98 protein-coding genes, 2 tRNA genes, 1 pseudogene and 1 other annotated feature are annotated in these 115343 nt (G+C 32.0%); of the genes and pseudogenes, 60 read left to right on the plus strand and 41 right to left on the minus strand.

The window, feature by feature from the left end; genetic code table 11:
* The 6 genes from CN946_RS00005 to addA all read left to right on the plus strand — a co-directional run.
* Positions 1 to 646 (plus strand): reverse transcriptase domain-containing protein (locus CN946_RS00005; protein WP_286133767.1); only part of this gene is annotated, 646 nt, incomplete at its 5' end.
* 491 nt (positions 647 to 1137) lie between these two features.
* On the plus strand, positions 1138 to 2289 hold the full coding sequence (locus CN946_RS00010; RefSeq protein WP_141546833.1) for an SLC13 family permease: 1152 nt from the start codon (positions 1138 to 1140) through the stop codon (positions 2287 to 2289).
* Positions 2290 to 2734: 445 nt separating this feature from the next.
* The gene (locus CN946_RS00015) at positions 2735 to 3376 is read left to right on the plus strand and encodes a TVP38/TMEM64 family protein (protein ID WP_098859352.1); all 642 of its coding nucleotides are present in this window, start codon (positions 2735 to 2737) and stop codon (positions 3374 to 3376) included.
* Between the two features lie 33 nt (positions 3377 to 3409).
* Positions 3410 to 3961 carry a signal peptidase I gene (lepB, locus tag CN946_RS00020; protein ID WP_098859353.1) on the plus strand — a complete coding sequence of 184 codons (552 nt, stop codon included), beginning with the start codon at positions 3410 to 3412 and terminating at the stop codon, positions 3959 to 3961.
* 96 nt (positions 3962 to 4057) lie between these two features.
* Positions 4058 to 7564, plus strand: a complete 3507-nt coding sequence (addB, locus tag CN946_RS00025) for a helicase-exonuclease AddAB subunit AddB (RefSeq protein ID WP_098859354.1) — start codon at positions 4058 to 4060, stop codon at positions 7562 to 7564.
* A complete protein-coding gene (gene addA, locus CN946_RS00030; protein ID WP_098859355.1) occupies positions 7557 to 11297 on the plus strand; it encodes a helicase-exonuclease AddAB subunit AddA in 3741 nt (1246 codons plus the stop codon). The genes addB and addA overlap by 8 nt, the downstream gene beginning before the upstream one ends.
* 34 nt (positions 11298 to 11331) lie before the next feature.
* On the opposite strand, the gene CN946_RS00035 is transcribed toward addA, so the two are convergent.
* From CN946_RS00035 to CN946_RS00065, 7 genes are all read right to left on the minus strand, one after another.
* Entirely contained in the window at positions 11332 to 11547 is a 216-nt protein-coding gene (locus tag CN946_RS00035) for a spore germination protein (protein ID WP_098859356.1), read from the minus strand.
* A 16-nt stretch (positions 11548 to 11563) separates the two neighbouring features.
* Positions 11564 to 12211: a spore germination protein GerPE gene (locus CN946_RS00040; RefSeq protein WP_098859357.1), complete on the minus strand. Its 648-nt coding sequence runs from the start codon at positions 12209 to 12211 to the stop codon at positions 11564 to 11566.
* Complete coding sequence (locus CN946_RS00045) at positions 12211 to 12387, minus strand: spore gernimation protein GerPD (RefSeq protein WP_069032956.1); 177 nt, start codon at positions 12385 to 12387, stop codon at positions 12211 to 12213. Before CN946_RS00045 ends, CN946_RS00040 begins: the two co-directional genes overlap by 1 nt.
* Positions 12384 to 12995 carry a spore germination protein GerPC gene (gene gerPC / locus CN946_RS00050; protein ID WP_098859358.1) on the minus strand — a complete coding sequence of 204 codons (612 nt, stop codon included), beginning with the start codon at positions 12993 to 12995 and terminating at the stop codon, positions 12384 to 12386. The genes CN946_RS00045 and gerPC overlap by 4 nt, the downstream gene beginning before the upstream one ends.
* Before the next feature lie 37 nt (positions 12996 to 13032).
* On the minus strand, positions 13033 to 13230 hold the full coding sequence (locus CN946_RS00055) for a spore germination protein GerPB (protein WP_098859359.1): 198 nt from the start codon (positions 13228 to 13230) through the stop codon (positions 13033 to 13035).
* 13 nt (positions 13231 to 13243) lie between these two features.
* Complete coding sequence (locus CN946_RS00060; RefSeq protein ID WP_098859360.1) at positions 13244 to 13465, minus strand: spore germination protein; 222 nt, start codon at positions 13463 to 13465, stop codon at positions 13244 to 13246.
* A 206-nt stretch (positions 13466 to 13671) separates the two neighbouring features.
* On the minus strand, positions 13672 to 13827 hold the full coding sequence (locus CN946_RS00065) for an aspartyl-phosphate phosphatase Spo0E family protein (protein ID WP_088012099.1): 156 nt from the start codon (positions 13825 to 13827) through the stop codon (positions 13672 to 13674).
* Positions 13828 to 14291: 464 nt separating this feature from the next.
* Here CN946_RS00065 and CN946_RS00070 point away from each other — a divergent pair, with 464 nt between their 5' ends.
* Positions 14292 to 14666 carry a DUF1516 family protein gene (locus CN946_RS00070; protein WP_098427745.1) on the plus strand — a complete coding sequence of 125 codons (375 nt, stop codon included), beginning with the start codon at positions 14292 to 14294 and terminating at the stop codon, positions 14664 to 14666.
* A 42-nt stretch (positions 14667 to 14708) separates the two neighbouring features.
* Here the strand turns inward: CN946_RS00070 and CN946_RS00075 are convergent, their stop codons facing one another.
* Entirely contained in the window at positions 14709 to 15272 is a 564-nt protein-coding gene (locus tag CN946_RS00075; RefSeq protein ID WP_176526030.1) for a DUF2777 family protein, read from the minus strand.
* A gap of 437 nt (positions 15273 to 15709) precedes the next feature.
* Here CN946_RS00075 and asnB point away from each other — a divergent pair, with 437 nt between their 5' ends.
* Complete coding sequence (gene asnB / locus CN946_RS00080) at positions 15710 to 17557, plus strand: asparagine synthase (glutamine-hydrolyzing) (protein ID WP_098859361.1); 1848 nt, start codon at positions 15710 to 15712, stop codon at positions 17555 to 17557.
* A 454-nt stretch (positions 17558 to 18011) separates the two neighbouring features.
* Here asnB and CN946_RS00085 read toward each other — a convergent pair whose 3' ends face one another.
* The 3 genes from CN946_RS00085 to CN946_RS00095 all read right to left on the minus strand — a co-directional run bounded on the left by CN946_RS00085 (position 18012) and on the right by CN946_RS00095 (position 21768).
* Positions 18012 to 18374, minus strand: a complete 363-nt coding sequence (locus CN946_RS00085) for a P-II family nitrogen regulator (protein WP_098859362.1) — start codon at positions 18372 to 18374, stop codon at positions 18012 to 18014.
* A 12-nt stretch (positions 18375 to 18386) separates the two neighbouring features.
* Complete coding sequence (locus CN946_RS00090; protein WP_098859427.1) at positions 18387 to 19613, minus strand: ammonium transporter; 1227 nt, start codon at positions 19611 to 19613, stop codon at positions 18387 to 18389.
* 382 nt (positions 19614 to 19995) lie between these two features.
* Positions 19996 to 21768, minus strand: a complete 1773-nt coding sequence (locus tag CN946_RS00095) for a glycoside hydrolase family 13 protein (RefSeq protein ID WP_098859363.1) — start codon at positions 21766 to 21768, stop codon at positions 19996 to 19998.
* A 207-nt stretch (positions 21769 to 21975) separates the two neighbouring features.
* Here CN946_RS00095 and CN946_RS00100 point away from each other — a divergent pair, with 207 nt between their 5' ends.
* Positions 21976 to 23478: an alpha-amylase family glycosyl hydrolase gene (locus CN946_RS00100; RefSeq protein ID WP_098859364.1), complete on the plus strand. Its 1503-nt coding sequence runs from the start codon at positions 21976 to 21978 to the stop codon at positions 23476 to 23478.
* A gap of 226 nt (positions 23479 to 23704) precedes the next feature.
* On the plus strand, positions 23705 to 24748 hold the full coding sequence (locus CN946_RS00105; protein ID WP_098859365.1) for a LacI family DNA-binding transcriptional regulator: 1044 nt from the start codon (positions 23705 to 23707) through the stop codon (positions 24746 to 24748).
* Positions 24749 to 24813: 65 nt separating this feature from the next.
* Here the strand turns inward: CN946_RS00105 and CN946_RS00110 are convergent, their stop codons facing one another.
* Positions 24814 to 25305 (minus strand): YajQ family cyclic di-GMP-binding protein, encoded by a 492-nt coding sequence (locus tag CN946_RS00110; RefSeq protein ID WP_097973692.1) that lies wholly within the window; start codon positions 25303 to 25305, stop codon positions 24814 to 24816.
* A 123-nt stretch (positions 25306 to 25428) separates the two neighbouring features.
* Between CN946_RS00110 and CN946_RS00115 the strand changes: the two genes are divergently transcribed.
* Positions 25429 to 26304 (plus strand): CvfB family protein, encoded by an 876-nt coding sequence (locus tag CN946_RS00115; protein WP_098859366.1) that lies wholly within the window; start codon positions 25429 to 25431, stop codon positions 26302 to 26304.
* A 98-nt stretch (positions 26305 to 26402) separates the two neighbouring features.
* Positions 26403 to 27254 carry a YitT family protein gene (locus tag CN946_RS00120; protein WP_286133768.1) on the plus strand — a complete coding sequence of 284 codons (852 nt, stop codon included), beginning with the start codon at positions 26403 to 26405 and terminating at the stop codon, positions 27252 to 27254.
* Positions 27255 to 27623: 369 nt separating this feature from the next.
* Here the strand turns inward: CN946_RS00120 and CN946_RS00125 are convergent, their stop codons facing one another.
* The 3 genes from CN946_RS00125 to CN946_RS00135 all read right to left on the minus strand — a co-directional run bounded on the left by CN946_RS00125 (position 27624) and on the right by CN946_RS00135 (position 29059).
* Entirely contained in the window at positions 27624 to 27929 is a 306-nt protein-coding gene (locus tag CN946_RS00125) for a hypothetical protein (protein ID WP_176547145.1), read from the minus strand.
* 43 nt (positions 27930 to 27972) lie between these two features.
* Positions 27973 to 28194, minus strand: a complete 222-nt coding sequence (locus tag CN946_RS00130) for a hypothetical protein (protein WP_098859368.1) — start codon at positions 28192 to 28194, stop codon at positions 27973 to 27975.
* A gap of 736 nt (positions 28195 to 28930) precedes the next feature.
* On the minus strand, positions 28931 to 29059 hold the full coding sequence (locus CN946_RS00135) for a DUF3941 domain-containing protein (protein WP_082459548.1): 129 nt from the start codon (positions 29057 to 29059) through the stop codon (positions 28931 to 28933).
* A 214-nt stretch (positions 29060 to 29273) separates the two neighbouring features.
* Here CN946_RS00135 and CN946_RS00140 point away from each other — a divergent pair, with 214 nt between their 5' ends.
* Entirely contained in the window at positions 29274 to 30083 is an 810-nt protein-coding gene (locus CN946_RS00140) for a YitT family protein (RefSeq protein ID WP_098859428.1), read from the plus strand.
* Between the two features lie 44 nt (positions 30084 to 30127).
* On the opposite strand, the gene CN946_RS00145 is transcribed toward CN946_RS00140, so the two are convergent.
* Entirely contained in the window at positions 30128 to 30718 is a 591-nt protein-coding gene (locus CN946_RS00145) for a DUF421 domain-containing protein (protein WP_098859429.1), read from the minus strand.
* Positions 30719 to 30941: 223 nt separating this feature from the next.
* Here CN946_RS00145 and CN946_RS00150 point away from each other — a divergent pair, with 223 nt between their 5' ends.
* The gene (locus tag CN946_RS00150; protein ID WP_098859369.1) at positions 30942 to 31448 is read left to right on the plus strand and encodes a BsuPI-related putative proteinase inhibitor; all 507 of its coding nucleotides are present in this window, start codon (positions 30942 to 30944) and stop codon (positions 31446 to 31448) included.
* 81 nt (positions 31449 to 31529) lie between these two features.
* Here the strand turns inward: CN946_RS00150 and CN946_RS23230 are convergent, their stop codons facing one another.
* Together CN946_RS23230 and CN946_RS00155 are read right to left on the minus strand one after the other, a co-directional pair.
* The gene (locus CN946_RS23230) at positions 31530 to 31673 is read right to left on the minus strand and encodes a hypothetical protein (protein ID WP_172445653.1); all 144 of its coding nucleotides are present in this window, start codon (positions 31671 to 31673) and stop codon (positions 31530 to 31532) included.
* A gap of 184 nt (positions 31674 to 31857) precedes the next feature.
* A complete protein-coding gene (locus tag CN946_RS00155; protein WP_098859370.1) occupies positions 31858 to 32670 on the minus strand; it encodes a Cof-type HAD-IIB family hydrolase in 813 nt (270 codons plus the stop codon).
* Positions 32671 to 32822: 152 nt separating this feature from the next.
* Between CN946_RS00155 and CN946_RS00160 the strand changes: the two genes are divergently transcribed.
* Positions 32823 to 33005, plus strand: a complete 183-nt coding sequence (locus CN946_RS00160) for a YjzC family protein (RefSeq protein ID WP_098859371.1) — start codon at positions 32823 to 32825, stop codon at positions 33003 to 33005.
* Between the two features lie 231 nt (positions 33006 to 33236).
* On the opposite strand, the gene CN946_RS00165 is transcribed toward CN946_RS00160, so the two are convergent.
* The gene (locus CN946_RS00165) at positions 33237 to 33425 is read right to left on the minus strand and encodes a YjzD family protein (RefSeq protein WP_098233227.1); all 189 of its coding nucleotides are present in this window, start codon (positions 33423 to 33425) and stop codon (positions 33237 to 33239) included.
* Between the two features lie 164 nt (positions 33426 to 33589).
* On the opposite strand from CN946_RS00165, the gene CN946_RS00170 reads away from it, so the two are divergent.
* The 6 genes from CN946_RS00170 to CN946_RS00195 all read left to right on the plus strand — a co-directional run bounded on the left by CN946_RS00170 (position 33590) and on the right by CN946_RS00195 (position 39513).
* Positions 33590 to 34315 (plus strand): alpha/beta fold hydrolase, encoded by a 726-nt coding sequence (locus CN946_RS00170; protein WP_098859372.1) that lies wholly within the window; start codon positions 33590 to 33592, stop codon positions 34313 to 34315.
* 47 nt (positions 34316 to 34362) lie between these two features.
* Positions 34363 to 35169, plus strand: coding sequence for a hypothetical protein (locus CN946_RS00175; RefSeq protein ID WP_098859373.1), 807 nt, complete (start codon positions 34363 to 34365; stop codon positions 35167 to 35169).
* Between the two features lie 257 nt (positions 35170 to 35426).
* Complete coding sequence (locus CN946_RS00180; protein WP_056473618.1) at positions 35427 to 36362, plus strand: beta-ketoacyl-ACP synthase III; 936 nt, start codon at positions 35427 to 35429, stop codon at positions 36360 to 36362.
* A 25-nt stretch (positions 36363 to 36387) separates the two neighbouring features.
* On the plus strand, positions 36388 to 37626 hold the full coding sequence (gene fabF / locus CN946_RS00185) for a beta-ketoacyl-ACP synthase II (RefSeq protein WP_098427735.1): 1239 nt from the start codon (positions 36388 to 36390) through the stop codon (positions 37624 to 37626).
* A 182-nt stretch (positions 37627 to 37808) separates the two neighbouring features.
* Positions 37809 to 38546 (plus strand): DUF2268 domain-containing putative Zn-dependent protease, encoded by a 738-nt coding sequence (locus CN946_RS00190; RefSeq protein WP_098859374.1) that lies wholly within the window; start codon positions 37809 to 37811, stop codon positions 38544 to 38546.
* Positions 38547 to 38760: 214 nt separating this feature from the next.
* Positions 38761 to 39513 (plus strand): YjbA family protein, encoded by a 753-nt coding sequence (locus CN946_RS00195; RefSeq protein ID WP_098859375.1) that lies wholly within the window; start codon positions 38761 to 38763, stop codon positions 39511 to 39513.
* 180 nt (positions 39514 to 39693) lie between these two features.
* Here the strand turns inward: CN946_RS00195 and trpS are convergent, their stop codons facing one another.
* A complete protein-coding gene (gene trpS, locus CN946_RS00200) occupies positions 39694 to 40692 on the minus strand; it encodes a tryptophan--tRNA ligase (protein ID WP_098233234.1) in 999 nt (332 codons plus the stop codon).
* Between the two features lie 60 nt (positions 40693 to 40752).
* Positions 40753 to 40981: a binding site (T-box leader), on the minus strand.
* A gap of 58 nt (positions 40982 to 41039) precedes the next feature.
* The gene (locus CN946_RS00205; protein ID WP_098859376.1) at positions 41040 to 41414 is read right to left on the minus strand and encodes a DUF3899 domain-containing protein; all 375 of its coding nucleotides are present in this window, start codon (positions 41412 to 41414) and stop codon (positions 41040 to 41042) included.
* 827 nt (positions 41415 to 42241) lie between these two features.
* Here CN946_RS00205 and opp3b point away from each other — a divergent pair.
* Genes opp3b through CN946_RS00225 form a run of 4 tightly spaced genes read left to right on the plus strand, consistent with a single transcriptional unit; the run spans position 42242 to position 46189 of the window.
* A complete protein-coding gene (gene opp3b / locus CN946_RS00210) occupies positions 42242 to 43168 on the plus strand; it encodes an oligopeptide ABC transporter permease (RefSeq protein WP_098427730.1) in 927 nt (308 codons plus the stop codon).
* A 3-nt stretch (positions 43169 to 43171) separates the two neighbouring features.
* On the plus strand, positions 43172 to 44194 hold the full coding sequence (gene opp3C, locus CN946_RS00215; RefSeq protein WP_098427729.1) for an oligopeptide ABC transporter permease: 1023 nt from the start codon (positions 43172 to 43174) through the stop codon (positions 44192 to 44194).
* A 20-nt stretch (positions 44195 to 44214) separates the two neighbouring features.
* Positions 44215 to 45264, plus strand: coding sequence for an ABC transporter ATP-binding protein (locus CN946_RS00220; protein ID WP_098427728.1), 1050 nt, complete (start codon positions 44215 to 44217; stop codon positions 45262 to 45264).
* Positions 45254 to 46189 carry an ABC transporter ATP-binding protein gene (locus tag CN946_RS00225; protein WP_098859377.1) on the plus strand — a complete coding sequence of 312 codons (936 nt, stop codon included), beginning with the start codon at positions 45254 to 45256 and terminating at the stop codon, positions 46187 to 46189. Before CN946_RS00220 ends, CN946_RS00225 begins: the two co-directional genes overlap by 11 nt.
* 617 nt (positions 46190 to 46806) lie before the next feature.
* Here the strand turns inward: CN946_RS00225 and CN946_RS00230 are convergent.
* A complete protein-coding gene (locus CN946_RS00230; RefSeq protein ID WP_069032985.1) occupies positions 46807 to 47010 on the minus strand; it encodes a hypothetical protein in 204 nt (67 codons plus the stop codon).
* A 529-nt stretch (positions 47011 to 47539) separates the two neighbouring features.
* On the opposite strand from CN946_RS00230, the gene spxA reads away from it, so the two are divergent.
* Positions 47540 to 47938, plus strand: coding sequence for a transcriptional regulator SpxA (spxA, locus tag CN946_RS00235; RefSeq protein WP_056473638.1), 399 nt, complete (start codon positions 47540 to 47542; stop codon positions 47936 to 47938).
* A gap of 136 nt (positions 47939 to 48074) precedes the next feature.
* Here the strand turns inward: spxA and CN946_RS00240 are convergent, their stop codons facing one another.
* Complete coding sequence (locus tag CN946_RS00240; protein ID WP_098427955.1) at positions 48075 to 48746, minus strand: TerC family protein; 672 nt, start codon at positions 48744 to 48746, stop codon at positions 48075 to 48077.
* A 319-nt stretch (positions 48747 to 49065) separates the two neighbouring features.
* Here CN946_RS00240 and mecA point away from each other — a divergent pair, with 319 nt between their 5' ends.
* The 4 genes from mecA to pepF all read left to right on the plus strand — a co-directional run bounded on the left by mecA (position 49066) and on the right by pepF (position 54591).
* Positions 49066 to 49737 carry an adaptor protein MecA gene (gene mecA, locus CN946_RS00245; RefSeq protein WP_098427726.1) on the plus strand — a complete coding sequence of 224 codons (672 nt, stop codon included), beginning with the start codon at positions 49066 to 49068 and terminating at the stop codon, positions 49735 to 49737.
* 50 nt (positions 49738 to 49787) lie between these two features.
* On the plus strand, positions 49788 to 51335 hold the full coding sequence (gene cls, locus CN946_RS00250; protein ID WP_098859378.1) for a cardiolipin synthase: 1548 nt from the start codon (positions 49788 to 49790) through the stop codon (positions 51333 to 51335).
* Between the two features lie 176 nt (positions 51336 to 51511).
* Entirely contained in the window at positions 51512 to 52717 is a 1206-nt protein-coding gene (locus CN946_RS00255) for a competence protein CoiA (RefSeq protein ID WP_098859379.1), read from the plus strand.
* Positions 52718 to 52770: 53 nt separating this feature from the next.
* The gene (gene pepF / locus CN946_RS00260; RefSeq protein WP_098859380.1) at positions 52771 to 54591 is read left to right on the plus strand and encodes an oligoendopeptidase F; all 1821 of its coding nucleotides are present in this window, start codon (positions 52771 to 52773) and stop codon (positions 54589 to 54591) included.
* A 272-nt stretch (positions 54592 to 54863) separates the two neighbouring features.
* Here the strand turns inward: pepF and CN946_RS00265 are convergent, their stop codons facing one another.
* Both CN946_RS00265 and CN946_RS00270 read right to left on the minus strand, forming a co-directional pair.
* A complete protein-coding gene (locus CN946_RS00265; RefSeq protein ID WP_098859381.1) occupies positions 54864 to 55736 on the minus strand; it encodes a DsbA family protein in 873 nt (290 codons plus the stop codon).
* A 663-nt stretch (positions 55737 to 56399) separates the two neighbouring features.
* Positions 56400 to 56990 (minus strand): CYTH domain-containing protein, encoded by a 591-nt coding sequence (locus tag CN946_RS00270; protein WP_098859382.1) that lies wholly within the window; start codon positions 56988 to 56990, stop codon positions 56400 to 56402.
* Between the two features lie 135 nt (positions 56991 to 57125).
* On the opposite strand from CN946_RS00270, the gene CN946_RS00275 reads away from it, so the two are divergent.
* The 4 genes from CN946_RS00275 to CN946_RS00290 are packed head-to-tail and all read left to right on the plus strand — an operon-like array spanning position 57126 to position 59853.
* Positions 57126 to 57506: a UPF0738 family protein gene (locus tag CN946_RS00275; protein WP_098859383.1), complete on the plus strand. Its 381-nt coding sequence runs from the start codon at positions 57126 to 57128 to the stop codon at positions 57504 to 57506.
* Positions 57507 to 57521: 15 nt separating this feature from the next.
* A complete protein-coding gene (gene yjbM, locus CN946_RS00280; RefSeq protein ID WP_097973653.1) occupies positions 57522 to 58145 on the plus strand; it encodes a GTP diphosphokinase in 624 nt (207 codons plus the stop codon).
* 15 nt (positions 58146 to 58160) lie between these two features.
* Positions 58161 to 58952 carry an NAD kinase gene (locus tag CN946_RS00285; RefSeq protein WP_097973651.1) on the plus strand — a complete coding sequence of 264 codons (792 nt, stop codon included), beginning with the start codon at positions 58161 to 58163 and terminating at the stop codon, positions 58950 to 58952.
* Between the two features lie 13 nt (positions 58953 to 58965).
* Entirely contained in the window at positions 58966 to 59853 is an 888-nt protein-coding gene (locus tag CN946_RS00290; protein ID WP_098859430.1) for an RluA family pseudouridine synthase, read from the plus strand.
* Positions 59854 to 60045: 192 nt separating this feature from the next.
* On the opposite strand, the gene prpE is transcribed toward CN946_RS00290, so the two are convergent.
* Together prpE and CN946_RS00300 are read right to left on the minus strand one after the other, a co-directional pair.
* Positions 60046 to 60804 carry a bis(5'-nucleosyl)-tetraphosphatase PrpE gene (gene prpE, locus CN946_RS00295; RefSeq protein WP_098859384.1) on the minus strand — a complete coding sequence of 253 codons (759 nt, stop codon included), beginning with the start codon at positions 60802 to 60804 and terminating at the stop codon, positions 60046 to 60048.
* 166 nt (positions 60805 to 60970) lie between these two features.
* Entirely contained in the window at positions 60971 to 62134 is a 1164-nt protein-coding gene (locus CN946_RS00300; RefSeq protein ID WP_098859385.1) for an FtsW/RodA/SpoVE family cell cycle protein, read from the minus strand.
* Positions 62135 to 62512: 378 nt separating this feature from the next.
* On the opposite strand from CN946_RS00300, the gene fabI reads away from it, so the two are divergent.
* Positions 62513 to 63283, plus strand: coding sequence for an enoyl-ACP reductase FabI (gene fabI / locus CN946_RS00305; RefSeq protein WP_098859386.1), 771 nt, complete (start codon positions 62513 to 62515; stop codon positions 63281 to 63283).
* Positions 63284 to 63924: 641 nt separating this feature from the next.
* On the opposite strand, the gene CN946_RS00310 is transcribed toward fabI, so the two are convergent.
* Positions 63925 to 64590 carry a DUF2642 domain-containing protein gene (locus tag CN946_RS00310; RefSeq protein ID WP_098859387.1) on the minus strand — a complete coding sequence of 222 codons (666 nt, stop codon included), beginning with the start codon at positions 64588 to 64590 and terminating at the stop codon, positions 63925 to 63927.
* Between the two features lie 373 nt (positions 64591 to 64963).
* Entirely contained in the window at positions 64964 to 65437 is a 474-nt protein-coding gene (locus tag CN946_RS00315; RefSeq protein WP_098859388.1) for a hypothetical protein, read from the minus strand.
* Between the two features lie 242 nt (positions 65438 to 65679).
* Here CN946_RS00315 and CN946_RS00320 point away from each other — a divergent pair, with 242 nt between their 5' ends.
* Entirely contained in the window at positions 65680 to 66198 is a 519-nt protein-coding gene (locus CN946_RS00320; RefSeq protein ID WP_098859389.1) for a CotO family spore coat protein, read from the plus strand.
* A gap of 61 nt (positions 66199 to 66259) precedes the next feature.
* Here the strand turns inward: CN946_RS00320 and CN946_RS00325 are convergent, their stop codons facing one another.
* Positions 66260 to 66799 (minus strand): CotY/CotZ family spore coat protein, encoded by a 540-nt coding sequence (locus CN946_RS00325; RefSeq protein WP_098859390.1) that lies wholly within the window; start codon positions 66797 to 66799, stop codon positions 66260 to 66262.
* A 289-nt stretch (positions 66800 to 67088) separates the two neighbouring features.
* Between CN946_RS00325 and CN946_RS00330 the strand changes: the two genes are divergently transcribed.
* Positions 67089 to 67439 carry a DUF1360 domain-containing protein gene (locus tag CN946_RS00330; protein WP_098859391.1) on the plus strand — a complete coding sequence of 117 codons (351 nt, stop codon included), beginning with the start codon at positions 67089 to 67091 and terminating at the stop codon, positions 67437 to 67439.
* Between the two features lie 54 nt (positions 67440 to 67493).
* On the opposite strand, the gene CN946_RS23235 is transcribed toward CN946_RS00330, so the two are convergent.
* The 5 genes from CN946_RS23235 to CN946_RS00355 all read right to left on the minus strand — a co-directional run bounded on the left by CN946_RS23235 (position 67494) and on the right by CN946_RS00355 (position 72063).
* Positions 67494 to 67631 (minus strand): hypothetical protein, encoded by a 138-nt coding sequence (locus tag CN946_RS23235; protein ID WP_176547146.1) that lies wholly within the window; start codon positions 67629 to 67631, stop codon positions 67494 to 67496.
* Positions 67632 to 67772: 141 nt separating this feature from the next.
* Positions 67773 to 70067 (minus strand): ATP-dependent helicase, encoded by a 2295-nt coding sequence (locus CN946_RS00340; protein ID WP_176547147.1) that lies wholly within the window; start codon positions 70065 to 70067, stop codon positions 67773 to 67775.
* Between the two features lie 211 nt (positions 70068 to 70278).
* A complete protein-coding gene (locus CN946_RS00345; RefSeq protein ID WP_098859393.1) occupies positions 70279 to 70710 on the minus strand; it encodes a GNAT family N-acetyltransferase in 432 nt (143 codons plus the stop codon).
* Entirely contained in the window at positions 70707 to 71222 is a 516-nt protein-coding gene (locus tag CN946_RS00350; protein WP_098859394.1) for a YjcG family protein, read from the minus strand. The genes CN946_RS00345 and CN946_RS00350 overlap by 4 nt, the downstream gene beginning before the upstream one ends.
* A gap of 112 nt (positions 71223 to 71334) precedes the next feature.
* On the minus strand, positions 71335 to 72063 hold the full coding sequence (locus CN946_RS00355) for an alpha/beta hydrolase (protein ID WP_098859395.1): 729 nt from the start codon (positions 72061 to 72063) through the stop codon (positions 71335 to 71337).
* 116 nt (positions 72064 to 72179) lie between these two features.
* On the opposite strand from CN946_RS00355, the gene CN946_RS00360 reads away from it, so the two are divergent.
* The 7 genes from CN946_RS00360 to CN946_RS00390 all read left to right on the plus strand — a co-directional run bounded on the left by CN946_RS00360 (position 72180) and on the right by CN946_RS00390 (position 78283).
* On the plus strand, positions 72180 to 73094 hold the full coding sequence (locus CN946_RS00360; RefSeq protein ID WP_098859396.1) for a DMT family transporter: 915 nt from the start codon (positions 72180 to 72182) through the stop codon (positions 73092 to 73094).
* 163 nt (positions 73095 to 73257) lie between these two features.
* A complete protein-coding gene (locus tag CN946_RS00365; protein ID WP_098859397.1) occupies positions 73258 to 74574 on the plus strand; it encodes a TrkH family potassium uptake protein in 1317 nt (438 codons plus the stop codon).
* Positions 74575 to 74588: 14 nt separating this feature from the next.
* Positions 74589 to 75245 carry a potassium channel family protein gene (locus CN946_RS00370; protein WP_098859398.1) on the plus strand — a complete coding sequence of 219 codons (657 nt, stop codon included), beginning with the start codon at positions 74589 to 74591 and terminating at the stop codon, positions 75243 to 75245.
* A 100-nt stretch (positions 75246 to 75345) separates the two neighbouring features.
* Complete coding sequence (locus CN946_RS00375) at positions 75346 to 76554, plus strand: DUF6944 family repetitive protein (protein WP_098859399.1); 1209 nt, start codon at positions 75346 to 75348, stop codon at positions 76552 to 76554.
* Positions 76555 to 76827: 273 nt separating this feature from the next.
* The gene (locus CN946_RS00380; protein WP_098859400.1) at positions 76828 to 77022 is read left to right on the plus strand and encodes a hypothetical protein; all 195 of its coding nucleotides are present in this window, start codon (positions 76828 to 76830) and stop codon (positions 77020 to 77022) included.
* A gap of 136 nt (positions 77023 to 77158) precedes the next feature.
* A tRNA-Val gene (locus tag CN946_RS00385) sits at positions 77159 to 77231 on the plus strand.
* Between the two features lie 131 nt (positions 77232 to 77362).
* Positions 77363 to 78283 carry a tyrosine-type recombinase/integrase gene (locus CN946_RS00390; RefSeq protein ID WP_098859401.1) on the plus strand — a complete coding sequence of 307 codons (921 nt, stop codon included), beginning with the start codon at positions 77363 to 77365 and terminating at the stop codon, positions 78281 to 78283.
* Positions 78284 to 78546: 263 nt separating this feature from the next.
* On the opposite strand, the gene CN946_RS00395 is transcribed toward CN946_RS00390, so the two are convergent.
* Positions 78547 to 79464 (minus strand): hypothetical protein, encoded by a 918-nt coding sequence (locus CN946_RS00395; protein ID WP_098859402.1) that lies wholly within the window; start codon positions 79462 to 79464, stop codon positions 78547 to 78549.
* A gap of 1277 nt (positions 79465 to 80741) precedes the next feature.
* Here CN946_RS00395 and CN946_RS00400 point away from each other — a divergent pair.
* Together CN946_RS00400 and CN946_RS23240 are read left to right on the plus strand one after the other, a co-directional pair.
* The gene (locus CN946_RS00400; protein WP_098859403.1) at positions 80742 to 81122 is read left to right on the plus strand and encodes a hypothetical protein; all 381 of its coding nucleotides are present in this window, start codon (positions 80742 to 80744) and stop codon (positions 81120 to 81122) included.
* A gap of 6 nt (positions 81123 to 81128) precedes the next feature.
* Positions 81129 to 81302 carry a hypothetical protein gene (locus CN946_RS23240; protein ID WP_176547148.1) on the plus strand — a complete coding sequence of 58 codons (174 nt, stop codon included), beginning with the start codon at positions 81129 to 81131 and terminating at the stop codon, positions 81300 to 81302.
* 741 nt (positions 81303 to 82043) lie between these two features.
* On the opposite strand, the gene CN946_RS00405 is transcribed toward CN946_RS23240, so the two are convergent.
* Entirely contained in the window at positions 82044 to 83264 is a 1221-nt protein-coding gene (locus CN946_RS00405; RefSeq protein WP_098859404.1) for an SIR2 family protein, read from the minus strand.
* Positions 83227 to 84510, minus strand: a complete 1284-nt coding sequence (locus CN946_RS00410) for a hypothetical protein (RefSeq protein ID WP_098859405.1) — start codon at positions 84508 to 84510, stop codon at positions 83227 to 83229. The genes CN946_RS00405 and CN946_RS00410 overlap by 38 nt, the downstream gene beginning before the upstream one ends.
* 264 nt (positions 84511 to 84774) lie before the next feature.
* On the opposite strand from CN946_RS00410, the gene hsdR reads away from it, so the two are divergent.
* The 3 genes from hsdR to CN946_RS00425 all read left to right on the plus strand — a co-directional run bounded on the left by hsdR (position 84775) and on the right by CN946_RS00425 (position 90421).
* Positions 84775 to 87111 carry an EcoAI/FtnUII family type I restriction enzme subunit R gene (gene hsdR, locus CN946_RS00415; protein WP_098859406.1) on the plus strand — a complete coding sequence of 779 codons (2337 nt, stop codon included), beginning with the start codon at positions 84775 to 84777 and terminating at the stop codon, positions 87109 to 87111.
* A 115-nt stretch (positions 87112 to 87226) separates the two neighbouring features.
* On the plus strand, positions 87227 to 88690 hold the full coding sequence (locus tag CN946_RS00420; protein WP_098859407.1) for a class I SAM-dependent DNA methyltransferase: 1464 nt from the start codon (positions 87227 to 87229) through the stop codon (positions 88688 to 88690).
* A 3-nt stretch (positions 88691 to 88693) separates the two neighbouring features.
* Entirely contained in the window at positions 88694 to 90421 is a 1728-nt protein-coding gene (locus CN946_RS00425; RefSeq protein ID WP_098859408.1) for a restriction endonuclease subunit S, read from the plus strand.
* Positions 90422 to 90518: 97 nt separating this feature from the next.
* Here the strand turns inward: CN946_RS00425 and CN946_RS00430 are convergent, their stop codons facing one another.
* Positions 90519 to 91571 carry an HNH endonuclease gene (locus CN946_RS00430; protein WP_098859409.1) on the minus strand — a complete coding sequence of 351 codons (1053 nt, stop codon included), beginning with the start codon at positions 91569 to 91571 and terminating at the stop codon, positions 90519 to 90521.
* A 276-nt stretch (positions 91572 to 91847) separates the two neighbouring features.
* On the opposite strand from CN946_RS00430, the gene CN946_RS00435 reads away from it, so the two are divergent.
* A tRNA-Val gene (locus CN946_RS00435) sits at positions 91848 to 91920 on the plus strand.
* A 672-nt stretch (positions 91921 to 92592) separates the two neighbouring features.
* Positions 92593 to 93436, plus strand: a pseudogene (locus CN946_RS23700) (IS110 family RNA-guided transposase); the annotation flags it as partial.
* On the opposite strand, the gene CN946_RS23705 reads toward CN946_RS23700, so the two are convergent.
* Positions 93427 to 93558, minus strand: coding sequence for a hypothetical protein (locus CN946_RS23705; protein WP_286133772.1), 132 nt, complete (start codon positions 93556 to 93558; stop codon positions 93427 to 93429). The pseudogene CN946_RS23700 and the gene CN946_RS23705 sit on opposite strands and share 10 nt — an antisense overlap.
* A gap of 217 nt (positions 93559 to 93775) precedes the next feature.
* On the opposite strand from CN946_RS23705, the gene CN946_RS00455 reads away from it, so the two are divergent.
* The 5 genes from CN946_RS00455 (at position 93776) to CN946_RS00475 (ending at position 97888) form a co-directional block, all read left to right on the plus strand.
* Positions 93776 to 94114 (plus strand): zinc ribbon domain-containing protein YjdM, encoded by a 339-nt coding sequence (locus tag CN946_RS00455; RefSeq protein WP_098859413.1) that lies wholly within the window; start codon positions 93776 to 93778, stop codon positions 94112 to 94114.
* A 210-nt stretch (positions 94115 to 94324) separates the two neighbouring features.
* Entirely contained in the window at positions 94325 to 96100 is a 1776-nt protein-coding gene (locus tag CN946_RS00460; RefSeq protein ID WP_098859414.1) for a SulP family inorganic anion transporter, read from the plus strand.
* A 101-nt stretch (positions 96101 to 96201) separates the two neighbouring features.
* Entirely contained in the window at positions 96202 to 96528 is a 327-nt protein-coding gene (locus CN946_RS00465; protein WP_098859415.1) for an ArsR/SmtB family transcription factor, read from the plus strand.
* 315 nt (positions 96529 to 96843) lie between these two features.
* Positions 96844 to 97044 (plus strand): hypothetical protein, encoded by a 201-nt coding sequence (locus tag CN946_RS00470; RefSeq protein ID WP_098859416.1) that lies wholly within the window; start codon positions 96844 to 96846, stop codon positions 97042 to 97044.
* 271 nt (positions 97045 to 97315) lie between these two features.
* Positions 97316 to 97888 (plus strand): hypothetical protein, encoded by a 573-nt coding sequence (locus CN946_RS00475; RefSeq protein WP_098859417.1) that lies wholly within the window; start codon positions 97316 to 97318, stop codon positions 97886 to 97888.
* 455 nt (positions 97889 to 98343) lie between these two features.
* On the opposite strand, the gene CN946_RS00480 is transcribed toward CN946_RS00475, so the two are convergent.
* Positions 98344 to 98796 (minus strand): site-specific integrase, encoded by a 453-nt coding sequence (locus CN946_RS00480; protein WP_025672097.1) that lies wholly within the window; start codon positions 98794 to 98796, stop codon positions 98344 to 98346.
* A 358-nt stretch (positions 98797 to 99154) separates the two neighbouring features.
* On the opposite strand from CN946_RS00480, the gene CN946_RS00485 reads away from it, so the two are divergent.
* The 4 genes from CN946_RS00485 (at position 99155) to CN946_RS00500 (ending at position 114986) form a co-directional block, all read left to right on the plus strand.
* Positions 99155 to 103255, plus strand: a complete 4101-nt coding sequence (locus CN946_RS00485) for a S8 family serine peptidase (RefSeq protein ID WP_098859418.1) — start codon at positions 99155 to 99157, stop codon at positions 103253 to 103255.
* A gap of 1397 nt (positions 103256 to 104652) precedes the next feature.
* Positions 104653 to 108777 (plus strand): S8 family serine peptidase, encoded by a 4125-nt coding sequence (locus tag CN946_RS00490; protein ID WP_098859419.1) that lies wholly within the window; start codon positions 104653 to 104655, stop codon positions 108775 to 108777.
* Between the two features lie 784 nt (positions 108778 to 109561).
* Positions 109562 to 113083, plus strand: coding sequence for a S8 family serine peptidase (locus CN946_RS00495; RefSeq protein ID WP_098859420.1), 3522 nt, complete (start codon positions 109562 to 109564; stop codon positions 113081 to 113083).
* A 601-nt stretch (positions 113084 to 113684) separates the two neighbouring features.
* Entirely contained in the window at positions 113685 to 114986 is a 1302-nt protein-coding gene (locus CN946_RS00500; protein WP_098859421.1) for a helix-turn-helix domain-containing protein, read from the plus strand.
* Positions 114987 to 115343 lie beyond the last annotated feature (357 nt).

Raw genomic sequence — 115343 nt, forward strand, 5'->3', positions numbered from 1 at the left:
TGACTTATGGTTCGAGAAAAGCGTCAAGAAACAGTGCGATGGACAAGCATACCTAGTAAGGTATGCGGATGATTTCGTGTGCTGTTTTCAATTTAAGAATGAAGCTGAGGAATTCTTTCAATCTCTAAAATTAAGACTCGAGAAGTTTAATCTGGAAATAGCCGAAGATAAAACCAAAATTATTCCCTTCGGACGGCTTGCGGAGAAACTTGGAAAGCATCAGGGAAATGGAAAACCAGAAACCTTCGATTTTCTAGGTTTTACTCATTACTGTGGCAAAAGCAAACAAGGAAAGTTCCGAGTGAAACGGAAATCAAGTAGTAAGAAAGTACAAAGCAAATTAAAAGAGTCTAAAGAATGGTTGAAGAAGAATAGAAATAACAATATTCATATAATCATGGACAGATTCAAACGCTCGCTTATTGGTTATTTCAACTACTATTGCATCACGGATAATATTCCAAGTGTTAACATTTTCAAAGTTAAAATCGAGAACCTAATATTCAAATGGCTCAATAGAAGAAGTCAAAGGAAATCCTTTAAATGGGAGAAATACAGACTCTTCCTGAGCAAATATCCACTACCCTCACCAAGGGTTAAGGTGAATATCTACGATTTAAGAAAAGAAATTAGCTACATTCTGTAAATGATTACTGGAGGAGCCGTGTGCATTAATAGTGCAAGCACGGTTCTGAGAGGGGGTGGAGTGCAATTTACCGCAAGGTAAAAAGACTCCATTCTACTCGACTAGTTACATAAGATTTATAAACACTTATCTTAAAAAGAACTATTTAGAAATTCCATGGAATTGAATCAATAAATGCCTTTATAAAATTTTTTATCCAAACAAGAATCGATTTTATTTTTTCATAATTATAAATATCCCTTTTCCTATAATGTACAAATCATAAAGACGAAAAGAATAAAAGCTACTTCGTTATGGAAGTATCGCGTGCTTTAGTTGAATAAGGGGTATCAACAAATACCCATCAAGTCAAAACAAATCATTATCCCTATACGAAAAATGCCATTTTTCCTGTAATTTAATGGGAAATATGGCATTTTTTAAGTTTATCGAAATTTCAAATGCAAGAAACAGGGGGGTGTAGTAGAATAGAAAATACTGGAGGGGGATTGATGAAAGAATATATTTATGTGGAAAACGAAAAAAAAGTGAAATTGAAATTTGGAATTTTAAAAAAAGATATTGTATTTACCATATCATTCTTGTTAGCAATCGGAAGCTGTTTATTCCATGCACCAAAACTAGATTATATAAATTTTAAAGTATTAGTCAGTTTATTTAATCTTATGCTGGTAGTTAAGGCTCTGGAAGATCTTAAACTATTGGATAAGTTCGCCATTGCTATACTGAGTAAATGTCATAATAGTAAAAGTGTTTCAGCAATCCTAATTTTATTATGCTTTTTTAGTTCCATGCTTGTAACGAATGATGTGGCATTAATAACATTTGTACCATTAACTCTTATAATTAGTAAGATTATCCAAACTTCTATGTTAGATACTATTATTCTAGAGACAATTGCGGCTAACATCGGAAGCAGCCTAACTCCAATGGGAAATCCACAAAATCTTTTCATATTTACTTACTACGGAATAAGGCCTATACAATTTTTTACAACAATTCTTCTATTAGTGGTTCTGGGAATTGTTCTGTTATTCTTTTTTAACCAAAGATTGAATAGTAAAACATTGGAAATGGAACTTCCGTATATTCTTATAAAAAATAAAAAAAAGGCAATAGTATGGGGTATACTATTTGGCATCATATCTGCATCCATACTAGGGGTTTTAAGCTACAAACTTACGTTTATCATCGCATTAGGAACTGCATGTATACTTGATATAAAATTATTGAAGAAAATTGATTATTTATTGCTTATTACTTTTATATGTTTTTTTATATTTATAGGAAACATATCGGAATTAAAAGTAGTACACACATATGCCAGCGAAAATCTCAAAAGTCCCACATCAATCTTTTTCAGTTCTATAATTTTAAGCCAACTGATAAGCAATGTACCAGCTGCAATCTTTTTATCAAAATTCTCTGTGAATTGGCAGCCTTTATTAGTAGGTGTGAATTTAGGTGGACTTGGTACGATTGTTGCTTCCCTCGCAAGTGTAATTTCATTTAAGCTTTTTATTATGAGAGATCCACAAAAAAGTAAAATATACCTTATAAGGTTTAGCTTTTATAACTTTTCGATTTTAGCTCTTTTAACTCTTGTTTATTATTTTACGATGAAATATCAAAATTTCTTTTAATACAGAGATTTAATTGGTTCTAATGTAGGAGCCATCTTAAACAATGATAGTTGGAATTACTGGTTATACAAAGGTAAAGCAGAGGTAGAAGAAATTATAAATATAATTAAAGAAAAAGCAACAGACCTCATATATTAAGACATTACTTATTTAATTGACAATTTCAGTCTGTAAATCAAGTTTTTAGGACTTTGTCTATACACGAAACTACTTTTCCATTTAGTGAAGTAGTTTTTTTATTTATTTAAAGATAGTTTATTAGAATTACATTAAGCATCATTAGGAACAAATTAGTAAAAAAATATTTATAAGATAATCAGTCAAATTATTACAAAAAATACTAGTTAGAATCATTTATTATTATTGAATAAATAGTTATATGTGATAATGTTAACAGTAAGGATATCTATTTAGAAATACGGCTTAAGGAGAGATTCATATTTAAATGAACGTTTTTGACTTAAAGGCTTTTTTTACAGAAGAACATTTTTTACATCTCATTCAACAATACAAAGATTATGGTCCATTAGTTGGAATATCAATCCCTTTTATTGAAGCAATTTGTCCAGTTTTACCTTTGGTCATTTTTGTATTTGCTAATGCAGCAGCATTTGGTCCTTTATTAGGTTTTCTATATTCATGGATTGGTTCTTGCTTAGGTTCCATTTTACTATTCTATGTTGTTAGAAAATTTGGTCAGAAACGATTTTTTTCATTTGTAAGTAAGCATAAGAAAGTAGAATCATCAATAGGGTGGATTGAAAAAAGGGGATTTGGTCCAATTTTTATTATGTTTGCATTTCCGTTTTCACCATCTTTTTTAATAAATATAGTAGCCGGCTTGTCACGTATTAAAATATCGCAATTTCTAATCGCATTAGTACTTGGAAAGTTTACTATGATCGCGATGATTAGTTATTTAGGGAAAGATTTAACTTCAGTGTTTCAAAAACCGATTAAAGCATTGTACATAGGAATTTTTATATTCGTATTATGGATTGTTGGAAAAGTGATTGAGAAACGTATGAACATCAAAGAAAAAACAACAGAGAAAAAGAGTGCGCCTCGATCATCTGATGAGCAATAAAGCTTTATTACTCAAAAGGGAGAGAGCTACTTTATGCTAAGGAAAGAAGTATTTGACTGGGGAAAAGCGATCATAATTGGAATCGCAATTGCTTTTATTGTAAGAACGTTCTTATTTTCTACATATGTAGTTGATGGAGAATCTATGATGCCAACATTAAAGGATGGAAACTTACTAGTTATAAATAAATTTGGATATGAAATTGGTGATATTAACAGATTTGATGTAATTGTATTTCATGCAAATAAAAAAGAAGATTATGTTAAACGTGTGATTGGTTTACCTGGAGATTCAATTGAATATAAAGATGATCAGCTTTATGTTAACAATAAAAAATGGAATGAACCATATTTAAATGATTACAAGAGTTCTTTAAAAGGAACAGCTTTTACACCTGATTATAATTTAAACGAAGTTACAGGTAAAACAAAAGTTCCACCAGGCTATGTTTTTGTTGAAGGGGACAATCGACCAAAAAGTTATGACAGTCGTTTGTTTGGATTTGTAAAAATTGATAAAATTGTAGGGAAGGTCGACCTACTTTATTGGCCACTTTCAAGTTTGAATACGAATTTTAACAAATAAGCTCCTTATGGGGGCTTTTCTTATTAGGTACACATTTAAACACACTTTTTTACTAAATAACAACCATTATTCTAATACAATAAGGAGGGGATTTTTATGTCGTTTCAATTTATATTAGGACGTGCAGGAAGTGGAAAAACGCATCACATTTTAAAAGAAATAACAAATAGATTAAAGAATGAAACAAAAAATATCATCTTTATTGTACCTGACCAAATGACCTTTCAGATGGAATATGAATTAGTTAGAAGGCAGGAAAAAAAAGCAATTATTAATTCCCAAGTTTTTAGTTTTACTCGATTAGCTTGGAAGGTTTTACAAGAAACAGGTGGAATCAGTCGGATTCATATTGGTGAAATTGGAATTTCTATGATTCTTCGAAAGATTATTGAGGAAAAGAAAGAAGAATTGAAAGTTTTTCATCACGTTGCTGATCGACAAGGGTTTTATAAGGAACTAACGGGTCTTATTGCAGAGTTTAAAGGTTTTCAAGTTTCTTCAGATGAATTATCTTCCGTTATTTTACAAATGGAGCAAGATTCATCGAAGGATCATATCTTTATTCAACAAAAGATAAATGATATTCAAATAGTTTTTGATGCTTTTAATACATATATGAAAGATAAGTATCTTGATTCAGAAGACTATTTAAATTTGTTGATTCAAGAATTACCTAAAAGTGATTATATAAAAGACAGTATTATTTATATTGATGGATATTATGATTTGGCACCTCAAGAGCGAAATGTAGTTGAGGAGTTAATGAGATATTGTAGTGAGGTAAATTTCTCTCTAACAATTGACCGGCCGTATGATGATTTTTTACCACATGAATTAAATTTATTTTATAAACCAGCGCTTCTATATCAACAAATTAAAGAGATTGCTTTAAATACAAAGCAAACAATAGAGCAACCTGTTATTTGTCATCAAAACTTAAGAAATCAATCGAATGATTTGAAATATTTCGAAACGAATTTTGATAATAGACCAGTTAAGCCTTCGTTTGAATCAGATGGAATTAAGATTATGTCGGCATCTAATCGTCGAGCCGAAGTAAATGGGATTGCGAAAGATATTATAAATAAGGTACGTGATCAAGGATATCGTTATCGTGATATAGCCATTTTCTTAAGAAATGGAGATTCTTATTCACACTTGATTTCAACTATTTTTCATGCGTACCAAATACCCATTTTCATAGAAGAAAAGCGATCAATGCTAACACATCCATTATTTACGTTTTTACAAGCTACTTTCGATATCATTCAAAAAAATTGGCGATATGAATCAGTTTTCAATGCGTATAAAACGGAATTAGTTTATCCATTCGAAAGTAATCGTGATAAGAATCGTGAACAGCTCGAGTTATTTGAGAATTATTGCATAGCGTATGGTAAGCAAGGAAAAAGGTGGACGATCGAAGAGCCATGGAAGTATCGAAAGTATCGCTCAACTGAAGGTATTGATAGAGGGATAACAAATGAAGAGTTAGAATTCGAGGCATTAATCAATTCAGTAAGAGATTTATTAGTAAAGCCAATTCTGACATTTCAAAGCAATCTAAAGCAAGCCAAAAATGCGAGAGAAATGTGTGTAGCATTGTATGAATTTGTTGAATCACTAGATATTTCAAGGAAGCTTCACCGTTTAAAGGATGATGCTGAAAATCGATCAAATTTAATTGAAAGTAAGGATCATGAGCAGGTTTGGAAAGGGTTTATTCAACTTTTAGATGAATGCGTTGAATTAATTGGAGAAGAAAAACTGTCACGTAAAACATTTTTTGAGATTCTTCAAACTGGTTTTCAATCTCTTGAATTTGCGAATGTTCCTGCATCATTAGATCAAATAAACATAGCTGATTTTGATCATTCAAGATTACAAAATGTAAAGTGTGCTTATATCATTGGTGTAAATGAAGGAGTTATTCCAAGGAAGGCTAATGAAGACGGATTATTAGGCGATACTGCCCGAGAGTTTTTACAATCATTTGGTGTGGAAGTAGCACCAACAAGTAAGCACCAATTATTTGTAGAAAATTTTAATATCTATACTGGAATTAATCGAGCAAGTCATGAGTTAATCATTAGTTATCCGTTAGCAAGTGATGATGGGAAAAGTCTTGCCCCATCCAGTCTCATTCAAAGGATAAAATCGATTTTTCCAAATATACATCAACGATTTGAAAGTGGAGACCTAACATTTAGTTCCGTAGGAGAACAACTAACAGCTATTACAAATTATGGTACAGCGCTAACGAATTTAGTATCTCAGCTTCAAGTTTGGTCGACTAGGGAAACTGAAACGAATATGGATTTATGGTGGACGCTTTATAATGTCTTACGAGAAAATTCTGATTCAAAAGATAAACTGTATAAAGTAATAAGTAGTGTAATGTATAACAATGTCGCGAAAGATCTTGGAGAAGATTTAAGTACAGAATTATATGGGGAAGAATTGAGTGGATCGGTATCACGAATCGAGCTTTTCCATCAATGCGCATATGCCCATTTTGCACGTTATGGTTTAAAACTACAAGAACGTGAAATTTATAAGTTTGAATCATTTGATATGGGGCAATTATTCCATAGTGCTTTAACAATTATTGGAGAGAATCTTTTACAGACCGGGAAAAGCTGGAGTAGTTTAACGAATTCAGAATGTGATGAATTAGCAGCAAAAGTAGTAGATGAAATCTCTCCAAAGTTTCAACGTGAGATTTTGTTAAGTACGAATCGATATATGTTTTTAAAGAAAAAAATGAAGGATGTTATTGCTAAAGTATCCTCAATTTTAAGTCAACAAGAGCATGCAGGTAAATTCGTTCCTGTTGCTTTAGAAGTACCATTTGGTATGGGTAAACAGTTAAATTCTTATCAACTTCCGATTGATGGGAAGAGAAGAATGGTATTAAATGGCCGTATTGACCGAATTGATAAAGCAACAAGTGAAAAAGGCGATTACTTACGAATTTTGGATTATAAATCAACGAAAAAGGAATTAAAGTTATCAGATGTATACTACGGACTTGCTTTACAGTTACTAACATATTTAGATATAGCTGTAGCAAATTCAACAACATTACTTGGAAAACACGCGGACCCTGCTGGTATTCTTTATTTCCATGTTCAAAATCCGATTGTTAAAGTTAAAAATAATATCGAACTCGATGAAATTCAGGATGAGATCTTTAAAAAGTTTAAAATGAATGGATTACTTTTAGAAGATCGTGAAAGCAATACGTTAATGGATGAAGCATTAATTCAAGACGGAAGCTCTTCAAAAATTGTACCGATTAGGCTAAAAAAAACCGGAGAGTACATGGCAAAATATTCAAAAACGGTAAAGCCTGAACAATACCCAATGATGACGAATTATATAAAGCAAAAATTTACTGAAGCTGGTCAGCAAATATACAAAGGTTTTGTAAAAGCAAATCCATATCAGCAAAAGGATAAAATACCTTGTACATATTGCTCATACCAATCAGTGTGTCAATTTGATGCGAATGTAAAAGGTAATGAATATCGTGTTCTACCTCCTTTAGAAGATAGCGAAGCATTACAAAAAATGATCGAGGTGGTGAATAAAGATGAGTAAAGAAGAAAATAACGCAAGTAAAACAACATGGACAGTCGACCAGCAAAAAGCGATTGATTTCGAAGGGTCAGATATTCTTGTAGCCGCTGCTGCTGGTTCTGGAAAGACGGCTGTTCTTGTTGAACGAATTATTCAAAAAATCATTCGTGATGAAAATCCAATAAATGTTGATGAATTACTTGTTGTTACTTTTACAAAAGCAAGTGCCCAGGAAATGAAAGAAAGGATTGGGACTGCATTAGAGAAACAACTTGTAAATAATCCTGAATCTGATCATTTAAGGAAACAAGCTTCTTTGTTAAATAAAGCTTCAATCTCAACAATTCACTCTTTTTGTACTGAAGTCATTCGATCAAATTACTATATGGTAGAATTAGATCCAAACTTCCGTACTGCAGAAGAAATTGAGATTCAATTACTGATGGATGAAGTGTTAGAAGAGTTGATGGAGTCAGAATACAGTGATGAATCTAATGTAGTCTTCTTTGATTTAGTTGATCGATATACTAGTGATCGAGATGATAATGATTTACCAAAATTAATATTAAAGCTATATCGTCATGCAATTTCTAACCCTAACCCAAGTGAGTTTTTAAATGCATTCATTCATCAATATAATGTAGTAGGTAAACCTGTTGATGAGATCCCTTTTATTCAAGAGCTTAAGAAATTTATTCAAGATGATATGTTTGCTTGTATAAACACTTATAAACAAGCATTGGATATTATAGAGAGTCCTGATGGCCCAATCAAGTATGCTGAAGTGTTTAAAGAGGAGTATGGTAATTTAGAATGTTTATTCCATGCTTCAGAAAAATCATGGGAAGAAATACATGTTGGCCTACAAAAAATAGTATTTAATCGATTGCCAACTATTAAAAAGACAGAGGGAGATCAACAGAAAAAGGAATTAGTAGCGAATTTCCGAAAAGATGTTAAAAAGAAGATTGATGATATAAGAGATAAGTATTTTAGTCGAAGTATTGACATTCAATTAAAACAAATAAGTGAATTAAAGCCTTTAGTTGAAAAGTTAATTGAACTTGTTAATCGTTTCATCGTGTTATTTAAAGAAGCAAAATTAGAAAATGGAATTTTAGATTTCAATGATTTAGAACATTATGCACTTGAAATTTTAAAGGAAAAAGACGAAAGAGATTTATTAGTACCTTCATCAGTTGCAAGAGTTTATCAAGAAAAGTTTAACGAAGTGTTAGTTGATGAATACCAGGATACGAACTATGTACAAGAATCGATTTTAAGGTTAATCACAAAAGGTACAGGAGCGTCTGGTAATCTTTTTATGGTTGGGGATGTTAAGCAGTCAATCTATCGCTTTCGATTAGCAGAACCACAGCTATTTATAAATAAATACAATTTATATGAAAAAGAGAAAAATGAAAGAACTGGCTTGAGAATCGATTTATCTAAGAACTTTAGAAGTAGAGCGGAAGTATTAGATGCAACCAATTTTATTTTTCAACAAATTATGGGAAGAGAAATTGGTGGAATTGAGTATGATGAAGATGCGATGTTAAAGCTAGGTGCGAGCTATCCTGAATACTCAGATTGCGCTGCTGAATTAATCTTATTAACGAATTCAGATGAAGAAGAAAATGAGGCTGAGTACAGTGAACAAGAAGATGATGATCTTGTTGAAGAAAAGCTTGAACAAATTGAGGCAAGGTATGTAGCAAGAAGAATAAAGGATTTAGTTGAAAGTGAATATTTAGTAACTGAAAAGACTGGAGAAATGAGACCAGTAAAATATAATGATATTGCTATTTTAGGCCGTTCACTATCGAATGCAGATTTGTATATTGAAGAATGCAAAGCGTTAGGTATACCGCTATATGCAGAGAAATCAAAGGACTTATTTCAAACAATTGAAGTGGCTGTCTTTTTAAATTTATTAAAGCTAATCGATAATACCATTCAAGATATTCCGCTTGCATCTGTCCTACGTTCTCCAATTGTAGGGCTTTCGGAACCGGAATTAACAATGATTAGACTAAATCATAAAAATGGATCCTTTTACGATGCATGTCAAGATTATCTAAATAATTATGAAAACCGTCATAAACAGCTTTCGATTAAATTAGTAAATTTCTTTTCACAAATAAAGGAATGGAAACGACTCGTTAAAAGGGAGACACTTTCAATCTTTATTTGGAAGGTATTAAAGGAATCTACATACTATGACTTTGTTGGAGGGTTACCAGGTGGTAAACAAAGGCAAGCAAATTTAATTACGATATTTGATCGTGCAAAAGCATTAGAAGAATCAAATTATAGAAGTCTATTTCAGTTTTTAAGATTTTTAGATCGTATGCAAGAAAGAGATGAAAAGCTAGATGAAGTTCGTATTTTAAGTGATCAAGAAAATGTCGTCCAAATGATGACAATCCATAAAAGTAAGGGATTAGAGTTTCCTGTTGTGTTTGTCGTGAATACATCTAAGCAATTTAATATGCAGGATTTAAGAGCAAAATTCATTCTACAAAAGGAATTAGGTTTAGGTATGAATTTTGTACATTCTGCGTATCGAACGACTAATACAACTCTCTTGAAGGAAACAATCAAGCGCAAGGAACATGAAGAGTTAATTTCCGAGGAATTACGAATTCTTTATGTTGCATTAACTCGTGCAAGAGAAAAGCTTATTTTAGTAGGTAAAGTAAAAGATGCACAAAAAATGATTGAAAGTTGGAAGGAAGTTGAAAACCATAAAGAATGGCTACTGCCATTAAACATTATTAGTGGTGCTAAAAGTTATCTTGATTGGATTGGTCCTGCGATCATTCGGCACGATTCTAGTAATGCAATTAGACTCGAAGATGATTTGTGGCATACAGAAAATGAAATTCAGTTTTACCCATGTCGCTGGAATTATTCAATTGTAGATGCTTCTACAATTCAATCATTGGTAGCTGAGGACGTAGAAAATAATAAAGTCGAAGTATTTCAAGCTTTCCAGTCAAAAGAGCCGATTCAAATTAACAATGATGAGCTTCATGAAAAACTAGAGAATCAATTAAACTGGCAATATCAACACAGACAATCAACTCTATATCGACCTAAACAATCTGTGACAGAATTAAAAAGAAAAATGCAAGAGGAAGACCCATATAATCAAAGTTTTACAGCGACTAAAACAAAAGATTTTCCACTTGAAAGACCAAAATTTATGTCAGAACAAAAAATGAACTCAGCTGAAAAAGGAACTGCTACCCATGCTGTAATGCAAAATCTAAATTATCAACTTGTTTCATCTCATGAAGACATCATTGATCAGATAGATAGTATGGTTTTAAAAGAATTAATTACCCAAGAGCAAGGGAAAGCAGTAAATAGCTTGGAGATTTTTGAATTCTGTCAATCACAACTTGGTCAATTAGTGGCAAACTCAAATCAAAATTTGCGCGAAGTACCATTTAGTTATGGTGTTTCAACAAATGAAATTTATAAAGATTGGGAAGATGAAGAGGAAGTTGTATTAATCCAAGGGATTATTGATTTACTTTTAATTGATGGTGACGAGGTTATCTTAATTGATTACAAAACCGATCGAACTGGTGCATTTGCAACAAGCGATGCCTTGAAGCAAGAAGCAATTAGAAGATATGGTGTTCAACTCGATCTTTATTCAAAGGCAATTGAAGCGGGTATGGATAAACTAGTTAAAGCTAAATATCTCTACTTTTTTGATGGTGGTCAAATTGTAGAGTTATAGAAAAAAGCGATGCGCCTGCATCGCTTTTTTTGAATTATAAAGTTGCGACTTCATTTTGATCTGCTAGATCGGCATCTAGTGTATTAGTTGCACTTGCACCGCTTATTGTTGCGGGTAGAAACCCAGTATTACCTGAGCCTGAGCCGAAATATGATTTTGTTTGTGTTTTTGGTGAGATATTATTCAGATCTCCTGTATTTATATTTCCTTCATTACTTGTGATAACAATTGCACCAAGAAATGTTGGCATGAAATATTCTCCTTTCTTAATCGGTTGATTTTGTTTCTGATGTTTCTTTTTTTCGTGTAACTACAGGTACTGTAGGTACAGTTGGTACTACGGTGTGTACTGGAACTACAGGTGCTACCGGAACTACAGTATGTGGCGTTACAACTGGCGAAACTTGGAATGTTGGTTGAACAAGTATATCTGAGTGAACGGGTTGCGTTGATGATGTCATCATTGGCTGCATTAGTTGAGAAAAAGTAGGTTGAGCATGAATGCCTGGAGTTTGGTAATGTATTGTAGGTGTTGTGATAAAATGTCGTATTTGATGTACTCGGGCTAACATTGTGGCATCATGAACTGAGCCAATAATGGATGCGCTGGCTGAGCTTATAGCATTATAATTTATTGAACCAACTTGGATTGTCGGGTTAAGATTCACTCGGTTTAAATTTACATTAGGAACATATGGAAGATGTTTTGGAATGATTTTAAAAAGTGGATATATTTCAAAAATATCTCTGTTAAAATCAGCAAACACATTCCCTTCTTCTTGAAGTGCGAGAGCGTTTGACTCCGCATTCATTGAAAATACATCCCCAAACTGTAAAATGCTTGAAAATAGTACTGTATTTACATCATATCTTTCTACTGCGGCTAAACGAAATCTTGGATCAATTTTAAACATTAACTTACAGATAAAGGTACAAATGGTCCAATAATTAATGATTCTGGTGGTGTGTCAAATATAGAAGATAGTGAAATATTATGAGCATCGCCAACCAAAAATAATGAAGACGATGAAATGGCTGTAAATTTTATTTCATCAACCTGTAAATTGCAATTCGTTACATTTAAATTCATCCTTTATTCTCCTTTCCAATATTATGTGGTAAGTTTTGTAAAAAGGCACTATAGGCAGTTCGAATATCTCTTAACATGTGTAAAACGACTTCTTCAGAGTATCGGAGTGGATTATCAGCGAAGTTTGGTTTATTTTTATATAAATCAATATAGTAAGGAATCCTAATATCCATTTGATTTCGTATATCATCGATCATCATTTGTCGATAATAATCATCTACAGCAACTCTAAGCTCTGTTTCTAATTGGAGGATGGTTTCTAATGCTTCTTCCTTTAAATGGAAGTGAATTCTTTCTTCAATATATGATTTCAAAGCTTTCAAATTATTATCAGGTTTAATATCAATTTGCTGGTTTTCCACTGTTAAATCATCAAATGTAGGAGCTTGAAGTGGATTCAGCCCTATTGTTAAGGTGCCATTTAAATTTTCAACTTTTAATTGGTCAAATTTATATTCAATTTTATCAATTTTTGTCTCAGGTCTTTGAGAAAGTTCAAGAACTGTAGCCTCAAGCTGAACAACTTTAGCTTTTAATTGTTCAATTATTTGAGACTGTTCAAATAGTAATTGCTCAATTTGAGTCTGTCTTAATTCTAGTTGATTCATAGAATTCCCTCGCTTTCAATTTGCTAAAGGAATAAAATTATGTTTGTTGCGAGGTGTGAACGATTTGACCTGGTTCAGTAATTGGTGGTGCTGCTTCTAAATAATCTCCAGTATTATTCGTTATCGTTTTTGCATTTATATGTCCTGTTGTTCCAATTTGAAAAACAGATGAGTTTACGATCCCACCAGTTTTTAGCTGATTAATAATAATAGTTTGATGTATATATATATTCAAACGACATCCTCCTTTACATGTTGCCAACCATTGGTTGATCAACTTGGTCTTGATCATATACGGTCGAAATACTTTTATTGTTATAAACTGTTACATTATCACCAGTATTAAACGAACCAGCACCGGCGTACGTTTGAGCACTACTTTTAGGTATGATATTATATGCATCACCCACGTTAACTACAGCGCTACTACCGACACTGACGATATTAATTACTCCAACATAAGCAGGCATGACTGTACACCCTTTGTTCTTTTATGATTATGTATTATATGGCCATTTAACCTAAAACGTGATTGTAGACTATGTATTGTTAAGAAGTATTAATTTTTAATAGGAAGAAAAGGGTGAAGGGGAAAATAAAAAGAGATGAGATTTCTTATTCTATAACCAAAAAAAATACTAGCTGCAATTAGAATAAACTAATCGCAAGCTAGCTATTAGGCTCTCCTTTTAGAAGAGGTAAAGGTCGAAATCATATTCATTAGCCTGTCCAATTCCTGGCTACATAAAACTGTTTTCTTGTTCGTAAAGCCATATCGTCCCGCATAATATACCATTCGGGCCCGTTTTTTCTCTATAACATGAAGCAGCAATTTAGTCACCAACTTTGTTCAAGAATAGGGAATTATGTCTAGGTCTCACGATGTATGTAATGCTATTATACAAAATCATTTTCATATGAGAAGACATTCGCTAAAAGAAGTGTAAAACTTACAAAATACTACAATATTCATCTGCATTCCATCTTGGGATAGTGGAAATTGAAAGGTTTTTGTAGGATAAACTATACGGAGTGTCGAATTGTAAGGAGCTATAGATGATATTGAATTTATTTTCGACAGTAGATTACAATCCTAGATTAATATAATTTATGATTTTTAAAAATGAATATTAAGTCATGCTTTTTATAACGGGTAATAGGTATAAATTCATAGCTTATATTTTGAACAATTTGTGAATTTTTTAAAATCTTTTCCATTTCCATTTCATCTACATTTTTCCTTATTCAAGCACTTATGTTATGATTATTTAGAATATATATTTGGGAGGAAACGAAATGATTCACTTACATATTACATCGTGGGTAATCGCTATTATTTTAGCTTTAATTGTTGGGCACGGATACAAAAATGGTTGGAATGTGAAAGTTGCCCATATGATTTTACGTCTTTTATACTTCGTTATTTTAGGAACTGGACTGTATTTATTTATTCATATTTCTAATAAAGAAAATATGCCGTCTAATATGATGATGCTTTATAACGTAAAAATGACACTTGGTATTCTTATGTTAGGTGTGTTTGAATATTTCACAGTGTCTTCTAAGAAACACCGTAAAATGGTTGTTCCTGCAACTATTTTTACAGTATTTATTTTAGCTTTATTATATTTAGGATTTAGATTACCACAAGGTTTTCACTTCTTTGCTTAATAAAAAAACTGTCACAAATTTCTTGTGACAGTTTTTTTGTATTTATGAAAGTTGAGTTAATAGGTAGCGGTTACCTGTTGCTTTCGTAAGTTCAAATCGGTGGTTTTGTTCTTCAGATGAAATTCTAAATTGGTGATATACTGAACAAACAAGTTCTCCATTATCAAATACGATGAAATTTACTCCTTCAGAAGGTGAACCTTCAGGCTGAAATGAAAGGAAGTTGTGACAGTACAAGCAATCGTATAGGGAAAAACTATGTGTATTTAGTAGATACGCTAAAGTATAAAATGATTCATCGGTCAAATTTTTCAATAGTGAGTCGAAGCTATATAAAAGCTTTCTTTGAATACGAAGGATATCGCCATTTTGTAATTTTTTCTTTTTGGAATACTGAATAAGAAAATTACCATTTTTTAAAGAAGCAGGAACCCACTCTTCATTTATAGAAACTTCAAAATCTTCATCGATAAGATCCTCAAGTAAAAATGCCTCATCAGTTTCATCATCGAAAAAGACCCATTCATCATTTATTTCTTCAATTGCTCCAATAGTAAAAGCGCGAGGTTGCTTTTGAAATAATTGTGATCGGTGCTTAAATTGCATTAAGTAACCTCCAGTTACAAGCGTTCTGCTGTTCATTGTTTAATTACATAGGTTCAAGTGAAAAGTAGTGATTCGGACATTTTATCGAATCATAAAATTAAGTATCTAATAGAATCTTTTTTTCGTTCGAACCTTTTTTTGAATCTCGAATATTGTTTAAATGGATTAAAAAATTTACTCTATTTTCCGACCGGTATTAGGATTTATAAATCATAATAGCTGCGTTTATTTCGATTTTAATAAAGCTGCTACTTTTTTCATTTATTGACATAACTTAACTATTTTATAACTATGCAAAAATTAAAAAAACGTATGGACAAATATTGATAAGTTACAAACTTTTTTTGAGGATTAACGCACCTATTTTTAAAAACAATAATACGATATAGAATTAACTTTAGTTTTATAGGGAAATAGCCCAGAAAGGAGAAAAAAACATGTGCGGTATAACTGGGTGGGCAGATTTTCAAAAGGATTTATCCAATGTAAATTCAGTGACCAAAAAAATGGCTGAAACATTGTCTAAACGAGGTCCAGATGATACGAATATTTGGACCTCGAATCATTGTAGTTTTGGCCACAAAAGATTAGTTGTAGTTGATCCAATAGGTGGAAAACAACCGATGCGTAAGACGCAAGGTAACTTCACGTATACGCTTTGCTACAATGGTGAGTTGTATAATACAGAGGATATTAGAAAAGAACTTTTAAAAAGAGGCTACACGTTTCAAGGGCATTCAGATACTGAGGTTCTACTTACAAGCTATATTGAGTGGAAGGAAGCATGTGTAGACAAATTTAATGGAATATTTGCTTTTGCAATCTGGGATGAAGAAAAGGAAAGTCTATTTATTGCAAGAGACCGTTTAGGTGTTAAACCTCTATTTTATAAAGAGGACTATAAAAGATTATTATTCGCTTCAGAAGTAAAGGCAATTTTAGCAAACCCTGGGGTAAAGGCTGAATTAACTGAAGAAGGGCTCTCAGAAGTATTTGGACTTGGTCCATCTCGTACGCCTGGAAATGGTGTTTTTGATGGTATTAAAGAACTCCGTGGTGGTCATGCTATGACATTCTCAAGAAATGGACTTAAAATATGGAAATATTGGGATGTTAAAAGCGATATACACACAGACTCAGTTGATGAAACGATTGAAAAAGTACGTTTTTATGTTGAAGATGCGATCGTAAGACAATTGGTTTCCGATGTGCCTTTATGCACGTTTTTATCAGGTGGAGTGGATTCTAGTACGATTACAGCAATCGCTGCAAATCATTACGCTAAAGAAGGAAAAGGACAATTAACCACATATTCAATTGATTATGAGGAAAATGATAAATATTTTAAATCAAGTGTATTCCAACCAAATTCAGATGCACCTTGGATTGAGTTAATGTCTTCAACATTCAATACAAATCATCAAAGATGTGTCATTACAAACGAAGAACTGGTTCAATATTTAGACGAGGCTACAGAGTGTCGTGACCTTCCAGGAATGGCGGATGTCGATTCTTCATTATTATGGTTTTGTCAAAAAATTAAACAGAACTTTGTTGTAGGTTTATCAGGAGAATGTGCGGATGAAATTTTTGGTGGGTATCCTTGGTTTCACCGAGAAGATGATTTAAACAGACCAGCGTTTCCTTGGATGAGATCAACTGAGCTTCGTCAAAAGCTTTTAAAAGACGAATGGAGTAAGAAACTGAATCTAGCTCAGTACGTTCAAGATCGATACAACGAGACTGTAAAAGAAACGCCAATGCTTGAAGGGGAAAGTCCATTAGAAGCTAAAAGAAGACAACTGTTTTATTTAAATCGTCAATGGTTTATGTCACAATTATTAGATCGAAAAGATCGGATGAGTATGGGATCGAGCCTTGAAGTGCGTGTTCCTTTTGCAGACCACAGACTTGTCGAATATGTATGGAATATCCCGTGGGAGCTTAAAATGTATGGCGACCGTGAAAAAGGTATTTTAAGAAAGTCTCTTGAAGGCCTGTTACCAGATGATATCTTATACCGCAAAAAAAGCCCATATCCAAAGACGCATAACCCGGTATATACAAAATTAGTTGTTCAAAAATTAAAAGAAGCTTTAAAAGATAAAAGCTCAGCTCTTTACGAGTTTCTTGATAAAGAGCAATTAAATAGTTTAGTTGAAAGTGAAGGAAAAGCATTTCAAGTTCCATGGTACGGACAATTAATGTCTGGACCTCAGTTACTAGCTCATTTATATCAAATTCATGTTTGGTTTAAAAAATTCAATATTAATGTGAAAGCTTAAATTATTGGGGTGATCTTTTTCACCTCTTTTTTGTATGTTTAAATAAGGAAGCTAGATCAGGGGGGACTGCAAATAAAAAGTCGGAAAGTGCAATTAAAAACATTATAACTGCAAATAAAAAGCTTGAAAGTGCAAATAAAAGGGGAGAGCTGCAAATAAAAAGTTAGAAATTGCAATTAAAAACTTGATAATTGCAATTAAAATGCCCGTAACTGCAAATAAGCATTAATTTCCTTTAGTTTTTATAAGATTTCCCTGGAATACAGCAAGAAACCGATTGGAATCAAACAGCTTTATTAAAAATAAAAGCTCTTTGAGCAAAAAATCTTATATTCAATAAAAATTCACGCCACCAAACACATCTACTAAATCATTGGAGTTACGTTTACTCAGATGAAAACCGTGAATTAACTAATAAAAAACCTAGTCATATAAAATGACTAGGTTTTAAAAATTAATAATCGTTTTGTAATGCGTCTCTTCCTTCCTCCCCAGTGCGGATTTTAATCGCGTTTTCAATAGGGTACACAAATATTTTTCCATCTCCAGGTTTTCCTGTTTTTAACACTCTTTTTGCTTCATCGATTACAGCTTGAACAGGTACATCACATACGACTATCTCAACTTTTATCTTTTCATGTAAATTGATGGTTCGTTTTTTTCCTCGATACACTTCCATATAGCCTGATTGCATTCCGCATCCTAAAACGTTCGTTACGGTCATTCCTGTGATTCCTACCTTTGAAAGTGCATCTTTTAAAACATCAAATTTATCTGGCCGAGTAATGATTTCAATTTTCGTTAATTTTGCAGTCATATTTATCCCTCCTTATATACTTGCGTCGTGATATGCTTTTTCTCCGTGTATGCTTAAGTCAAGGCCGAGGTTTTCTTCCTCTTGATCAACTCGAATGTTGATGAAAAAGCCTATTACTTTCACAATTAAAAAGGTAATAATTCCTGCAAAAAGATAGGTTGCTCCGATAGCGAGTAGTTGTTTCCAAAGAAGTGTTATGTCACCGTAAAAAAGTCCGTTTGCACCAGCACTATTTACTGATTTTGTAGCGAATAATCCTGTTGCAATAGCACCCCATGTACCACCGATTCCGTGACAACCGAATGCGTCTAAAGCATCGTCATATCCAAATTTGTATTTTAAGTATGTTACTGCTAAAAAGCATATTACTCCACCTAAAAATCCAATCACAATTGATGAGAGAGGTGTGACGAATCCGCAAGCAGGTGTAATTGCAACTAATCCAGCTACGGCACCACTAACTCCACCCAAAATAGTAGGTTTTTTATTTACATACCATTCCACTAGCACCCAAGCAACTGAAGCTGCAGCAGCTGCAGTATTTGTATTAATGAATGCAGTTAATGCCACATCATTTAATGTTAAGGCACTACCAACATTAAATCCGAACCACCCAAACCATAATAAACCAGCTCCTAATACAGTTAGTGGTAAATGATGAGGTGATGTAGATCCGAAATCTCGTCTTTTGCCAAGAAGTAGAGCCAAAACTAAACCTGAAACACCGGAGGAAATATGGACAACTGTTCCGCCAGCGAAGTCTAAAGCACCTAGATTACGAAGCCAACCATCCACGCCCCAAACCCAGTGTGCTAATGGATCGTAAACAAATGTTGTCCATAAAAGAGTAAATAATAGAAATGCTGAAAATTTCATGCGCTCAGCGAAGGCACCTGATATAAGAGCAGGTGTTAAAATTGCAAACATTAGCTGGAACATCATGAAAAGATTATGAGGGACTGTTGCGCTGTAGTTATCATTTGGAGTAAAACCAACATCCTTTAATGCTACCCAAGAAAAGTTACCAATCAAATGATTAAAATCTGGACCGAATGCTAAAGAGTAGCCAATTAATACCCACTGGATTGATACGATTGCCATAGCAGAATAGCTATGCATTGTAGTGCTTAATACGTTTTTACTTTTAACCATACCGCCGTAAAAAAGTGCCAAACCAGGTGTCATAATCATGACTAAAACAGTTGAAATAAAAAGAAATACACTATCCGCAGCTTGAATACCATTCATCTTCATTCCCCATTTCTTTAATGTTAGTTTTTATAACATTAAATGTTATATAAGTTATCATATTCAGAATATATGCAAAATTCAATAATAATTTCACGAAAATACCAAAAAAATATATAAAATTATAATGAAAACGCTAACAAATATCTTATTTGTTAGAAAATCTAACATAACGTAAATGAGTGAATAAAAATACAGACCTAAATTAATGAGTCTGTATCTCTATTGATGATTTAAATGTTTCTTGTGTATGTGTAGTTTTGATTACCAACTAATTATAGAAGTTGTAATTATTTTAATTGACATTTAAACAGATTAATAAACTGTAATTTTTTTTTGACAAGGTTGTTTTCACCAAAATAAAAATACAGACTCAACTAAATGAGTCTGTATCTTCTAATTGTAAAATTAAAAAGTCTGTCTCTAACAGATCAACACCAATTGAATCAGATTCAGTTGCAAACTGTTCGCCATTCCATACACTTGTAATTCTTTTCTTACCTATATTTATTGGTACTTTAACTGACTGTTTTTCGCTTGAGTTATTAATTATGATAAAAAAATGAAATTGATTATTTTTCCTTTCATACATAACAATGTCGGGCTGGTCAGTTTGTACCCAATTAAACTCACCGTCATTTTCTAAAACTGAGTATTTTTTTCTTAGCGAAATCAATTTTTTTATTGAATTAAAGATATGTAAATTATATTGTGATTTTTCCCAAAGCATACAGCTTCGGCATTCGGGGTCATTTCCACCTTGGAGACCAATTTCATCTCCGTAGTAGATACATGGAGTCCCAAAGAAAGTAAATAAAAAGACATATAATAGTATCACTCTTTTTTCATTTTGATTACATTGTGTCAGTATTCTTGGTGTATCATGTGAACCTAATACATTGAAGAGCGCTTTGATTACAGGTAATGGATATTGGGCTATTAAATCGTTAATCGAATATTGAAATTGGATCTTTGAAATTGATTGGTAACCGAAATAAGCAAAAAGTGATTTCATTAGAGGATAATTCATAACAGAATCGAATTCGTCGCCTCTTAACCATGGCATAGCATGGTGCCAAATCTCACCTACAATAAACAAATCATTTTTTAGTTCCTTCATTTTTTTATTAAATAGTTTCCAAAAATAATGATCAATTTCGTTTGCTACATCTAAACGCCAACCATCTATATTAAATTCTTTTATCCAATAAGAACCTATTTCTAATAAAAAATTCTGTACTTCTTTATTTTCTGTATTTAGTTTTGGCATTTCCTTTACAAAAGAAAAAGTTTCATAAGCTACATTGTTTTCTTCATCTTTAAAAAAGTGAAACCACTCAAAAAAGGCGGATTCCCTTCCGTTTTGTAATGCGTCCTGAAATGGGGGGAAGGATGCACTTGTATGGTTAAATACTGCATCAAGCATTACTCGAATGTTATTTTCATGACATTTTTCAATTAATGTTTTTAAGACTTTTTCATCTCCAAAAGTAGGATCTATTCTAAAATAATTGATTGTATTATATTTATGATTTGAATTTGCTTCAAAAATAGGGGTTAAATAAATTCCGGATATACCTAAATTTTTAAGATAATCTATTTTTTGAATAACACCTTCTAAATCACCACCAAAATAGCTTGAACTCGTTGGTAGAGTTGATCCCCACGGAGTCGAATTGATAGGATTATTCTTGTTATTTCCACTAGCAAATCGATCTGGGAAAATTTGATACCAAATCGTATCATTAATCCAACTAGGAGGTGATATTAAATTATTTTTATGAAGAAATGGCAATGTAAAACAGTTTGACTGATCATTTGGGTTAAAATTATTTGAAAATCCGCCCTCACCATAAAAGAGAGAATCTTGCTCATTTTTTAAAAGAAACTGATATTTCATTCGTTTATTTGGAGGGATTACATTTACTTCCCAGTAGTCAAATAGTTCTGTGGAGAATGCAAGATACATGGAGAGTGATGATTCAATTTGCCAACCTGAATCATTAAATTTGAATGGATCTCCGAAATAAAAAATAATTTCTGTACAATCACCTTTTTTTGTACGAATTCTTAAACGATAGGTTTTATCATCTATTGAAAAAGCATATTGATCATATGGCTGATGATATATTGATTCAATTTGCATGATCCCACCCTTTATTTTTAGTATTATTAATGTCTGTAAGGAATTAACTTGCTATCTAATTTAGTAACAGTATAATTAAATAGTGTGTGCAATCGCTTCCATTTTTATGAAATTTAATTTAACATTTGAATTTCATTGTAATATTTTGCAAAATAATGTAGAGAGTGAAATTTTTGTACATGCGAGTGTCTTGCAGGGGGAGAAAAAATGAGGCGATTTGGTTTTTTAATACTAGTGTTTGTACTATTTTTTAGTACGTTACCAAGTATAGGTTTTGCAGAAAAAAATACAACTGATCTAAGAAAAGAAATGATTTATCGAATTTTAGTTGATCGTTTTTTTGATGGTAATCCTATGAATGATAAAAATACAGACCCGAAAGATTTAAATAAATCTCAGGGTGGGGATTTAGATGGTATTACCCAAAAATTAGATTATCTTAAGGATTTTGGATATAATGCTATTTCTATTTCACCTATTTTTGAGAATGACGAAAATTCATATGATGGATTCTCAGTCGTTAATTTTAGAAAAATTGATCCAAGGTTCGGAACAAGTAAAGAACTTAAGAAGTTAGTTAAAGAAGCGCATAAACGTAATATAAAAGTTTATATTGATTTTGTTACAAATAATGCTTCGCCAAATAGTGAACTTGCTAAAAAAACGGATTGGTTTAATCCTGAAAATAGTACAAGTTCAGAAAAGAAATGGATAAATGGATTACCTGACTTTAATCAAGAAAACAATGAAGTTGCCAATTACTTAATCGAAACAGCTAAGTATTGGATGGATCAAGCTAATTTTGACGGTTATAATTTACAAGAAGTAAATAATGTACCTGTTTCATTTTGGGAATCATTTAACAAAGAAATAAAAAAGAAAAATCCAAATTTCATTTTATTTGCTGATTTAAATGATTCAAGTGATATTGATGTAAATAAATATAAAAATTTAGGTTTTAATGGAATTTATAATGTTGATTCAGTAGCTGATTTAGCAAATACATTTTCTTCACAAAATCAATCATTAACTGACATAATGAAGCAACAAGCTGATTTAAGTAAGCAGTTAGGCTCGACATTAATGATTAACTATTTAGACGATGAAATGACTAAGCGTTTTGTTTCAATAGCTGTATCAAAAGGACAGTATCCACCTTCAAGATTAAAGTTAGCACTTGCATATTTATTTACAACACCAGGAATTCCGTTGACGTATTACGGGACAGAAATTGCACTAAATGGTGGGAATATTCCTGATAATCGAAAAGGAATGGATTTCCGTACTGATGAAGATTTTTCAAAATATATTAAAAAACTGACTGAATTAAGAAGAACTTTACCGTCTCTTTCTGAAGGGGATTTTGAAGTGCTTTATGATGATTCTAAAGGTATGACTTTAATTAAGAGGCATTATAATGATGAAACTACGATCGTTGCAATAAATAATACTTCTCTTGATCAAAAGGTTCATTTAGATTTTGATGTCGTTAAAAAATCGAATGAATTAAGAGGGATGTTAGCTGATGATTTGGTTCGTCCAAATAATAAAGGATTTGATATAGTCCTTAAAAGAGAATCTTCAAATGTTTATGCAGTTGCACCTAAAACTAGTTTAAACATTGGAGTGATTATTGCAATTCCATCTATTTTTGTGGCGTTTATCATCTTTTTATGGTTTGCAAGAAGACGTAATAATGAAGAGAAATAAATACTAGTTAAATGAGCTTAGAATACTTGAAAAGATGGCTGTCTTTTTAGTATTCTAAGCAGATTAGTAAATGATTAAATCCACTAGATTCCAGTATAATAAACGGGACATCGACTTGTGAAGGAAGAGGTGGATTGTATCAAGAATCAATAATCTTTTAAATAGAGTCTACATCTAAAGAAAAAATGATAACGTTTACATTCATTCGTGAATAAGGGGAATTAAAATGACTATTACAATTAAGGATGTTGCGAAGAAAGCGAATGTAGCGCCTTCAACGGTGTCTCGAGTTATCTCAAACAACCCAAGAATTAGTGAAAAAACAAAAAGAAAAGTTAGAAAAGTAATGGATGAATTAAATTATCATCCAAATTTAAATGCAAGGTCATTGGCTAATCGATCTACGAAATCAATTGGGTTAGTTTTACCACCAGCTTTAGATACATCATTTCATAATCCTTTTTTTGCAGAAGTAATTAGGGGTGTGACAGCGTATTCGAATCAAAAAGACTACTCTCTTTATTTTATTACAGGAAACAATGAGGATGAAGTCGAACAAACTGTGATTAAAACAATTAGAGGTAGAAGAGTCGATGGAATTATTCTGCTTTACTCTAAGGAAAATGATAAGATTATTGATTATTTGGACGAAAATAATTTTCCTTTTGTTTTAGTAGGGAAGCCATATCATTCAATTGATGAAATAACATATATTGATAACGATAATTATGCAGCTGCAAGAGATGTTACGAATTATTTAATTGATTATGGACATCGCCAAATTGCGTTTGTTGGAGGAGAAAGTAGTCTTCTAGTAACTCAAAACCGTTTACGTGGTTTCCAAGATACAATGCAATTAAACGGACTTCCAGTAAATGAAGAGGAAATTATATTTACATCATTTACGAGAGACGGTGGAAGAAAAGCAGTAAATCAATTGCTAGAACTAAAGGATCTTCCGACTGCAATTGTTGTAACTGATGATGTATTAGCATTAGGAATTATAAGTGTATTAAGCGAACATAACATTTCAGTCCCGAATAATATTTCAATTATTAGCTTTAATAATGCAATTTTTGCAGAATTAGCAAATCCACCATTAACATCTGTAGATATTAATATTTATCAATTAGGCAATGAAGCAGCAAAAAATATTATTTCAAAAATTGAAGAACCGGATGGTACTGAAAAAAGTATTATCGTTCCATATAAAATAGTAATCCGTGGTACATGTGTAAAAAATGAGAGATTAACTTTAGTTAGTAGCTAATTAAAGTTATAAAAGTAAAAAAAGAGGATGACTGATTTCATCCTCTTTTTTAAGTATGTATAAGTTTATCGGTAATTCAAAAATTGAACATCAACTGATAAATCTGCACCTTTTACTGCAGCGATAATTGCTTGTAAATCATCTCTACTTTTTGCAGTTACACGGATTTGATCATCTTGAATTTGTGATTTTACTTTTAATCCACTATTTTTAATGATTGTATTGATCTTTTTTGCATTATCTTTATCTATACCTTGTACTAATTTAGCTCTTTGTCTTACAGTACCACCTGAAGCACCTTCAACCTTACTGTAGTCTAGGTTTTTAATAGGAACATTGCGTTTAATTAATTTATTAATTAATACGTCTTTTAATTGCTCTAACTTATAATCGTCATCAGAAACTAAAACTAGTTCTTCTTTTTCTAAAGTGATTGAGCTTTTGCTTCCTTTAAAGTCATAGCGAGTTGCGATTTCTTTTGTAGCAAGTTGAATCGCATTAGAGACTTCTGGTAAGTCTACTTTTGAAACAATATCAAATGAACTTTCTTTTGACATAGATAGAATCCCTCCAATTCGTTAATACTTGTATTATAGTGTATGATAGACGAAGTAACAAACTTTCATTATGCATGATATAATAATTTTTAGTTTGAAAGTTAAGAGAGGATGTAACAAAAAATGAGTTTACAAGCAGGAGAGATTGTAACTTTAGTTTGCAGTCGAGAAACGGATATTGGGTATATGCTTGTCCAAGATCAAGAAGAAGTTTTTTTACATAATAATGAAGCATCTGGTGAAGTTGAAATAGATCAAGAAGTAACTGTATTTTTATATCATGATTCTAAAGGTAGACTTTCTGCAACGATGGAAATGCCGTTCATTACAACAGAAGGTTATGGATTTGCAAAAGTAGTCGATAAACTTGATGGAGTGGGTGTTTTTGTAAACATCGGCATATCAAAAGATATTCTTTTAGAAAAAGGTGACCTTCCACCTCTTCAAGAAGTTTGGCCTGAAGAAGGCGATGAAATTTTTTGTACGTTAAAGCAAACTAACAAAGGTAGACTATTAATTAAAATTGCTACTGAACCAGTCATGAAAGAGTTCTCTGTACCAGCTGAACCTAGTATGCTTAATAAAAATGTTTCAGGAATCATTTATCGTACTTTAAGAGTGGGTTCTTATATTTTAACTGATGAACGATTCATAGGTTTTATCCATGAATCACAGAGAAAAACTGAACCTCGTATTGGTGAAAGAGTAAGTGGACGTATTATTGATGTGAAAGATGATGGTAGTATTAACGTATCACTTTTACCAAGGGTGCATGAAGGATTAGATCAAGAAGCAAATGAAATTTATGAATATATGATGAGCCGTGGTGGGGCAATGCCATACTGGGATAAGAGTGACGCAGAAGATATTAAAGTAAGATTTAATATTAGTAAGGCTTCATTTAAACGAGCGATGGGTAGATTATTAAAGGAAAATAAAATCTATCAAGAAGACGGTTGGACATACGCAAAAGAACTGTTTGAGAAGAAAGAGCAATAATTAGGTTTTGAAACCATTTCACTAGGTGAGGTGGTTTTTTGCTATTTTTTTACAATTTACAGGCATACTAAACATATGAATGTATAGGAGGCTTGTAGGTGAATGACAAAAAAGAATTGTTCATTAAAGTTCTTGTAGTAATATTCGGTGCATTTATGAATGCATTTGCTATGAATTGTTTTTTAATTCCTGTCAGTGTTTATTCTAGTGGTTTTTCTGGTTTAGCTCAGTTACTTACTAATTTATTAAATGATTTTACGCCTTTTTCGGCTTCTACTGGTATATTACTTGCAATATTAAATATCCCTGTCATCATATTAGCATGGAAAAAAATAGGTCCATCTTTTACTTATTTTACGATTTTAAGCGTTGGAATCACGACGTTATTTTTAGAAGTAATCCCAGTAACGCCTCTATTCTCAAAAGACATTTTACTAAACGCTGTATTTGGTGGATTAATTGTTGCTGTTGGGATTGGATATACATTAAAGTTTGGTGCTTCAACAGGTGGGTTAGATATAGTAGCTCTAGTATTATCACGTTCGAAAGGAAAACCTGTTGGTACATACTTCTTCCTGTTTAATGCGTTAATTATTTTAACAGCGGGCTATATTTATGGAATGGAGAAAGCACTTTATACACTAATTAACCTATACGTAACTTCTAGATTCATTGATGCAATTCATACTAGTCATATTAAAGTAACTGCCTTTATTGTAACAACAAAAGGTGACGAGTTACGTAAAGAAATCCATTCAAAGCTAGTGCGAGGAATTACTGCAATTAATGCAAAAGGTGCCTTTACGAATCAAGATAAACAAATTTTAATGATGGTACTATCACGGTATGAGTTATATCATCTATCGAAAGTCATTAAATCTGTTGATGAAAAGGCGTTTACAAATATTGTTCAAACAATTGATGTGTTTGGAGAATTTAGGAAGTTCTAGTTATTAATGATGATAAGAGCTTTGGAGATTAAATATTAGCAGCATTTAAAGCACTACAAAAAGAAATGTGGAATAGTTTTTGTTGTTGGCGGGTAGATTTGGGATATGGTATTTTAATAAATTTAGTTAATGCTCCTATTCAATAAAATAATTGTTCGAATAGGAGCATTAACATTTAATTATTAATTTTATTTATTATATTTTTTAAAAATGCTGGTAATTAAAATACAAGATTATAACTTATATAAAAATAAACAATAAAGAAGCTGGTAAATTTCCAAGTGAATTCTGTTTTATAATCTATATAGGCATAAAATGCAGAAACTAGTAGCAATAATATAGACTCTATCCAATATTTTCTAATTAATCTCAATTGAAAACTGCCCTTCCATTTTTGGTATAATCTTTCACTTCGTTATTAAGTGCAGCATTAAATACCTCAAGTTGCTCAGGCGTCATCTCTTCTAAAGTAGGTATATTTTCGAAACTTCCCTTCTCTTCAGATGAAATAGCTTCATGAAATGTTGAAGATGTGGCATGCGAAATCGGATTAGCACCATCTTCATGAACAGCTGTCACTCTTATATAGTAAACTGTACTATCAGAATAGTTAACCACTTCCATTAACTTCAAATGCTTTTGAGTATAATTTATAAGGATCAGTAGCGAATTCACCTCCTGAACCATCACGTTTAAAGTTTACTTGTCCATTATCTATTTAAGTGTCTGTAGGAAACATGCCTTTTCCTTTGGTTGTCCAGAAAGTTTCAGCTGCAGGAAAATCCCAATAGCTATGTATTGAACCGTTAAATAAAATTACTTGATACTTTGTAACATCTTCAATAGGTTCCCAGGTTACATCTAAATACTCTGTACCAGTCCGATCCTCATTAGAAAATGCCTCAACAGTTGGCATTGACATTTGCGGATATTTTTTCATTTACTGCTCTACATTGTATAATAGGTGGTGTTTGCAAACTAGATTGAGTGTTTACTTGATTAAAAGGGGTTTCTAAATTAGGTTTAGAAATTTCCTCTGCATTAGACTTCATTGGAATGATCGAACCTAAAATTGCTGCTGTTATTACAGTAACAGTAGCTTGTTTAAATAAATTTTTCTTGTAATACCTCCAACTTGTAATTTTTTGTATAGATAATCCAATGAAAACATCACTCTATTAATAGAGGTATCGTGAGTCCTTATTTGATATATTGCATTTCAAATAAGGACAGTACATGTTGATTAAAACTTGATATTATTAATGTGTTGTTGCATTGGCTTTTTTATATGATTCATTCAAACTCCAAGTAAAAAGGACCTTTCCAGTAATGCTGGAATGGTCCTTTTTTTCATTTGCTTAGATTTTGTATTGTTTTAAAAAGTGTCTGTTCACTATCATTATGCAAAAAAAATATTCCCCAAAAACCTCACCTAATTTATGGAGGGTAGTGGGCTTTTGTTTGGCAAAGTTTTAAATTTGTTAAAACCTCTAAAAACACTTATATAATAGTGTTTCTAGAGGTTTTTAAAAAATATTTACATCGGTTAAATATTCTTAATAATAAGGCTTTTTCAAGTTTAGAAAGTTCTTATTGTCTTTCAGAAAGATTTAAATATACTTAAACTATTAGATGAAATTTTACATGTTTTAAATCAGTTAAAACGGTTTTAATTATTAAAGATGATCGACACTTTTAGAAAAAGATTTCTTACCAGCTTGTGCATTTTTACTTTCTTGTGCATTTTTCTTTTCTCTTACAGCGTTATTATCTTTTGCTTTTTTGTCATTATCACTAGTAGGCATATTTAAGCTCCTTTATAAGAAATGATAATGTTAGGTTTGCCTTTATCACCTTAATTATGTATGTGTGTTCGTTTTAACTTTTTGGCTTTTGTTATACAACTATGATGTTCTACAGAGGCAAATTTTTTAATATTGAGAGAAGATTTATTTTTTTGAGGAGGAAGCAAAGTTGGTGGAAAGAAATAAAGAGCTTTTATTTAAGCTGGTTGTAGTAATGATTGGTGGTTTCTTAAATGCGTTTGCAATGAATTGTTTTTTAATCCCTGCTAATGTTTATTCAAGTGGTTTTGCAGGTCTAGCGCAGTTACTTTCAAATATTATTACTGACTACACTCCGTTTACAGCAACGACGGGTATTCTATTAGCGTTATTAAATATTCCTGTTATCGTTTTAGCATGGAAAAAAGTTGGGCGTTCTTTTACGTATTTTAGTTTCTTTAGTGTAGGAATAATGACGTTATTTTTGGAAATTTTACCTGTTAAACCGATTTTTTCTGATGATATTCTTCTTAATGCAGTTTTTGGTGGTTTAATTGCTGCGATCGGAATTGGAATGACATTAAAATTCGGTGGATCTACAGGTGGGCTGGATATTATCGCCTTAGTTCTTTCAAAATCAAAAGGGAAACCGGTTGGAACCTATTTCTTTTTGTTTAATGCAATTATTATCATTACAGCTGGCCAGCTATATGGAATGGAAAAAGCTCTTTATACTTTAATCAATTTATATGTTACTACTCGTGTGATCGATAGTGTTCATACAAGTCATGTTAAGCTAACGGCAATGATTGTCACTACAAAAGGTGAAGAGCTTAGAAAAGAAATTCATGCGAAACTTGTCCGAGGAATTACACAAATGAATGCTACTGGCGCATTTACTAAACAAGATAAAGATATTTTAATGATTGTATTATCTCGTTATGAATTATATGATTTGGAAAGAATTATAAAAAGGGTAGATCCTAAAGCTTTTACGAATGTGGTACAAACTGTTGATGTTTTAGGGGAATTTAGAAAGATTTAAATAGATAAAGACTAGCGAAAAGTTTAAATTTGCTAGTCTTTTTTTTATTTCAATTTAGGATTTTCGGTTTTTTGATTACCTTTTATTTCATTAAAAATTGAAGCAGAACTTTGAGTATTCTCGCTTAAATGATTATTATTAAGTTGAAATCCGTACGACTCCATTAGTGTTTTAAACTCTCTAATTGTTAATGGTTTCGCATCCTCAGCTAATTCGAATCCTAATAAGCCATTTGGTTCAATTGTAGCAAACTTTAGATCATCAAATTTATTAATTCCTTCATTTCGAATACGCATTTCTAATTGATCAACCGTTAAACGTAACTTTTTTAAATTTTTAATATTTAACTTGCCGTTTTCTACTACAATTTTTGATATTCCTGTAAAAAATTTTTCAAGAGTATTCGATTTCATCTGCAAATATTCTAATGCAAGTAGAGTTAATACAAAAACTGTGGCAGCAACAATTGTTTTAGTTAAGCCTTTTTCAATAATTGGAGTAACGATAATTGTACCAATCGAAATCATAACAATCGTTTGGGGCAATGTCATTTGTGAAATTGATTTTCTTCCAGCTATTCTTAATAGTAAAATGCCAGCTAAAATTAGTATGAATGAATGGAAAATAGTATGCATCATGTTAATTCCCCTTTCAAATATGGGTAAGGAGTACATATATAGACAATTAATAGTTAGATAAATACTTAATTAATTTTTCTTTTAATTTTAAGATTTATGCATTTGTTACTAAATCAACAATACTAGCTAATACTATCACTAATATTTCACTGAATTGTTAAAGTAATTTCTTAGCTTTTTGGTATAATTTAGTAAGGAAACTAAAAAGGTGGAGATTATTTTGAAAAAGGGATCGCTTCTCTTACTAGCTTGGTCACTACTTCTTTCTGGTTGTGGTGCAAAGAGTGACAAGGAAATAAAACCAACACCAAGTACAAATCAAACTGTAGGACAAATTAATGAGATTGACGTTGAAAAGCTTTCACCAACACTTGAAATTACAGAAGTTAACGGCCTTGTAAAAATGAAATATTCATTACGTAATGATAATAAAATCCCTGCAAATTTTACATTCCCTTCATCACAAACAGTTGATTTTACAATTAAAGATGAGAGTGGACAAGTGGTTTATCAATCATCTCGAGAAATGGTATATGCACAAGTCATTACAAATGTTGCGGTTCCTGGCGGAAAAACACAAGTTTGGGAAGAGAAAGTTAGTTTTGTAAATAAAAACCTTCCATATGGTAATTATGAAATAACTGCAAATATCGTTGCATCAAAGATGAATGAGAAAAATCTTAATGGAGAAATTAAACCAGTTACCCAAACAGTTTCTTACCAGTAACTTCTTCAGTAATAAAGAAAGTAATAAAAAAACAACCAAAGGAGTATTCCAATGGTTGTTTTTTGTTTTTAATGCTTGAAATTAAGCATTAAAGCTTTGACTATTATTAGCTTTTCGCTCTTCTGCTTCAGCTAATGTAAAGTGGTAAGGGAATTTTTCAGAGTACTTTGTAACAGAATCAGAACTTTGTTGAATAAAGCGCTTAGACTTATTACTTTTGCCCATTATGATTCCCTCCTAAATAGGAAAGCTTTTTGTTTTTGACTTCTTAAGAATTTCCAATAGTAATTGATCAAAATCAAAAAGTGGATAATCCCTTTGGTGAAGTCCTTATTAGATTGTACATTTCGTTAATTGTTATAAGTGGTTATTATTAGTTATCTTTGAAATTAATGACAAAGAAGAATTATTATTTTAAGTTGAAAAAATCTTCTAGGAAAATTGCGATTCCATCATCTTGATTAGATAATGTTGTGTGGTTTGCAATATTCTTTAAAAGATGAATTGCGTTATCCATAGCAACACCATGACCCGCATATTCAATCATTTCCAAATCATTGTCTTCATCCCCAAAAGCTATAATGTTTTTTCGAGGAATATTATAGAAAGATGCTACTTTTTGTAGACCTATTGCCTTATTCATTCCTGCTTTAACAATTTCGATTATATGATGAGGTGCTGCCCAGCGACGGTGATCAATTACTTCAGCGTGGACATTTGATAGGTGCTCACGAATACTTGCAACATGAGACTCTTCACTATCGATTAGAAGACATGTTGGAGCTTGAGTAAGATTTATAACTAAATCTCCGTGGATTATATCTTCTTTTAAGTAGTGGAAAAGTGGGAGGATCTCCTCTTCGTGTTTATCCGCGTATACATCATCCATTACTTCAGCATACATATTTTTTAATTCATACTCTCTACAAGAACTAATTACCTCTTTTGCAACTTCTAAAGGTAATGATTCGTGATAAACTCCCCATGAATCATCTAGAGGGTGATGAACATAAGCCCCATTAAAGTTTACAATTGGAGTTGTAAGTTTTAATTGGTCATAATACATTTTACTAGCTCTAAAAGGTCTACCAGTGGAAATGCATACTTCGTGACCCTGATTCTTTAATTGTTGGATCACTTTTAAAGTACGTTCGGATATTGTTTTTTCATCCGTTAATAAGGTGCCGTCTAAATCTAGTGCAATTAAGTGTTTTGTTTTCATATTCATCACCTTTTATTTTTTAATGTTAATCTTTTAAAGAAAAAATATTATTGGATAAAAAGCCAATAATTACTAATGATACCATCTTTTTAAAAGAAAAAACTTTCTTTTTAGAGGAACAATAAGAACCTAAAAAGAAGGAGGAATGGATTATGGGACAAGCACATCAATTTAGACCAGGCGACAAAGCACCAAATAATGGGGTATACGTGGAAATCGGAGAAACAGGAAGTAATGTAACACACCCAAAACAAATTAAACTTCAGGCAGGAGAAGTTTTTCCAGATACACAGAACCATAACAGAAAATGGACATATAAATCCAAATTTAAATAATTGTGGATCATAGAAGAGTAATCAACATTAGTAACTTAAAAGAGGTATAAAAAAAAGCGCTTTCGATTATTTGATCGAGGGCGCTCTTTTATACGTTTACAATATACAAAATATTGAATGAATTTATCAAAATTTTAGTATTTTATAAATTATCTAAATCTATAATTGATGACATATGTATATACCAAGTTGAACGTTTTTGGGTGCTACAACATATGTTATATATAGATTTTAGTGGTGTTTTGCAACAGGTTCATTAGGGATTATTGCTTCGCTAAGAACTGAAATCGCTAAAGTTAATATTACAGCCATAACTGAAGCAGTTGTGAAATTATACTCTCCGCCAGTCATTGAACTTAAAACGTAAGATCCCATTTGGCATAAAACAAAGCTCCAGAACAATGTCATAATAAAACGCACTCTAATCACTCCTATCTAGTTAGTTCTTATCATATTATATACCTAGAAATTTGATAATTGAAGTTATAATTAAAAAGTTTTAATTAAAAAAAGTAACTTAAGAATTTTTTAATACCCATTTTATAATTCCCCAAAAATACTACATTAATAATAAGGTGATAGGAATGCCTGTAACTGAGAGATTTTTTAAACAAGAGGATCAATATGCAGTTATTCATCTACCTATTAGACCGAATGGTTTCGGAGTACTCTATGTCGGTGGGAATACTCATTACGTAGATAATGCACATAGTTCCTTATTGCAGCATTTTGATAAAAGAAAGTTATTATCAACATTAACAGAAGAAGGGTACACAGTATTCACTTCAAATTTATATGGAAAAAATTGGGGTTCTGATGACGCTGTCGATTTAGCAGAAAGCTTATATCATTCAGTTATGAGACAAGAAACTTTGAATCCATCAATTCATATAATTGGGGAAGGTACTGGTGCATTAGTCGTTTGTAAATTACTTGGCCTCTTAAAGGGAAAAGTCAGAAGTATTTCATTATTAAATCCTTCGTTAAATTTAAAAAATGAATTAGATTTAGAAAGAGAAAATAAATTGTTCTATAAAAGAACAGTTCATGAAATTTTAAAAGCATATAAAGCGTCGGATATATATATGGTTATAGATAGAGAATGTTTTTTTTATGAAACAATCTCACCAATTAAAATTTACACCACAACAAGAAATCATTATAAATGGAAAAGCGATATTAGACTTTTAGAAGAAGAACGACATAAAAATAATTTGCCGATTTCGATATTGATTTCATTAGAAGAGAAAAAATTTGACTGTGGAAAAAACTTAATAAGGTTTTTAAAAAAATATCAAGATGTTTTATAGTCTCTATATTTTTTTTGAATAAATTTCCCAAAAGAAGGAGGTTAATAATGAAAAAATGTGCTGTCATTGGATCCAGTGGATTTATGGGTTATGAGTTAGTTTGCCAACTAATGGAATATAATGATGTTTCAGCCGTTGTGATGGAAAATGGAAATGAAAGTGATTTAATAAGTGAAGAAAAAATCTTTTCAATCGGAAGAAATGCAAGAGTAGTCTTTTTAGATGAAGAGCAATTTTTATTAGAGAATGAGCAATATGATACTATTTTTATTTCTCATTTTTATGACGAACTAAAGTTAAAAGGCTCAATAAATAGTATAGAGTTTACAGAAAAGCTATTTAACAAAATCATTGGCAAAAGTAAGGATATTATCTTTTTATTATCTACAAAAAAAGAATTAGCAGATTTAGAAAGAACTGTTAATGAATTGAGTAAAAATATAGATTGCAATATTACTTACATTGAAATTCCATCTTTATATGGACCTTGGGAGCCATCCGCAGGCTTAGTACATGAATTGATTGTTCAAGACCTAGGAAAAAGAAATGTTCCCATAAAGAATGTATACGGTTCTAATGAAATTCTATTTGTAGAAGATGTAGGTAAAGCAATTCGGATAATTTCGGAGAAGGAATTAAAAGAACATAAATATATCATTACAGCTAAACAATGTATGTACTTACCAGAGGACGGGAATTTCACCGGATTACAAAATATGATCGACGGAATAAAGTACGCTCAAATGAGAAACTATATGGATGCAACTCCTTTTGTTATTATTAATACAACTTCATTTGAGGACGGTATACAAAAGCAAAAACAGCAAATTCAACAGCATTTTCATCTTTACTAATGAAATACATTACTCAAATAGGGAAATGGTTCATTTTGAACTATTTCCTTTTTTGTAGTAGAATACATTAGTTTAAAAATTCGCTTTGGATTTGAAGTTCGTCCAAAGTGGTATTCTTTTTAAGAAATGATTCATCTTTTTTACATAGCCTAGATTTTAAAAGATAAAAATGTAGACAAAGTACATATTATTTCATAAAATTAGTACCAGGTAATAATAAGAAGATATAAAAATAATAAAGTAAGGCGGGGATATTAATGAATGCTGGAATTTTAGGTATTGGCTCATACGTACCCGAAAAAAAGTTAACTAATTATGATTTAGAACAAATGATGGATACTTCAGATGAGTGGATTGTCAGTCGTACTGGAATTAAAGAGAGAAGAATTGCTAGTGACGAACAAGACACTTCTGATTTAGCATATGAAGCTGCGGTAGAAGCTTTAAAAGATGCAAATGTAAAAGCAGAAGAACTTGATTTAATTTTAGTTGGAACTGTAACTCCAGATAAGTCGTTTCCATCAGTTGCATGTGTAATTCAAGAAAAACTTGGAGCTAAAAATGCTGCTGCAATGGATATTAGTGCTGCTTGTGCTGGATTTATTTATGGTGTTGTTACAGCAGCTCAGTTTGTTAATACTGGTACATACAGTAGAATTCTTGTAATCGGAGCTGAAAAGTTAACTAAAATTGTTAACTGGGAAGATCGAAACACGGCAGTTTTATTTGGTGACGGTGCAGGTGCTGCCGTTATCGGACCAGTTAGTGAAGGCAGAGGAATTCTTTCTTATGAGTTAGGTGCGGACGGTACTGGTGGTAAACATCTTTATAAAGGTGGAGATCACTTAATAATGAACGGACGAGAAGTGTTTAAATTTGCAGTTCGTCAAATGGGAGATTCTTGTGAATCTGTATTAAAATTAGCAGGATTAACGAAAGAAGAAGTGGATTTCTTAATTCCACACCAAGCGAATACTCGTATAATGGACGCTGCAAGAGAAAGATTACAGCTACCTAAAGAAAAAATGAGTGTAATTATTGATCGTCATGGTAATACATCTTCATCTTCAATTCCAATTGCATTAGTTGAAGAATATAAAAAAGGAAATGTTAAAGAAGACGATGTATTAGTATTAGTTGGATTTGGCGGCGGATTAACTTGGGGTGCAATTGCACTTCGATTCGGAAGATAATCTAATTGAAGGAGGATTTTTTGGAATGAAAAAACGAGTTGTTATTACAGGATTAGGTGCAGTATCACCTATTGGTAATGATATAAATACAGTATGGGAAAGTTTAATGAATGGAAAGAGTGGAATTGGTGCTCTGACTCGAAAAAATCCTGATAATTTCCCTGTTAAAGTTGCTGGAGAAGTAAAAGACTTTGATCCTGAAAAATATATTGATAAAAAAGAAGTAAAACGCATGGACCGTTTTACTCACTATGCGATTGCAGCTTCAAAAATGGCTATAGAAGATGCAAACTTTACGATTGACGAAGAAATTGCGCCAAAAGTTGGTGTTTGGATTGGTTCTGGTATCGGTGGTATGGAAACATATGAAGAACAGTTTAATACATTCCAAACAAAAGGTGCACGTCGAGTAAGTCCATTCTTTATTCCGATGCTAATCCCTGATATGGCATCTGGACAAGTATCTATTTTAACAGGTGCTAAAGGTCCAAATGGTTGTACAGTTACAGCTTGTGCTTCTGGTGCAAGTTCGATTGGTGATGCTTTCAAAATTATTCAACGTGGCGATGCAGTGGCAATGATTACTGGTGGTGCAGAAGCACCAATTACCGATATGGGTCTTGCTGGGTTCTGTGCTGCAAGAGCATTATCATTAAATCCAGATCCAGAGAAAGCATGTCGTCCATTTGACAATGCTCGTGATGGCTTTATCATTGGTGAAGGTGCTGGTATCGTATTCCTAGAGGAATTAGAACACGCATTAGCTCGTGGAGCGAAGATTTATGCAGAAATCGTTGGATACGGAACAACAGGTGATGCACACCATATTACAGCACCAGCTCCAGGAGGAGAAGGTGGCGCACGTGCTATGAGAATGGCACTTGATGATGCTGGTTTATCAGTTGAAGATATTCATTACATTAATGCACATGGAACAAGTACTGAATTAAACGATAAATTCGAAACGATGGCAATTAAAGAAGTATTTGGCGAACATGCATACAATGTACCAATTAGTTCTACAAAATCTATGACTGGTCATATGCTAGGAGCAGCTGGTGGAATTGAAGCAATAATTACAGCATTAACAATCCATAATAAAGTAATTGCTCCAACGATTAATCACCAAGAAACTGATAGCGAATGTGATTTAGATTATGTACCAAATGTTGCTAGACCATTTAATGTAAAAGCAGCAATTTCTAATTCATTAGGATTTGGTGGACACAATGTAACTTTAGCATTTAAAGAATTCACTAAATAAGTTTAAATTTTATTTTGGACACGAAAGCTTAGGTCTTTACCTAAGCTTTTTTTTATTAGAAATCAGAGTGTAAAAAAAAGTAACTTTCACTAGTTAATTATCATACTTTAATAGTAAATTGAGGTGATTAACTTGGGATAATTCCAACTTATAAATGGGTTGATTTTATTGAAGATAAACAAATGGTAATGAAAAAACTTTTACCATATTTTCCGAAATATAATGAGGAGAGTTTATATAAATATCTTCTTTCCCACGGTTTATCGAAGCTGTCAACCTTGAGTAAGGATGATCTGAAACAACTAGATGAAAAAAGGGTATGGAAAAGCCTTTCTGAAGAGTTTGACAAGTTAAAAAAAGAATTAAATGGACCTGACATCCCGATATTTATTTTACCTTGTCATAGAACGGGAAGTATGTTTAAAAACACGACTTATCAAAGGGGGGGGATCGCACATAAAAAATGTATTTGTTTATTTTTGTCCCCTTTAGAAGGAATTTTACAACATAAAGCAGTATTATTACATGAGTATCATCATATTGTAAGATTGACAAAGTTATATAAAAACAAAAAGGTCACATTACTTGATGCAATGATTTTAGAAGGTTTAGCCGAAACTGCAGTTTTAGATAAATATGGAGAAGCAGTTCAGGCACCATGGACAAATCAGTATTCTTCCAAGCAATGTGAATTATATTATAAAAAATATTTAATAGATAAACTTGAGATAACAAGTAATGATGATAATTTTTCAAAATACTTGTATGGTGGGAACGGAATTCCAAAATTATTGGGTTACAGTGTTGGATATGACATTGTTAAAAGTTGTACAGAGCAGACAGAATGGTCAACTGATATCCTTTTACGAACGCCAAGTAAAAAGATTAAGGAAAATGCAATACATTATATTTCAATTTGAATGCAAATGATTCCAGAGCATATCAGAGCGTATATAATGTATTGCTAGCATTAATGTATCAGAGAAGCTTTAATCTATGATATTTTAATGATTTATTGACTATTTTTCATTCAGTTTGTTAAACACTTTTTGTAATTCAGTGGAAAATGGAATAAATTAGTGAATCACTGACCATACTGAAAGTTACATACAGTTGTGAAGTGAGGGGTAGTAAATGTTGTATTTACATGATGTATGGGTCAATTGGTTTGAAGGTGAAGAAAATGGTTACAATGTCTGTCATTTTTTTGAATGGAGAAAAGATGATAGTGTTGAATTATTAGACCAAGTTCCAGTCATTAAAGTTACTCCAGAGTTATATCAGTATATTGAAAATGAACTATTAGAGCTTCCTTCCGGTCTATTAACTGAAGTGTTTCAAAAGTCTTATGTAAGAAAGAATCATGAGCGTATTCAGCTAGATTACTGCTTTGTAGTAACTGACGGTAATGGTATTATTGCGGTTGACACAATTGGGTATAATATTCCAATTCGAAAAAGCCGTTTAATTCCAAGGCAAGAACAAATGGTGTATGATATGACAGCCGAGATTGAAGAAAGTCACTATAAACTTCAAAATTTAGTAAATGATGAAACAAAAGAACATCATATACTGTCACCGTCGCCAATTATTATGAGCGGACTAACAAGAAAAGAAAGACAACTAAAGCAGTTATTATTTATGGCTCTAGATCAACTCCATTCATCAAAAAATCCTTCGGAGATTCGATATTGGTACACTGAGTGGAATCCAAGATCGTATCAACATATTCAGGATTTGTCATTTGAGGACATTTGGTCCCAATTATATGACGAAATAAAGAGTGGTTGGTCAGATCGACATGAGCAATTATGTGGAAGAATCGTTAAAGGTCAACCTTTCTTTGAAAAACTATGGGAAATGGAACACGAACAAAAAGTAAACTAAAAGAGGTTATTTAAAATGGCCTCAAAACGAAAAAGACCCACAAGGTGATAAAGTTCCTTGTGGGTCTTTTAGTCATTTCTTGATATTTCATTTTTTCCTCATAGTAAAGAAAAAGGTGTCTCTAAAGTTCTTTGACTTTTAAGACACCCATTACTATTTTAATTTTTACGTAAAACAGGATTATTTTTTTCTCTTGCGACCTAATCCCATAGCATTTTCCATTTTTTTAATCATTTTATTTGCAACGGCATTTGCTTTTGCAGCTCCTGCATCTAAAATATCATCTAATTCAGACGAGGAAATAATTTCTTTATAGCGTTCTTGTAATGGAAGTAATCCGTTTACTACTACATCTGCAGTATCTTGCTTGAATTCTCCATAATTTTTACCAGCATATTTATTTTCCAATTCTTGAATTGTTTCACCAGTAAATGCTGAGTAAATGCTTAATAAATTTGAAATACCAGGCTTATTTTCTTTATCATACTTAACAATGCCTTCAGAGTCAGTTACAGCACTTTTAATTTTCTTTTCAATTACTTTAGGTTCATCTAAAACAAAAATTGTAGCTTTTTGATTTTCATCGGATTTACTCATTTTTTTAGTTGGATCAGCTAAACTCATAATTCTAGCAGCGTCTTTACTAATTCTAACTTCAGGGATCGTAAAGATATCATTATATTTCTTATTAAAACGCTCTGCTAAGTCACGAGTAAGCTCTAAATGTTGCTTTTGGTCATCGCCAACTGGAACTAAGTGAGTACCGTATAAAAGTATATCCGCGGCCATTAAAGGTGGGTAAGTTAATAAAGCAGCAGATACACCATCCTTACCAGAAGATTTATCTTTAAACTGTGTCATACGCTCTAATTCACCAATATACGATATACATTGCATCATCCATCCTGCTTGAGCGTGTGCAGGTACTTCAGATTGAATAAAAATAGTAGATTTTTCTGGGTCTAATCCAGCAGCAACATAGATTGCAGAAAGACTTTGAATGTTTTTACGTAAAGCGAGTCTGTCTTGCGGTACTGTTATTGCATGTTGATCAACAATACAGAAATAACAGTTATAATCATTTTGTAATTCAATGAATTGTTTTACCGCGCCTAAATAGTTACCTAAAGTAATTCCTCCAGATGATGTTGGTTGAATTCCACTAAAAATAGTTTGCATCTTAAAATCCTCCTAAAAAAAGCTAAATAAAATAAAAAAAGCGGCATAATCTCTCTATTACATAGAGACGATTAAACCGCGGTACCACTCTAGTTATTCCAAATAAGGAATCACTCATGCATGAAATCATGCTCTCATCTATCGTTTGAGTTACGTCGAAGCCTACTTATACTATATGTTCGGTCCGAAGCTCAGAAGTCCATTCGACAGGGAGCATGACTTGTTTTCACCATCCACAAGCTCTCTTAACATGCTAAATCTGTGTACTACTCTTCTTCATCGCTTATATATACTTTCTATAGATAATATCTTAATTATATTCAACTTTCAAGATGTTGATACCTCATTTAGTAAATAATGATAAAACTGAATAAAAAAGAAAGGATCACTAAAGTGATTGAAGCCATAAGTAATGGTTTTGTAATTGAAAATCTATATCTTCTATAGATCATATCCTTTTTAACAGTAAGTGATTCATCGCCAGTCATTTCTGCCATCTGTTGGTCTCTCGTTCCGAATACTTTACGCATTCCAAAGCGAGTGATATTAAAAAATCCACTTTGTACGATTAATAAAAAACCACTAAAAACAAATAATGTTAGTCCAATATAGAATATTGTGTTCGTGAAATGAAGGAAAAAGTTTAATGTTCCTTGGATAAAAGAAAAGATTGCTGCTAGTACTATCGCAGATAATACGACAATAATATAGTGTTTCGACATTTAATTTGTGATCCTCCTGTTGGAAAGAATTATATATTGTAGACTTAATAATGCTATACTATAATAACAATGTAAACAGTTTCAACAAATCCTTACAAAATATTTTTAAATTGTTAGCATTTTTAAGACAATTCTCTTTATTTTAACAAGTTATTTAATTTTATTTGTCAAAATTGTTGTAAAACTCTAATAAAAATGTATAATAAAATTTGTAGAAAAAAATCGATACTTATCGAAAATTCTACTATAAAAATTCAGAATTGTATATTAACTTTCTGTTTTTTAGCCTACATTGCATTAGCATCCTAGGGGGTATACATCATGGATTGTGAGATATGTTACGATAAATAAATTTGTTATACTGAAATTGCGATTTGAATTTTTGAAAAAGCATTCATTTTTTTACCAAATTTAAGAATAAATATCTAATTAAGCTATTTTTTATAAGGATCCCAACTCAATTAATAAGGAGAAAATTGTAAGAAATAATCTGTTTAGAATAATAATTTAGAATTTTCCAGTAAAAAAATATTGACCAAAAGCGTCATTGCGAATACGCTTACATTGTTGGGAAAAAAAGCTTAAGCAAAAATTTACACCATTTTACAACAAATGAAAAAAAAGGATTAAATGATTAATCCCATGTTTGAGAATAATATGGACAAGAAGTTAAATCGATCGAAAAAATTACAGAATTATAATTGGTACTAAAGAGTATGTGGAGTAGATCAAAATAGGGAAAAATCCAAATGCTCTCATTTTTACAAAAGAATTATCAAAAAATAAAAAAAATAAAATATTTTTTAAATTAATAGGGGGGTGCAGTTGTGGGACGTTACGTGCTACAGAGATTTATTTACATGTTTGTCACACTATTTTTGATTTGTACTGTTACATTTTTCTTAATGAAGTTGTTACCAGGTTCTCCATTAAAAAACCCAGAGAAATTAACACCTGAACAAAAACAAATTATTTTTGTGAAATATGGGTTAGATAAGCCAGTTCCTGTACAATATGCAAATTACATGAAGAATCTTGCTAAAGGTGATTTAGGAGATTCATATAAATACGATAATCGTAAAGTAACTGATATGATTTCAACTCGTATTGGTCCATCAGCTCAATTAGGTGCTCAAGCACTATTATTAGGAACATTTATCGGATTAATCTTCGGTATCGTAGCAGCACTAAAAAATAATACCATTTTTGACTATGGTTCTACTGTTCTAGCAGTTCTAGGTATTTCCATCCCGTCATTCGTTTTCGGGGCAATCTTACAGTACTACTTAGCAGTAAAATTACATTGGTTCCCGGTAGCATATTGGGAAAGCTTTAAATACACGATTCTACCTACAATTGCATTGTCAGTATTCGTAACAGCAACTGTAGCTCGTTTCTCAAGAACTGAATTAATCGAAGTTATGAACTCAGAGTATATCGTAACAGCAAAAGCAAAAGGTATCTCTCAAGTAGGCGTAATCATTAAGCATGCACTACGAAATGCATTAATTCCAGTAGTTACAATTTTAGGTCCAATGGCTGTTAACTTAATGACTGGTACATTAGTTATTGAAAATATGTTTGCTGTACCTGGACTAGGTTCTCAATTCGTTAACTCAATTGTAACAAATGACTACTCAGTAATTATGGGCACAACAATTTTCTATAGTGCATTATTACTAATCGTAATCTTCTTTGTAGATATTTTATACGGTGTAATTGATCCACGTATCCGTTTAGCAGGAGGTAAATAAATAATGAACAACAACACAGCTCAAAAAATTTCATCAGATTTATTCCAACCTGCAAACGTAGATTTGAATAATGCAGATAAAATTTCAAGACCTTCGGATTCTTTTTGGAAAGATGCAAGAAGACGTTTCAAAAAAAATAAAGGTGCAATGTTAGGATTTATTATCCTTGGTATCTTATTATTCTTTACATTGTTTGGTCCAATGATGAGTGGTCACTCATATAAAGATCAAGACTTAAAAAGATCAAAATTACCACCAAAAATTGGTGTATTAGAAAACGTAAAATTCTTACCATTTGACGGTATTGATCAATATGGGAATGATGTTTATAAAAACAAAAATATTAAAGAAAACTATTGGTTTGGTACAGATGATTTAGGTCGTGACCTTTTCACAAGAACATGGGCTGGTGCTCGAGTATCAATCTTAATCGGTTTATTAGCAGCAGTAATTGATATGGTAATTGGTGTAGCTTTCGGTGGTATTTCAGGCTTCTTCGGTGGTCGGACAGATACAATCATGCAACGTATTGCTGAAGTCCTAATGGGTGTTCCATATCTAATCGTAGTAATCTTATTCATCTTAGTATTTAAAAACCCAGGTATTCTTTCTATCGCATTAGCGATGGTAATCACAGGTTGGGTAGGTATGTCCCGTATCGTACGTGGTCAAATGCTAAAACTAAAAAATCAAGAATTCGTATTAGCATCAAGAACTTTAGGTGCAACAAATACTCAATTAATTGCAAAACACTTAATTCCAAATATTATGGGTCCAATCATCGTAATGATGATGTTCACGATTCCAAGTGCGATCTTCTCTGAAGCGTTCTTAAGCTTCATCGGTTTAGGTATTGCACCACCAAAAGCATCATTAGGTTCGTTAGTAAGTGATGGCTTCAAATCATTACAAACTTTCCCTCATATGATGATTATTCCAGCGGTTGTAATCAGCTTATTAATTTTAAGTTTCAACTTAATTGCTGACGGATTACGCGACGCTTTAGATCCAAAAATGAGTAAGTAATTTTGAAGGGAGAATGAACTATGAGTAAAATATTAGAAGTAAAAGATCTGTGTGTCTCCTTTTATACTCATGCTGGTGAAGTTCAAGCAGTACGCGGAGTTTCATTTGATCTTAAAAAAGGTGAGACATTAGCAATTGTAGGTGAATCTGGTTCAGGTAAATCAGTTACCTCTAAAGCATTAATGGGGTTAATTCCAAATCCTCCAGGTAAAATTAAAAGCGGTGAAATCTTATTCGATGGAAAAGATTTAGCTAAATTAAGCGATAAAGAAATGCAAAATATTCGTGGAAAAGAAATCTCAATGATTTTCCAAGATCCTATGACTTCTTTAAATCCAGTATTAACGATTGGGTACCAAATAACAGAAGGTCTAATTAAGCATCAAAAAATGAGTAAAACTGAAGCAAAGAAAATTGCTATAGAATTAATAAATCTTGTTGGTATTCCAAATGCTGAAGCTCGTTTTAAACAATATCCACACCAATTCTCAGGCGGTATGAGACAACGTGTTGTTATTGCAATGGCGTTAGCATGTAATCCAAAATTATTAATCGCCGATGAGCCAACAACAGCTCTTGACGTTACAATTCAAGCTCAGATTCTTGAGTTAATGAAAGAAATTCAAAGAAAAACTGATTCAGCAATTATCTTTATTACACATGATTTAGGTGTAGTAGCGAACGTTGCAGATAAAGTTGCAGTAATGTATGCAGGTAGAGTAGTTGAAATGGGAACTGTAGACGATATTTTCTACAATCCAAAACATCCTTACACATGGGGACTTTTAGCTTCAATGCCGGACTTAGATAACGAACAAGGAGCAGAATTAGTAGCAATTCCTGGTACACCACCGGATCTATTAAATCCTCCAAAAGGTGATGCGTTTGCACCACGTAATCCAAATGCTTTAAAAATTGACTATGAAATGGAACCTCCTATGTTTAAGGTGTCTGATACACACTACGCTGCAACATGGCTATTACATGAGGATGCTCCAAAAGTTGACCCACCTGAAGCCGTTATGAAGCGTATTCAACGAATGAAGGAAGGTGAAGTAAATGTCAAATAAAGCAGAAAAATTAGTTGAAGTTAAAAATTTAAAACAATACTTTAATACAGGTAAAACAACTGTTAAAGCAATCGACGATGTTACATTTGACATTTTCCGTGGAGAAACTTTCGGTTTAGTAGGTGAATCAGGTTCTGGTAAATCTACAACTGGACGTTCAATCATTCGATTATATGATGCGACTGATGGACAAGTAATTTTCGATGGTAAAGATGTACATGGAAAGAAAAGTCGTAAAGAACTTAAGCAATTTAACCGTCGTATGCAAATGATTTTCCAAGATCCATACGCTTCATTAAACCCGCGTATGAAAGTTGCAGATATCATTGCAGAAGGTATTGATATTCATGGCTTAGCTCGTAACAAAGAAGAGCGCATGAAAATGGTTTATGACTTACTTGAAACAGTAGGTTTAAATAAAGAGCACGCTAACCGTTTCCCACATGAATTCTCAGGTGGACAACGTCAACGTATCGGTATTGCTAGAGCACTTGCTGTACAACCAGAATTTATTATCGCCGATGAGCCAATCTCAGCTCTTGACGTGTCAATTCAAGCTCAGGTTGTAAACTTAATGAGAAAGCTTCAAAAGGAAAAAGGTTTAACATATCTATTTATCGCCCATGATTTATCAATGGTTAAGTACATTAGTGACCGTATCGCTGTAATGTTCCACGGTAAAATTGTTGAACTTGCAGATAGTAATGAATTATATGATTACCCAATGCATCCTTACACAAAATCATTATTATCAGCAATTCCGCTTCCAGATCCTGATTATGAGCGAAATCGTAAACGTATCGTTTATGATCCAAAACAACACGATTATTCAAACGAACAACCAAAATTACGTGAAGTTCGTCCTGGACATTTCGTACTTTGCTCAGAAGCAGAATTTAAAAATTATCAACAAATGTATAAATAATAAATCAATCCTAGTGAGTTTATCACTAGGATTTTTTATATTGGATTATGTAGATGAGATTTGGATCCGGGGGCATGAGTAAGTAGAAGGTTACTTATGGGGTTTATGAGGAAGTAAAACAACAATAAAGAAGCAAAATGGTTCCTCATGAGAGGTTCGTGAGGAAGTAAAACAGCAAAAAGAAGCAAAATGGTTCTTCATGAGAGGTTCATGAGGAAGTAAAACAGCAAAAAGAAGCAAAATGGTTCCTCATGAGAGGTCTATGAGTGAGTCTCAAAAAAAGTTCAAGGGGCTAGTAAAAAAAGACGCCGAAAATATCTTAATCATTAAGCATTCATACAATTTTAGGGAAAATTAAGGTGGAGGTTTTATGATGATAAGTGTAGATAAGGCAAGGTGTAATAATAGTAGGACAAGCTTAGAAGAAAATTAATCCAGAGTGCACACCGAATTTTTAATTCAAAGCCCCTAAATTTAATATTTCAAAGTACTGTACCGTAGGACGAACTAGTGACCTTAATCATTCTACATTGGTTATACACTAAACCTTATCAAGGCAAAAAAAATAAAGGGCCTTTGCCCTTTATTTAATCGTAAAATTTCTTATAATACTGTTCTTAATAAGTTTTTTTACGGAACTTGCCTTGGCCACCAACTTGTTTGAAGTTTGCAGACATTCTGTCAGACATATCAACAAATTGACTTTTTTTACTTCTACCAAATATTTTTTCGCCAATCGCGTTTGTAAACACACCATTAAGCGCAGTAATTCCGATTACTAACACTGCAACAATCAATAGATCAGTTATGTAAGCTGCCATAAGATTAGCCTCCTAGGAATGTAAGCGTTACTATTATTGTATTAAAAATTTGGGGAAATAGAAAGAATAAATAAGCTTTTTCCGAATAATTATTTTAGGGATTATTATAAAGTAATCTGGCTTTTAGTATTGTAACTTTTAGGACTAAAGTTGTGTGAAACGAAAGGTGTAGTTGACTACTTTAGAAAATGCTGCGGGAATGTAAAAGACTGCAAGATCGGATTGAAACTAGGAAGCAGGTTTCATTTACGGATAGTGAGGTTTATGGTGTGAAAAGAAGCTTTCACATACGAATAATGTATCAAAGAAATTAGGCTATATTTTACTTATAAATTTACTGAAAATTGTACACCTTTTGTATAGGTTTTTTTAAATTTTTTTACAAATTTTTATATATTTATTTTGCACAATATTGTATAATGTGAACATATGGTGGTAGATTAAACTAATTATAATTAACCAATTCTTATAAATTAATACACATAACTATATTACTTTTATTTAAAAGAGTAGTTAGGGGGAGAGCAAAATGGTAATTTTGTATAATTCACCAAGTTGTACGTCTTGTCGAAAAGCAAAAATGTGGCTAGAAGATAATAATATTCCTTATAAAGAAAGAAATATTTTTTCAGAACCATTATCAATTAATGAGATTAAACAAATTTTACGTATGACTGAAAGTGGTACTGATGAAATTATATCAACAAGATCAAAAATTTTCCAAGAATTAAATGTAGACTTAGAAAGTCTTCCTTTACAAGACTTATATGAAATCATTCAGAAATATCCTGGTTTACTTAGAAGACCGATTATTATTGATGAGAAACGTTTACAAGTTGGTTATAATGAAGATGAAATTAGAAGATTTTTACCACGTTCAGTTCGCACATATCAATTACGTGAAGCGCAACGTTTAGTTAATGAGTAAATCTACGTTTTGAATTGTGAAAAAAATTACAATTCTTGATTAAGATTCTCAATCATATTGAACAAATACTTATTCATATTATATAAAAAGCTGTAAAAAGTTAAATGCATACTTTTTACAGCTTTTTTTTAAACAATTAGGATGTTCGCTTACGGTACCGAATATTATTAAAATAATAACCTATAACAATAGTGAAGATTATACAAGATGAACCGACGATTAATTCCATATCGTTCCGCCCGTTTATATATTGACTGATAAATGGCTCGTCTATTAACATTTTGCTAGCTGTTATTGAAAGAACCGAAGCCCCTACAAAACTCAATATTGGATATCTTTCTAAAAACCATAAAACGATTTTACTTCCCCAAATAATAATTGGAATTGAGATGGAAAGACCTAAAATGACTAATGATGGCTTTCCGTTTGATGCCCCAGCTATTGCTAATACGTTATCAATCCCCATAACTAAATCAGCAAATACAATTGTACGAATTGCATGGAAAACTGTGTAGTTCTCCTTTATAGAAGGGTTGTCATCCTCCTGAATAATTAATTTGCAAGCTATGTACAAAAGTAATATTCCGCCGATTAAATGCAAGAATGGGACTTTAAGGACGTAAATTGCACCTATAGTTAGGATAATTCGTAAAACAATTGCGGTAATACTACCGAAAATTATCGCTATGTTACGTTGCTTATATGGTAATTTTCTACATGCTAAAGCAATGACAATAGCATTATCTCCACCTAAAACAATGTCTATAATTACAATCATTAAAAAGGACCATATATAATGAAGATCTATCATGAATTCACCTCTCTTATTAAAAGCTTTAAATGATTGTCCTAATATTAATAGGTATATGATGATTTTTAAAAAATAGGTGAATTTTATTTCCAAAATTTTAAATTGTATCATAAAATATAATTGTAGTTACTATTCGCATTTAATAAATTTTCATGGTAAGATAGATAAAAATTTACTTATTAAAGCTAAATTTTTAAGAGTATTTTTCTAATTTACTATTTCAGAATTTTATATTTAACATAAATTTCTTTTACTTTATTTATTCTATTTCGTCTAACGCAATTACTTGTTGTTCATTAAAGGAGGGGGAAAACAAATGGAAATAGAAAGAATTAATGAAAATACGTTTAAGTTCTCCATATCCTACTTAGACATCGAGGAGAGAGGTTTCTCTAAAGATGAAGTATGGTTAGATCGAGAAAGAAGTGAAGAGCTTTTCTGGGAATTAATTGATGAAGCGCATTTGACTGAAGAATTCATTGCTGGTGGCCCCCTATGGATTCAGGTACAGGCACTAGACAAGGGGTTAGAAGTTGTTGTAACAAAAGCTGTGATTTCTAAAGACGGCAAAAAAGTAGAAGTGAATTTAGGTGAAGGAGAAAAGAATTTAGAAATTCCATTTATCTCTGTAGATGATGACGATGATTCAGATGAAGATGATGATGACGATATTTTTGAAGCGATGGATGAAGAGGAAACTGAACTTATTCTATCCTTTAAAAATTTTGAAGACATTATTTCTTTATCGCATGCTGTTAATCAAGAATCATTTGAAACTACACTTTATTCCTTCCAAGATTATTACTATCTTTATGTTAAATTTGAAGAAGAATTGCTTGATGAAGTTCAAGTCGATTACTTATCATCAATGTTACTTGAATATGGTCATCGTTCAAAAGTAACTATACATGTTTTAGAGGAATACGGAAAATTGATTTATGAAAAAACAGCCTTACCTCATTTTAAATCAATTTTTCCATTACTGTAATAGCCGATGCCTTAGGGATCGGTTTCTTTTCTTTATAAAGGAGAATATTGATGCAATTTCGATTAAAGATTTTAATATTTTTATCAATTGTAGTATGCATTTTATATTTTGCTTCTCCAACTATTAAATTCATTTGGTTAATGAATTTTGCATTTTTTGAAAAATCTACTATTTTTAGATTAATTAGTATAATGTTCTCGATAACGGCTATAGGTGTATCGATTATTATTTTCCTAGAAAATAGAAATCCTGCTAGAACTTTAACCTGGATCATTCTTTTAGCTATTTTCCCGTTATTCGGTTTTGTTTTTTATTTAATTTTTGGACAAAATTACAAAAAGAAAATGGTCTATCGAAAAAAGGCAATTAATGATCAAAATGCAAATGGTTTAATTAGTGGATCAGAAGATGTAGAAGTGAAAGAATTTATAGCACAAAATCAAAAGTTAGAGTATCTAATAAATATCGCAGCTAAACAGAGTAATACACCAGTCACGATGAATACTTTTACAAAAGTTCTTACAAACGGAAGTGAAACATTTCCAAAAATAATTGAGGAACTAAAAAAAGCAAAGCACCATATTCATATCGAATTCTATATCGTAAGAAATGATGAGATTGGTAATCAACTAAAAGATATTCTAATTGAAAAGGCACAAAATGGCGTAAAGGTTCGATTTCTCTATGACGCTGTAGGTAGTTGGAAATTATCAAGAAATTTTGTAAAAGACTTACGAAAAGCTGGTGTAGAAATACTACCATTTTCTCCAGTTAAAATTCCAGTTTTAAACGATACGATAAATTACCGAAACCATCGGAAAATTATCGTCATAGATTCGAATGTAGGATTTGTTGGCGGCTTAAATATTGGAGATGAGTATTTAGGGAAAGACCAATATTTTGGAAAGTGGCGAGATACACATCTATACCTAAATGGAGAAGGTGTACGAACACTACAATTCATATTCTTGCAAGATTGGTATTATATGACGAATGAGTTAATTGATGACAAAGAGTACTTTGACATTAATGCTAGTAGTTATTCTTCCAAAGGAGCAATTCAACTTGTTTCTGGTGGACCAGACCGAAAGCATGAAGTGATAAAAGAGTTATTTTTTGCGATGATTACAAGTGCAAGGAAAAGTATATACATTGCTTCTCCATATTTTGTTCCTGATGAAGATATTTTAACTGCTCTTAAAGTTGCAGCAAATGGTGGGGTCAAAGTAAAAATTCTAATGCCTGATCGTCCCGATAAGAAAATCGTATTTTATGCTTCGCGTTCATATTTTCCAGAGTTATTAGAAGCTGGGGTCGAAATCTATGAATATAGACAAGGATTCTTACACAGTAAAATATTGATTGTAGATGATGAAATCGCATCTGTTGGAACGGCAAATATGGATATGAGAAGTTTCCGTTTAAACTTCGAGGTCACTGCATTTTTATATTTAGAGGAAAGTATTAATCACTTAGTTAATGATTTTAATAATGATATCCGTGATTCTGAAGCAATTATTTTTAATGATTTTAAAAAGAGACCTATATACAAAAGGATATTTGAATCATTATCAAGATTAATGGCACCACTTTTGTAATGAGCTATCTTATTGATAGAACATTGATAGAACATTTTTATAATATTTCATATAGTCACCTACCAAATAGAAAATTTAATTTGGTAGGTTTTTTATTTGAAAAATCGTTTTTAATTTTTTTGAAGGAAAATACGAAATGGATAGTGAAGTAAATTTGGAAAGGAGGTAGGATAAACATGATCGTAGCATTAAATAAAGAAAGGCATACTATCAATTTATTTGAAGTTAAAACGACAGATGATTTAGTAAGATTAAAGCAAAACGGACCATATTTTTGCCCAATTTGTAAAAAGCAAATGAGGCTCAAAATTGGAGTTAAGAGGGTAACTCATTTTGCGCATATAGATTTGACTGAATGTGATAATGAGAAAAAAGAGAGTATTGACCATTATAAAGGGAAGTTTGCTTTGTACCAATTTTTTAAAAAGTTTAATGTAAATGTTGAGGTTGAAAAATATATACCTGAATTAAATCAAAGACCTGATTTATTTATTAAATTAAATACTCTTCAAATATGTGTTGAATATCAATGTTCAGTTATTCCTTTAGATATAATGATAAGGAGGACAAACTCTTTTAAAGATAATGGAATGAAAGTTTTGTGGATCCTAAATGACAAACTATTAAATCAAAAAAGATGGTCATCTTTCTACATTAATTCCCTTTCTATTTATTCATTTGTTAGAATTAACGTTTTTTCACTTCTCTTCTATAATCCTACATTACAATCATTTACAGTGCTTTCCTCATTAATAGCATTTTCTCCTGTCCAATATATTGGTCAAAAGGATGTATTTCCAATAAATAATTTCAGTCTTAAGGAATTTTTATCTCCAAATAGAATTGGTAAAAAGGTATTTGTATCAAAATGGAACCGTTTAAAAAAGGATTTTAGACTATATCAACATTTGCATACGAAAGGTAATTTAATGGTTTTTAAACAGTATTTATACAATGCAAATATTTATTATTTTCCGGCAGTAATTGGAGTTCCTTTAGAAAGTAACTGCATAATTAAAGAACATTGTATATTTTGGCAGGGGCAAATATATTTTAAATTTTTTCATGAAGTAGAAATTGGACAACTGATCTTTATCGATAAAATAAATCAGTTTGTAAAAATGGAAGTACAGAATGGTAAATGGAGAGTTAATCAATTTCAAGATAATGAAATTGATAATTTGGAGAAATGTGTAGAAAAGTATATTGACTTTTTAGTAAAAATTAGAATCGTAAAACGTATTAAAAATGGTAAAATAATGAAGATAGCTAATACTATTATTCCATCATCATTCCAACAAGCATTGGATGAAGACTGTCTGAGCACTAATACAGCATTTGATTTGTTGTTTAATGCAAGAACTGATTCAAATGATTATTAATATCAGACACCGGAATGTTAATAATACTAATAATAATTTTAGGGGGATCAGCCATGCTCGAACAAAAAGCTGTTAAAAAATTACCGACTAGAAGTGAAGTTCAAGAAGAATTAACTTGGAAGTTGGAAGATATTTATGAAACAGATGCAAAATGGGAAGCTGAGTATAAAAAAGTACTTGAATTAATCCCATCATTTTCAGAGTTTAAAGGTAAATTAGGTGAGTCATCTCAAACACTTTTAAATGCATTGAAAAAACAGGATGAAATTTCGTTTTTATTAGGGAAATTGTATACATACTCTCATATGCGTTACGATCAAGATACAACAAATTCTACATATCAAGCTTTAGATGATCGTGCGAAAAATCTATACACTAAGGCTGGAAGTGCAATGTCATACTTCGTGCCTGAATTATTAACAATTTCAGAAGAAACATTGAAAAAATTTATTGATGAAAATAATGAACTGAAATTGTACGAGCACTCTTTAGAAGAAATTTTAAAGCAAAAACCACATGTTCTTTCAGCAGCTGAAGAGGAAATTATGGCACAAGCTTCTGAAGTGTTATCTTCTTCTAGTAATACGTTTGGTATGTTAAATAATGCGGACTTAAAATTTCCGACGATTGAAGACGAGAATGGTGAAGAAGTAGAAATCACACATGGTCGTTATATTCACTACTTAGAAAGCGCAGATCGTCGTGTTCGAAAAGATGCTTTTGAAGCAGTTTATCATACGTATGATGCGTATAAAAACACTTTTGCAAGTACTTTAAGTGGTGCTGTAAAGAAAGATAATTTCAAAGCAAAAGTTAGAAAATATGATAATGCTCGTCATGCAGCATTAAGTAATAACGAAATTCCTGAAATTGTTTATGATCAATTAGTTTCTACTGTAAATGATAATTTAAATTTATTACATCGTTATATTGCTATTCGTAAAAAAGCGTTAAAGCTTGATGAAATTCATATGTATGACTTATTTACTCCATTAGTAGAAGAAGTAAAAATGGAAGTTAAGTATGAAGAAGCAAAAGAAATTTTATTAAAAGCATTAAAACCATTAGGTGATGAATATGTTGAAATTCTGAAAGAGGCATATGAAAGCCGTTGGGTAGATGTTGTAGAAAACAAAGGAAAACGTAGCGGAGCATACTCTTCTGGTGCGTATGGTACAAATCCATATATCCTAATGAACTGGCAGGACAATGTAAATAACTTATTTACATTAGCACATGAATTTGGTCATTCAGTGCATAGTTATCATACTCGTAAAAATCAACCTTATGTTTACGGAGATTACTCAATCTTCGTAGCTGAAGTTGCTTCTACTTGTAATGAAGCGATTTTAAATGATTATTTACTAAAAAATACTGAAGATCCTAAGCAAAGACTTTATTTACTAAATCACTATTTAGAGACTTTTAGAGGAACTGTTTTCCGTCAAACAATGTTTGCGGAGTTTGAACATCAGATTCACGTATTAGCTCAAAACGGTGAAGCATTAACGCCAGATTTATTAACGAAAACATATTACGAGCTTAACCAAAAATATTTTGGTGACGAGATCGTAATCGACGAGTTAATTGGTTTAGAATGGAGTAGAATTCCTCATTTCTATTACAATTATTATGTTTATCAATATGCAACAGGTTTCAGTGCAGCAACAGCACTTTCAAAACAAATTCTAGAAGAAGGCGAACCAGCAGTTGAAAGATACTTAGGATTCTTAAAAGCAGGAAGCTCTGATTATCCAATTGAAGTATTGAAAAAAGCTGGCGTTGATATGACTTCATCACAACCAATCGTAGAAGCATTGAAAGTATTTGAAGAAATGTTAAACGAAATGGAAGAACTTTTATTTAACGAATAACTTATTTAAACAAACACATGTATCATCAAACCTATATGTGTTTGTTTTTTATCCTAACTTTTTCTCTATCTTTATACTACTATTTTGTGTCTAAAATGTGAAATGTTTCTCAAATGGTTGCCAAACTCTAAAATAAATTGTATTATAAGGGTGTGAATTACTTCACAAACACAAATACCCCTTTGTTGAACGTGAAAATTTCTCCCATCCCCTTGATGTAAAATATTACATCAAAAAAGAGACCTAGCGGAAGCTAGGTCTTTTTTTGTTTCTTAAACAACATACTGGTAATAAATTTGATCTTTTTGAATAATTTTCTTAACTTTTCTACGTAGGATTAATTTTTTTAATTCTAATTCCATACATTGAGTTGATTGTTCGTAAATCATACATAATTCTTTAATCGTAACAAATGGTTGGAATTTAATAAATTCAGCTAAATCAGGTAGTTCTCGTTTTTCTAACTTTGTATTAGTCATTAGTTCTAATATTTTTACATAAGTCTGATAGCTTTCAAAACCAGAAACTTTCAAACCTTCTTCTTCAATATTTTCATTAAAAAATACAACGCTTGGAATTTCAGTTACATGCATTTCTTTCGTAACTTTAATATCACATTGCAAAGCTTTAATAGAGTGGGTACTGTGTAAATCCTCCATAAACTCTTTTACATCAATATTTATATCTTTAGCACATTCGATAAGAACATCTTGATCTGTAATGTCTAAATCCTTCAAGAAATAATATTCTTGTAACTTCTTTAAGTAGTTAACGCCAGCTACTCTACCTTGAAGCTCAGCTGCTTTTAATGCAATTGCAGAGTAGTATGGGTAAAGTTCTTTATTATCAATCCATAAGTGATCGTCGCAAAGGATATCCGATCTGCTAGCTGTCTTCTCCCATACGAATGCAAGCTGAGAAGGTCGTTTTTCTAATAGTTTTTTAGTTGTGTAATATCGATTAACTGGAATATAAGTAGATGAAAAATATTGGCCATATTCTAAGTGAAACTTTTTTAAAATTGTACTAAAATCCCAACAATTTCTACAAAGTGGATCTATGAATACATACAATTCAATCGATTTTTTTGTACAATTCTGCTCGGGAAGCGTGATTGATTCATTTTTATATTGTTTGTCATTCATATATTTCACCCTTAATGCAATTCATAAGTCCGTACTATAACAGACTTGAAAATTAATTTGTAAGATATAACACGTTTATTCTCTAATGGTATTGTAGCAACGGATAGTTAATATTTCAAATATGATGCACTATTTTTCATTAATCTATTAATATTTCCTTAATTCATTTGAGTAAGGAAGTAAAAAGGGGGCCAGAAGTCTGAGCGGATCGCATTATAAATTTGTGAAACGGAACCGAGGAAAAAGTCTGGTCTGCAAATATGGATTAGAGAACTGCAAATAAGGAGATAATCTGTGCAAATAAGGTATGATCTGCAAATAAAATTCCAAAATCGCAAATAAAAATGTTAGAACTGCAAATAAAATTGGAGAATCGCAAATAAAAATAACAATACTGCAATTAAAACCACAGGAATAGCAAATAAGAGAAATTAATACCCATACCGGTAAAGGCATAAATTTATCAAAAGTAGTTATTTTCAAAAGGCAAACTAACAAAACAGCTTTAACTTTAGTTAATCAGTTAAAAGTTGAACGAAATCTGCTAACTTTCAATAAAACGATTGAAAAAATCGGCTACATACTAAAAAACGCCGAATTATACCCTTTAGGTTTCTCCGGCGTTTGAAAGTAACTATTTGCGTTGAGTTATTAGCTCATAGGTCAGTTAGCTTGATTTCCTTGTTTAACATTAAAAAAACGTCTAATCTTATTTAATGTTTTACGTTGAGGAATTTGAAGATTTTCTAATAGATTGATAAATTGTTGTTTACCAATGTTTTCGTCCGAAACTTCGAATTCTAACTCATAATCCTCGTGATTTAAATATGTACTATGGTCTAAAACTAATAGTCCATTTTCATATGGAAATTCTATTCTGTTTGTTGTTAAGTCACCTATTAATACTAGGGCATTTAAGTTTAATTTTACTTCGTTGATATAATCTTTTACTTCTCCATCTGGAAGAACGTAGGTTTTTAGCATAGTTGTTGCTTCAGCTTCACTAATTTTTTGATTAATTTCTAAATGTCCGACTGCTTGTTTTATTTTTAAAGTTAATGTAAATGAAGTTAGTGACTTATTTCTGATTCTTAACGCTCCACCATGTTCTTTAATTGTAAAATCAGGTGTCTCAAAATAATAATTAGTTTGTGATTGGAAACTTGACTCGCTAACTTGGAAATACGATTTAAGCTTTTCAAACTCCTCTTTTGTTAATAAGTTCTTGAATTCAATTTCAATTTCTTTAGCCATAATTAGCTCCTTATTTTTAGTATTATTTTTGTTATTGAATGTGCTAGTCTTCGTCTATTTTCGATTTGATATGTTACAATAGAAATGGTCAAATTTAAATAAAATACATACATTAAAAAGGTTGAGGTTTTAGTGATGAGAAAAATGCTTGAAATAAATGGAATAAATATAAATGAAGATGGTTTGTTTCTGTTAATAGACGATACAAAAATGAATTTAGAACAGTGTCATGAAGTAGGAACAATGATTGCAGACTCAGACCAAGGTTCACTATTGTATATATTAGAAGAAAATGAAGAATTTGTATATGTTACAGTGCCTTATAAGCATTGGTCGGACTTGAAAAAAGCAAATGATCAAAATTTAAACGTATTTTTAAAGGTCGCTGAAAAGAGTCTTTCACTAAATAATTGGAATGAAGAGTTAACTTATTTAATCCAAAATGTTGAAGGTAATTTTAACTATGGAGAAGAATTTGTTAAGCAAGTTCAAAGTGCATTTTTAGAAGAGAAGTAAGTTGGTGGTGATTGGATGAATGGTCAATGGGAAAGTTTTTTAGCACCTTATGAACAAGCAGTAAGTGAATTGAAAATAAAGTTAAAAGGGATTAGAAAACAGTTTGAAGAAACTAATCAGCATTCCCCAATTGAGTTTGTAACTGGGAGAGTTAAGCCTATTCACAGTATTGTTAATAAGACAATAAGAAAAGGAATTCCTTTAGCAAATTTAGAAACTGAATTACAGGATATTGCCGGTCTTAGAATGATGTGCCAATTTGTAGAGGATATTAAAAATGTAGTGGAGCTTCTTCGTAAACGTAAAGATTTTACAATTGTCGAAGAGCGAGATTATATTACAAATAAAAAGAATAGCGGGTATCGTTCCTATCATGTAGTTGTTGAATATCCAGTTCAAACAATTGAAGGTGAACGAAAAGTTTTAGTTGAAATTCAAATAAGAACTCTTGCGATGAATTTTTGGGCAACAATAGAGCATTCTTTAAATTATAAGTATAAAGGGAAATATCCTGAAAATATTCATGAACGATTACAAAGAGCAGCTGAAGCAGCGTTTCTATTAGATGAAGAAATGTCCCTTATTAGAGGAGAGATTCAAGAGGCGCAAGCAGAGTTTTCGAAAAAAAACGACCAATAAGGAAAGGGCGAGAAAATGAAATTCGTAATTATGTCTAAGGGCGATCAAGAGTCCAATGAACTGACGAAACGAATGAGAGATTATTTAGAGAGTTTTAATTTTAAATTTGATGAAGAAGAGCCTGAAATTGCTATATCTGTAGGAGGTGACGGGACCTTACTTCATGCTTTTCATAATTACACTCATCTTCTCGATAAAGTATCTTTCGTAGGGGTTCATACTGGGCATTTAGGGTTTTACGCTGATTGGGTACCAAGTGAGGTAGAAAAGCTTGTTATTGCAATTGCTAAGACTCCATTTCAAGTAGTTGAATATCCTTTATTGGAAGTTATCATCCGTTATAAGGATGGAAGAAAAGAAATGCAAACATTAGCTTTAAATGAATGTACGATAAAAGGTCTTGAAGGTACATTAGTGATTGATGTTGAAATAAAAGGTCAGCATTTTGAGACATTTAGAGGTGACGGTCTTTGTATTTCTACACCTTCAGGTAGTACAGCGTATAATAAAGCACTTGGTGGAGCAATTATTCATCCATCAATTGAAGCGATTCAAATTGCTGAGATGGCTTCAATTAATAATCGAGTTTTTCGTACAATTGGTTCACCTCTTGTTTTACCTAAACATCATACTTGCTTACTTAAACCTGTAAGAAACGCAAATTTTCAAATTACATTAGATCATAAAACAATCGTACATCAAGATGTTAAATCGATTCAATGTCGAGTAGCTCATGAAAAAGTACGATTTGCACGTTTTAGACCTTTTCCATTTTGGAAGCGTGTCGTTGATTCTTTTGTTAAATAATATGGTGAAAAATATGAAGCAATTTAGTTTATCATGGGAAGTAAAAAAAGAGCATAATGGAATTTTACTTAGAGAGTTTCTTAAATTAAAGGAGCTCTCTAAACGTGCTCTCACAGATATAAAATTTCAAGGTGGAAAAATTACAGTAAACGGTGAAGAAAAAACTGTCCGTACGATGTTAAAAGAATTAGATCTTGTACAAATCTATTTTCCAATCGAGAAACCAAGTGAGGAACTTATAGCTGAAGAAATTCCTTTTGAAATTGTTTATGAAGATGATGCTGTATTAGTCGTCAATAAACCTTTTGGAATACCAAGTATACCTTCTAGAGAGCATCCTAAGGGTACACTTGCAAATGGATTATTATTTTATTATCAAACGATTGGGCTCCAATCGACTATCCATATTGTAACTCGATTAGACAAAGACACTTCGGGTTTAATGCTAGTTGCCAAAAATCGTTATATTCATTATTTGTTTTCGAAAAATGAATTAAAAAATGTAAAAAGAAAATATTTAGCAATAGCTCATGGGCAAATGAATGATACAGAAGGGGTAATACGAGCAAAGATTGCTAGGAAAAGTGATAGTATTATCGAGAGAATTGTTTCTGAAGAGGGGCAAGAAGCAATCACACATTATAAGGTCCTTTTAGTAAATAGGGACTACTCAGTTGTTGAATTAGAATTAGAAACGGGTCGAACACATCAAATCCGGGTGCATATGTCTTCGATTGGACATCCGTTAATCGGGGATGATTTATATGGAGGTAATACTGATCGATTAAAAAGGCAGGCGTTGCATAGTTATCAATTGTCATTTGTTCATCCAATTGATCATACGGAAAAAAACTTTGAAATCGCTTTACCTGCTGATGTAGAGAGGTTATTGGAGTCGTGAATGTCAAGTAATAAATTTGTCTAAATTTTGTATAATTTATTGACAATATATGAATAATAGATTATTTTTAGTATGTAGTGTTTCTCCATGGGGATGGAAGAGACTAATATATTAAGCTGATAAGTGAGCGCTTACATTATCAGCAAAAAAGTAGGTTCCGATCAGAAACCTACTTTTTTTGTATCTATTTTTCTAAACTCTACTCTCTTTTTCTTCGTAAAAACTAAATTTTTCTTCAATGTATGGCATTGAAGATTGTACTTGGGTATATTTATGTTCTGGATACGAAAATGCTGTTAGTTTACCACCGAAGACGGCGCCAGTATCAATATTAATTGTATTATTTAATTCTCTTGGTTCCTTAATTGGAGTATGACCATAAACAATTAATGCTTTACCCTTATACTCTTTAGCCCAATCTTTTCTTACAGGCATCCCATTTGGGAGCACTTCTCCATTAATATCCCCATATAAAACGAATGTTTTAACATTATTTGAATGTTTACCGATCATATCCTCACGTATACCAGCATGACTAACAACTAGTTTTCCATTGTCTAAAACATTATAAAGTGGGGAGCCTTCATATAGTTTTTTAAACGATGCTTGATAATGATTCCTTTCTTTACCGCTAACTGATTCTAATTCAGCAACTGTTGTTTCAAGTCCATGTTGAATTTTTACATTGCGACCAAGAAAATACCGATAAAGTTTATTACAATGATTCCCTGGTGAATAATGTGCTTTCTTATGCTTCATCACAAGTTCATATACTACTTTTATAACCGCAAGCGAATTAGGTCCACGATCCGTTAAATCACCAACAAAAACTAACTTTCGATTTTCAGGGTGAACGGGTATATTATTCTCCCACGAATAACCAAGTTTTTTAGTTAATTCAACAAATTCATTATAACAACCATGAATATCGCCTATAATGTCGTATTTCATCCTATCAATCCTTTTAGTCTGTTATTTCAACTAGTAATAATCGTAGTATGCCCCAAAAAAGCAGCGTAAAAGAACTTTCCAATAAGGGGATTGCTAATATAAAAAAAGAAGGGGTAAAGATCTTCATTAGATCTTTACCCCTGTCTTTTTTTGTATTTCTACTCTATCAATCAAACATATACTTATTTGTTCTAGATCTTACATTAAGGATGAATCCAATTGCTAGAAGATTAGTTGCTAGAGAACTTCCCCCGTAACTTACGAATGGTAGAGTAATCCCTGTAATCGGTAGTAGACCGATCGTCATACCAATATTTTGGAAAATCTGGAAAGTAAACATTCCGACTACACCAGCACAAAGATAACTACCAAATTTATCGTTACTTTCTAAAGCAATATGAATCATTCGATAAATTAATAAGAAGAATAATGAAATTACTACACTTGCTCCTATGAACCCGTATTGTTCGCAGATTACTGTGAAAATAAAATCTGTATGTGGTTCAGGGAAGTATGCTTCACCGTTATGGAACCCTTTACCTGTAAGTAAACCAGAACCAGCTGCCATTAATGCCTGAGTAAGCTGATAACCTTGAGAAGGGTATTCATACGGTGCTAACCAGCCGTAAAAACGATTTAACTGGTATTCCTCGAGCACATGCGATGTGAAAAATTCAAAATGATAAAAGTATAGATAAACCATGAAAGCACCAAGGCCAACCGTTAATACAACTAGTCCAAGAATATAGCGCCAACGAATTCCAGAAATTAAAATCATTGTTGCGATAATTGCACACATAACCATTGTATTTCCTAAGTCAGGTTCTTTCGCAATCAGTAGTAGAGGAGGCAATGAAATACCGAATATTTTACCTAAAAGTAAAATATCTTCTCTCTTTCCACGGACAGCGTACATTTCATTATGTCTCGAAATAATTGTTCCTAAAATAATGATCATAAAAATTTTCATTAATTCAGATGGTTGGAAGTTACCAATACCAGGTAATGTGTACCATGCCGTTGCACCTTTGATGGTTTTAGCACCTGGAATATGCAGTTCTAATCCAAGTAGTAGGAGTAGTCCAAAACCATACATATACCAAATAACATTTTTATATCGATCAAAATCAATAATCATAATAAAGGCAATACCAACAAGTCCAATGATATACCATTTAATTTGTTGTCCAGCGAAATTGATGTTTCTTAGATTTGCAGGAAGGCTTGGCATTGCACTAGTAATTGCAAGATAACTAACAGTTGCAATACAAAAAAGGATAAAAAGTAATTTGAAATCAATTTGAAAGGGAGATGTACGGTCTTCCTTCATGTCCTCACCTCTCTATAATAAGTTTTATTAGTATGCTTTTAAATAGGCACTTTTAATGTACGACAATCATCATTATAATTTATTTTCGTCCTTAAAGGAATTCAAAACTATAAACTCTTTTTAAATAAACTATTATATTTATATTTTTCACTTTAAAATATAAATTGGCAGCTAGGAATAGTACTCGAGGTGGTAGCCAATTCTAGGAATAAAGTATAAGTGCAACTACGCCTCTGACTTCGCCTAAAAGGCTCGTCAGTCGACGAGTTTTCTTTATGTGGATAAAGCTATAATAACTTTACTATTTTCAATTCATGGTAATTGTGCTACTATTTTAGTATCTAGTACTAATAACTAATAATAAAGGAGATGAATGATATGATTTCATTGCAAGGAAAAACTTTTGTTGTTATGGGTGTTGCAAACTTCCGTAGTATCGCTTGGGGTATTGCACAATCATTACATAGCGCGGGAGCAAATTTAATTTTTACATACGCAAATGAAAGATTAGAAAAAGGTGTTCGTGAATTAGCTGACTCACTAGAAAATCCTAACAATCTTTTAGTTCAATGTGATGTAACTAGTGATGAAGATTTAGCAAAATGCTTTGCATCAATTAAAGAGCAAGTTGGCACAATTCATGGTGTAGCACACTGTATCGCTTTTGCAAATAAAGAGGATCTAAAAGGTGATTTTGTAGACACAAGCCGTGATGGGTACTTATTATCACAAAACATTAGTGCTTACTCTTTAGTAGGTGTAGCTCGTGAAGCAAAACCATTAATGGTTGAAGGTGGAAGCATTGTTACGCTAACTTACTTAGGTGGAGAGCGTGTAATGCAAAACTATAACCTAATGGGTGTATCTAAAGCAGCTCTAGAAGCTTCTGTACGCTATTTAGCGAACGATTTAGGGAGATACAATATTCGCGTTAACTCAATCTCTGCAGGACCAATCCGTACGCTTTCTGCAAAAGGAGTAGGCGACTTTAATACAATCTTAAAAGAGATCGAAGAAAAAGCACCGTTACGTAGAAACGTAACACAAGAAGAAGTAGGAGATTCTGCTTTATTCTTATTTAGTGACTTAGCAAGAGGTATTACTGGAGAAAACATACATGTTGATTCAGGATACCATATAATGGGATAAAAAGAGTTAGAATAATAGAAGTCTAAATGGCTTCTATTTTTTTGTATTTAAATAACATACTCATAAGTGGTCATTGTGGTCATGAGTAAGTAAAACAGTAAGAAGATAGAAATTACTTACTCATAAAAGGTTATGAGTAAATACAGAGTGATAAAATATAAAACGGTCTATAGGGAAAACAGAATAAAGTGGATCATTATTGATGTAGATTTAAATGATTGGTTTATAAGTTGATGTTCAATCTCAATTGACTTACAAACTTATTAATATTCTGTTAGATTACACTAAGTAAAGGATATTAAATTATAGGTTTTTATCGTAAACTTTTTTTGATGAATTAGTTGATTGGAATGGAGGGATGCTCAACTCATATGGGATAAGCGGGAAGGCTAAAGAATCGCGCCCCATGGAAAGCGAGCATCCCGTAATGGAAATCAACATCACGCTACTCCTTTTACAATAATTTGATAATTAATTAAAGATTGTTTTTCAACAGCTGAAATAAGCGTTCTTCCTTATATGGGTAAACATTCTGTTAGGGAAATTAACCTGACATTAATCAAATAAAAAAAGTGCCTTCTTATGATGATCATAACTAGGCACTTTTTATTGTAAATGTGGCATTTTAATTTTATTAATTCTTACGGAATAAAAATTGATTTTAAGTGACGCAGACCTACTAATTTGCTTTCTCCTCTAGATGTAGTCAACTCTATGAAATTTGAGTCAATAGAACTCAACTTACCTATATATTCGTAATTTTCTCCACTGTTCATTACGACTAATTCACCAATCAACTTATTTAATTGAACGTCTAACGTACGTGCTAGAGGGATATTAGAAGGATTAACAGGTAATAAATTATTACTTAACATATAAGGGGTTTTTTCTGTGAGATAAGGGGTTAACCACTTTAAATGCTGGAGGGATATATACATGATTTTATAAATCGGTGAATAGAATACAAAATAATTATTCATGATGGTTGTAATAAAGCCATGAAAAGAACGATTATTTGATAGACTAATTTCTACAAAAATCCCTTTGGCAGCAGTTAATACTTTACGTAAAGATAACTCATCTTTTTCGTGTTCTAATTCTTGGAGGGAAGGAACAATACCAAAGGATTCTTCGAGTGTAATTTCACTAAGGTTATGAATATGAAGTAGTGGAATATAAAGGAAATTTTCACCATTGAAAACAACTAATAAATCATTTCCAACTTCAATTAAGATTCCATCAACATTACTGTTACCGGATATTTCAATTGTAACTTGTTTGTTGAGAAAATTTTTGAAACTTGCCATGATTTTCTCCTTTCTTAAAAAGATAAATCATTAATATTCAGACATGTTTATTTCTGAAAAAGGATTTTCAATTTTTATTAATATGGGCATATCGATTAGGAAGATAGTTTGTCTAAATAAAATCAATCATTTCATTTAAAGGTTGGCAAGGTAGATAGTGCCTGTCTTATATGAATGAAAAAAGATTATTAAATTTTATAGTTAGATCAGTTAGTTCATAGCAGCATACTTCCAATGATTTATAGATTACCACTCAAAATTAAGTATAGTTTCAAAGTACTTTATAATGGGTTTACATAATTAGAATGGCATCGAGGATCAAAGTTTTATAAAAAAAGGGTCGTTTTATTTCATAAAACGACCTTTCTAAACATTATTTTCTTCTTCTTAATGTTTGGCTTGTCGTATTACTTCTTTCGTAAACTTCAAATTTTTCACCGAAACTTACACTTTTTACATGATAAGTAGCAAGATACACTAGTTCATCGTTAAAAGAAATTTCTACATAATCATGGTTTGCATCAAGAAGAATGCCTTCAACTTTGTCGTGGCCACCGCGATTAATTTTTACCCATTGTCTAACTTGAGAATTTAATAAGTCTACAAAACTCTCATTTGGTAATAATTCAATCGTATTGTACATTTCATCATAAGATAATTTACCTTTAGCAAATGAAGTTACGCTTTTAATATGAGTATAAGGGAAGTAAATTACACCTTCAGCCTCTGTAAAAAGAGCAATATGTGTTCCAAATGCACCAATTAATAAACCTTCTTTAGATTCATGACCTCCTCGACCAATTCTAACTCCTTTACCTACGAATACTGAGAATAATTCTTTATTCACTTTTTCATCGCTCCTTGTTTTTTCTGTGCGGTTACAATGTATTTATATGTGCCCTGTCAATTGTTTGTACTAGGATATTTGTCCAATTTAGATGAATATGTTCAAAATTAGTCAAGTGTTGATAGGCGTTTATTACGTATTTCGATTAAATTTGTAGGTTACTTGATTGAGAAAAAAGTAACATGATAAATATTGTCTGTTCATATAATTTATGAGAGCACACTTACGAGGGAGGAACAACAATGGCAAGAAAAGAGTCTAAAGAGGGTGTAAAGCCATTATTATATATTGCGCAGCCAGATTTTCAAGAAGCCAAGTTGAATGTACAACACTCATATGTGGTCAAAGTAAATAATCAGGATCAAAAACAAAAGGATAAAGAATATGTAGCTTCTAAATACGTGGAAGTGGAAGAACTAGAGGAATTAGCAGAAGTAGAAGACGTAGAAGAATTAGAAGATGTTGTGAATTTAGATGAACAAGAAGAACAAGAAGAACAACAAGAACAAGTCGAAGCAGACAATGCTTGGATGAAAAAACCATTTAAAGCTATGACGAATGAAGAAAAAGTTTTATTTATGATAAATAAGCCTCATTATATTCCAAAAGTTGAGTGCCGAATTCGAACAAATAAAGATTTATATATTGGCTATATTATGGGTTACAACGAAGGAAAGGTTTCAATTAAGGTTTCTTCAAAAATTAATGATATTGAATTGGATATTCAAAGTATTGTAAGTATTCAAATGGTAGGAATTTAAGGCGTTAAAAAGGTGGTAGATACATGATCTACCACCCATAGTTTTTTAGTTTACATTAAACTTACAGATTTGAAACGTGTACGTCACGTAAGCATTGGATTGCACAGAAGCAATCTAAGTCAACAGTTACACAAGTGTTTGAAGCAACAAACATTTCAGCTTCTACTAATTCGCAGAAAGTGTTTTGGTTGTTTTTGTTTCCGCCGCCGCCTTGGTTTTGATTAACAGGGACTAATGCTCTTAATACTGCACAGCAATCTTCGTCTACACTTTCAACACGGAAAACAACTGTATCTTGGCAATTGTTGACTTGAGCGTTTTTGTTGTTGTTGTTTTGGTTATCTCCGCCATCACGGTTTTGAGCCATTACTGCCATCATATTATTATTAAATGCTGGTACTCTAAATAATTCACCGTTTGCTAAATACAATAGGAAAGGGCGAGTATTTGCAAGTGGTACATTAGGGTTAGCACCTAAGAATGGAACGTCACAACCTGTTGGGCAAGTGTTTGTTGCGCAATCTTGTAGATCATTTATGAATTTTACAACGTCACATACGCAATGGTTTCTTTTTTTGTCGTGGTTGTCTTTGCAACTCATCATTTTCACTCCTTATCACTTTAGATGGATATTACATTACTATGATATTAAGCAGGCGAAAAACGGTTACTGAAGATTTTTGCTTTTTTAGATAAATGGGCTTAGGAGCAAAGTAGTACAGTTAAAGCAGGAAAGACAAAGAAGAGATTAAATCTGAAGAGGGGAATAGGGAGAGTAAAAAAGAAAAGGGGAGGAGAAGGGTTGGAAGGGATTAGAGGAGCATAAATGTAGGGTAAGGAAGTGAGATTATTTACCCCTTGCATCCATATCCCTTGTCCCCATACTTAACATGGATATAAGTTGGTTGTTGCTATTTATCTTTATTTTGGCAAGCTTTCGATTGACTCGTTTAGTTGTTCATGATAAAATAACAGCTTTTCTAAGAAGACCTTTTATTGATGAAATAACTCTTGAAGAGAATGGGATGCCTGTTACTTATACAAAGATTAAAGGAAGTGGAATCCAATACTTTTTTGGTGAGTTATTAAGTTGTACTTGGTGTAGCGGAATTTGGTGTACAGCGTTTTTACTATTAATATATGTGTTCTTTCCACATGTGGGAGAGTTCATCATCATTTTGTTAGCTATTGCAGGGGCAGCTGGCGTAATAGAAACGATTGTGAATAGACTGAATTCGTAATTTTAGGTAGAACGATTGAAAATTCCTTTCATATACTATTGTGAATAGACTTATTTAGGAGGGAAGATATGTATAATCAAGGTCAGGGTCAAATGACTCCTTTTCAATGGCAACAACTCCAACAACAACAGCAGTATCAAATGCAACAACAACAAATGCAGCAACAAATGAATCAAGCGAACTATAATCCATATTATCAAGGCGCTCCGGCCGGCTATGTGAAAAAATCAGGTTGTGGCTGTGGCAGTAGAACAACTAGACGATAAATTATAAAAAAGGTGAGCATATTTGCTCACCTTTATTTTTGTACAATTTTAATTAGTTAGTTCAATCTCATTTCTTATTAATAAAGCGTCGAATTAGTCTTGAAGAATTAGCTTTTTTGCCTCTTCTTTTTTGAAGAATTGATAAGTATAATAGCTTTCTAGCTCTTGTACATGCCACATAAAGAAGGCGACGTTCTTCTTCTAGTTGATCTAAGTTACCATTTTTTAAAGATTCTAAAGCATAATCATGAGGGAATCCTCCGTCTACAACACCTAGAATATAGACATAATCATACTCTAATCCCTTTGAACGGTGAGCTGTTAAAAGCGAAATATTACCTTGTGATGACTGATTTTTTTTCTGCTTATATTCTTTAAATTTAGCAGAAATATGAAATGCATGTTCAACAAACTCTCTAATTGATTTGAAATTTTTGCTGACAACCTTTAAATCTCTCAAATCATCAGATGGTCGTTCAATTTTATTAGACTCATTTCCACGCTTTTTAATATAGTCCATAAATGCTGGACTTTCTTCAATTCGCTCAATTGCTTCTAAAGGAGATGCGTGTTTTAAATAACGTAAAATTTTAATCAGGTTTTCAATTTTTTTAATTTGAAATGGTGCTGCACTTTTAATAGTGGTAAACGCTTCTAAGAAAGATAGATTTTGCAAAACACTATTCATTTTTGCATCTTGAAATGCTTGTTGTTTTAGGAAAAAGACAGGTAATATTTCTTTCAATGCTGCTTGGTGGTCCTCATCTCCTATTAATAGTAAGAAAGAGATCATTTTTCGAATAATCGGTCGATCATAAAATGAGTCGCCATCTTGATCGATAGTAAATGGTAAGCTTGTTCCAATTAATCGCTCAAAAACAGCCCTTGATGCAGTATTAGTGCGATATAAAATTGCAAATTGTCCTGGATTTGCACCGTTATTTATTTTTTCCTTAATATCATTAATAATCATCGTTGCTTCTTCTTCTTCATCGTATGGAAAGAAGAAAGAAGGTACTTGATCGTAGTCATATTGAGCATGCATTGATTTTACAAAACGGTTTTTATTAGGCTTAATGACTTCGTTGGCCAATGATACAATCCCGTGGGTGGAACGATAGTTTTCACTTAAATGATAAATTGTAGATCCTTGGAAATGCTCTTTAAAATCTAAGATAAACCTGGGGTCACTTCCTCTAAACGCATAAATTGACTGGTCATCATCACCAACAGCCGTAATATTTTCTGTATGTTGAAAAAGGATTTTTAGAATATTGAATTGGATTTTATTAATATCTTGAAACTCATCCACTAATAAACATTTAAATCGATTTTGATAATGTAAAAGTAATTCATTATTTTCATTTAACATTTCAAAGCAACCGAGTAACATATCGTCAAAATCAAATTGCCCATTTTGCTTTTTTAATGATTCATAGCCTTCATAAAGAGAAGCGACCTGTTCTTCCCAAGCATCTTTTGATCTAATCTCATGTGGATAAACACAAGAGTTCTTCCATAAGCCGATTTGTTGAATAGCTTGATCGTATGCAAATGACTTTTCATCAATTTCAAGACTTCGACCAATTTGCTTTAACATGATCTCCTTTTGAAAATCCGATTTAATTAAACGGCTTGAATCCCATTTCGTACGATCAAATCGTAAAAGCATTTTATAGAAAATACTATGAAAGGTACCAATTTCCATCTGTTGAATAGGGTAACCAAGACCTTTCATTCTTTCTTTCATTTCTGCAGATGCTTTTGACGTGAATGTTACGAGCATCATTTCATGAGGAAGTATACCGCTATTCATTAAGTGCATTGCTCGAGTTGTTATGACTCGTGTTTTACCACTTCCGGCTCCAGCAAGTACAAGTAAAGGTGAACCGATATGTGTAACAGCATTCCATTGTTGAGAATCTAATGAAATTTGATTGATCACATAATCATCCGTCTTTTGTTCATTTATTTTATATGGTGGAATATTGTAAAAAGGTAGTCTGTTAATAAATTGATTTTCATCTGTTTTTTCGATTGTAGCTGTATTTGAAATCGATCGTTTAGTAGGTAGTTTAATAATACCATCATTAGTATTTTCGGTAGTAGAATGATTATTTTCAAATCTAGCAATGATTTCTTGCTCCAACTCTACGTTATGATTCATACATGCTAGATTTTGCTCTTTGTTTATATGATAAAAATGAGGAATATCATAAATAGTTAATGTGAAATTTAAGTTTTGATGGCAATTAACACATTTAACTTCCCCGCGAATACTGGCTTGATATATTTCCTCATATCTTGATCGAGGGAATTCTGGTAAATAGATTGATTGATTTTGATAGTTTGCAATTTTCATTATTTTCCCCCTTAAAATTAAAGCAGACTCATCTATGTTACCAAAAAGATTTGAGTACGAAAAGTGAATTTTAATGGGAAAAAAGTATCTTTTCATATGTATAGAACTAAATTCATTAGTAGGACCGTTGTTTGTTACATAGCCTCGTGTATAGTTTTTTAAAGCCCCATGAAAAAACTATGATTCAATTGAATCATAGTTTTTAGTGTGTTTAATTTAATTTTAGCTTCATTTCTGCGTGTGGAATGCCAGCTTCAAAAAAGATTTCGGAAGAGATTTTATAACCTAATTTTTCATAAAAAGGAATTGCAGATTCTTGTGCGTGTAAGACTAATTCATCTAAACCCTTTTCCTTAGCAGTTTTATGAATTAAGTACATAATTTCATTTCCAATTTTTTTTCCTCGATAGCTACTTAAAACGCAGATTCGCTGAACTTTTCCAGTCGATTCGATTAATCTAAGTCGACCTGCAGCAATCGGTTGTTCTCCATCGTATGAAACAAAATGGATACACTCTTCATCAAGGCCATCAAACTCCAAATCTCTTGAAATTTGTTGTTCTTCAACAAAAACTTCTACTCGAACTTTAAGAGCGTCGTTTATTTCTTGATCTGTTGCTGCTAATATTGTGCGAATGCTCATTTTTTTGCTCCTAATTTAAATGTTTCATACACTTCCCAAGCACCGTTTTCTAATTGGTAAACTAATTTAAAGTTATCTACTACTTCATTGTAACTAAATTGAATCATGCGTAACTGGCCTAGAATATCAGCAAACTCAGCATCTTGTAATTGCTGACCAATTGTAATATGCGGTACGAATGCATAATCTTTTATTTCTGGGAAAGCGCCAGTGTGCATTTTTTCATGAAGCTCTTTTAATGCTTCAACAGGTGTAACTTTTAAATAAATGACATTATTAACTGGTGCAAAAGAACTTACTTTATTAATTTCCAATTCAAATGGTTCAATTTGACTCGCAATTTCATTTAATTGTGAAATAATATTTGGAAGTTGATCTTCACTTAATTCGAATCCACTTCTTAATGTAACATGAGGAGAGATTAACGTATACGCTGGATCAAAACGTTTTCTATACTCATTAGCCTTTTCTTGAACGAAATTAGATGGGAAAAAAACAACGCCACATTTCATAAAATTACCTCCTGTTTGCGATACTTTATATTTTAATTTGAAAAAATTAACGAAAGAAAAATAACTAATTTTAATTATACCAAATTTTTTGAAAATAGCTAAGTTTCACGAATTATTTTGCTAAACTAATTTTTAATACGTCTTCAAGCTGCTTTTCCCAGTTAGTCCAAGTATGGTCCCCTTCATATTCTGAATAATGTAATTCTACAGGGAAGTTAGCTAAATAATCTTTTAATTGTAATCCACCTTTGACAAAATTAACCCATTGCTTACTTGGTGTAAAAACATTTTCTTCTTGTTTTCCAACAGTTTGAACAATAGAAAGAATTGAATTTAATTTTGTATTCTTTAAAAATTCTATAACATCGTCGTTCACAAATGGTGATTGCATAATGACTTGTCCAAATGTATTAGGATATGTAAATGCAGCTTGTAATGAAACAGTACCACCTAATGAATCGCCGATTAATGTTCTGCTATGGGCTAATCCAAGTAAAGGTAAATGATCATCTAAATATGGAAGTAATTCTTCAGCTAAAAAACGAATATAATTTTTTTGACCAGGTTGAGAAGGGTGGTATAGTTTAAAACGCTCCTCTGGTGAAGAATATGGTATTCCGACAATGATTGTCGGTTGAATTGAACCTTCTTTTGTTAATTTTTCAATTACACGATGAACTTTTCCTAAATTAAAATAGTCTTGTCCATCTTGGGCAATTAATAGGTGATGTTTTATTAACGGAGTGTACATGCTTGAATAGTATATTGTAAATGTAATTTCTTTTTTAATGTGTTCACTATATAGTGTATGTTCTTCTCTAGTACCATTTGTTTGAATCATAAAATGTCTCCTCTTCTTTTCCCTAGGATGATATAATTAGATGTTACTTCATACAAAAAATTTAGAAAAGTAAAATGTATTAAACGCTTACAAAATAAGTCGAAATAAGGTGAAACATGAGTAAAAAACAACCAAATGCAATGATGTCATTATTAATTTTGTCCATTATTGCAATTTCAACTTCAGCTATATTAGCTAAATGGACGAAAGCTTCTCCATCTGTTTTAAGCATGTATCGCCTCTGGTTTACATGTATATGGATGCTACCATTTGTATTGAAGCGAAAGAATGAATTAAAAGCTCTAAAAAAATCGCATTATAAATCATTCGCCTTAGGTGGATTAATGTTAGCTGTCCATTTTATTTTATGGTATGGTTCATTAGTTTTCACTTCTGTTGCGAGCTCAACGATCATATTAGCTCTTCAGCCTTTAGTTGCAATGATTCTTGGATTCTTTGTATTTAAAGAGCGAACGTCTATGCAATCTAAAATATGTATGATTATCGCTATTATTGGTGTATGTCTAATAGGATTCGGCGATATCGGATTAAGTATGTCAGCGTTTAAAGGTGATATTCTTTCATTTTTAAGTGTAATTGCTGCAGTACTCTATTTAATGGTTGGACAAACAACCGTAAAAAATACATCTCATTGGGTGTATAGTTTTTGGGTATTCGCATTTTCAGCAGCATTTTTAACAATCTATAATATCGTAACGATGGATAATTTCTTTGATTACCAATCAAAAGATTGGATCATATTTATTGCATCTGCCATTATTCCTTCATTAGCACATATTATAAATAACTATTTATTAAATTACGTAAATGCTACGACAATATCAATGAGTATACTTGGGGAACCAGTTGGTGCATCTATTTTAGCAGTTTTCCTTCTTCACGAAATGTTATCATCATTTCAGCTAGTTGGAGGTACGATCGTAATAGTGAGTGTATTCTTGTACCTATATCAACAACAAAAAGAAGTAACATCAATACAAGTTAAAACAGATAATTCTTCATCAGCTTAGATCAACTAATTAATTTAAAAAATTTCAAAAGACTTTCAAATCTTTCATATGGTTTGAAAGTTTTTTTGTTTTTCAACTAAAAATAGGTAGAATAGATAATAGCTATTAGAAAAATATTCCATAAACTTTTATCCAGCCAATTTAAAGGAGAAAAGATCTACTTATGAAAAAAAAGAAGAAAAAAGCCAAAAATCCTCTCCATTATATATTTATTTCATATATCATCATTACATTTTTATTTTCATTCTTATACTTTCTTCCATTTACGCGAATTTCGAATATAAGCTATATAGATAGTTTATTTGTTTCAACGAGTGCGATTAGTGTGACTGGGTTAACAACAGTAAACTTAGTTGAGACATTTAATGTTTGGGGAAAAATACTCTTAATGATCCAAATGGAAATTGGGGCAATCGGAATTGTTGTATTTATTAGTTATGGTTTTATGATACTCGGTATTCGAATTACGATTTCAAATTTACTAGTCGTATCAAAGGATCAAAATCAAAGTAGCATTAAATCAATTAAAAGATTAAGTTTGTCAGTTTTATATACATCCTTATTTTTTCAATTTATAGGTGGACTCTTTTTTTATAGTCAATTTAGAGGGAAATATGACACTGCATTAGAAACTTTATTAGTTACTGCTTTCCATTCAATAGCAAGTTTTACAAACACAGGTTTTGATTTATTTGGGAATAGTTTAATTTCGTTTCAAAAAAATAATTTAGTCTTAATCGTAACTGCTGCTTTAATTTTTATAGGTGGACTTGGATATCCGACGATTATGGAGTACATCTATAAATACAACAAGAAAAAATCTTTATTTACAAGGATTAATATGCGCCTGCATTTTTCGTTTATGATTCTTGGAACAATTGTATTTTGGCTTTTAGAAAGAGGCCATGCGTTTAAACATTTAAATTTTTTTGATCAACTAACAAATTCATTTTTTTTATCAGTAACGAGTCGAAATGGTGGATATGCACCTCTTGATATTGCAGAACTAACATTGCCTGCAATCTTAATACTTTTAGTGCTGATGTATATCGGTGGAGCTTCATCTAGTGCAGCAGGAGGGATTCGCTTAACAACAGTTTCAGTCTTAGCTGCAAAGATGTTTTCAGTCATTAAGTCACAGGACGATACAATTATTTTTAGAACAAGTGTAAAGAAAGAGGTTGTTGACCGTGCATTTGTTATTGCGATGAGCTTTATCATATTAATCACGGTTGCAACGATTATGATTTCGATTTTTGAACCGTTTCAGTTAGATTTAATTTTACTAGAGGCCATTTCGGCAATTACAAATACCGGATTATCATTAGGGATTACAACAAATATCCATAGTGTGTCAAAAATAATCTTAATATTACTAATGTTTATTGGAAGAATTGGGATCTTTACACTGATTTATTTCGTATTTAGGGTCGATAATCAAAGATTAAAATATGTTGAAAAAGACTTAGCAGTTGGGTAAGGAGGAGAGGATATATGCCTAAGCAATATTTGGTAATAGGTGCTGGACGTTTTGGTCGAGGAATTGTAAAAGAGTTTGATCGATTAGGTCATGAAGTTGTTGTTTGTGATAAAGATAAAAAGACATTAGAGCAATTAGAAGAGTACACAGAATATGCAGTAATCGGCGATTTGCGTGAAGAGTCTATACTAGAGGATTTAAATGTAAGTCAATTTGATGCAGTATTTGTAGCGATTGGAACGGATTCTTTAGCCTCTATCTTAATTACGAATAGATTGACAGAGAGAAAAGTAAAAAGAATTATTTGTAAAGCAAATAATCGTGAAGTTGGTGGGATTTTAGAAAGTATTGGAGCGGATTTAGTAATCTATCCAGAAGAGGAAGCTGGACATAAAGCAGCACGTATGGAAGCGATGAGTGGAATAATCGAATACATCGAAATTACAAAAAATATTGCAGGAGTTGAAACGGTCATCCCTGAAAAATTGGTTGGCAAAACATTAAGAGAAATGAGCTTTTCAATGAAATATGGCATAACGGTTGTCCTAATCATCCGTGACGGTGAGCCGATGGTATCGCAAATTGGAGACGTAGTTTTTCAAAGTGGGGATTTAATTTTTATTGTAGGAGAAAAATCAAAAATAGAATTGTTTAAGAAGAAAGTTGGATAAATCTAATTAGGGCTCAATTACAATTACCTATTTGGAACGTTTAAACGTCATAGTTGAATATACTAATCCTAAATGACTAATCAAGGATTGGTGTTTTATAATGAGCCAAGTTATGGAGGTTATTGGGGCATGGGTGAATGCAATTGGAACACTCAGTTCAGCAATTAGTAGTACACCCATGAGAGGATTAAAAGGAGATAACCGAAAAAGTTGGGAGGATTTAAGCTTTCATCTAGATTTCGGTGGAAATACCTTTCAAGCGATTGGTAATATAATAGAAGCTTTTTTAGGCGAACCTAGTGTAATAGAAGATGCAGGTGAAATTATCCAAGCTTCAGGTAATGTCACTGTATTATTTAGTTTATTAGCTGCAGAAGCAGAGGAAGAAAAAGAAGAAGGAGAAAAAGATGCAGATCGAGCGATAAAGTTAAATATTACTGGGAATGCCCAACAAGCTTTTGGTGGATTAATCGCAGCCCTTGATGAAGTAAGTTCAGAGGATTTTGATGTATCCGGTTTTATGGGGAATTTTTTACAAGCGATTGGAAATACATTACAAGTATTGGCTGGTTTGGTAGAGCTTGAAATTGAAGATTTAAAAGACTATTTAGAAGAAACCGGGCAAGAAGAGCAACCTAGCGATTTATCAGATGGAGTCATATTTGACGTACTTCAAGAATATCATGGCAGTGCGCCAGTGTCTGAGGCTAGTGAATTATCGGATGGAATTATTTTTGATGATGTACAAGAATATACTGGAAGATTGCCAGAGGATGATACTGTTGAACTTACAAATGAAATTGAAGTTCATAATGAAAACATACGATCAACCGAATCTTCTAATGAAGAAATATTGAATGAAATAGAATATCTTTTTGGTAGAATACCAGATTACGAACCGTTTGAAACACAAGATGATCCGATTTCAAGTCAACAAGATGAATCGATTTCTAGCGAACAAGGCGGGCCAAGTGATCTGTCAGATGGGGTCATTTTTAATGTACTCCAACAATATGAAGAAGAAACTGAAACAAACCCATTAGTTAAGGAATACGAAGAATTAGCATTACTATTAAAATATAGTGGAAGTTGGATTCAAGCTGGTGGTTCAATCGTATCCGTTTACTCTGAACAAAAAGAGTTATTTAATTCTAATGCTGAACAAAAAGAGCAAGAGAAACAAGAACTAGAAGAGAACAAAAACCCTAGAAGAAGAAATAGAAGGAAAAAATCGGTGGAAAATAAGGTCGAATCAAATCATGAGAAAAGCAAAACTTCGGAATATACAGAAATAAAGAAAAAGAGCTAACAAAAATAAGCTATAGTGTGGATGTTAGTTCTAGATACATAGATCGTAGAATAAAGCCATTCCTTAAAGGTGCATAAAATGAACATGTAGGAAAGAATACAAGATTTTTTTGCAGTGCTTGAATATTTACAAAGGCAACAAAATATTAAATTGTGATTTTTGGAAATTTTGATTACATAATAGGCAAACAGGAAAATATTAATAATAAAGAGAGTGTACCTTCACCATTTTTGGTTAAGGAATATTAATATTTAACTATTGGAGAGATCGCCTATGAAAAGTAGAATGATTAAAATCGTTAAAAACTATAAAGTTCAGACATTTGTATTTGGTGTGGGTGTTCTACTATTGTTCTTAACAATTGTGGTTGGTAGTATTCTATTAAGCAATATACCAAGAGACAAAGATTTGAGATGGAAAGATTTAATGCATTCAATAAACGAAATAGAAGCGAACTCGAATAGATGAGCATTTTTCAAAAAAATTGAAAAATACATTCTAATGGACTTATATTCTAAATTTTTTGTTAAATATTGGTTGAAGAGTAGTAGACAAAACAGTATAATAGACTTAATTAGAGAGAATTATTTCTCTTGTATATTACGATTCCATAGCTCAGCTGGGAGAGCACTACCTTGACAGGGTAGGGGTCGCTGGTTCAAGTCCAGTTGGAATCATACTCAATAGGTATATCAAGGGTTTTGCTATCGTTTTGCACCCTGAGTAAGAAAGTGGTCGATATAAGACCCTATTCTTACAATTTAGACCACTAACCTTCTTAAAATAATTGAAGGAAGTGGTCTTTTTTATGTTATTGAAATTTGCTATTCAAGATTTTAAAGATGACAGAGAGTTTAAAAATCTGTCCGAACAAACAATTAAAACGTATATGTTTCATTTAAAAGAGTTCCAAATTTTTTGTGCTGAAAAGGAAATTCTTAATGTTGAAGATGTAACAACTAACACAATAAAATCTTACTTCATTTTCTGCATGAAATCGAAAAGAAATAATCCAGTTACAATCAACACTAAAATTAAAAATCTAAAAGCATTTTACAACTATATGGTTGAAAGTGGGATTATTTCAGAAAAATCTAATCCAATGATTAAGATAGAGAAAGCTAAGACGGACACTAAAATTGAAGTATTTAGCGATAATCACATTAAACAGATGTTGAATTATTATAGAAGATTAAAGGGTAGGGAACATTCTTTTTATGCTTATAGAGATTACACTCTAATTCTTACTTTACTAGGTAGTGGAATGCGATTAGGTGAACTATGTAATCTCACATGGAAAGAAATTGATTTAATAACTGGGACTATTATTGTTTTTGGTAAAAATCGTACACAAGCAAGCATTCCAATTACGGATAAATTAGTGAAGGAACTTGCAGAATACAAGGTCTTTTGTCAGCAATACTTTTCAGAAATATCTGACCATGTATTTATAAATAGAGAAAATAAACCTATGACAGCTAATGCTGTTAAAAATGTTTTTAAACGTTTAAAGGTAATCATGAATTTCAAAGATGTTAGATTATCAGCACACACTTTCAGACATACATTTGCACACAGATTCTTAATGAATGGTGGAGATGTATTTACACTTCAAAAGATGTTGCGTCATAGTAACTTGAAGATGACAGAGAAGTATCTTGCAATATGGGGTACAGCGTTAAGAGAACAAAATGATAAATACAATCCTTTAAATTCTCTAGACTTATAACTTGTATTGGAATACATGAAAGAGGCTTATGATGAGTTAACTGACAATGGTGTACACTACATTCCAGAAGTGCCTAAAAAAGAGGTTGTCTAATTAGACAACCTTTAGGAACTCTTATCTAACTAATGCACCCGTTAGTTGAAGAACAACTCGTAGTTCTAAGTAGAAGGAGCCTCTTTAAAATCACTCTTTTATTATTTTAGCATCGAAGTGGAATATTTTTTCCTTAAAATGTGCTTAAAAAAGACAAATACATTTTCTTTCTAAATATCTTCTGTCTTTGTTAATTCCATAAACTTTTTACTATTTCTTAATAATTCCATTATTCTGTTCCAATCAGGAATTTTTCTTAAATCTAAACTATTTAGAGCTTCAGTATGGACGGTTTCCATTGAAAAATAATTTAATGTTTTAAGTAGTAAAAGTGATGGATTAAAAGCAACATGAATCAATTTTGATAATGGTTTCTTGTACTTTACACAAAAGTCTCGTATATTTAGGAAATCTTTATCGGGATTTAATGTTAATACATTATTGTTATCATCAATAAAGGCATAAACTGATTTTGACGCCGGATGACACAACTCACATAGCTCTGACCAACAATGATAAAATGATGGTAGACCGTCCCTACTTAAATCATTAATATATTGAGTTGCTGTCTTAGCTATATGACTGTCAGGGACTACATTTCTAGCATTTATATTTATGTATCTAGCATGTGTGAAAGAAATTAACACTTTCTCTAATTCTGTAGATTCACAATACACATCCTTTTCTAGATGTAAACATTCTTCAATATCCTTATGATATTGAGCAATCGTTTTAGAGACACGTTTCAATGCATCATAGGAATCAGTTGCAGATTCGATTAGTCCTCTCATATTAGCAGCAAACGAAAAAAAGTTTTCCTCTTTAATTGAATTAAGAACCCCATTAGCCCATCTTTGATTCCTTAATAAACTGGTGGATGCTGCCCAGTGACATCTCATCAACATTTCACACCAATAAATACTAGTGGCTGATTTAACATCTTCTTCCCTAATATTGGCGAAAACATCTTCTTTAATAAAAAAATAAGAGTAGTTAACGTTATTTAATGAAGAGCAGATAGTATTTATTAGCTCAATTTCCACCTCATGTTCCTTTCCATATGGAAATACTTCATTTTTTAAAACCATTTCTTCTCCACCTATTCTAAATTTATTTATATATTTTTATGCTACTGTTAACATATTCCTCTATTTTATGTTTTTCCCTTCTAATACTAACCTGCCAGTTAGTTGAATAAGAAAATCAACAATCTAATTTAACAGACCTTTATTTAAATAACCATTATTTAATTTTATATTTATTCATTTTAAAATAATGAAAAAACCCATATTATATGTGTGAAGGTGCGTAGAGGTATTTTCGTTCGGATAATGTATTTTCATTTGAATATACCCCCACCCCTGATTTTTTTGGGAGAATTATTTTAATAATAAATTTAAGTTTAATAGTGATTAAACAGGATAATAAAGACCGTTCATACCGGGCTTAAATTGGTTAAACAAAGGTATAGGGAATAGGGGATTTACTTTATAGTTCCGATAACATGAATTATGGGAATAAATTAAGTGTTATTCCTTCCTAAATACTGATTATGTTTGTTCACATAATTGTATATTGTGAGTTACATATAAAGTAAGTTAATATGATTACTTCCATTACTTTTAGCATCCCCCCACGCCCATGAACAATAATTAGGATAAATAAAACGTTATTTACCTATATGTTTTAGAATATTACTTCTTGTACATCTCTTATATATAGCCATTTATCGAAATAGGAGGTACTTTCGTCATAACGAAATCGGTTGCCAAGCCTTCACGAAAACACCCTATTATAGTTATTAAAAGTTAATAATCCAATTGTTTACTAATTTTTAATCCTTTGGGAGAGTTACAATGTACTGACTAACAGGAAAAAGACTGTTAGTTTTTGGAGAAGGCTGTTTGTACTATCTCCAATATCACTTGATGTCCTTTAAATTGGACTATATTAGTCATAACTAATACAGGGGTACACGCAGGACTAATACATGTAAGACATCCAAATCTTTATAAAGAAATACCCTAGACAAGTAGTAAGAAAGTGCTCCCAACATAATCAAATAATTGATTCTAACACACTCTCTAGTGGTTCTAGGGGGTGTGTTTTTTTTTTATTAAGTATTAATAGAAAAAAGTGCAAATTTTAGGGCTTTAAATCTTAAATATATACTATATGGCAGAACTAAAGAATGCCAATAGCATAATCCAAGGCACTTTAGGAAGTTTATGTATACGAGATATGAAAATCACTTCTTCTTTTCTTATCTCACTAACTCCTCTATTTTCTTAATGGGAACGGGGTACCTTCCTTCACTCCGTTCCTATACGTGCTAATTATTATTTATTTAGGGGGTTTTCAGAGTATGGGCGTTTTTATAAATTTACAAACAGAGATTGAGGTACAAGAGCACTTTGAAGAATATGGAATGGAGATGGTAAAGGGTAGAAATAAGGTTGTTTTAAACAAGAATTATGATAGATATTATCTTGATTTAGGTTCATTTGCATTATCAATAGGAATCAGTATTAATCAACTATTAGAGTCAATCAATTACATTCCGACTACTGGAGAATACCTAGCTTTTTACAAGAATGAGCAGCATAAACCTATTAGAGTTTTAGAGTTTACTGGATTAAATGAATTAATAAGAGGATTGAAAGCACTTGGTTTTAATCTTGACCTTTTAAAAACTATTCGTGACCAGTGCTATAAATTACATGAACAAATAAAAGAAAAGGAGTAATTGATTATGGAGAAGACTAAGCAAACGAGTATTCATTTAGAGGAAATTCATATTAAATATTTGTCGCTTATGAGTGTAATTTCAGGGCTCAATAAGTCGCAATACTTAAGAGAATTACTAGATAGTGATATGTTAGAAAATGAAGAAATTGTTAAGACATATGAAAAAATTTTATATTAAGTTGGATGGAGTTTTGAAGCTGAGGGTTTTTCCAAAAATAAACCCCAAGGTTAGCTGAGCCGATGCAGAAAATTAGCAGTTGCCGTATAAGTAATATCGGGTGATTGAGAGATTCAGCACTCTTGCAATATTACTTGAATGATTCGGTGATGTGATGAGTTTAACGCATTCTCATGTAAATAAAAAATGAGCGGGGTGGAGCGTTCCTTAGTACCTAAGTCGCAATCATAAAATAATATCGTCAAGGCTCAAATGAGACGATTCTTATAATTAAGTTTTTATGTTTTTTGAGTATATAGGGGAAATTATGTCTAAATGTTATTTAAATTCTTTCTTTAATCAAAGTTCATTGGGGGGATCAGTTAGAAATTGAACTTTGATTCAATCTTATTGATTTAAATTTAGCGAACAAGATTGAATAGGATTTAAGATATTAAGTAATTAATTATCATAAGCAAAGGATAAGTATTGATTATGTAAAACATAAAAAATTAATTAATAATATAAACAAAGTACCTTTGAAATTAGATAGAAATTAACTTTGTTCAAACTTGATGATGAATTAATAAATACTACAAGATTAATATAATGGAATAAAAATATATTGATTATGTTAGTCTTTACAAAAGTAAAGAATATATTTTTAATTCACTACTATTAAAACATAGTGCGCTTACATAGCAATTTTTAGTATAAAATTAAAAACACTTAGAAGGATTCTCCTAAGTGTTTATTTTATATTTAATACAACTGTTCTAAAATAGTTCTAATTGCAATTACAAAATCGCTCTTATCCTTTTTTACTTTAATACCTATTGGTATTAAATTTTTATCAAATAATTCTTCCGCGTCAAATGGGTGTAGATTTGGGACTAGAATAAAATGTCCACCACCGATATGGTTAGTTATTTTTTCATATAAATCCTTAAAATAATCATCTTGAAACGAAAAACCAATAAATAATAATTTTTTATTACCCATTATTGAAGTAAGTACATGTTTAATTTTTTCAGAACCGTATAATTCATCATAGTCCTCTTTGGTTACTATCATACTGTTTATTTCATCCACATTTCCATGTAAATGTATGGCTCTTGGTTGGTTCTCATCAATTAAATCTTGTACATCATCAATTGCTTGAAGATTTTTTGGTAAAACTAGGTCGTCTAGATAATTTCTTAGATAGTCAGAAATTATATTGTCATAATTAGTAGTTAAAATAAATTGGGAATTAAGTTTTAAAAGGTCATTAATATTATGTAAATTATTATTCGGTGGTTTTTGATAACTTTTCTTAATAATATCTTTAATTTCCTTTTTTATTAACGATTCTTTTTTATAATAGCCTGAGTATCTTTTTAAAAATGTTAATGCTCGAAGATAATCTCCTCGCTCGATAAGTTTATTATATTGGATTTTATTTTCGTCTATTAATCCTTTTTCTAGTCCTTGTAATAGTTGTCCCCAATTTGGTAATTTGAATGGTACAGAGACCCCTGCTCCTACAAAAGGAATTATTCTGTGTGAATTTTCTTTTAATTTGGTAAGGTTGATATAAAAATCGTCAAAAAGGTATTGCTTTAATTGATTGTCTTTAGCTTTTTTAACCAACTCAAGAAAATTTGAATTTAGCTTGTATGTCTCTCTTATGATATGGTTATTCTGAAAATCTTTTAAAATTTCCCCACAGAATGTACATTGTTCATTAAGACTAACTGCATATTCAATGCTTTCAAGTTTTTGACATTCATATGAGAAATATTTTGATATCAAGTTTTCTTTTAGTAATTCAGTTAAAATTGGTTCAATAATTTCACTACCAAACCCATAGTGTTCAAGGCGTTGTTTTACAAAAATTTCATCTTTAACTACATCAGCAATGATATTAAGTTTATCAAAAGCTTCATTATCACTAAGGTGTAATTTAAGGCTTACGTTTTTTATCAATTGTTCCAATGACATAATGAATAATCTCCTTATTTAATGGATTAGAAGGAAGAAAAACAATTCTAAACTGCTTTTTAGTTGAATAGATTGTTGTTTGTATTACATCAGTATCCTTATCATTAAGAAATTTATAATCTTTAAACCATGAAATAGACCAATTATCTAGTCCTAAGGCCTGTTCAAAGTTGAAATAAAGACTATGAAACATATCTGATGCAGAAACAGGATGTTTTGCATTGGATGTTTGAGTCGAACTTTTACTTAACTTTGATGATGTAAATTTTATTCGAGTAGGATATCCAGGCATCTTTAACCCTTTAGCTTTTTTTACGAGGTCTTTTGACTTTATTTTTTGTTCCATATAATAAGACAATAATAAAGATTTTATTTTTTTGCCTAAATCCATTTTATCTGTAGGACTTAAACTTCCGTCTCCATTGAACAAAACATTGTTAAAAGTTTTAACACTTTGGTCAACTTCAGTTTTGGTACGCTTATCTATTTCTAAACGTATATCACTAAGGAGCAAGTCATCCAAATTTTTACAGAAGTTGTACATTCCTTTTCTATCATCTTCTACATTAGGTTCATCAATAACAATCCCTAATTTTAAGAACACTTTATTTATTGCACTATTATGTAATTGGTGGATGGTTGTGTCGGTTTCTTCGGATTGTTTTTTAAGGCCATTAATATTTCTAATCATTGTAAGTACATTACCTTTAACAAAATCAATTTCGATTCCAGCTATAAAAAAAGTGATTTTATTTCGGATAGGTACAACTTCAACAAATATAAATCTTGCATTAGTAACTTTGCCTTCTTTTTCTTCGAAATCGTAACCTGCTAAAAAAGTAGAGTCAGGCTTTGTAATATTTAATACATCCATTAAATAAAATCCCTTTTCACTCATATCCTTGTGAAAGGTTACTGAAGTTGATTCATGATTAATATCCTTTATCAGTTCTTTAATATTCCCTTTAAAGGAATTAGTATCTAAATTAGGATGCGATGAAATTTTATCTATAAAGATGTTTTTAAGATGGCTGTAAAGAATATTATCAAAAAATATTTTTCCGATTTCATTTATTTGCTTTGGGAAAGTTAAAACCAAATACTCATATAATTTTGGAAAATCATATTCTTTTACATCTTTAGGAAGTTTAAATTTGGAAAATATTGAACTTTTGAAAGTCGGGACATCTATAAATTCGATAAATTTATGTCCATTAAAAATATATAAAGATTCTTCTGCCTTCATTATAATTTCCCCCTTAGGAAAATTATAAATCATTAGTTAAACTTTGTAATAAAATTTTGTTCTTAAAAAAGTATGATAACTTATATTTTTATAGAATATTAATAAATAAGTTTACAGTTATTCCTGAAAAAAACAAATTTATTATCTTCTTTGCCGTACAACTTAAATTTCATAAAAGGAGTTTAAAAATTGCAGTTATGATGTGATACAATTGAACTAGTTAAATTAAATTGTCTAAATAGTTTACGGGGGTGATAATTCCTTATGAACAAACAAAAATTAACCGAACGTGATATTTGCACAAAATATATTACTCCATCCATTCTAAGCTCTGGTTGGGATTTACATAAACAAGTTCGTGAAGAATACCAAATTACAGATGGAAGAATTATTGTACGTGGTAGCCTTGTTACTAGAGGGGCTAAAAAACGTGCCGATTATGTATTATTTTATAAATCGAACATACCAATTGCAGTGATTGAAGCTAAGGATAATAACCATTCAGTGGGGCATGGTATCCAACAAGCAATTGGTTATGGGGAAATGCTAAAGGTACCATTTGTTTATTCCTCAAATGGGGATGGTTTCGTTGAGCATGACTTATTGACAGGGAAAGAGCGGAATCTAAATATAAATGAATTTCCAAGTCCCGAGCAATTATGGAATCGTTACAAGCAGCACAACAAAATCGACCATCAAGAAGAAGAGTTAATTACGGAGCCATATTATTTTCAACTTGGTGACAAAACACCTCGTTACTATCAAATGAACGCAGTAAATGAAACTATTAAAGCTGTGGCTAAAGGTCAAAACAGAGTATTACTAGTTATGGCGACTGGAACGGGCAAGACGTATACCGCTTTTCAAATCATTTATCGTTTATGGAAGGCAAGAAAAGCTAAACGTATTTTATTTTTAGCCGACCGAAATATTTTATTAGACCAAACAATGAATCAAGATTTTAAACCATTTAAGTCTGTTATGATGAAAATAAAAGACCGTAAAATAAATACAAGTTATGAAGTGTATACGGGTCTATATCAATCTATAACAGGACCTAATGAACAGGATAAAATTTACAAACAAGTTCCTCCATCGTTTTTCGACTTAATAGTAATAGATGAATGCCATCGTGGTTCCGCAAAAGAAGATTCTCAATGGAGAGAAATTATTGAGTATTTTTCAGAGGCAGTACAAGTAGGACTTACAGCAACACCAAAAGAGACCACAGAGGTTTCAAATATTGGCTATTTCGGTGAACCTATTTATACTTATTCACTAAAACAAGGGATTGAAGATGGGTTTCTAGCGCCATATAAAGTATATCGTTATGGATTGGATAAGGATTTAATGGGTTTTAGACCTAAAAAAGGGCAACTTGATAAAGAAGGTCACATTATCGAAGATAGAATATATAACACTATGGATTTTGACACAAATTTAGTGTTAGAAAAACGAACAGAACTAGTTGCTAAAGTTATCTCAGATTTTCTTAAAAAGCAAGATAGATTTATGAAAACAATCGTTTTTTGTATTGATATTGAACATGCTGAACGAATGCGCCAAGCATTAGTAAATGAAAATAGTGATTTAGTAAAAGAAGATTCAAGATATGTTATGAAAATCACTGGTGATGATAACGAAGGTAAAGCTCAATTAGATAATTTTATTGACCCTAATAGTAAGTACCCAACTATTGTAACTACATCGAAATTACTTACAACAGGTGTTGATGCCAAAACATGTAAAGTAGTTGCAATAGATTCTCGTATTGAATCTATGATTGAATTTAAGCAAATTATAGGTCGTGGAACAAGAATTAATGAAAAGCATGATAAATTGTATTTTAATTTGTTGGATTTTCGTGATGTTTCTAATAAATTTGCTGACCCTGATTTTGACGGGGATCCAATCCCCGTCGTTGATGGTGGGGATGACGATGAAGGCAAAGGTGGTAAAGGAAAACCCGGCAATAATGGTATTGGTAATAATGACGATGATGGTACAGACGATGAAGGCGATGAAAATGAGCCAAGAAGAAAAGTTTATGTAAACGACGTTGAAGTAATATTATTACATGAACGAGTTCAATACTATGATAAAGATGGTAAGCTAGTAACAGAGTCGCTAAAAGATTTTTCTAAACGAAATATATTAGAAGAATTTGCTGACTTAAATGTTTTCTTAAAACGATGGAACTCAGAGGAGCGAAAAGAAGCGATTATTGAGGAACTAAAGGAACATGGTGTCATTTTAGATGCTTTGCGAGAAGAAACAGGTTTACATGAAGTTGATGATTTTGATTTGATTTGCCATATTGCTTATGAAATGAAACCATTGACAAGGCAAGAACGTGCTAACAATGTAAAAAAAAGGAATTATTTTGGTAAGTACTCCGAAGTAGCACAAAAAGTACTTAATAATCTACTAATAAAATACATGAATGAAGGTGTCTATAATTTAGACGATGCAAAAGTTTTACGACTTGAACCATTCCAAGAAATTGGAAAACCAAAAGATTTAATACAAGCGTTTGGTGGAAAAGATGGTTGGCATAAAGCAATAAAAGAGCTCGAAAAAGAATTGTATGACATCAGTTAAATTGATGATTGGAGCACATGTTGATATAAAAGTGTGTTCCAATTTTTTTGGATATTTATATAGAAATTATAGTATTATACTATGAATATTGTTGATTAATTGGAGGATTGAATAGATGTCTATTACAAATTTTATTAAATCTATACAGGATATAATGAGGCAAGACCCTGGAGTTGACGGAGATGCCCAGCGTATTTCTCAATTGGTTTGGATGCTATTCCTAAAAATATATGACGCGAAAGAAGAAGAAGAATGGGAAGTATTTGAAGACGATTATGTTTCTATCATTCCAGAAGGACTAAAATGGCGTGATTGGGCAAAAGCAGATGAAGAAACAGGACAAGCAATGACAGGTGAAGAGCTTGTTGAATTTATAAATGAAAAATTATTTCCTGCATTAAAAGATTTAGAAATTGATGAAACAACAAAAGAACGGTCTGCTTTGGTTAAATACGTGTTTGAAGATGCTTATAACTATATGAAAAATGGTACATTAATTCGCCAAGTAATTGATGTAATAGATAGTATTGATTTTGGTTCTTATGAAGAACGTCATGCTTTTAATGATATTTACGAAACTATTTTGAAGGATTTACAAAGTGCCGGGAATGCAGGTGAATATTATACGCCACGTGCTGTTACCGAATTTATTGTTGAAATGTTAGACCCGAAAGTAGGGGAAACGTTTGCTGACTTTGCATGTGGAACAGGTGGGTTTTTAACTTGTGCTTTAGAACACATGAAAAAGCAACCAGAATATAAACTTACGGGTGGAGAAGAAGCTGTATTTAATGGTTTAATTGGTATCGAAAAGAAGCCAATGCCACATTTGTTAGCAGTAACAAACCTAATTCTACATGGTGTAGATGCTCCTAAAATTAAGCGTGACAACTCATTAGAAATTGATACTAGGGATATTTCAGATGACCAGAAAGTTGATAAAATTGGAATGAACCCTCCTTTTGGTGGAATAGAGGAAAAGTCTGTTCAAACTAACTTTAAAAAAGAGTACCAAACTTCTGAAACAGCAGATTTATTCATGGTTATGATTATGGAACGATTAAATGAAAATGGTAAAGCTGGGGTAGTTTTGCCTGATGGTTTCTTATTTGGAACAGAAGGTGTAAAAAGAAATATTAAAGAGAAGTTGTTAAGAGAATTTAACCTACATACTATTGTTCGATTACCGAACGGTGTTTTTTCACCATATACAGGAATTACAACAAATTTACTTTTCTTTGATAAAACAGGTTCAACTAAAGAAGTTTGGTATTATGAACATCAGCTACCAGAAGGATATAAAAATTATACCAAGACGAAACCAATTCGTTATGAAGAATTTGAAATAGAGAAGCAGTGGTGGAACAAGCGTGTTATAAATGAATATGCTTGGAAAATTACTTTTGATGAAATTAAAACAAGAAATTACAACTTGGATATCAGGAATCCTTTTAACAAAGAAGAAGAACTACTAAACCCAAATATTTCTTTGCAAAAGTATCAAGAATCTGTTGAACGAGTAAAAGCAACAAAGCAACGTCTTTTTGAAGAATTGTCTGCTATTGTGAGGGGAGTGTAAAGCATGGATTCATTGTTAGAACACTTCCATATAGCTGTAACCACAGAATCAGATGTAAAACAGTTGAAGAAGTTAATCCTGCACCTAGCTTTTCGAGGAGAATTGGTAGAGCAAAACCAAAGTGATGAGCCTGCTAAGGAACTACTAAACAAAATTGAAGAAAAAAAAGAATTTCTTATTAAGGAAAAACTGTTGAAAATGAAAAAGTTTTTACCTGTTGACAAAGCAAAATTTAATCATGTCCCAACATGGGAATACGTTAAATTAGGTGTAGTGGCAAAAGTAGCTGGCGGTAGTGGATTTCCTTTAGAATTTCAAGGGAAGTTAAAAGGTGATTATCCTTTCTTTAAGGTTGGTGACTTGTCTAGAACAATAGGTAAGTTCGCTTATCAAGCAGAAAACTGGTTAGACAAAGACGATTTATCAAAAAAGAACTTCAACCTCTTCGAAGAGGGAACTATAGTTTTTCCAAAAATAGGTGGGGCTTTACTTACTAATAACAGAAAGATATTACGCACAAAAGCTATTATAGACAATAATTGTATGGGGGTGACCCCTTTTGTTGATTCAATGGAGGAGTTTTTCTTCCTATTTCTGACTACAATTGATATGGCTGATTATGCTGTAGGGACTTCTATCCCTTCTGTTTCCCAGTCTACTGTAGAAAATCTTGTTCTTCCTATTCCACCTATAGAAGAACAAAAACGTATCATTAAAAAAATTGGAGATTTATTTGCGATTTGTGATAGATTGGAAGAAGAAATTAAGCAGAAAGAGCAAGCATCTAATATTATGAACAATAGTGTGTTTGCAAGGATTGAAAATTATAAAAGCACTTCACAATTAGAAGATTTACAATTTGCTATTCAAAACATGGAGTTCCTTTTTAATAAGAAAGAGGATATCGATTTGTTACGTAACAGTATTTTGACTCTAGCTGTACAAGGTAAATTAGTAGAGCAAGATGTGGATGATGAACAAGTAAGTATTCTTTTAGAAAAAATAAAAAAAGAGAAGGAACAATTAATTAAAGAAAAAAAAATTAAGAAAGAGCAACCTTTAACTCAAATAATAGACGAAGAGCAACCTTTTGACTTGCCTAGAGGATGGGAATGGATAAGATTAGGGGATATTATTTATTCAACGGATGCAGGCAAAAGTCCAAAATGTAATGATGAACCTACTATGGGAGATAATTGGGGAGTAATTAAAACAACAGCTATACAGAAAGGCAACTTTTTAGAATCCCATAATAAAGTATTGCCGCAAGATTTCGGTATAAGTGAATCTTATGTAATAAAAAAAGGAGATGTACTTATAACAAGAGCAGGGCCTAAAAATAGGGTTGGGATAGTTTGCTGTGTTGAAAATATTACGAAAAATTTAATTTTATCAGACAAAACAATAAGGCTCAGTTTGCCAAATAATTTGGTATTGAATAGATATATCTCATTGGCACTAAATAGCCCATCGATTAGACCATTTATTGAATCTAAGATGACGGGGATGGCAGAATCGCAAGTAAATATTTCTCAAAATAATATGAGATTGTTTGTTATTCCACTGCCACCTCTTAATGAGCAAAAACGTATTAGTGAGAAGGTAGACAAACTAATGACATTTTGTAATGAATTAGAAGTAAATATAGAGCAGTCTAGAAAAGAAAGGGAAAATCTAATGAAGGCTGTTTTACAGGAAGCTTTTAAAGTAAAAGAAGAAGTATTAAGTTAATATTAAATCAGTTTTAAGATATATCATAAAATGAGACTAGCCCTTCTCTAAGGAGAGGGGCATAGTTGTAAATATGTCAAAAAAGTTTTTTTGATACTTAACTGTTACTAGCCTCTAACCAATCCTTAATTAACTCTCTCCAAATTTCTCTATTTTGAACATGAAGGTTTTCAGTGTTTATTCTTCCTGCTGAAGTATGATGGTTTTCACAAAGTGGCATAAGATTAAAAGCATCATCAACATTAAATGAAACGAAATTTCTATATCGTTTTGGAATAATATGATGAATATCAATGTTTTCATCGGTACAACCTTCAATATAACATTTTTCTGTTATTATACCGACATTGTTAAGAATAGCACGCAGTTCATTGGTAGTTGCATTCTTTTCTTTAGGTAGAACTTTACATGAACGAACCAATTCTTGGATTACTGACTTTTTATCTTTAAAAATATGTTTATAGGTGTGACAGCCTAATCCATAAAGGTCAAGCTCTTTCTTTGTTAGAAATGAGTTCATCAAAGATGTGTTCATTAAAAACTCCTCTTCTAAGCCTAATTTCTTTTCAAGAATCCACCTTAAATCACGAATATAAGTTTTCTTTGTAAAATATTCCTTCGTTTCATTGGAATGTGGGAATTGAAAAGGTTTAAATTCATTGGGATATGCCTTGCATACCAAAAAAGCCACTGCCGAAAAGAACCTGAAATATGGGTCTGATTTCTTCTTTGTTTCTCCGTATTTGAGAATAGGGTATAATCCATTTTTTTTGAAGTGCTCAGCTCTAATGGTTTTCGGTAATAAGTCATCTATATGCAATACCAATTTTTCTTCGACTAACCATCTAGTTTTATTTAATACCTCTTCCTCCGAATAATCGCTGGTGTTTCTTTGCTTTTTTAAAAAGTTGAAACGCTGACGAATTTGACTAAACTGTGAAGTGCTTAATCCTAGTTTTACTTGAATCTCTTCTATTGGCATTTTATCAATATTCTTGATGATGTACTGCATTTCAATTGGTTGAATTTCTTCTAAATATCCTTTTTTTCTTAACCAATTACAAAGTAGTATTACATCAACATTAAGTTTCTTAGCAATCATTTGAATAGGCAATCTATTGAAGTTTTCCTGTATAAATAATTCATCCATGTATTTTAACCACCTTCATTAAATTTACATATAAATGAGCAACTATTATTAAGTATGATTACCTAAAAAGGTGAAATTATGTGAAGGTAAAATAATAGCGGGGAAAATAGATATGAAAAGTAAAGTGAAAGAAGTTTTATCCTGAGAAGTGTTTAGTGCTAATTAAACTTGACCAATTTTAGAGACCACTTTACAATTGTAAGTGTGAAAATTAGAAGGTTAGTGGTCAATAATTATTGTGTTTAGTAAAAACCTTCAGAAACCTATGTATATTACGATTCCATAGCTCAGCTGGGAGAGCACTACCTTGACAGGGTAGGGGTCGCTGGTTCAAGTCCAGTTGGGATCATAAAGATGAGAAGGCTCAAACCTAAGTATATTAAGGGTTTGGGCTTTTTCTTTGTTTTCAATTATTACCATTTTTTGTAATGAATATTATTCATTGCACAAAGACTGCACAGAAACTTCACATGTATATTAATTTAAACCAAATTTTTCATCAAATCGATTAGCTGTATTTTTCTGCATTTCTTCATTTGAATGTGAGTAAATACCAAGTGTTGTTTCAACTCTTGAGTGGCCCAATCTCTCGCTCACAATTTTAGGGTTCTCAGGACATAAGCTGTTTTGAAACAGAGTTTGAATTTATTAAGCTGTTTATTTATTGGAAAATGTAAAATAGTCTCAAAAATAATGAAGTCCTTTTTCAGTTTGTTTTCCAAACTTCAAACTCTGATAAATATTAGAATTTAATAATAATAGGTTATGAAGTTTTTATATGACTGAAAATAATATGAAATAAAAGCCACACCCTACCTCACGATTTACGATTTCTTTTCATTGCACAAAAATTGCACAGACTTATTAGAAACAATAAATTAAGCCCGCATAGTAGACTGATTCAATACGACCAGGTGCACCACAAATTGTTGCTCTCATAGAGAAGCACGCAGGATAGATTAATCTAATATGGTTGTTGCACCAGCCTTAATTTTTAATCAGCCAAAGAAGGATAAGATTTATGGAAGTTGTTAATAGTTACTGCTGTGGACTTGATGTTCACAAAAAGAGTATTACTGCTTGTGCGATTACACCAAAAGGTAAAGAAATAAAAACCTTCGGTACAATGACACATGATCTTTTTCAATTGGTAGACTGGATAAAAAATAAGCGTTGTTCTCAAGTTGCCATGGAAAGTACGGGTGATGTATATTGGAAGCCAATTTACAATCTACTTGAACTAGAATAAATACAACCCATGGTTGTAAACGCAGCACACATCAAGGCTGTACCAGGACGAAAAACCGACGTAAAAGATGCAGAATGGATTGCGAAGTTACTTCGTCATGTTCTTCTGCAACACAGTTTTGTTCCCAATCGCGAACAAAGAGAACTACGCGAGTTAGTTCGATACCGTCGCAGTCTCGTTGAAGAAAGAGCTAGGGAGATTAGTAGAATCCAAAAAGTTCTTGAGGGTGCCAATATTAAACTTTCTTCGGTTGCTTCTGACATTATGGGTGTCTCTAGTCGTGCAATGATTGAAGCGATTATTAACGGGATAAGTGATCCTGAAATTTTATCCAGTTTAGCTAAAACAAGTTTGAGGAAGAAAAAAAGATCAATTAGAACGTGCGTTAGTAGGATCTGTCGGACCTCATCAAAAGATGATGTTAAAAACACAGCTCTCACACATTGATTTTATGGATCACCAGATTGAACTTTTAAGTGTAGAAGTTCAACAACGAATGCAACCTTACGAAGAAGATATTGAATTGCTTGATACTATTCCTGGAATAGGTAGAGGTCATGCCGAACAACTTTTGGCTGAAATAGGAATCGGTATGAAAATGGCAGATCAATTTCCTTGGTAATAGTCTAATCCCATTGCGATAACAATCGAAACTGAGTTTAATTCCTTATAGTTCGAACAGCTTTCTCCAATTAATAAAAAGCAAATAATTAATATACTAAAATTGAGTTTTTTCATTTTCTCCCTCATTAATTTTGCTTAGGTACACCTAAATTTAAGCCGTCTAATGTCTTTTTTAGTTAATTATATGTTTAATTCTTTTGTTATTTTTTCCAAATTAAAAAAGAATATTCAAAAATTCAAATATCTAAATATCATATTGTAAAGATAATTAAACTATGTCAGTATAGAAATGATGATGCTCTAAAAGCAATACTAAAGGAGGGAATAGTTCATGGTCGAACTACCAAATTGTCCAAAATGTAACTCAGACTATACATATCACGATGGTAATCTATTTGTGTGTCCTGAATGTGGGTATGAATGGACACTGGATATTGAAACTGAAATGGATGATAAGAAAGTTGTAAAAGATGCCAATGGAAATATATTAAACGATGGTGATTCAGTTACTGTCATCAAAGATCTTAAAGTAAAAGGAACTTCTCTTGTTGTTAAAATTGGTACAAAAGTAAAAAGTATCCGTCTTGTTGATGGTGATCATGATATAGATTGCAAAATTGAAGGATTTGGAGCAATGAAATTAAAATCTGAATTTGTAAAAAAAATATAGATGTTTTTTATATAACCCATCACCATTGGTAAAGGACCTTTTTTCGAAGAGGTTCTTTTTTTGCTCTTTTTGAGTTTGTACTATGGAAATTGGGAAATAGTTACAATATTTAATTATAAGATTTTGTTTGACGAGAAAGAGATCTGTTATTATGATTATATTAAATATTTGTATATTCAAATAATCAAATATACTAGAAGGTGCGAGAAAGTGAAATGGCGAGGGAGATTTGAAAATTATAATAAAGTATCTTTTAGAAAGGATTTAATTTCAGGAATAGTAGTTGGAATTATTGCAATTCCTTTAGGAATGGCTTTTGCGATTAGTTCAGGAGTAAAACCAGAATACGGTATTTATACAACGATTATTGCAGGAGTATTGATTTCAATTTTCGGAGGATCAAAGTTTCAAATAGGGGGCCCTACAGGGGCATTTATACCTATACTTTTATCAATTGTAATTCATTATGGTTATGAAAACTTACTTATTGCAGGTTTTTTAGCTGGTGTTATTCTCACCTTAATGGGGATCTTTAAATTGGGTTTTCTAATACAGTTTATACCTCGTCCTGTTACCATAGGATTTACAGCAGGGATTGCGGTTATTATCTTTACTGGACAAATTGTTAATTTTTTAGGACTTCAAAATATAAAAAAACATGAGGATTTCATTTCAAATATGAGAGAAATTGGACTGCATATTTCGACAATAAATTCTTATAGTGTAATAACCTCAATCATATGTTTTATTACAGTTATTACAGTTGTTAAACTATTCCCAAAAGTTCCCGGATCATTAATTGGTCTGATTTTTTCTAGTTTAATGGCTTACATCTTTTTTAAAGGGGAAGTTCCAACAATTAAGTCCACATTTGGCGCTATTCCGAGTAGTATTCCAGCATTTCATTTAATAGAGCTGAATTTTGAAAAAATACGTACACTTATTGGACCAGCCTTTGTTATAGCGATGCTTGGTGGGATCGAATCACTATTGTCTGCAGTAGTTGCCGACGGTATGTCAGGTAGCAGACACAATAGTAATAAAGAGTTAATGGGACAAGGGATTGCTAATATGGTTATACCTTTTTTTGGAGGAATTCCAGCTACTGGAGCAATAGCTAGGACTGCTACAAATATAAAGAGTGGAGCTATTTCACCTATCTCGGGAATTATCCATGGTGTTATTGTCCTAATCATTTTATTAATGTTTGCACCATTAGCATCACAAATTCCTTTAGCTAGTATGGCCCCAATTTTAATGCTTGTAGCATGGAACATGAGTGAAAGAAAAGAGTTTATTCATATTTTAAAAACTAAATCCAGTGATTCTATCATTTTATTCTTAACTTTTTTACTGACTATTTTTCTAAATTTAACAACAGCCGTGGAGGTTGGTTTAATCATTGCCGTGATTTTATTTGTTAAAAGAATGTCTGAACTTCTAATCGTTAGAAAGGTATTACCTGACCGTTCCCGACAGAATCAAAAATTGATGACATATATGGTTAATGAAAATCATGATTGTCCTCAAATTAGCATTCTCACAATTGAAGGGTCAATTTTCTTTGGAACTGCTAATCTATTTGAAAAAACAATTTTAAAGTTATCAGATAACAAACCAAAGTTTTTAATTTTAAGATTTGGAAAGGTTCCTTTTATTGATACAACAGGTGAAGCTAAGTTAGCAAGTATCGTCAAATACCTCAGGGACAATGATAGTCTTGTTTTATTAACTGGTCTTCAATCTCAACCAAAAGAATTATTAATTCGTACCAAATTGTATGATGTTATTGGTAAACAAAACTTTTTCGAGCATTCAGGTGAAGCAATTGGCTATGCACTATTAAATATTAATTATAATAAGTGTTTAGGCTGCAAGCACTATGCATTTTTAGAGTGTTCAAGCTTATCCAACTCAAAGCTATTAGATTTAAAAGATCAAAAAAATGGAGTAGTAGATCAAAATAGAACGGACTCTGTTGAGTAATTATCCTAATAAATTTTATAAAAACATTCTGAATAGGTATAATGATAATAAATATTTTGAAATTAGGATATGGATCTTATAGATCGTTTGGAGGAACACAATTGAATTTAGAACTACAACAATTTAAAGCAGATTTTTTTAAAGCACTAGGTCATCCACTACGAATTCGAATTCTTGAAATTCTAAGTGAAGGCGAGAGGAATGTAAATGAAATACAAAATTTAATCGGAAGTGAAGGGTCAGCTGTATCGCAACAACTTTCAATTTTACGAAATAAAAATATTGTATATGGCACGAAGGAAGGAAATAAAGTTACTTACTCCCTCAGGGATCCGATAATTTCTGAGTTATTATTAGTTGCACGCCAAATTTTTAATAATCACTTAGTTGATACGATTAGTATGTTAGATAAATTTAAAGAAGAATAATAACGATGAAAAAATTAGTTATTCATAGAAGGAAAATATTTAATTCTAGATAATATAAAATTATTTTTTTGCATAGGCCCTAATTAGAATAAAATAATCTTCAATGGTCTTTATTAATTGATTTTACTGACAAAAGATAATGTTGGGTTGTTATATAAGGATGTAGGAGAAGAAGTAGAAACGACTGATTATGATAATTTTACTGCAATAATGTGACATGGGAAAGTTAATGCGGTTTTTAGGACAAGGTGGGTACTATGAGTGTTAACTCCTAAAAGATGTTAGATGAATACCATAGTAATGGAGCGTTGACGTATGCATTTGAAATTAAAATATGAAATACAAAAACGAGCAGCAGAGAGCGTAAAAGATATAGTAAAAGAGATGAACGGATTATCGGAAGAAGGTTTTATCGACAAGTTCTATCGAGACCCGTATTTTCGTAAAGGTTTTGACAGATTAGTAGAATTTTATATACAAGCAAAAAGAGATGGGCATAAAGATGAACAAACGTAATTTCAGAATGTAATAAGTGTGTCTGAGAAATATATTACTGGGTCGGAAAACTGGTATCTCACGACAATGGTAACAAGGTTATCTATTTCTTTTAAGATCCATTGATTATCTAATTACTTTTTGTGGTTCGGTTAAATTTTAACAATTATATGTTTGATACAATCTCAATGATAAATAAATTCAAGTGGAGTAGTTTTTAAGTTTTAAAGATTTCAAGTGTTTTTAAGAGCAAAACACTCTCTTTTAGTAAAAAAAGAAAGGATTAAAAGTGATGGATACTTATGAAAAGGAACGTCTCATGACAAGAGAAGAACTGATACATTTTGGACATCAGTATTTAAAGGGCGTTGGTATTTCATCCATATGTAATGTTTGTATTGAAATTGGTGGGTCTTGTTGTAAGTATTGCAATGAATTAGAGGAAGGAAAAGGTTGTAAAAATAGAAATACGAGCTGTACTGCATGGTTATGTGGATATTTAAAGTTGATTCTTTATAAAGCAGGATTACTTGATGAATGGGAACGATTTTGGGATCAAATACCAGGTCAAGCATACAGAATGGATTATACACCAGCAATTGTTTCTATCCAAAAAGAAATAGAAATCCCTAGTATTCAATTATTAAGTGAAGCTTTTGCAAAAGACTTAATTCGTTTGATTGCGAAACATAAAAGTTCAGATAATATTATTGAACTAAACGATAAATTAGATCGATATATCACAAGATTCTCGATATATAAAGATGAAGAAATTTTGGAGAAAGCTAAAAATGAATTAGAAGAATTAATAAGTTGTTTTTACTCTTTCCAGTTTGCTCTTCAATCTAGTAGAAACGTAAAATAAGTCTGTTGACTCTCCTAAAATATCTTATTAATTTTTTTATACGACATATACGAGGTGTAAGAGATTATTCCCTTATTCTAAGCATATGAACAAGATATTTATATTTTTCTCAATTACACATTTGTTTATTTTGTTGCTATTCAGATTCAAATTTTATAATGCACCCTACCTCACAATAAACCATTACATTTTCGATTACACAAAAATTGCACAGACTTAATAAAAACAATAGAAATAAAAGAATAATAATGAATAAAATTTCATCGACCGCTAGATTTACTGGACTCTATTGACCTAAAATATTCAATAATACTGAATGTTTTCGGCACTCTGTATTTGACAGGGTAGGGGTAGCTGGTTCAAGTCCAGTTGGGATCATAAAGATGAGAAGGCTCAAACCTAAGTGTATCTAGGGTTTGGGCTTTTTCTTTGTTTACAATTATTTCCATTGCATATTAATCTGAAAATTTCTCATCAAAGCGATTAGCAGTTTTTTTCTGCATTTCTTCATTTGAATGAGAGTAAATACCAAGTGTTGTTTCAACCCTTGAATGTCCCAATCTTTCACTTGCAATTTTAGGATTTTCGCCCATTCTCATTAATATTGTGGCATGAGTGTGGCGCAAATTATGAAACGGAATAACAGGCAAATTAGCTTTTCGAATTAGCTGTTTAAATTTTCGAATTAAATTTCTTGGCTCTAGATAATTTCCATTCTTTGCACAAACAACTAAATCAAGATCTTTAAAGCTTTTTATATTTGACTTCATTTGATACAGAAAGGATTTATGCTTTTTTAATGAAGTAATTACACTTTCTGGTATAAAGATTTCACGTAGTGAATGATCTGTTTTGAGTTCTTTTACATGAAACCCCCATATTTTTCGATCGTACAAGGCTTTCTTCAAATTAAATTGCACCTTTTACAAGGTTAACATTGCGCCATCTTAGAGCTAAAATTTCACCACTTCGCATTCCAGTAAAAATAGCTAACTGAAATGGGATCAAATAATTTTCTAGTTCACAAAGATTTCTTAATTTTTGAAATCTCTTTTTAAAATTTCAGTGAGCTTAGATTTGACTGTGGTATTGGATAACCCAGATAAAAGGAATGGTGTTAATCAACTTTACTTGAATTTCTTGATGGAAAACGTCGAAAATCATTTAAACGGTTGATTTAATAGGACATAAATAACCCAATTGATTGAATATTTGGAATAGTTAATAATTAAATTGACTTTTGTTTTACAAAATAGGAGGTAGAAAATGAGAAAAAATATTTCTAGAAGCAAGATTGTCAAAAGCTTTTCAGTGTTAGCGTTATCGTCCAGCTTTATTCTTGGCTCTTTAAGTCACGTAACAATCTCATCAAAAGCTGCAACTTATTCGAAAGTAGATGAAATGCTAGCGAATTTATCACCAGCTCAAAGAGCAGCACTTCATCAGCTGTCAACGAGTAATGAGACAGGAATACAAGTAAATCCTGATATTGATTTAGAATCTTCAAACCAAACAGATGTAATAGTAGAATTTAAAAATAAACCCGCAAAAATAGCACATGTTGAATCAAGCTTAAAAGGCCAGTCATTAACAATGAACGAAGCGTCAAATCTAGTTGATCAAGATCATTCAACTTTTGCGAAAGACTTAGGACAAGTATTAACAAATGAAAATAGTAAAAATGTAAATTATAAAGTTAAACGTTCATTTAAATATGCATTTAATGGTGTTTCAATGAGTTTACCAGCAAATCAAATTAAAAAGCTATTAAAATCGAAAGCTGTTAAAACAGTTTGGAGTAATGAAGAAGTACATGCAGAAATCGCTAATACGCAAGAAGAAATGCAAACTGAAGGATCTAGCAATAAATCTGCTCTTTCATTTCTAGGGGTAGATAAACTTCACCAAGAAGGTATTACAGGAAAAGGTATTAAAGTTGGAGTTATTGACACTGGTATCGACTATAATCATCCAGATTTAAAGGATGTATATAAAGGTGGATATGATTTTGTTAATAATGATAACGATCCGATGGAAGCAACATATGAAGATTGGAAAAAATCTGGATGGGCAGAATTTTTCTGGGCAACAGGTGCTCCATATTATACTGAACATGGAACGCATGTAGCAGGAATTATCGCAGGACAAGGAAAAAATGATGGTGACATCAAGATGGAAGGTATCGCTCCTGATGTAGATTTATATGCTTATCGTGTATTAGGACCTTATGGTGGAGGAACAGAAGCTAACGTTTTGGCTGGGATCGATAAAGCTGTAGCAGATGGAATGGACGTTATTAATCTATCCTTAGGTGCAGGAATTAATAATCCTTTATATTCTACAAGTATCGCAATCAATCAAGCTGTCCTTAGCGGAGTTACAGCAGTAATTGCTGCTGGTAACAGCGGAAATGATATGTACACTTTAGGCTCTCCTGGTACGGCAGCTCTTGCACTGACTGTTGGCGCAAGTAATGAACCAAATAATTTACATACATATAAGAGTACACTTCAAACAGGTACTGAAACAATTTCTGCTAACTTACAAGAAATGGCTAAAGGATATACTGATCATCCGGAGCAATTAAATGGTCAAACGTATTCAATCATAGATGTTGGTTATGGCGCATCGGCTGATTATAAAAACAAAGATGTAAAAGGGAAAGTTGTATTAATAAGTCGCGGGAATAATATAGCTTTGAGCGATAAAGTAAAGTTTGCTAAAAAAAATAGCGCAACAGCTGCTCTACTTTTCAATAATAATCCAGATGAAGGGCTAATACCTTCCTACTTAGGTGAAGGTTTAGATTATATTCCAACATTCACATTAACAAATGCCCAAGGGTTAGCATTGAAATCAAAAGTTAATGCGGCAAGTACTTTTACATTTAATGAACTAAATGAAATTCAAACAAAAGCAGATGAATTAGCAGATTTCAGTTCACGTGGACCAGCTCGTGTTACATACGACATTAAGCCTGAAATTACAGCACCAGGTGTTGGGGTATTCTCAACTGTGCCAGCTTATATCATTAATAAAAATACGCCAAACGATTATAAATATGCATATGAACGTCTATCAGGTACGTCTATGGCAACACCTAATGTTGCGGGGATGGCTGCACTTTTACTTCAAGCAAAACCAAACTTACAACCAAGCGATGTCAAGACAATTCTTATGAATACAGCTGATCCTTTAAGTAAGGATTATAGCGTATATGAGGCTGGATCAGGTAGAGTTGACCCTTATAAAGCGGTGCATTCTTCAATTGAAATTAAAGTTCAAAATCAAACTCCAATGATAAAAAATGGAAAAGAAAAAACGATTAAAGATGAAACAGGTGCACTTAGTTTCGGTTCAGTCGATCTAAGTGCAGATGTTAATGAAGAACGTAAAATTGTAGTTAAAAATTCAGGTGATGAACCAAAAACATTTGATGCAGCAGTTAAATTTCAAACAGGTCTAAGAGGAGCTAAAGATGCTGAGAAAAATGGCGTAAAAGTTACGATTGAGCCAACTATTAAACTAGCTGCAAATTCTCAAAAAAATACAAAAGCTTCCATTTTTATACCAAAATCAGCAGAGAAAGGGAATTATGAGGGATATGTTATTTATACAAATGTGAATGATCCAGTGGAAACATATAAGATTCCTTTTGCTGTACATGCTGTTGAGGAAGGAATAGAAGTATTTGAAACGTCATCACCAGGCTTGTCAGTAGACCGAGATCGAGATTTTTATTCAAGCCCGAACACAATTAAAGGAATAAATGTTCAAGTTCAAATGAAATCAAACGTTAGAAATATTGATTTCATTTTGGAAGATGGAAAAACAAACCAGGAAATAGGTTATCTTGGAACAGTAAACGGATTTAGCATAAATGAAGGTGGTCTAGTTAATTTGAGTCTTTTTACTGGTACCTATTTCCCATTCGATAGCTCAACTCCTTCTGGTATAAGTTCAACCCGTGTTGTAGCAGATGCAGGATTTTATAAAATTAAAATGCTTGCAACATCTGACACGGGTAAGCAGTTCACAGAAACTCGTGATTTAGTAATTGATAATAGAAAGCCTAAATATACGATCAATGGACCAGTTGGAGATATCATTGAATATGAAGAAGGACAAAAATCAGTTACAATAACTGGTTCAGTGTTTGACCAGGATATTGAGGATTATAAAGCAGAGGGTATGAATATTGACCAGTCTGCTAACAAGGTTTACGATACAGCACAAGGTGATGTACCGATTGAAATACCTGTAAATAAAGATGGTACATTTAAATACGATGTCCCGGTTGGTACTGGAATAAAAGTTGTTAAATTAGTTGTATTCGATCCTGCAGGTAACGGTAGTGTCACACCTAAGACAATTAAAATTGTGAAAAAGGGTACACCATACATGGTTGCAATCGTAGATAAAGATAATGCGAAACCTAATGATTTAGTTAAAGCGGAAATTGTATTAAAAAACGCTATCAATTTTAAAAAGGGAACTGTAAACTTAAGCGTTGCTTCAGACTACTTAAATATTGAAAACATTGAAATACACCCAGACTCTAGTAAACTAGGAGAAATGAAATTCACAAAAACTTCAGCAAATAGCGTAACACTTGAAGCCGCTGATAGTAATACCCAAACTTTAAACGGAGATATTCCATTAGCTGAGGTTACGTATAGAGTAAAGGATTATAATTTTGAAATAAGGCCTGATAGTTCTCTTATTTTTACATCCGGCTCATATGTAGACCGATCAGGTAAGAGCAATTTTCTTCTCACAAATTTACCATTTGTTGATTTTGTTCCGACTTATTCAAAAATGAAATCTGTTTTATATGCTGAAGGTTTATTAACAAGTAGTGGAGGCTTCGATAGTAAAAGAGATTACAGTAAGGTAGGAGCAGATGTTTCGATTCAAGATTCTAATGGGAATACGTATAATCAAATCTTTACTCAGTTTGGAAAAATTGAAGCTTTACATTTAGCGCTTACCGACAAACCACTCCGAATGACTGTAAAAGTTCCGGGTCACTTTAGTAGTCTTTATGATTTCAAAATTGGCATGCTAAGTGAAACGGGGGAATTGACTGGTCAATTTAAAAAGATCAATCTTCCTGTATTACTTGGTGGAGATGTAAATGGTGACGATGTAATTGATGTAATGGACGCGCTATATATTCAGACATATTGGGGAACAAACAAACGAAATGCAGACATTAATATTGATGGTAAAGTAGATGCAAAAGACCTTGCATTCGTCGAAAAGAACTATTTAATGCAAAATCCTTCAGTACAAAATGCACCTAAAACAAAAAGTAAGTATAAAACGAAAACGCTCGAGATTGTAAAGAGTGAACTAGGTTTGTAAAAAGCACAATCAAAAGACCTTAATAATGAAGAAAAACCTCAAGTGAACTGCACCCCGATAGTTAGACACAGCTAACTATTGAAGGTGCAGTTTTTTTATGGCTAATTTATTTTAAAACAAATAAAATAAGTTGCATGCATAGCGGTATGACTCGGTACGGCTGAGCGTATATTCTATAAATCGCCAGAAAAGTAAAAGAAAAAAAGATGTTAATTTTAGAGCTACTGGAACAATCACTGTAGCTACAAATGCTAGAATCGTTTCTGGAATTATTTTTCTGCTACTTTTTTAATGTTGGATCTTGTGTAAAGTGAATAATGATGTCAGGTGATTTTGTACTTGCTGTGTCGATTGTAGGATCGAAGTATTTGTCTTGTTCTTCGTTCTCTTGACTGTTAAGCGTAAGAATGACTTGAAAATAGCATACTAGTAGAACTTACTTTAAATGGACTTGAGTAACCCTTTTTCAATTTTATTTACACCCCTTAAAATGGTTTTCAAGTAAAATTAAATGAATACCTAGTTTAGATGACAAAAAAATATAAAAATTTTTTTTCACTCTATTTGAAGTTTCTTTTAATTTACTTAATATTATGATTATTTAAGATGTGTAACTATTTGTCTATTGGGTTATTAAAGTCTTAATAAAGTAATGGCTCAGCTTTGATTTTGCAAAAAGAGCCATTATTTATAAAAATAATTGGCAAATATTGAGCAACTTTTTGAAGATTAATTGATAATCTCATAATAAAAAGAAGATCATTGCTTAGAGGGATCTACCCCTCACTGCAGCAGTTTATCGACTTGGAAAGACTGAACTTATAATACGATTAGTGGTACTTTGATGGGGGGCATCATATATATGATTTCACTAACTATGCGAAAAATAATGATATTCTAAATGAATCTGAAACAGTAGCAGGTAATGAACATGCATCAGGATTTGGGGTACAAACCGCAAACAAATAAAAAATAATTTAATGTCCTATTGGAATGATATTTTCCAATAGGTTTTTTTTGCACGTTAAGAAAATATAAATTGGCAGAAGGAAGTTTATTCGAAGTGATGGCCAATTTTAGGAATTAAGTTAGGTCAAACTACGCCTCTGTATTCGCCTTAACGGCCGCAAGTAGGTGTGTTTTATTTATAAATGCATTACTGAATACCAGGCTTGTTTATAACTACTAAGTAAATGTTGTTCAATATTCTTAGGGAATATAGTCGAAAACCGTAATATTTTTTTTGTACTATCGATAATAAAGGATTAAAATAACCCATTTGACTATAGATTGAATTTTCTGAATAATTAAAGTTGAAAAGAAATTAAATGATCGTTAAACAGATCTTAGTCATCATTTAATTTTAGTGGCAACAATTAATTACTAGGAGGAAGAAAATGGGGAAATCGGTACAAAGAAGTAAGATTGTAAAAAGCATGACTGTTTTAGCTTTATCGTCTAGTTTTCTTTTAGCTTCATTTGGTAATGTAAATGTATCAAAAGCTGTTAGCTCTACGAACGTTGAGGACATGCTCGCTAAGTTAACACCAATGCAAAGGGCTGCTTTAAACCAACTATCAACGAATGCAACAACAGGTCTTCAAATTTCTTCTGATATAGATCTAAGTACTATAGAACAAGCAAATGTCATTGTTGAGTTTGTACACAAGCCTGCAAAAGTTGCTCAAATTGAAGCTAGTCTAGATGGGCAGAAATTATCAGAAACTGAGGCTACACAATTAGTTGATCAAGATCATAATACCTTTCAAGAAGATGTGGACCAAATATTAACAGATGAAAATAAATCAAAAGTAAACTATACAATTAATCGTTCATATAAACATACTTTTAACGGTGTTTCGATTAGCCTACCAGCAAACCAAATTAAGAATCTATTAAAATCGAAGGCTGTAAAAAATATATGGAGTGATGAGACGTTTTCAATCGATCAACCTAATCAAAAGGAACAAAGTGAACAATTAAAGGCAGATGAATTTAACATTGCAAACTATTCACCTTATGATGGATTAGATCGTTTACATGCCGAGGGCTATACGGGGAAAGGCATAAAAATAGGAATTCTTGATACTGGAATTGATTATAACCATCCTGATTTAAAAGATGCCTATAAAGGTGGCTATGATTTCGTTGATAATGATAATGATCCGATGGAAGGTACATATGCTGATTGGAAAAAATCAGGAAAACCTGAGCTCTCGGGATCAAATACATATTATACAGAACATGGTACACATGTTGCGGGAATAATCGGTAGTCGAGGTGTTGCTGATACTGAATATAAAACTGTTGGAGCTGCGCCGGAGGCAGATATTTATTCATACAGAGTTCTTGGACCATATGGATCTGGAAAAGGTGCTGACATTATAGCAGCCCTAGATAGGGCAGTAAGTGACGGGATGGATATCATTAATATGTCACTAGGTGCAACAATAAATGATCCGCTTTTTGCGACTTCGGTAGCGGTAAACAATGCTGTTCTAAGTGGCGTTACGACTGTAGTTGCCGCTGGTAATAGTGGAAATGGAATGTATACACTTGGCTCTCCAGGATCATCAGCATTAGCATTAACAGTTGGTGCATCAACTAGTGCAATAGATCTTTTCCAGTTTTCAGGTTTTCAAAATAGTAAAGAATATACTGTTAGAGAATTAGCCAGAAACTATACAGACGATCTAACAGCATTAAAAGGAAAAACGTTTAATCTAGTTGATGTTGGTTTAGGAAAAGGCATTGATTATAACGGAAAAGATGTAAAAGGAAAAATTGCTTTTATTCAAAGAGGTGAAACTTCTTTTATTGATAAAATCAAACTAGCGAAGGCTAAAGGGGCTGTTGCAGTAATAATTTATAATAATGACGTCAACAAAGCTGAAGGGATCATACAAGGGTATGTCGGTGAATCTCTATTAGCCATTCCTACATTTTCTATGTCAAATGAAGAAGGGCTAGCAATATCAAATGCGATTAAACAAGGAAGTTCTGACTTTACTTTTGGTGATTATACGAAATTTAAAACATCTGAGGATGAACTAACTTCATTTAGTTCAAGAGGACCATCTCGCATAAATTATGACATAAAGCCAGAAGTAACGGCGCCAGGTGCAGCAATTCTTTCGACTGTCCCATTTTATGTAAATAATAAAACGGCGGATGGAACGAAACCTGAAGATTATAAAATTGCATATGAGCGACTATCTGGAACATCAATGGCGACTCCATTTGTTGTAGGAGTGTCAGCATTATTACTTCAATCAAATAAAAAACTTCAGCCAGCAGATATAAAATCAATATTGATGAATACGGCAGATCCTTTAAAGAAGGATTATAGTGTATATGAAGTTGGTAGTGGAAGAGTAGATGCATATGAAGCAATCCACTCAAATGTAGAATTAAATGTAGTAGATAGTACGCCAACAATTATTGATGGAAAAGAAAAATCAATTAAAGAGTTAACTGGTGCGATGAGTTTTGGGTCTTTTAGTTTCAAAAACGAAGAAATTGCTTCAAACCGCCAAATTACACTTAACAATAGAAGTGAGGAAGCGAAAACATTCAGTATTGAGGTTAAATATCAAACTGGAATAAGAGGATCTAAAGATGCAAGTATTAATGATGTTACCCTAACTGGTCCTTCATCTGTGACTTTAGATGGAAATAGTCAAAAACCGATTAACTTTCATTTGAAAATACCTTCAACTGCCGAAAAAGGAATTTATGAAGGATATATTATTTTTAAAAATAATGCAGATCCAACTGAACAATATCAAATTCCATTCGGTGTTCACTATGTAAAAGAAGGATTTAATTCAGCGGCTACATACAATAAGATGATGACATCAGATTATACTAATTATTACCCATTACTTGAATTTAACGCAGGTGCAACTTTTAATTTAAGTTCTAGTATGGAAACGATTGATTTCGTTTTACTTGATAGTGAAACAGATGAAGAAATCGGTTATTTAGGACAAATCCCTGCATCGCAATTGGATGAAAATACTGATTATTATGTCACTGGTGTATTTACCGAATACTATAATCCTTTCACTAATGACCCTAAAAACCCAGTATCATCTACAATTGTAAAAGTACCTTATGGTCCAGCACATTATAAGATAAAAATGATCGGTACTAATAGAGATGGTAAAACATTTTCGATGACTGACCATGTAATGGTTGATATTACTGGTCCTACTTTTACAACAGATTTAGAAGAAGGCGTTATCGAGGTTAAACCTGGTACAACTTCTTATCCAATTAAAGGTACAGTTTTTGATAAAACCCAAGATGTTTATCATACGCAAGGTATTTCTATTGATCAATCGGGTAATTTTGTGATGATAAAAAATAATAATACTACCTTTTCAAATGGTTTCAATGTTGATGCAAAAGGAAATTTTGCATATAATATCCCGATTGACCCTTCTGCTAAAAGCGTAAATGTTGAACTTGCAGGATATAATTCAGCTAAGATTGGTACAAGAAACAAATATTTTACATTTATTCCAGAAGGCACTCCACTTGTTTATGGAAGTGTTGATCAAAAAATTGTAAATGCAGGTGAAAATGTAAAGGTGAACCTAACAGCATATAACGTTACTGATGCAAAAAAAATAGCTAGTAGCCTTTCATTTTCAAATAATCAATTAGAAATTGTAGATGTAAAGCTTAATCCAGCAATTGAAAAATTTGGTTCAGCGAAACTCACATCTAATTCAGCTCCATCAGGATTGAATACAAATGTAAATGTAAATATAGAGATGACTAACGGAACAGTGACAGGTGATGTACCATTTGCAGAAGTAACGTTAAAAGTAAAAGATAATACTTATAATTTTTATTCACCTTTTAAATCATCTTCTGCATCTTATATAAATGCATCTAACCAATCAATTGCAATGAATTCAACAATACCACCAATTTGGTTCAAACCAACTTATTCAAAAATTTCAGGAAGTATTGGAATTCCAGTCTCATTGCAAAAAGAAGGTAAGAGTGCGTGGAGGGTAGCTCCATCGCAGATTGGCGCAGATCTATCAGTAAAGGATCAAAACGGAAACATCTACCCAGAAGTTATAAATCAATTTGGCCAAGTATCCGTGGATAAATTACCAAAAACACTCGATGAAATGGTTGTATCACTCGATATTCCTGGCCATTTCACAATATATGAACCTTTCCATGTGGGCTTCCTAGATGACGAAGGCACACTAACTGCTCATTGGAATCCTGAAATCAATTTTAATGCTGCAATTCCTGGAGACGTTAATAAAGATAATGTCATTGATTTGAAGGACGCCTTAGCGATCCAAACTAATTGGGGAACTGACAGTCGCAGTGCAGACATTAATTTTGACAAAATCGTAGACGCAAAAGACTTTGCATTCATCGAAAATAATTACTTAATGCAAAATCCAACGGTGGAAAACGCTCCAAAACCTCTAGAAAAATATAAAACAAAAACACTTGAGGATATTAAGAGAGAGTTAGGGTTGAATTAATTAATCGAATGGAAAAGACGACTGTTATTAAGTCGTCTTTTTTCAAATTTAAAAAATCTTACCGAGTTGTCTGAATATCTTCTGATTCTTTAAAATTCTGCTTGAAGTACTTGAAAAAGTTTTAAGTACTGACTCGGGATAGTGGTTAGAAGTTTTATAGTATTTTAGTAATTCATTGCTTTAAATATTAATCTAAGAAGCGGAGCGTGTCCCAAAAGTACATCTTTTTAGGGGCACCTTTTTTTTGAAAAAACAAGAATATTCTCCCTTTTGATAGACTGAATAAAATGGAGCCTACTATCTTTTCGTCTCTTCATCTAGGTAGCCATTGACCGCTATAACATCCAAAAATGAAGATAGAGACTTGTCTTGAAAATAATAAAGTTGAACTATTTAAGCTTTATTTAATTCTTACTATTTTACTATTTTTATTAGTACTTCAAGTCAGAAATTCATAATTTTTTCCTTTAATTTGTAATTTAATCAACAAATTTGCTCATCAACTTAGTTGGGTTATCCCGATTAAATCATTCTTTTTAGAAGCCTCTCGACCAAATAAGTTAAAATTCCCTTATTTTCTACTTGAGTTTTTGTTTTTTAATTTTTATACATAGGTCTAAAGGTCATATAAATAACCCAATATGATTCTTGCAACAACGCAATTAAAATTAGTATTGTACCAGATTTGGCCAAAGAATGAATAATCTTTTTGGTGCTTTTGAGTTAAATCTATTTCATTTTAATAGATTAAGAAAATGAAAGTTTACTGTAGAGGAGAGTAAAAATGAAAAAGAAAAAAAGTTTTCCTTACAAGGTCCTTGCAACAACAACTTTGGTTACAATGTTATTTACATCAACAGGATATGCTGAAGGAACAGAGGAAAATCAGATCCCAGCTCCAAGTATTGAAGAAATTGTAAAACAAGGTCAGCAAATTTTTGTTGATGAGCAAAAACAAACTGCTGAAGATGCGGTAGATGAGTTTGGCTATAAAGATTTAAAAGAGAAGGGAATAGTAAAACCTTATAAACCAGATGAAAAAGTACGTGTAATCGTTGAAGTTGAGAAGCCTTCAACAGCCTCGGAAGAGTCTAATCAAAGTAAAAGAGCACATTTTAAACAAAAACAAGATGAAGCGATTGAACACATTTCTAAGAAATCAGATGTGAAAGTTAAACAGCGTTTTTATGAAGGATTTAATGGTTTTAGTGTAGAAACTGAATTTCGTAACTTAGAGGAAATTCAATCGACTCCAGGTGTAACAAATGTACATATCGCAAGAAAATTTCAGCCTTCTATGGGAGCAAGCAAAGAATTAGTACAAGCTCAAAAAGTATGGCAGGATTATGGCTATCAAGGAGAAGGATTACTTGTTGCTATAGTCGACACGGGAATAGACTATACTCATAAAGATATGACGTTGACGGAAAAAGGAAAAGCAAAGGAAAAGTATTCGAAAGAAAGTATTCAAAAAAAATTCGCGGAAACTGGTGTGGGCGAAGTATGGTATAGCGACAAGGTACCAACAGGATATGACTGGGCGGATCATGATACAGATGTCATTCCACACAGTGCAGGGAATTCACACGGTATGCATGTTGCAGGTACAGTAGGAGCGAATGGTGACGAAGCGAATGACGGAGTAAAAGGTATTGCACCAGGGGTACAGTTGTTGGCAGAAAAAGTATTCTCTGATAATGCAAATGGAGCATATGAAGATGATATTATTGCTGGTATCGAGCACGCGGTGACAATGGGAGCAGATGTCATTAACATGAGTTTAGGAACTGACGCAGGTTTTGTAAGTGAAGAAGATGATCCAATTCAAAAGGCGATTCGTGAAGCAACCGAACAAGGTACGCTTGTAGTTGTAGCGGGAGGAAACTCTGCTTATAGCACAAAAAATAATCTAATACCGTCTTCCGTAAAACCGTATGCTGAAAATCCAGATATTGGAACAGTTGGTGAACCAGGAGTAAGCCCATATGCATTATCTGTTGCTTCCTATGAAAATACGAGTATACACATGGCATCTCTTAAATCTGAAGATGGTTTACAGTTACCATACCAAGACCAAACACAGTTTGATATGAGGCTTTCTAGTGTATTATCGCCACTTGAATCTTACGAGATGGTATATGTTGGAGAAGGTAAAACAGCTGATTTTAAAGATAAAGATGTGACAAATAAAATTGTCGTTGCAAAACCAAATGTAAAATATGGTACATATACTTATATTCAAACCGAAGCGAAAAAGAAGAATGCAAAGGCAGTAATCCTTGTACCTGCGAATGAAGATGTTGACTATCCATTCGTATATTTTAGTCCTTACTTTACACCTGCTGCAACGACTAGCAGAGCAGTTGGAGCTACTTTGATTTCTCAGTTAACGAGCGGTCATATTGTAAAAATGAAACCGTCAACTGGAATCTATGTTGAAAATCCAAATAAGAATACGATGTCATATTTCTCATCTTATGGTACACCACATACATTAGACTTTAAGCCTGAGATTTCTGCACCAGGTGGTAAAATTTATTCGACTGTTCCAGGAAATCAATATGAGGTAATGAGCGGAACATCTATGGCAAGTCCTCATGTTGCAGGAGGTTCAGCATTAATACTGCAATCACTATATGAAAAAGGTTTAACTCATTCAGAAGAAACAGCTTTAAAAGCAAAAATTGCATTAATGAATACTGCAAAGTTAGTTCTTGATCCTTCTACGAATAATGAAGTACCGTATTCCCCACGTGTACAAGGTTCGGGCTTAATGCAAATTGAAAATGCGATTAAAACACCAGTACTTGTGACAAGAGAAAAAACTTCGCTTGAGCAAGCAGGAGCAGTTGCGTTAAAAGAGATTAAATCTGATAACGTACACTTCAAATTAAATGCAGAAGCGCTTCAAAATCTGAATATAAAAGATTTAGAATATCAAGTATATGTTGACGTTTTAACGGACGGAAAAGAAACAAAAGATTTTGACCTAGATAATGATGGAACATTGGATTCAAAAGAATATTTAACATTAAAAAGTGAGCGTGTACAAGGTGCTATCGCATCTGTGAATGGAGAAACAGTATCGTCTACAGAAGGAAAAACATTAAAAATTAAACCAGGACAAGAAAAAAATCTAGATATTCAAATTCAACTTCCGTCAAGCTTAAAGAAAGGTACATTTGTTGAGGGGTATGTCCGTTTAGTTCCATCTGGTAAAAACAGTGAATCAGCAGTTCCTTTAACGGTTCCTTACATGGGTTATTATGGTGAATGGGATCAACCACAAAATATTGATCCTGCAGCATATGAAAAAGATGCGTTCTTAGGATATACGACACTTTGGAATGACGAACCACTTTCTGAAAACACATTCCCATTAGGATATGATCCAAAAACAGCAACATTTAATAAGGATCGAATTGCTATTTCTCCTAATGCTGGATTAAATACAGTGTTCCCAACATTTACTGTATTACGTAATTTAGAAAAGACTGAAATGTACGTGGAGAATGAAAATGGAGAAATGATTAAATACTTAGGTGACTTTAGTGAATATACTGGAAAGCCATGGAAGTTCCGTAAAAATATTATGTCTTACCGCGACTATATGAATGGTGGTTATGTATGGGATGAAACAGACGAAAACGGAAAAGTTGTTAAGGATGGCATATATAACTATGTAATTAAATCAACATTAGATTATAAGGATGCGAAACCACAAACCGTGAAACTTCCTTTCCATGTTGATTCAGTTGCTCCTGTTGTATCCGATATTCAAGTAAAGCCTAAAGATGGTCAATATGAAATTTCATTCAAAGCCACAGACAATGAAAAAGGAAGTGGCTATTACGGTGCGATTGTATGGTATAACGGCAAATATAAGCCTTTACAACCAGGTCAAACATCTGTACTTATAAAAGAAGAGCCTAAGAGTGTTGTTGTATTAGGTTCCGACTATGCTTTAAACCACAGTTACACAGTTTGGGGAGACTCTTCTTATATTAATGAAGGAATGCTTGTTAGCTATTTCAGTGTATACCCAAATAAAAATGTTAATGCAAGTACTCCTGCTCAAATCAGTGGTTATGCGAATAACAAAGTGAATTGGAAAATTAATGTTAAGGATGTAAATGGCAATGTTGTTGATTCTTTTAAAGTTGATGGTCAAGTTGAAATTCACTTAAAATGGGCTCCGGAGTCTAGCATTCCAAGTGGTACTTATACAATATCAGCAGATGTAGAAAATAATGGTGGCTTTAAAGTAACTACAAAACCACAGACAGTTACCGTTTTACAAAAATAATGTATCAAAAATAAAAATGCAGGAAAGAATGTTTCCTGCATTTTTATTTTGTCATCTATTTTTATTTACACGGTAAAATTGAAGTATGAAAATAAAACTAATTAGTAGACTATTTAGAATTAATAGGTGAGGAAATATTATTTATCTCAATTTTGTTTACTACTCTAATGATCGTTATATTCGCAGTCCAAGGATTTGGATTAGAATTTTTAAAGTATTTTAGTCATTCATTGCTTTAAGAATTAATTTTAAGAGAGGCATTTTTCCTGATTTGGAAAAATGTTTTTTTATGATTCGGAATTATTTAGAAGTCCTCTGACTATTCCTTCTTAATATAAGATTATCTTATTATAATTTTAAACTAATTAATTTTATTAGAAAAGATTGTTCTTGTATAATAAAACCAATAAATATTGATGTTAGAAAATTGGAAAAATATTTGAAAAAACGAATCCTATCTTTTGGAATACTACATTTACGTCATAACTCAAACGATAGAAAAAACAATAATTTATTGCAACTTAAAAGAAATGTAATGACATAAACAAAAATTACTAAACTGAACTATTTCTAATAATGTCGGTTCATTAAGGAGGCTAAAATGTTAGTAGGAGAAATTTTTAAATTTTATCGTGAGAAAAATGGAATCAGCCAATCAAACCTAAGCAAAGAGATTTGCTGTAAAACATATATTAGTAGATTCGAAGGTGGAAAAGTGAGTATATCACCTGAAATTTTATCCAAATTAACAGAACGGTTAGGGATTGATCTAAACAAAGAAATGAAAGCATTACATCATATTGAACAGCGGTTAAAAGATTGGGATCTTGCCATTATTATGCAAAATTCCATTCAAATTGAGGAGATAAAATTAGAATTAGAAAATATACCGTTTATCAAAGCTTCTAAATATGCAGTGTATTATCACTTATTAACCGCAAGATATTATCTTCATAAAAAGATGTTACATGAAACTAAATCTTTAATCGAATATGCGGATAAAAATTTTCGTACGATTTCTGATTTTGAAAAAAATCTTCTTCTACACATTAAAGGAATGTATTGTATTAGTACATATCGGACTACTACGAGTGAAGATTTTCGAGCTGCCGCTAGAATTTTAAAACAAATTAATATAGAAGAATACAAAAATGAGGAATATTACTATCACTTAGCACTTGGCTATCATTATGCAAGGGGAAAAGTACTAGCTTATACATATGCTCAAAAAGCAAACGATTATTTCATTAAAACGCGTAATTATTTACAAGCGATAAATGCTCAAACTTTAATGTTAATGCAATTTGAAAGTGAAAATGATATCGATTTTATGGAATTAATTGAAAGCTATATGAATTTAATTCATAATTGCGAAAGTTTAGGCGCTAATGAAAAAAAACTTATTCTATTAAATAATTTAGGGGTAGAATACTTTAAAAGAAAAGAATTTGTACAAGCTGCACGTTATTTTGAGAAATCATTACACATGAGAGATCATTCAATCTATTATTTACGACGCTTCTACAATTATATTGAATCATGCTCAGAAGGAAAGTTATTGAATAAAGAAAATCTTTTAGAAGAAATAAGAAAAGGAATTGCTTTAGCTAAGACACATAATAGTCCGATTCACCTCACATTATTTAACCTCTTACTTCTGAATTGTAAAAAAAATCGAAGTGAGTATTTTGACTATTTGGCAAAAGTAGCTATTCCGCAGTTTGCTTCAACAAATAATGTTTTTTATTATGAACAGTATGGGAAAAAGTTATATAAATACTATATGGAATTAGGTCAATATAATGAAGCGATCGAATTGATTCAGTTCTTTAAGGATATTGGTAATCAACGTGATATTCCCATTGAAGCTAATCAAGTAAAAGCGGAAATGACGTGGATTTAATAAAAGAAATTTTAGGAGGAGCTTTAAATACTGGCTTCTCTTTTTTGCGTATTAGAAAGTATAAATTGGCAGCGGAGAAAAAACCTCGGCGTGGTTTCCAACTTTAGAAATTAAGTATAAGTGCAACTAGGCCTCCCTCTCTTTATTATGGTAATCATTGTAACTAATTTATAACTAGATTAGTTGATTTCTACTTTAGGTTACTAGTTATTAAGTGAGAAGGATGTTGAGACTTATATAAAGAACACAACTCTAGATTCTTAACTAGCCTGGAGCCCCTAAAGTAAGAAAGTGAAAAAATTATAAGGGAGTGTTATTACAAAACCTTCGAAGAGCACAAGTAAAAATAAGACCTTA

It is taken from the genome of Bacillus sp. AFS053548, assembly GCF_002575105.1.
GTDB lineage: Bacteria > Bacillota > Bacilli > Bacillales > Bacillaceae_G > Gottfriedia.

Bases quoted from the DNA above. Each gene is read 5' to 3' on its own strand.
- CN946_RS00010 (WP_141546833.1), top strand. From the start codon at position 1,138: ATGAAAGAATATATTTATGTGGAAAACGAAAAAAAAGTGAAATTGAAA.
- CN946_RS00015 (WP_098859352.1), top strand. From the start codon at position 2,735: ATGAACGTTTTTGACTTAAAGGCTTTTTTTACAGAAGAACATTTTTTA.
- lepB (WP_098859353.1), top strand. From the start codon at position 3,410: ATGCTAAGGAAAGAAGTATTTGACTGGGGAAAAGCGATCATAATTGGA.
- addB (WP_098859354.1), top strand. From the start codon at position 4,058: ATGTCGTTTCAATTTATATTAGGACGTGCAGGAAGTGGAAAAACGCAT.
- addA (WP_098859355.1), top strand. From the start codon at position 7,557: ATGAGTAAAGAAGAAAATAACGCAAGTAAAACAACATGGACAGTCGAC.
- CN946_RS00035 (WP_098859356.1), bottom strand. From the start codon at position 11,547: ATGCCAACATTTCTTGGTGCAATTGTTATCACAAGTAATGAAGGAAAT.
- CN946_RS00040 (WP_098859357.1), bottom strand. From the start codon at position 12,211: ATGTTTAAAATTGATCCAAGATTTCGTTTAGCCGCAGTAGAAAGATAT.
- CN946_RS00045 (WP_069032956.1), bottom strand. From the start codon at position 12,387: ATGAATTTAAATGTAACGAATTGCAATTTACAGGTTGATGAAATAAAA.
- gerPC (WP_098859358.1), bottom strand. From the start codon at position 12,995: ATGAATCAACTAGAATTAAGACAGACTCAAATTGAGCAATTACTATTT.
- CN946_RS00060 (WP_098859360.1), bottom strand. From the start codon at position 13,465: ATGCCTGCTTATGTTGGAGTAATTAATATCGTCAGTGTCGGTAGTAGC.
- CN946_RS00070 (WP_098427745.1), top strand. From the start codon at position 14,292: ATGATTCACTTACATATTACATCGTGGGTAATCGCTATTATTTTAGCT.
- CN946_RS00075 (WP_176526030.1), bottom strand. From the start codon at position 15,272: ATGCAATTTAAGCACCGATCACAATTATTTCAAAAGCAACCTCGCGCT.
- asnB (WP_098859361.1), top strand. From the start codon at position 15,710: ATGTGCGGTATAACTGGGTGGGCAGATTTTCAAAAGGATTTATCCAAT.
- CN946_RS00085 (WP_098859362.1), bottom strand. From the start codon at position 18,374: ATGACTGCAAAATTAACGAAAATTGAAATCATTACTCGGCCAGATAAA.
- CN946_RS00095 (WP_098859363.1), bottom strand. From the start codon at position 21,768: ATGCAAATTGAATCAATATATCATCAGCCATATGATCAATATGCTTTT.
- CN946_RS00100 (WP_098859364.1), top strand. From the start codon at position 21,976: ATGAGGCGATTTGGTTTTTTAATACTAGTGTTTGTACTATTTTTTAGT.
- CN946_RS00105 (WP_098859365.1), top strand. From the start codon at position 23,705: ATGACTATTACAATTAAGGATGTTGCGAAGAAAGCGAATGTAGCGCCT.
- CN946_RS00110 (WP_097973692.1), bottom strand. From the start codon at position 25,305: ATGTCAAAAGAAAGTTCATTTGATATTGTTTCAAAAGTAGACTTACCA.
- CN946_RS00115 (WP_098859366.1), top strand. From the start codon at position 25,429: ATGAGTTTACAAGCAGGAGAGATTGTAACTTTAGTTTGCAGTCGAGAA.
- CN946_RS00130 (WP_098859368.1), bottom strand. From the start codon at position 28,194: ATGAAAAAATATCCGCAAATGTCAATGCCAACTGTTGAGGCATTTTCT.
- CN946_RS00135 (WP_082459548.1), bottom strand. From the start codon at position 29,059: ATGCCTACTAGTGATAATGACAAAAAAGCAAAAGATAATAACGCTGTA.
- CN946_RS00140 (WP_098859428.1), top strand. From the start codon at position 29,274: ATGATTGGTGGTTTCTTAAATGCGTTTGCAATGAATTGTTTTTTAATC.
- CN946_RS00145 (WP_098859429.1), bottom strand. From the start codon at position 30,718: ATGCATACTATTTTCCATTCATTCATACTAATTTTAGCTGGCATTTTA.
- CN946_RS23230 (WP_172445653.1), bottom strand. From the start codon at position 31,673: ATGGGCAAAAGTAATAAGTCTAAGCGCTTTATTCAACAAAGTTCTGAT.
- CN946_RS00155 (WP_098859370.1), bottom strand. From the start codon at position 32,670: ATGAAAACAAAACACTTAATTGCACTAGATTTAGACGGCACCTTATTA.
- CN946_RS00160 (WP_098859371.1), top strand. From the start codon at position 32,823: ATGGGACAAGCACATCAATTTAGACCAGGCGACAAAGCACCAAATAAT.
- CN946_RS00170 (WP_098859372.1), top strand. From the start codon at position 33,590: ATGCCTGTAACTGAGAGATTTTTTAAACAAGAGGATCAATATGCAGTT.
- CN946_RS00175 (WP_098859373.1), top strand. From the start codon at position 34,363: ATGAAAAAATGTGCTGTCATTGGATCCAGTGGATTTATGGGTTATGAG.
- CN946_RS00180 (WP_056473618.1), top strand. From the start codon at position 35,427: ATGAATGCTGGAATTTTAGGTATTGGCTCATACGTACCCGAAAAAAAG.
- fabF (WP_098427735.1), top strand. From the start codon at position 36,388: ATGAAAAAACGAGTTGTTATTACAGGATTAGGTGCAGTATCACCTATT.
- CN946_RS00190 (WP_098859374.1), top strand. From the start codon at position 37,809: ATGGTAATGAAAAAACTTTTACCATATTTTCCGAAATATAATGAGGAG.
- CN946_RS00195 (WP_098859375.1), top strand. From the start codon at position 38,761: ATGTTGTATTTACATGATGTATGGGTCAATTGGTTTGAAGGTGAAGAA.
- trpS (WP_098233234.1), bottom strand. From the start codon at position 40,692: ATGCAAACTATTTTTAGTGGAATTCAACCAACATCATCTGGAGGAATT.
- CN946_RS00205 (WP_098859376.1), bottom strand. From the start codon at position 41,414: ATGTCGAAACACTATATTATTGTCGTATTATCTGCGATAGTACTAGCA.
- opp3C (WP_098427729.1), top strand. From the start codon at position 43,172: ATGAACAACAACACAGCTCAAAAAATTTCATCAGATTTATTCCAACCT.
- CN946_RS00220 (WP_098427728.1), top strand. From the start codon at position 44,215: ATGAGTAAAATATTAGAAGTAAAAGATCTGTGTGTCTCCTTTTATACT.
- CN946_RS00225 (WP_098859377.1), top strand. From the start codon at position 45,254: ATGTCAAATAAAGCAGAAAAATTAGTTGAAGTTAAAAATTTAAAACAA.
- CN946_RS00230 (WP_069032985.1), bottom strand. From the start codon at position 47,010: ATGGCAGCTTACATAACTGATCTATTGATTGTTGCAGTGTTAGTAATC.
- spxA (WP_056473638.1), top strand. From the start codon at position 47,540: ATGGTAATTTTGTATAATTCACCAAGTTGTACGTCTTGTCGAAAAGCA.
- mecA (WP_098427726.1), top strand. From the start codon at position 49,066: ATGGAAATAGAAAGAATTAATGAAAATACGTTTAAGTTCTCCATATCC.
- cls (WP_098859378.1), top strand. From the start codon at position 49,788: ATGCAATTTCGATTAAAGATTTTAATATTTTTATCAATTGTAGTATGC.
- CN946_RS00255 (WP_098859379.1), top strand. From the start codon at position 51,512: ATGATCGTAGCATTAAATAAAGAAAGGCATACTATCAATTTATTTGAA.
- pepF (WP_098859380.1), top strand. From the start codon at position 52,771: ATGCTCGAACAAAAAGCTGTTAAAAAATTACCGACTAGAAGTGAAGTT.
- CN946_RS00265 (WP_098859381.1), bottom strand. From the start codon at position 55,736: ATGAATGACAAACAATATAAAAATGAATCAATCACGCTTCCCGAGCAG.
- CN946_RS00270 (WP_098859382.1), bottom strand. From the start codon at position 56,990: ATGGCTAAAGAAATTGAAATTGAATTCAAGAACTTATTAACAAAAGAG.
- CN946_RS00275 (WP_098859383.1), top strand. From the start codon at position 57,126: ATGAGAAAAATGCTTGAAATAAATGGAATAAATATAAATGAAGATGGT.
- yjbM (WP_097973653.1), top strand. From the start codon at position 57,522: ATGAATGGTCAATGGGAAAGTTTTTTAGCACCTTATGAACAAGCAGTA.
- CN946_RS00285 (WP_097973651.1), top strand. From the start codon at position 58,161: ATGAAATTCGTAATTATGTCTAAGGGCGATCAAGAGTCCAATGAACTG.
- CN946_RS00290 (WP_098859430.1), top strand. From the start codon at position 58,966: ATGAAGCAATTTAGTTTATCATGGGAAGTAAAAAAAGAGCATAATGGA.
- prpE (WP_098859384.1), bottom strand. From the start codon at position 60,804: ATGAAATACGACATTATAGGCGATATTCATGGTTGTTATAATGAATTT.
- CN946_RS00300 (WP_098859385.1), bottom strand. From the start codon at position 62,134: ATGAAGGAAGACCGTACATCTCCCTTTCAAATTGATTTCAAATTACTT.
- fabI (WP_098859386.1), top strand. From the start codon at position 62,513: ATGATTTCATTGCAAGGAAAAACTTTTGTTGTTATGGGTGTTGCAAAC.
- CN946_RS00310 (WP_098859387.1), bottom strand. From the start codon at position 64,590: ATGGCAAGTTTCAAAAATTTTCTCAACAAACAAGTTACAATTGAAATA.
- CN946_RS00320 (WP_098859389.1), top strand. From the start codon at position 65,680: ATGGCAAGAAAAGAGTCTAAAGAGGGTGTAAAGCCATTATTATATATT.
- CN946_RS00325 (WP_098859390.1), bottom strand. From the start codon at position 66,799: ATGAGTTGCAAAGACAACCACGACAAAAAAAGAAACCATTGCGTATGT.
- CN946_RS00330 (WP_098859391.1), top strand. From the start codon at position 67,089: ATGGATATAAGTTGGTTGTTGCTATTTATCTTTATTTTGGCAAGCTTT.
- CN946_RS23235 (WP_176547146.1), bottom strand. From the start codon at position 67,631: ATGGATTATAGTTCGCTTGATTCATTTGTTGCTGCATTTGTTGTTGTT.
- CN946_RS00340 (WP_176547147.1), bottom strand. From the start codon at position 70,067: ATGAAAATTGCAAACTATCAAAATCAATCAATCTATTTACCAGAATTC.
- CN946_RS00345 (WP_098859393.1), bottom strand. From the start codon at position 70,710: ATGAGCATTCGCACAATATTAGCAGCAACAGATCAAGAAATAAACGAC.
- CN946_RS00350 (WP_098859394.1), bottom strand. From the start codon at position 71,222: ATGAAATGTGGCGTTGTTTTTTTCCCATCTAATTTCGTTCAAGAAAAG.
- CN946_RS00355 (WP_098859395.1), bottom strand. From the start codon at position 72,063: ATGATTCAAACAAATGGTACTAGAGAAGAACATACACTATATAGTGAA.
- CN946_RS00360 (WP_098859396.1), top strand. From the start codon at position 72,180: ATGAGTAAAAAACAACCAAATGCAATGATGTCATTATTAATTTTGTCC.
- CN946_RS00365 (WP_098859397.1), top strand. From the start codon at position 73,258: ATGAAAAAAAAGAAGAAAAAAGCCAAAAATCCTCTCCATTATATATTT.
- CN946_RS00370 (WP_098859398.1), top strand. From the start codon at position 74,589: ATGCCTAAGCAATATTTGGTAATAGGTGCTGGACGTTTTGGTCGAGGA.
- CN946_RS00375 (WP_098859399.1), top strand. From the start codon at position 75,346: ATGAGCCAAGTTATGGAGGTTATTGGGGCATGGGTGAATGCAATTGGA.
- CN946_RS00380 (WP_098859400.1), top strand. From the start codon at position 76,828: ATGAAAAGTAGAATGATTAAAATCGTTAAAAACTATAAAGTTCAGACA.
- CN946_RS00390 (WP_098859401.1), top strand. From the start codon at position 77,363: ATGTTATTGAAATTTGCTATTCAAGATTTTAAAGATGACAGAGAGTTT.
- CN946_RS00395 (WP_098859402.1), bottom strand. From the start codon at position 79,464: ATGGTTTTAAAAAATGAAGTATTTCCATATGGAAAGGAACATGAGGTG.
- CN946_RS00400 (WP_098859403.1), top strand. From the start codon at position 80,742: ATGGGCGTTTTTATAAATTTACAAACAGAGATTGAGGTACAAGAGCAC.
- CN946_RS23240 (WP_176547148.1), top strand. From the start codon at position 81,129: ATGGAGAAGACTAAGCAAACGAGTATTCATTTAGAGGAAATTCATATT.
- CN946_RS00405 (WP_098859404.1), bottom strand. From the start codon at position 83,264: ATGTCATTGGAACAATTGATAAAAAACGTAAGCCTTAAATTACACCTT.
- CN946_RS00410 (WP_098859405.1), bottom strand. From the start codon at position 84,510: ATGAAGGCAGAAGAATCTTTATATATTTTTAATGGACATAAATTTATC.
- hsdR (WP_098859406.1), top strand. From the start codon at position 84,775: ATGAACAAACAAAAATTAACCGAACGTGATATTTGCACAAAATATATT.
- CN946_RS00420 (WP_098859407.1), top strand. From the start codon at position 87,227: ATGTCTATTACAAATTTTATTAAATCTATACAGGATATAATGAGGCAA.
- CN946_RS00425 (WP_098859408.1), top strand. From the start codon at position 88,694: ATGGATTCATTGTTAGAACACTTCCATATAGCTGTAACCACAGAATCA.
- CN946_RS00430 (WP_098859409.1), bottom strand. From the start codon at position 91,571: ATGGATGAATTATTTATACAGGAAAACTTCAATAGATTGCCTATTCAA.
- CN946_RS23705 (WP_286133772.1), bottom strand. From the start codon at position 93,558: ATGAAAAAACTCAATTTTAGTATATTAATTATTTGCTTTTTATTAATT.
- CN946_RS00455 (WP_098859413.1), top strand. From the start codon at position 93,776: ATGGTCGAACTACCAAATTGTCCAAAATGTAACTCAGACTATACATAT.
- CN946_RS00470 (WP_098859416.1), top strand. From the start codon at position 96,844: ATGCATTTGAAATTAAAATATGAAATACAAAAACGAGCAGCAGAGAGC.
- CN946_RS00475 (WP_098859417.1), top strand. From the start codon at position 97,316: ATGGATACTTATGAAAAGGAACGTCTCATGACAAGAGAAGAACTGATA.
- CN946_RS00485 (WP_098859418.1), top strand. From the start codon at position 99,155: ATGAGAAAAAATATTTCTAGAAGCAAGATTGTCAAAAGCTTTTCAGTG.
- CN946_RS00490 (WP_098859419.1), top strand. From the start codon at position 104,653: ATGGGGAAATCGGTACAAAGAAGTAAGATTGTAAAAAGCATGACTGTT.
- CN946_RS00495 (WP_098859420.1), top strand. From the start codon at position 109,562: ATGAAAAAGAAAAAAAGTTTTCCTTACAAGGTCCTTGCAACAACAACT.
- CN946_RS00500 (WP_098859421.1), top strand. From the start codon at position 113,685: ATGTTAGTAGGAGAAATTTTTAAATTTTATCGTGAGAAAAATGGAATC.